The 100,189-nt window shown below is 70.7% G+C and carries 88 protein-coding genes, 3 tRNA genes and 8 pseudogenes; 44 read left to right on the top strand and 55 right to left on the bottom strand.

Annotated features, from left to right (window positions below; translation table 11 throughout):
• The 11 genes and pseudogenes from AB0M62_RS26175 to AB0M62_RS26125 all read left to right on the top strand — a co-directional run.
• Window positions 1-325 (top strand): annotated as a pseudogene (locus AB0M62_RS26175) (ATP-dependent helicase); the annotation flags it as partial.
• A gap of 147 nt (window positions 326-472) precedes the next feature.
• Window positions 473-781, top strand: a complete 309-nt coding sequence (locus AB0M62_RS26170; protein ID WP_366076737.1) for an SCO5918 family protein — start codon at window positions 473-475, stop codon at window positions 779-781.
• A gap of 225 nt (window positions 782-1,006) precedes the next feature.
• Window positions 1,007-1,381: a hypothetical protein gene (locus AB0M62_RS26165; RefSeq protein WP_366076735.1), complete on the top strand. Its 375-nt coding sequence runs from the start codon at window positions 1,007-1,009 to the stop codon at window positions 1,379-1,381.
• A gap of 165 nt (window positions 1,382-1,546) precedes the next feature.
• Window positions 1,547-2,146, top strand: a complete 600-nt coding sequence (locus AB0M62_RS26160; RefSeq protein ID WP_366076734.1) for a DUF5994 family protein — start codon at window positions 1,547-1,549, stop codon at window positions 2,144-2,146.
• A 5-nt stretch (window positions 2,147-2,151) separates the two neighbouring features.
• A complete protein-coding gene (locus tag AB0M62_RS26155; RefSeq protein WP_366076733.1) occupies window positions 2,152-2,292 on the top strand; it encodes a hypothetical protein in 141 nt (46 codons plus the stop codon).
• A gap of 53 nt (window positions 2,293-2,345) precedes the next feature.
• A complete protein-coding gene (locus AB0M62_RS26150; RefSeq protein WP_366076732.1) occupies window positions 2,346-2,822 on the top strand; it encodes a DUF5994 family protein in 477 nt (158 codons plus the stop codon).
• A 142-nt stretch (window positions 2,823-2,964) separates the two neighbouring features.
• Window positions 2,965-3,924 carry an SPFH domain-containing protein gene (locus AB0M62_RS26145; RefSeq protein WP_366076731.1) on the top strand — a complete coding sequence of 320 codons (960 nt, stop codon included), beginning with the start codon at window positions 2,965-2,967 and terminating at the stop codon, window positions 3,922-3,924.
• A gap of 332 nt (window positions 3,925-4,256) precedes the next feature.
• A complete protein-coding gene (locus AB0M62_RS26140) occupies window positions 4,257-4,706 on the top strand; it encodes an STAS domain-containing protein (protein ID WP_366076730.1) in 450 nt (149 codons plus the stop codon).
• 65 nt (window positions 4,707-4,771) lie between these two features.
• Window positions 4,772-5,374 (top strand): hypothetical protein, encoded by a 603-nt coding sequence (locus AB0M62_RS26135; protein ID WP_366076729.1) that lies wholly within the window; start codon window positions 4,772-4,774, stop codon window positions 5,372-5,374.
• A gap of 177 nt (window positions 5,375-5,551) precedes the next feature.
• Window positions 5,552-6,148 carry an ANTAR domain-containing protein gene (locus tag AB0M62_RS26130; protein ID WP_366076728.1) on the top strand — a complete coding sequence of 199 codons (597 nt, stop codon included), beginning with the start codon at window positions 5,552-5,554 and terminating at the stop codon, window positions 6,146-6,148.
• A gap of 90 nt (window positions 6,149-6,238) precedes the next feature.
• Window positions 6,239-6,955, top strand: a complete 717-nt coding sequence (locus AB0M62_RS26125; RefSeq protein WP_366076727.1) for a GAF and ANTAR domain-containing protein — start codon at window positions 6,239-6,241, stop codon at window positions 6,953-6,955.
• On the opposite strand, the gene AB0M62_RS26120 is transcribed toward AB0M62_RS26125, so the two are convergent.
• The 4 genes from AB0M62_RS26120 to AB0M62_RS26105 all read right to left on the bottom strand — a co-directional run bounded on the left by AB0M62_RS26120 (window position 6,868) and on the right by AB0M62_RS26105 (window position 8,592).
• Window positions 6,868-7,923, bottom strand: a complete 1,056-nt coding sequence (locus AB0M62_RS26120; RefSeq protein ID WP_366076726.1) for a histidine kinase dimerization/phosphoacceptor domain-containing protein — start codon at window positions 7,921-7,923, stop codon at window positions 6,868-6,870. The two genes, AB0M62_RS26125 and AB0M62_RS26120, sit on opposite strands and share 88 nt — an antisense overlap.
• 234 nt (window positions 7,924-8,157) lie before the next feature.
• A tRNA-Ile gene (locus AB0M62_RS26115) sits at window positions 8,158-8,231 on the bottom strand.
• A gap of 210 nt (window positions 8,232-8,441) precedes the next feature.
• Window positions 8,442-8,514: transfer RNA gene (locus AB0M62_RS26110), tRNA-Asn, on the bottom strand.
• A 5-nt stretch (window positions 8,515-8,519) separates the two neighbouring features.
• A tRNA-Asn gene (locus AB0M62_RS26105) sits at window positions 8,520-8,592 on the bottom strand.
• 172 nt (window positions 8,593-8,764) lie between these two features.
• On the opposite strand from AB0M62_RS26105, the gene AB0M62_RS26100 reads away from it, so the two are divergent.
• The 4 genes from AB0M62_RS26100 to AB0M62_RS26085 all read left to right on the top strand — a co-directional run bounded on the left by AB0M62_RS26100 (window position 8,765) and on the right by AB0M62_RS26085 (window position 14,344).
• A complete protein-coding gene (locus AB0M62_RS26100; RefSeq protein ID WP_366076725.1) occupies window positions 8,765-9,064 on the top strand; it encodes a YtxH domain-containing protein in 300 nt (99 codons plus the stop codon).
• Between the two features lie 46 nt (window positions 9,065-9,110).
• Window positions 9,111-10,565 (top strand): FGGY family carbohydrate kinase, encoded by a 1,455-nt coding sequence (locus tag AB0M62_RS26095; protein WP_366076724.1) that lies wholly within the window; start codon window positions 9,111-9,113, stop codon window positions 10,563-10,565.
• Between the two features lie 90 nt (window positions 10,566-10,655).
• Window positions 10,656-12,389, top strand: coding sequence for an ABC transporter ATP-binding protein (locus AB0M62_RS26090; protein WP_366076723.1), 1,734 nt, complete (start codon window positions 10,656-10,658; stop codon window positions 12,387-12,389).
• Entirely contained in the window at window positions 12,386-14,344 is a 1,959-nt protein-coding gene (locus tag AB0M62_RS26085; protein WP_366076722.1) for an ABC transporter ATP-binding protein, read from the top strand. Before AB0M62_RS26090 ends, AB0M62_RS26085 begins: the two co-directional genes overlap by 4 nt.
• Before the next feature lie 94 nt (window positions 14,345-14,438).
• On the opposite strand, the gene AB0M62_RS26080 is transcribed toward AB0M62_RS26085, so the two are convergent.
• Window positions 14,439-15,677: an RNA polymerase sigma factor gene (locus tag AB0M62_RS26080; RefSeq protein ID WP_366076721.1), complete on the bottom strand. Its 1,239-nt coding sequence runs from the start codon at window positions 15,675-15,677 to the stop codon at window positions 14,439-14,441.
• Window positions 15,678-15,829: 152 nt separating this feature from the next.
• Here AB0M62_RS26080 and AB0M62_RS26075 point away from each other — a divergent pair, with 152 nt between their 5' ends.
• The gene (locus AB0M62_RS26075) at window positions 15,830-16,486 is read left to right on the top strand and encodes a hypothetical protein (protein ID WP_366076720.1); all 657 of its coding nucleotides are present in this window, start codon (window positions 15,830-15,832) and stop codon (window positions 16,484-16,486) included.
• Window positions 16,483-17,463: a nucleotidyl transferase AbiEii/AbiGii toxin family protein gene (locus AB0M62_RS26070; protein ID WP_366076719.1), complete on the top strand. Its 981-nt coding sequence runs from the start codon at window positions 16,483-16,485 to the stop codon at window positions 17,461-17,463. Before AB0M62_RS26075 ends, AB0M62_RS26070 begins: the two co-directional genes overlap by 4 nt.
• Window positions 17,464-17,530: 67 nt before the next feature.
• On the opposite strand, the gene dnaG is transcribed toward AB0M62_RS26070, so the two are convergent.
• Together dnaG and AB0M62_RS26060 are read right to left on the bottom strand one after the other, a co-directional pair.
• Window positions 17,531-19,432, bottom strand: a complete 1,902-nt coding sequence (gene dnaG, locus AB0M62_RS26065; protein ID WP_366076718.1) for a DNA primase — start codon at window positions 19,430-19,432, stop codon at window positions 17,531-17,533.
• A 75-nt stretch (window positions 19,433-19,507) separates the two neighbouring features.
• The gene (locus tag AB0M62_RS26060; protein WP_366076717.1) at window positions 19,508-20,770 is read right to left on the bottom strand and encodes an FAD-dependent oxidoreductase; all 1,263 of its coding nucleotides are present in this window, start codon (window positions 20,768-20,770) and stop codon (window positions 19,508-19,510) included.
• A gap of 657 nt (window positions 20,771-21,427) precedes the next feature.
• Between AB0M62_RS26060 and AB0M62_RS26055 the strand changes: the two are divergent.
• Window positions 21,428-21,619: pseudogene (locus tag AB0M62_RS26055) on the top strand (helix-turn-helix domain-containing protein); the annotation flags it as partial.
• Here the strand turns inward: AB0M62_RS26055 and AB0M62_RS26050 are convergent.
• Both AB0M62_RS26050 and AB0M62_RS26045 read right to left on the bottom strand, forming a co-directional pair.
• A complete protein-coding gene (locus AB0M62_RS26050) occupies window positions 21,576-22,883 on the bottom strand; it encodes a deoxyguanosinetriphosphate triphosphohydrolase (protein ID WP_366076716.1) in 1,308 nt (435 codons plus the stop codon). The pseudogene AB0M62_RS26055 and the gene AB0M62_RS26050 overlap by 44 nt on opposite strands.
• A gap of 37 nt (window positions 22,884-22,920) precedes the next feature.
• On the bottom strand, window positions 22,921-23,829 hold the full coding sequence (locus AB0M62_RS26045; RefSeq protein ID WP_366076715.1) for a sirohydrochlorin chelatase: 909 nt from the start codon (window positions 23,827-23,829) through the stop codon (window positions 22,921-22,923).
• 228 nt (window positions 23,830-24,057) lie between these two features.
• Between AB0M62_RS26045 and AB0M62_RS26040 the strand changes: the two genes are divergently transcribed.
• Window positions 24,058-24,756, top strand: coding sequence for an ElyC/SanA/YdcF family protein (locus tag AB0M62_RS26040; RefSeq protein ID WP_366076714.1), 699 nt, complete (start codon window positions 24,058-24,060; stop codon window positions 24,754-24,756).
• 125 nt (window positions 24,757-24,881) lie between these two features.
• Window positions 24,882-27,146 carry a molybdopterin oxidoreductase family protein gene (locus AB0M62_RS26035; RefSeq protein ID WP_366076713.1) on the top strand — a complete coding sequence of 755 codons (2,265 nt, stop codon included), beginning with the start codon at window positions 24,882-24,884 and terminating at the stop codon, window positions 27,144-27,146.
• Here AB0M62_RS26035 and AB0M62_RS26030 read toward each other — a convergent pair.
• The 3 genes and pseudogenes from AB0M62_RS26030 to AB0M62_RS26020 all read right to left on the bottom strand — a co-directional run.
• Entirely contained in the window at window positions 27,052-27,573 is a 522-nt protein-coding gene (locus AB0M62_RS26030) for a gamma-glutamylcyclotransferase family protein (RefSeq protein ID WP_366076712.1), read from the bottom strand. The two genes, AB0M62_RS26035 and AB0M62_RS26030, sit on opposite strands and share 95 nt — an antisense overlap.
• A complete protein-coding gene (cutA, locus tag AB0M62_RS26025) occupies window positions 27,570-27,929 on the bottom strand; it encodes a divalent-cation tolerance protein CutA (RefSeq protein ID WP_366076711.1) in 360 nt (119 codons plus the stop codon). Before cutA ends, AB0M62_RS26030 begins: the two co-directional genes overlap by 4 nt.
• A gap of 134 nt (window positions 27,930-28,063) precedes the next feature.
• Window positions 28,064-28,342: pseudogene (locus AB0M62_RS26020) on the bottom strand (NAD(P)H-dependent oxidoreductase); the annotation flags it as partial.
• Window positions 28,343-28,786: 444 nt separating this feature from the next.
• On the opposite strand from AB0M62_RS26020, the gene AB0M62_RS26015 reads away from it, so the two are divergent.
• Complete coding sequence (locus tag AB0M62_RS26015) at window positions 28,787-28,924, top strand: hypothetical protein (RefSeq protein WP_366076710.1); 138 nt, start codon at window positions 28,787-28,789, stop codon at window positions 28,922-28,924.
• 114 nt (window positions 28,925-29,038) lie between these two features.
• Here the strand turns inward: AB0M62_RS26015 and AB0M62_RS26010 are convergent, their stop codons facing one another.
• Window positions 29,039-29,818, bottom strand: a complete 780-nt coding sequence (locus AB0M62_RS26010) for a TSUP family transporter (protein ID WP_366076709.1) — start codon at window positions 29,816-29,818, stop codon at window positions 29,039-29,041.
• 180 nt (window positions 29,819-29,998) lie between these two features.
• Here AB0M62_RS26010 and AB0M62_RS26005 point away from each other — a divergent pair, with 180 nt between their 5' ends.
• From AB0M62_RS26005 to nirD, 3 genes are read left to right on the top strand one after another with little or no spacing between them, the layout of a single operon-like run.
• A complete protein-coding gene (locus tag AB0M62_RS26005) occupies window positions 29,999-31,318 on the top strand; it encodes an FAD-dependent oxidoreductase (RefSeq protein WP_366076708.1) in 1,320 nt (439 codons plus the stop codon).
• Window positions 31,318-33,924: a nitrite reductase large subunit NirB gene (nirB, locus tag AB0M62_RS26000; protein ID WP_366076707.1), complete on the top strand. Its 2,607-nt coding sequence runs from the start codon at window positions 31,318-31,320 to the stop codon at window positions 33,922-33,924. The genes AB0M62_RS26005 and nirB overlap by 1 nt, the downstream gene beginning before the upstream one ends.
• Window positions 33,921-34,253, top strand: coding sequence for a nitrite reductase small subunit NirD (gene nirD / locus AB0M62_RS25995; RefSeq protein WP_366076706.1), 333 nt, complete (start codon window positions 33,921-33,923; stop codon window positions 34,251-34,253). The genes nirB and nirD overlap by 4 nt, the downstream gene beginning before the upstream one ends.
• An 86-nt stretch (window positions 34,254-34,339) precedes the next feature.
• On the opposite strand, the gene AB0M62_RS25990 is transcribed toward nirD, so the two are convergent.
• Window positions 34,340-34,750: a VOC family protein gene (locus AB0M62_RS25990; RefSeq protein WP_366076705.1), complete on the bottom strand. Its 411-nt coding sequence runs from the start codon at window positions 34,748-34,750 to the stop codon at window positions 34,340-34,342.
• A 600-nt stretch (window positions 34,751-35,350) separates the two neighbouring features.
• Here AB0M62_RS25990 and AB0M62_RS25985 point away from each other — a divergent pair.
• The gene (locus AB0M62_RS25985) at window positions 35,351-36,508 is read left to right on the top strand and encodes an alkaline phosphatase PhoX (protein ID WP_366076704.1); all 1,158 of its coding nucleotides are present in this window, start codon (window positions 35,351-35,353) and stop codon (window positions 36,506-36,508) included.
• Window positions 36,509-36,596: 88 nt separating this feature from the next.
• On the opposite strand, the gene AB0M62_RS25980 is transcribed toward AB0M62_RS25985, so the two are convergent.
• From AB0M62_RS25980 to dusB, 3 genes are all read right to left on the bottom strand, one after another.
• Entirely contained in the window at window positions 36,597-37,577 is a 981-nt protein-coding gene (locus AB0M62_RS25980; RefSeq protein WP_366076703.1) for a helix-turn-helix domain-containing protein, read from the bottom strand.
• A 516-nt stretch (window positions 37,578-38,093) separates the two neighbouring features.
• On the bottom strand, window positions 38,094-40,829 hold the full coding sequence (gene ppdK / locus AB0M62_RS25975) for a pyruvate, phosphate dikinase (protein ID WP_366076702.1): 2,736 nt from the start codon (window positions 40,827-40,829) through the stop codon (window positions 38,094-38,096).
• 399 nt (window positions 40,830-41,228) lie between these two features.
• Window positions 41,229-42,380 (bottom strand): tRNA dihydrouridine synthase DusB, encoded by a 1,152-nt coding sequence (gene dusB, locus AB0M62_RS25970; protein ID WP_366076701.1) that lies wholly within the window; start codon window positions 42,378-42,380, stop codon window positions 41,229-41,231.
• 52 nt (window positions 42,381-42,432) lie between these two features.
• On the opposite strand from dusB, the gene AB0M62_RS25965 reads away from it, so the two are divergent.
• Window positions 42,433-43,893: an MFS transporter gene (locus AB0M62_RS25965; protein WP_366076700.1), complete on the top strand. Its 1,461-nt coding sequence runs from the start codon at window positions 42,433-42,435 to the stop codon at window positions 43,891-43,893.
• Between the two features lie 63 nt (window positions 43,894-43,956).
• On the opposite strand, the gene AB0M62_RS25960 is transcribed toward AB0M62_RS25965, so the two are convergent.
• From AB0M62_RS25960 to AB0M62_RS25950, 3 genes are all read right to left on the bottom strand, one after another.
• Entirely contained in the window at window positions 43,957-44,175 is a 219-nt protein-coding gene (locus AB0M62_RS25960) for a DUF6243 family protein (protein WP_366076699.1), read from the bottom strand.
• A gap of 233 nt (window positions 44,176-44,408) precedes the next feature.
• Window positions 44,409-44,615 (bottom strand): hypothetical protein, encoded by a 207-nt coding sequence (locus AB0M62_RS25955; RefSeq protein ID WP_366076698.1) that lies wholly within the window; start codon window positions 44,613-44,615, stop codon window positions 44,409-44,411.
• Window positions 44,616-44,746: 131 nt separating this feature from the next.
• Entirely contained in the window at window positions 44,747-46,129 is a 1,383-nt protein-coding gene (locus tag AB0M62_RS25950) for a glycine--tRNA ligase (RefSeq protein ID WP_366076697.1), read from the bottom strand.
• A 153-nt stretch (window positions 46,130-46,282) separates the two neighbouring features.
• Here AB0M62_RS25950 and AB0M62_RS25945 point away from each other — a divergent pair, with 153 nt between their 5' ends.
• The 4 genes from AB0M62_RS25945 (at window position 46,283) to AB0M62_RS25930 (ending at window position 49,462) form a co-directional block, all read left to right on the top strand.
• Window positions 46,283-47,251: a metal ABC transporter substrate-binding protein gene (locus tag AB0M62_RS25945; protein ID WP_366076696.1), complete on the top strand. Its 969-nt coding sequence runs from the start codon at window positions 46,283-46,285 to the stop codon at window positions 47,249-47,251.
• Between the two features lie 32 nt (window positions 47,252-47,283).
• Window positions 47,284-48,069: a metal ABC transporter ATP-binding protein gene (locus AB0M62_RS25940; protein ID WP_366076695.1), complete on the top strand. Its 786-nt coding sequence runs from the start codon at window positions 47,284-47,286 to the stop codon at window positions 48,067-48,069.
• On the top strand, window positions 48,069-48,962 hold the full coding sequence (locus tag AB0M62_RS25935; RefSeq protein WP_366076694.1) for a metal ABC transporter permease: 894 nt from the start codon (window positions 48,069-48,071) through the stop codon (window positions 48,960-48,962). The genes AB0M62_RS25940 and AB0M62_RS25935 overlap by 1 nt, the downstream gene beginning before the upstream one ends.
• A gap of 62 nt (window positions 48,963-49,024) precedes the next feature.
• Window positions 49,025-49,462, top strand: coding sequence for a transcriptional repressor (locus AB0M62_RS25930; protein ID WP_366076693.1), 438 nt, complete (start codon window positions 49,025-49,027; stop codon window positions 49,460-49,462).
• A gap of 134 nt (window positions 49,463-49,596) precedes the next feature.
• Here the strand turns inward: AB0M62_RS25930 and AB0M62_RS25925 are convergent, their stop codons facing one another.
• The 6 genes and pseudogenes from AB0M62_RS25925 to AB0M62_RS25900 all read right to left on the bottom strand — a co-directional run bounded on the left by AB0M62_RS25925 (window position 49,597) and on the right by AB0M62_RS25900 (window position 53,655).
• Window positions 49,597-50,424 (bottom strand): isoprenyl transferase, encoded by an 828-nt coding sequence (locus AB0M62_RS25925; protein ID WP_366076692.1) that lies wholly within the window; start codon window positions 50,422-50,424, stop codon window positions 49,597-49,599.
• Window positions 50,425-50,474: 50 nt separating this feature from the next.
• On the bottom strand, window positions 50,475-51,221 hold the full coding sequence (recO, locus tag AB0M62_RS25920; RefSeq protein ID WP_366076691.1) for a DNA repair protein RecO: 747 nt from the start codon (window positions 51,219-51,221) through the stop codon (window positions 50,475-50,477).
• Between the two features lie 433 nt (window positions 51,222-51,654).
• Complete coding sequence (locus AB0M62_RS25915; protein WP_366076690.1) at window positions 51,655-52,272, bottom strand: NAD(P)H-dependent oxidoreductase; 618 nt, start codon at window positions 52,270-52,272, stop codon at window positions 51,655-51,657.
• An 88-nt stretch (window positions 52,273-52,360) separates the two neighbouring features.
• Window positions 52,361-53,009 (bottom strand): annotated as a pseudogene (locus AB0M62_RS25910) (aldo/keto reductase).
• A 218-nt stretch (window positions 53,010-53,227) separates the two neighbouring features.
• Window positions 53,228-53,443, bottom strand: a complete 216-nt coding sequence (locus AB0M62_RS25905) for a hypothetical protein (RefSeq protein ID WP_366076740.1) — start codon at window positions 53,441-53,443, stop codon at window positions 53,228-53,230.
• The gene (locus AB0M62_RS25900; protein ID WP_366076689.1) at window positions 53,440-53,655 is read right to left on the bottom strand and encodes a hypothetical protein; all 216 of its coding nucleotides are present in this window, start codon (window positions 53,653-53,655) and stop codon (window positions 53,440-53,442) included. Before AB0M62_RS25900 ends, AB0M62_RS25905 begins: the two co-directional genes overlap by 4 nt.
• 81 nt (window positions 53,656-53,736) lie before the next feature.
• Between AB0M62_RS25900 and AB0M62_RS25895 the strand changes: the two genes are divergently transcribed.
• Both AB0M62_RS25895 and AB0M62_RS25890 read left to right on the top strand, forming a co-directional pair.
• Window positions 53,737-54,570: a helix-turn-helix transcriptional regulator gene (locus tag AB0M62_RS25895; RefSeq protein ID WP_366076687.1), complete on the top strand. Its 834-nt coding sequence runs from the start codon at window positions 53,737-53,739 to the stop codon at window positions 54,568-54,570.
• Window positions 54,552-54,746, top strand: coding sequence for a DUF397 domain-containing protein (locus AB0M62_RS25890; RefSeq protein ID WP_366076686.1), 195 nt, complete (start codon window positions 54,552-54,554; stop codon window positions 54,744-54,746). The genes AB0M62_RS25895 and AB0M62_RS25890 overlap by 19 nt, the downstream gene beginning before the upstream one ends.
• Here the strand turns inward: AB0M62_RS25890 and AB0M62_RS25885 are convergent.
• From AB0M62_RS25885 to leuA, 4 genes and pseudogenes are all read right to left on the bottom strand, one after another.
• Window positions 54,736-55,401, bottom strand: coding sequence for a response regulator transcription factor (locus tag AB0M62_RS25885; RefSeq protein ID WP_366076685.1), 666 nt, complete (start codon window positions 55,399-55,401; stop codon window positions 54,736-54,738). The genes AB0M62_RS25890 and AB0M62_RS25885 overlap by 11 nt on opposite strands.
• Window positions 55,398-55,991, bottom strand: a pseudogene (locus AB0M62_RS25880) (ATP-binding protein); the annotation flags it as partial. The gene AB0M62_RS25885 and the pseudogene AB0M62_RS25880, both read right to left, overlap by 4 nt.
• Before the next feature lie 293 nt (window positions 55,992-56,284).
• Window positions 56,285-57,001 carry a TerB family tellurite resistance protein gene (locus tag AB0M62_RS25875; RefSeq protein WP_366076684.1) on the bottom strand — a complete coding sequence of 239 codons (717 nt, stop codon included), beginning with the start codon at window positions 56,999-57,001 and terminating at the stop codon, window positions 56,285-56,287.
• Between the two features lie 227 nt (window positions 57,002-57,228).
• Window positions 57,229-58,989 carry a 2-isopropylmalate synthase gene (leuA, locus tag AB0M62_RS25870; protein WP_366076683.1) on the bottom strand — a complete coding sequence of 587 codons (1,761 nt, stop codon included), beginning with the start codon at window positions 58,987-58,989 and terminating at the stop codon, window positions 57,229-57,231.
• Window positions 58,990-59,285: 296 nt separating this feature from the next.
• Here leuA and AB0M62_RS25865 point away from each other — a divergent pair, with 296 nt between their 5' ends.
• From AB0M62_RS25865 to AB0M62_RS25845, 5 genes and pseudogenes are all read left to right on the top strand, one after another.
• Entirely contained in the window at window positions 59,286-60,365 is a 1,080-nt protein-coding gene (locus AB0M62_RS25865; protein WP_366076682.1) for a M4 family metallopeptidase, read from the top strand.
• 10 nt (window positions 60,366-60,375) lie between these two features.
• Window positions 60,376-60,642, top strand: coding sequence for a protealysin inhibitor emfourin (locus AB0M62_RS25860; RefSeq protein ID WP_366076681.1), 267 nt, complete (start codon window positions 60,376-60,378; stop codon window positions 60,640-60,642).
• 29 nt (window positions 60,643-60,671) lie between these two features.
• A complete protein-coding gene (locus tag AB0M62_RS25855) occupies window positions 60,672-61,487 on the top strand; it encodes a GNAT family N-acetyltransferase (RefSeq protein ID WP_366076680.1) in 816 nt (271 codons plus the stop codon).
• Between the two features lie 240 nt (window positions 61,488-61,727).
• On the top strand, window positions 61,728-63,095 hold the full coding sequence (locus AB0M62_RS25850; RefSeq protein ID WP_366076679.1) for a GH1 family beta-glucosidase: 1,368 nt from the start codon (window positions 61,728-61,730) through the stop codon (window positions 63,093-63,095).
• Window positions 63,096-63,152: 57 nt separating this feature from the next.
• Window positions 63,153-63,344, top strand: a pseudogene (locus AB0M62_RS25845) (MFS transporter); the annotation flags it as partial.
• Window positions 63,345-63,417: 73 nt separating this feature from the next.
• On the opposite strand, the gene era reads toward AB0M62_RS25845, so the two are convergent.
• The 8 genes and pseudogenes from era to AB0M62_RS25805 all read right to left on the bottom strand — a co-directional run bounded on the left by era (window position 63,418) and on the right by AB0M62_RS25805 (window position 69,632).
• Complete coding sequence (era, locus tag AB0M62_RS25840; protein WP_366076678.1) at window positions 63,418-64,371, bottom strand: GTPase Era; 954 nt, start codon at window positions 64,369-64,371, stop codon at window positions 63,418-63,420.
• Window positions 64,372-64,543: 172 nt separating this feature from the next.
• A complete protein-coding gene (locus tag AB0M62_RS25835; protein ID WP_366076677.1) occupies window positions 64,544-64,897 on the bottom strand; it encodes a cytidine deaminase in 354 nt (117 codons plus the stop codon).
• A 51-nt stretch (window positions 64,898-64,948) separates the two neighbouring features.
• Window positions 64,949-65,056, bottom strand: a pseudogene (locus tag AB0M62_RS25830) (XRE family transcriptional regulator); the annotation flags it as partial.
• A gap of 159 nt (window positions 65,057-65,215) precedes the next feature.
• A complete protein-coding gene (locus AB0M62_RS25825) occupies window positions 65,216-65,572 on the bottom strand; it encodes an MmcQ/YjbR family DNA-binding protein (protein ID WP_366076676.1) in 357 nt (118 codons plus the stop codon).
• A complete protein-coding gene (locus tag AB0M62_RS25820) occupies window positions 65,569-66,840 on the bottom strand; it encodes a hemolysin family protein (protein WP_366076675.1) in 1,272 nt (423 codons plus the stop codon). Before AB0M62_RS25820 ends, AB0M62_RS25825 begins: the two co-directional genes overlap by 4 nt.
• Window positions 66,837-67,334 carry an rRNA maturation RNase YbeY gene (ybeY, locus tag AB0M62_RS25815; protein WP_366076674.1) on the bottom strand — a complete coding sequence of 166 codons (498 nt, stop codon included), beginning with the start codon at window positions 67,332-67,334 and terminating at the stop codon, window positions 66,837-66,839. The genes AB0M62_RS25820 and ybeY overlap by 4 nt, the downstream gene beginning before the upstream one ends.
• A gap of 29 nt (window positions 67,335-67,363) precedes the next feature.
• Complete coding sequence (locus AB0M62_RS25810) at window positions 67,364-68,383, bottom strand: PhoH family protein (RefSeq protein ID WP_366076673.1); 1,020 nt, start codon at window positions 68,381-68,383, stop codon at window positions 67,364-67,366.
• A gap of 133 nt (window positions 68,384-68,516) precedes the next feature.
• On the bottom strand, window positions 68,517-69,632 hold the full coding sequence (locus AB0M62_RS25805; RefSeq protein ID WP_366076672.1) for a PfkB family carbohydrate kinase: 1,116 nt from the start codon (window positions 69,630-69,632) through the stop codon (window positions 68,517-68,519).
• Between the two features lie 209 nt (window positions 69,633-69,841).
• Between AB0M62_RS25805 and AB0M62_RS25800 the strand changes: the two genes are divergently transcribed.
• A complete protein-coding gene (locus tag AB0M62_RS25800) occupies window positions 69,842-71,275 on the top strand; it encodes an MFS transporter (protein WP_366076671.1) in 1,434 nt (477 codons plus the stop codon).
• Here the strand turns inward: AB0M62_RS25800 and AB0M62_RS25795 are convergent.
• From AB0M62_RS25795 to hrcA, 7 genes are all read right to left on the bottom strand, one after another.
• Window positions 71,239-72,231, bottom strand: a complete 993-nt coding sequence (locus tag AB0M62_RS25795) for an adenosine deaminase (protein ID WP_366076739.1) — start codon at window positions 72,229-72,231, stop codon at window positions 71,239-71,241. The genes AB0M62_RS25800 and AB0M62_RS25795 overlap by 37 nt on opposite strands.
• Window positions 72,232-72,250: 19 nt before the next feature.
• Window positions 72,251-73,159 (bottom strand): ribonuclease Z, encoded by a 909-nt coding sequence (locus tag AB0M62_RS25790; protein WP_366076670.1) that lies wholly within the window; start codon window positions 73,157-73,159, stop codon window positions 72,251-72,253.
• A 5-nt stretch (window positions 73,160-73,164) separates the two neighbouring features.
• A complete protein-coding gene (locus tag AB0M62_RS25785; protein WP_366076669.1) occupies window positions 73,165-73,524 on the bottom strand; it encodes a histidine triad nucleotide-binding protein in 360 nt (119 codons plus the stop codon).
• A gap of 241 nt (window positions 73,525-73,765) precedes the next feature.
• On the bottom strand, window positions 73,766-74,503 hold the full coding sequence (locus AB0M62_RS25780) for a 16S rRNA (uracil(1498)-N(3))-methyltransferase (RefSeq protein ID WP_366076668.1): 738 nt from the start codon (window positions 74,501-74,503) through the stop codon (window positions 73,766-73,768).
• Complete coding sequence (locus tag AB0M62_RS25775; RefSeq protein ID WP_366076667.1) at window positions 74,500-75,579, bottom strand: nitronate monooxygenase; 1,080 nt, start codon at window positions 75,577-75,579, stop codon at window positions 74,500-74,502. The genes AB0M62_RS25780 and AB0M62_RS25775 overlap by 4 nt, the downstream gene beginning before the upstream one ends.
• Window positions 75,580-75,667: 88 nt before the next feature.
• Window positions 75,668-76,804 carry a molecular chaperone DnaJ gene (gene dnaJ / locus AB0M62_RS25770; RefSeq protein ID WP_366076665.1) on the bottom strand — a complete coding sequence of 379 codons (1,137 nt, stop codon included), beginning with the start codon at window positions 76,802-76,804 and terminating at the stop codon, window positions 75,668-75,670.
• Window positions 76,805-77,821, bottom strand: coding sequence for a heat-inducible transcriptional repressor HrcA (gene hrcA, locus AB0M62_RS25765; protein WP_366076663.1), 1,017 nt, complete (start codon window positions 77,819-77,821; stop codon window positions 76,805-76,807).
• A 184-nt stretch (window positions 77,822-78,005) separates the two neighbouring features.
• Here hrcA and AB0M62_RS25760 point away from each other — a divergent pair, with 184 nt between their 5' ends.
• Together AB0M62_RS25760 and AB0M62_RS25755 are read left to right on the top strand one after the other, a co-directional pair.
• The gene (locus AB0M62_RS25760) at window positions 78,006-78,740 is read left to right on the top strand and encodes an MBL fold metallo-hydrolase (protein ID WP_366076662.1); all 735 of its coding nucleotides are present in this window, start codon (window positions 78,006-78,008) and stop codon (window positions 78,738-78,740) included.
• Between the two features lie 27 nt (window positions 78,741-78,767).
• Window positions 78,768-79,601 carry a DUF3097 domain-containing protein gene (locus AB0M62_RS25755; RefSeq protein ID WP_366076661.1) on the top strand — a complete coding sequence of 278 codons (834 nt, stop codon included), beginning with the start codon at window positions 78,768-78,770 and terminating at the stop codon, window positions 79,599-79,601.
• Window positions 79,602-79,657: 56 nt separating this feature from the next.
• Here AB0M62_RS25755 and hemW read toward each other — a convergent pair whose 3' ends face one another.
• The 3 genes from hemW to lepA form a co-directional block, all read right to left on the bottom strand.
• Window positions 79,658-80,890 (bottom strand): radical SAM family heme chaperone HemW, encoded by a 1,233-nt coding sequence (gene hemW / locus AB0M62_RS25750; RefSeq protein WP_366076660.1) that lies wholly within the window; start codon window positions 80,888-80,890, stop codon window positions 79,658-79,660.
• 91 nt (window positions 80,891-80,981) lie between these two features.
• Complete coding sequence (locus AB0M62_RS25745; RefSeq protein WP_366076659.1) at window positions 80,982-82,871, bottom strand: AMP-binding protein; 1,890 nt, start codon at window positions 82,869-82,871, stop codon at window positions 80,982-80,984.
• A gap of 206 nt (window positions 82,872-83,077) precedes the next feature.
• Entirely contained in the window at window positions 83,078-84,949 is a 1,872-nt protein-coding gene (lepA, locus tag AB0M62_RS25740) for a translation elongation factor 4 (protein WP_366076658.1), read from the bottom strand.
• 201 nt (window positions 84,950-85,150) lie between these two features.
• Between lepA and rpsT the strand changes: the two genes are divergently transcribed.
• Window positions 85,151-85,417, top strand: a complete 267-nt coding sequence (gene rpsT / locus AB0M62_RS25735) for a 30S ribosomal protein S20 (protein WP_366076657.1) — start codon at window positions 85,151-85,153, stop codon at window positions 85,415-85,417.
• Window positions 85,418-85,863: 446 nt separating this feature from the next.
• Here the strand turns inward: rpsT and holA are convergent, their stop codons facing one another.
• A complete protein-coding gene (gene holA, locus AB0M62_RS25730; protein ID WP_366076656.1) occupies window positions 85,864-86,853 on the bottom strand; it encodes a DNA polymerase III subunit delta in 990 nt (329 codons plus the stop codon).
• A 97-nt stretch (window positions 86,854-86,950) separates the two neighbouring features.
• Here holA and AB0M62_RS25725 point away from each other — a divergent pair, with 97 nt between their 5' ends.
• Complete coding sequence (locus tag AB0M62_RS25725; RefSeq protein ID WP_366076738.1) at window positions 86,951-87,193, top strand: hypothetical protein; 243 nt, start codon at window positions 86,951-86,953, stop codon at window positions 87,191-87,193.
• A gap of 11 nt (window positions 87,194-87,204) precedes the next feature.
• Here the strand turns inward: AB0M62_RS25725 and AB0M62_RS25720 are convergent.
• The 6 genes and pseudogenes from AB0M62_RS25720 to leuS form a co-directional block, all read right to left on the bottom strand.
• Window positions 87,205-87,975: pseudogene (locus AB0M62_RS25720) on the bottom strand (arylamine N-acetyltransferase); the annotation flags it as partial.
• Window positions 87,976-88,162: 187 nt separating this feature from the next.
• Entirely contained in the window at window positions 88,163-90,901 is a 2,739-nt protein-coding gene (locus AB0M62_RS25715; protein ID WP_366076655.1) for a ComEC/Rec2 family competence protein, read from the bottom strand.
• A gap of 113 nt (window positions 90,902-91,014) precedes the next feature.
• A complete protein-coding gene (locus AB0M62_RS25710) occupies window positions 91,015-92,001 on the bottom strand; it encodes a ComEA family DNA-binding protein (protein WP_366076654.1) in 987 nt (328 codons plus the stop codon).
• Between the two features lie 125 nt (window positions 92,002-92,126).
• Entirely contained in the window at window positions 92,127-92,966 is an 840-nt protein-coding gene (locus AB0M62_RS25705; protein ID WP_366076653.1) for a DegV family protein, read from the bottom strand.
• A gap of 108 nt (window positions 92,967-93,074) precedes the next feature.
• A complete protein-coding gene (locus AB0M62_RS25700) occupies window positions 93,075-93,839 on the bottom strand; it encodes a hypothetical protein (protein ID WP_366076652.1) in 765 nt (254 codons plus the stop codon).
• A 247-nt stretch (window positions 93,840-94,086) separates the two neighbouring features.
• Window positions 94,087-96,948, bottom strand: coding sequence for a leucine--tRNA ligase (gene leuS, locus AB0M62_RS25695; RefSeq protein WP_366076651.1), 2,862 nt, complete (start codon window positions 96,946-96,948; stop codon window positions 94,087-94,089).
• A gap of 438 nt (window positions 96,949-97,386) precedes the next feature.
• Here leuS and AB0M62_RS25690 point away from each other — a divergent pair, with 438 nt between their 5' ends.
• Window positions 97,387-98,526, top strand: coding sequence for a hypothetical protein (locus AB0M62_RS25690; protein WP_366076650.1), 1,140 nt, complete (start codon window positions 97,387-97,389; stop codon window positions 98,524-98,526).
• A complete protein-coding gene (locus AB0M62_RS25685) occupies window positions 98,523-100,109 on the top strand; it encodes an NADH-ubiquinone oxidoreductase-F iron-sulfur binding region domain-containing protein (RefSeq protein ID WP_366076649.1) in 1,587 nt (528 codons plus the stop codon). Before AB0M62_RS25690 ends, AB0M62_RS25685 begins: the two co-directional genes overlap by 4 nt.
• Window positions 100,110-100,189: the final 80 nt, after the last annotated feature.

The raw sequence follows: 100,189 nt of genomic DNA, 5'->3' as shown, positions 1-100,189 counted from the left end.
GGCCGGCGAGTCCGGCAGCGTCGTCACCCTGGTCCTGCCCAACCAGCGCCGTGACATGGCCCGCCTCATGGCCGACGCCGGCATCACCCCCCAGACCAGCCAGGTCCGCTCCGGCGAGGCCGAACTCAGCCGCATCACCGGAGCCCAAACCCCCTCCGGCGTACCCGTGACCATCACCGCGCCGGTCACGGAGCGTCCCAAGCGCAGCGCATCCTCCTCTCGCGGGCGGCGCAGCCGCCCGGCTCAGGCCCGCCGCTCCACCACCTCGTCCGAAGCACGGACCAGCACCGCGAAGCGGCAGGCCGTTCTCGGCGCGGCCGCGTAGATTCACTGTCAGGACACTCGTTCCGGCTCGTTGGACCACTCAAGCCGGACGCTTCGCTTGACGCTGGTTCAGACGGACTCCTCCCCCTGATCTTCCGCGCCGGTCAGCACCCCCTTCCGGCCTTCTCTTCGACCCTGTTGAGGCACTATGCGCTGCGTCATCGCCCGCTTTCCCTTCGACCTCGTCAAAAGCGAAGTCCAGCAATCGATGAAGGGCATCAAGCCCGAGCCCGTCACGGGCGAGTCCGTGATCATCGGCCGTCGCACCTACCCCGTCAAGCAGGTCGGCGAAATCATCACCCGGCAGGACCGCCGTGACTTCACCGCCGACGAAGTGACCAGGGCGCTGACCCGCCTCGGCTTCACGTGCCGCTCCGTCTCCGAGGTCGCGAGCACAGCCGACCTCACGCCGCTCCAGGCCGCATCGGAACTGCTGGGAGCCCCGGCACACGCGTGAACCTGGACCGATGAGGCTGAGGCCGGACAACGGTGAACGACGAGGGCCCCGACCGCTTGCCGGTCGGGGCCCTCGTCTGCCCGACTGCGGCCGCCCGGGCTCCATCGGTCGAGCGAACGAACGCCGCACCGAACCCGGTGCGGGAGGAACTGCCGCGTGCCGCCTGCGATGTGCCCCCGGAGGGTGCGCTCACGCGCAGCACGCCTGCGTAGTAAATTTGCGCCCATGTCGAAGCCTGATGAGCTGCTCGTCGAAGTCGCCGCCATGGTGGAGTCGGAGCAAACCAATCAGATGTCCCTCACCGTGGTGGTCCACGGAGCCGTCATCACCGGACGACTGGCTCCCGAAGCCGTGTGGAGGCAGCGCGTGGCCGAGGTCCTCAAGGACTCGGACCGCCTGGGACCGTTCTCCACCGTCTTCATGGCCACCGGGGCCGTGCCCCGCATCGAGCAGGGCGAACCGCCCACCCACCTGCACTTCCACGTGGCGCGGATCCTCCAGGGCACTCTCGGGATTCCCGAGACCGGTGGGATGTACCGCATCGCCATCAAGGACGTGAGCGCTTGGACGGTAGGGGACTTCAGCTACTCCGACCGCTGAGTCAACCCCGTCCGGCTCGGAGCGCAGCGGACCCCCGCCTGGCCCTCCCCAGGAGTACCCTGGAAATACCGAGGACATTCCGCACACCAGCTTCCACGCTGACGTCGTTTTCGGCGATTCAAGACACCGGGCCGGTGCAAACCGGCCCGGAGCAGGGTCCGCGTCATGACCGCGACCACTTTCCACATGCCAGCGGTCGAAGACCGGGCCATTTCTTCGTTGCCGCCCCGACTCATGCTGGCGCCTGCCGGCACCGCTCCAGCTCTCGTCGACGGTGCCTGGTGGCCCCGCTGCCGCGACCTGACGGCGGAACTTCCAGCGCTGACAGCCGTACTGGACCCGCTGTGGGGGCGGATCACCCGTGTCACCCTGAACCCCACCTTCTGGCCGGTCATCCCACGTAAAGTGCCCGTCGATGGGCACGTCGTCCATGTGGGCTGGTTCAAGGCCGAACAGGACCCCCACAAACTGCTGCTGCTCTCCTACGCCAGCGGCCGGTGGGACCTCTTGGTGATCCCACCGGAGACAAGCCCGACGACAGCCGCCCGGCTGATGACCGCAGCCACTGATCCTTCGCGCAGTCTTACCGCGAGCGGTCTGATGCGGGAGGCGGAATTCTTCCGGATCGCTGCCGAGGCCGACTGGGACTCGGCCCGGGAGGGGGTCTGGGACTCCGAGGGTGGCCATGGAGCTCGCCGTCGGATCGCACGTTCACCTGTCCAAGCCGTGATCGCACAGGCACCGGATCCCACGGAAGGGATGTGACGATCATGGACACCTTCGTCACCGTGCTCGTGATCATGGCGATGATCGCTCTGGGCGCCCTCGCGATCCACATGGTCGACGCCTATCACGACGAACGCGTCGGAGGCTTCAGGTGGCTCCGGCCTCGCCGTCACGTCCGGAAGTGAGTCGCCATGCGCAGCCGGCTCTCGCACGAGAGTCCTCGGAGGGGCGGGAACCCATGACTGCCGACTCCGGCACCCCTACTCCCCTCCTGCTCCTCGCGGACACCATCGATCAGCCGGTAGTTCCCGGCACCGCTGTCCTGCGGATGGAGACGACCTCCAGTCGTGTGGGGTTGTTCGACGGCGCGTGGTGGCCGCGCTCCCGTGACATCGAAGCCCAGCTGCCGGGCCTGATCAAGGCCCTGACCGACCGACTGGGCCCCATCGCACGCGTCGGCCTGGACGCGAGCGCCTGGGACGAGGCTCCGGCTCACCTGGTTGTCGACGACCGCACGGTCCGCATCGACTGGTCCGCCGTCGACGACAGCACAATGATCATCACTCGCGGCCCTCAGGACCACTTCTCCTTCCTGGTGGTCCCGCCACAGGCCGACGCCACCGCCGCGCACACCGCGATGACCATGGCCGTACAGGACGGCAACTGCACATCGGCGGAACAGATCCTCACCGACACCGGCATCACCTCCGCCTAGCGGATATTCCGCCGCATGCATCGCACACCGGACATCCTTGGCCGGTCCCCGGCCGCATTGACGACCGCCGCATGTGAATCGGCGGCTCCGCTCGCTCCAGACAAGCTCCAAGTCAAGTTCCAAGACAAGGATGTGGGAACCCATGGGTGCTCTGACCACCCTGCTGATCGTGTTCGCCGGGACCGGGCTGGTCCTTCTCGCTATGAGCCTGCGCAATGTCCAGCAGTACGAGAAAGGCGTGGTGTTCCGCTTCGGGCGGCTGCTTCCGGACATCCGCGGCCCGGGCCTGCGCATGATCCGGCCGATCGGTGACCGGATGCGGAAGGTGTCCGTACAGACCGAAGTACTCGGCATCCCGCCGCAGGGGGCCATCACCGCCGACAATGTGACGCTCACTGTCGACGCCGTCGTGTACTTCCGGGTCATCGACCCGGTCAAAGCACTGGTGAACGTGCGCAACTACCCTCGTGCGGTCTCCCAGACAGCCCAGACCTCGCTTCGCTCGGTCATCGGCCGAGCACATCTCGACACCCTCCTCTCGGACCGCGACCACATCAACGCCGAACTCAAGAAAGTCATGGACGCCCCCACGGAGGAACCTTGGGGACTGCGCATCGAACGCGTGGAGATCAAGGACATCGCCCTGCCGGAGTCGATGATGCGCTCCATGTCCAAACAGGCCGAGGCCGAACGGGAACGCCGCGCCCGCGTCATCGCCGCAGAAGGCGAATTCCAGGCCTCCCAGCGGCTGTCCGACGCAGCCGCCACCATGGCCGACACCCCCGGGGCACTCCAACTACGGCTGCTGCAGACCGTGGTGGACGTCTCCGCGGAGAAGAACAGCACGCTGGTCATGCCCTTCCCCGTCGAAATGCTGCGCTTCTTCGAAAACCAGAGCCGGGACTCGGCCGACGAACCCGCCCGCAGGAAAACCGTAAGTCCCGCGGTCCGTCGGACCAGGACACCGGCCGGACTAGCCACCACCACTTACTCCGTCTCCCTCGGCGGGAAGCGCGTCGCCACCCGCGCCGAGACCGCGCGGGAGCGGCGGGAGAACTGGCCTGCACCGACAGGTCCCGTCGACTCACTCGCCCGCAACTGAACCCGCCGCCGGCCGGCAACCGGCCACGAAAGGCCGGCATCCGACCGTCCGTCGGCCCTCACCGCGGACTATGCTGCGGTGAGGACGTCGACGTTCCAGACCCCGACGACGCGTTACTGCTTGGCACGGATGCGTGCGTCGCGGAACGGATCCTCCGTCCGGCCGCCCGGCGCATCCCCGAGGGGAACCGGCTCGTCCCCCCGTCCTGGAACACAGGCTGCAGGACCGGCCGTTTGCCCGCTGCACGAGTACGCCCGTACCGGAAGCGCCAGGAGGAGCCGGGGAGTCCGGCACCGAACGGCGCTGCCCGGCCGGTCCTGAACCGAGGCGCCATGCCCATTCCACATCTGACCATCTACCGGCACGACAGAAAAACCCGGGCCCTGATCACCCTCGCTGGTGAGATCGACCTGCACACGGGGCCCCTGGTGCGTGAGTCGCTGGCGTGCTATCTGCGCGACTGCATCCGCACCATCGACGTCGACCTGACCCCCGTCACCTTCTGCGATGTGAGCGGTCTCAATGTCTTTCTCGCTGCGTGGCACCACATGGCTGCAGCCGGAGGGTCCTTGCAGCTGCACCACCCGCCTCCAGTGCTGGCTCGGATCGTCGATCTCACCGGTTCCCGCTTCCTGCTCCGCGGCCTACCGGCTCCTCAAGAATTACCGCCTCCCCGGGAGGGCACCATCGCAACCACTCCGGCCTTGCGGCCTGCTCCTCGCTATGAGGCGCTGCATCGGCTTGCCCCTGTCATCCCTGCCGCCGTGGGCGGTGTGCTGTGACGGCCCGGTCGCCGCGGGACCCCCCGCGGGAGAGCAAGCGTCACGCGCCGTCCACCCTGGACGCCATGGCCGCGGTTCGCCTGCGGCGGCTGAACCGCTGGCAGGCCGAGGGCCTCAAGGAGGACCTGGCGGACCTGTACGTGGAGTCCTCCGACACGGCAGTCGGTGAGGAGTACCGCAACCGGGAAGCCTTCCTGCGCCGCCTCACGGACGAGGTCCGGCGGCCGGGATTCGCCATGCTGATCGCGGAGACGACCTCCTTGGCCGGGTGTGCCTTCGGCTATCCGGTACGGCGTGACGGATCGTGGTGGCGGGGGTTCGAGGGGACACTCCCGCACAGCATCGAGCAACTCACCGCCTCCGGACATGTCTTCGCCATCACCGAGGTCGTGGTCCACCCGCACGAGCAGGACCATGACCTGGCCCGCCGGCTGCAGGAGCGATTGCTCGCCGAGCACCATGCGTCGCTCGGCGCCACCTTGGTTCACCAGGAGGACCTTGCGGCCCATGCCGCATTCCGGTCCTGGGGATGGCAGGAGGTTGGAGAGATTCACCGGCCGCCCGGCACGGCGGTCTTACGCGCACTGGTCCTGCCCCTCGGTGAGCGGACCGCGGCCCGCCCGGACGGCCTCGCGCACAATGCCCGGACTCAGCGGCCGGAGCGATGACCGGGAGCCGCTCTGCACGGGTCCGAGTGCTGGTGGCCGAGCAGGCGGCCATGCGCGGCGCCCGGGTCGGTGTGGTGGATGTGTGCACCGCGGCGGTGGCTGCGCTGCCGGTCGGCGGAGCCGGAGTGTCGGCCATGTCCCGGACCGCAGCAAGTCATCCACTGCAGCACCGACCGCGTGAGTGAGCACCTGGAGGAACTGCAGCTCACACTGGGCGAAGGCCCCTGCGTGGATGCCTTCGGCCTCGGATCGGCCGTACTGGCGCCCGATCTGCAGGCCCGTGAGTCGCAAGACCGTTGGCCCGTGTTCGCCCCTGAGGCCACCGCCGCCGGCGCCGGCGCGGTCTTCGCGTTCCCTCTGCAGGTCGGTGCGATCAGTCCCGGAGTCCTCGACCTGTACGCCGGTACAGCGGTCGAGCTGGACTCGGAGGAACTGGCCGATGCGATGGTCTTCGCCGACACCGCCACACTTGTCCTGCTCGACACCCGGATCGACGAGACATGGGCGCGGCCGGACAGAAGGCCGCCGGACGAACATGTTCCGGACGAAGGCTTTGAGGACCTCGGCGGCCACCGGGCCGAGATCGACCAGGCCACCGGAATGATCACCGTACAGCTCTGCGTAGGCATCGAGGAGGCGTTCATCCGGCTGCGCGCCTACGCCTACACCTACGGGCGCCGGCTGTCCGTGGTGGCCGCCGACGTGGTGGCCCATCGGCTCCGGTTCGCACCGGACATGGACGCCGATCCGGGCAGGGCGGACGATGATGCCTGATGCCCCGGTGCAGGCCGATACGCGCGCTGCACTACCCGCCGTCGGCCGCCCCTCCCCCGACAGGACCAGTCACGACAGAGGGTGTGCACGATGAATGAGCAACTCCTCGCCAAGACATTCGTCGAACTGGCGGACAACCTGGTAGCCGACTTCGACCTGATCGACTTCCTGCGGCTGCTCACCGACCGCTGCGTGGGGATGCTCGGCGCGAGCGCGGCCGGTGTACTGCTCGCCGACCGGGACGGCGAGCTCCGCGTGATGGCCGCCTCCAACGAACAAGTACGCCTGCTGGAGCTCTTTCAGCTCCAGAATGACGAAGGTCCCTGCCTGGAGTGCTTCCGCACCGGCGCACCCGTCACTGTTCCCGATCTACGAACGGAGGCCGACCACTGGCCGCGATTCGTCGCGCAAGCCCAGCTGACCGGGTTCGCGGCGGTCCAGGCCTTGCCGATGCGGTTGCGGGACGAGGTGGTCGGCGCCCTGAACCTCTTCCACGCCGCCGCCGGCCCCTTCGACCCGGTCGGCACACCGATCGCACAGGCCCTGGCCGACGTCGCCACCATCAGCCTGCTGCAGCAGCGCTCCACCCACCGGAGCAATGTCCTCAACGAGCAGCTGCAGACCGCGTTGAACAGCCGTGTACTGATCGAGCAGGCCAAGGGGAAACTCGCAGAACGCCAGGGCATCGACATGGAGCAGGCCTTCACCGCACTGCGCGGCTACGCCCGTTCGCACAACCGTCGCCTGTCCGACCTCGCCCGCGCCTTCATCGACGACTCCGAATCCCTCACCGGCCTGGGAACCTGACCACGGTCGCGGCGGCGCCAGGCCAGGTCAGAGGTGGTGAGCACCACCACCTTCGGGGAGTCGGGCAGCTTGGTGATCTCCGCGATGGCGGCCAGTCCGTCCATGACCCGGCATTCGGATGTCCATAAGGACGAGTCGGGCCGGTGTGCGCGGGTCGGATGCGCGGCCTCCGCGCCGTTGCCCGCCTCGGCCACCACGCTGATGGCCGGATCGGCCTGCTCAGGCGGACCGGACCCGACCAGGTCCTCGTCGCCGGCCAGCAGGACGCGAATGCTCATCGGGCCACCTCCTTCATGGGTATCACTCCCGGGACCCGGAATCCGCCGTCGGGCCGTGGTCGGGCCGCGAACGCGCCTCCCATGACGGTGACGCGTCCGCGGAGACCGACCAGGCCGTTGCAGCCACTGGGCAGACGCGCGGTCGGGGCGCGGTGGGCATCTCATTGTCCACGGCGAGGTGGAGCGCGTCGGGCCTGCATCGCAGATCCACGCGGGTCGTGGCGTTTCCCGCATGTTTGTTGTCAGCTCGATCCGCATGCCGGTGGCGCGCGACTGCTCGACGAGCGCAGACACATCGTCCACGGTGGGCTGCGGCGCTCGCGGCGCGGCCTCCTCGCCGTCGTCGAGCCGCAGCACGCCGAGCACCTGTCGCAACTCGTCCAGAGCCTGTCCGCCGATGTCACCGATGAGCCGGCCGGTCTCGGCCGCCTGATCCATGCCTCCCGCGCCGACTTCCACGGCGCCGGAGTGGATGACCGTCAGGCCGACCCGGTGGGCGACCACGTCGTGCATCTCCCGTGCGATCCGGCTCCGCTCCTCCATCCGGGCCTGCCGGCGGACGAGATGCTGCTCGCGCTCCAGTCGCTCGGCCCTCTCGCCGGCGCCTGCTCGGTAGACCCAGGAGCCGTACGGATCCCACTGCGTCCAGCACCTCTTGGCCCGCACCGCGGTTCGCCAAGTACACGTCATGGTCCAGGGTTTGCCGACCAGCTGGTGGCCACTACCGGACCCGCCGGGCGCAGCCGCGTCGCTGCTTCCCCCTCGATTGGCTCACCGACTGCACCACGCGGTCCACCGACTCCCGCGGCCTCGGCAACGTCGCGGGCCAGCAAAATGCCCCCGGCGCGTCGCCCACGATGTGCGGCATACCGGGGGCATCCTGGTTTCCGCGGTACGAAACGTTCCTGCGGAAACCGTCCTGAGTGGGGCGGGTGGGACTCGAACCCACGGCCGACGGATTATGAGTCCGCTGCTCTAACCGGCTGAGCTACCGCCCCTAACGGCGCGTCGCGCACATTTGTGCGCGCCGTCTGCCGCAGCATAGCCGCTCATACGATCTCCTGCCTCGGATGGTCGGCAACGCATGACCATGAGGACCGCGCTCCGGCCTGCCCGGTTCCGGGAGAAGCGGAAAAGGCACGAAAGAGGCAGGCGGGAGCCAGGAAGAAGACACGAAAAAGGACCCCTAGGGGTCCTTTTTCGTTCTGCTCCCCCGGCTGGACTCGAACCAGCAACCCTCCGGTTAACAGCCGAATGCTCTGCCAATTGAGCTACAGGGGATCGCGCTCCCCCGACTGGACTCGAACCAGTAACCTGCCGGTTAACAGCCGGCTGCTCTGCCAATTGAGCTACAGGGGATTGCTGCGTTGCCTCGAACGTACCCCCTCCGGCTCTGCCGGGCGGCGCGTGCTCGCTGCGACACATACATTAGCGCAAGCAGGGGGGTGCTCCGCCAATCGGTTCCCTCCTGGGTGATCACAGGCCCCGACGGGTAGGCGGCCAGCACCGACGTAAGGGAAGGGTGGCAGCCATGCGGTACAGGCTCACGTTCGTCGCCGGACTGGCCCTGGGGTACGTGCTCGGCACGCGGGCAGGGCGCGAGCGCTACGAACAGCTGAAGAAGTCCGCCCGGCAGATCTCTCAGAACCCTGCCGTGCGCAATGCCGCCGAGGCGGCCGCGCAGAGCAGCCGCGAGGTGGCCGGGAAGGCGTTCGCGACCGTCAGTGACAAGGTCGGCGACAGGATGCCCGAGTCGGTCGCGCAGCGGGTGCGGTCGCTCCGCGAACGCGGCTCGAACGCCGAGGACGAGTGGGGAACGACGAATACGTAGTCGTCGTGGCGCTGCCCGGTCCGGCGGTGCGGCAGAATCTTGCGCCATGGGGATAGTCGCCGGGCTGGACAGCTCTTCCGCCTTCACACGCATCGTCGTCTGCGACACGGACACGGGTGCCGTGCTGCGGCAGGGGTATGCGCCCCACCCCCAGGCCGGACCTGAGGGCAAGCCGACCGAGGTGGATCCCCAGGCCTGGCTGCTGTCCCTGGGTGAGGCCGCCACGGGCGGGCTTCTCGAAGGCGTGCAGGCCATCGGCGTATCCGCACAGCAGCACGGTCTGCTGCCCCTGGACGCCCAGGGCGCGCTGGTACGTCCGGCCCTCCTCGGCAATGACAAGCGGGCACAGGTTGCCGCCGCCGATCTGATCGATGCGCTCGGCGGGCGGCAGGCCTGGGCCGAGGCCGTCGGCTGCGTACCGCAGTCCGCGCAGCCGGTGGCCAAGCTGCGCTGGCTGGCGAGGAACGAGCCCGAGGCGGCCCAGCGCACGGCAGTGATCATGCAGCCGCACGACTGGCTGGTGTGGCAGCTGCTGGGGCGGCCCGCGCGAAGGACCACGGACCGGGGGGCCGCGTCGGGCACCGGCTACTGGTCGGCGGCGACCGAGTCCTACCGTCCGGACCTCGTCGAACTGGCACTCGGGCACCAAGCGCTGCTGCCCGAGGTGCTCGGCCCCGCCGAGGCCGCCGGCACCACTCCCGAGGGGCTGCTGATCTCCGCCGGAACGGGCGAGACGATGGCCGCGGCGCTCGGGCTCGGGCTCGGGCCGGGTGACGCGGTGGTCTCGCTGGGCGCTTCCGGTTCGGTGATGGCCGTGCACCACGAGGCGCTGGCCGACCCCCAGGGACTGATCACGTCCTTCGCCGACGCGACCGGGATGCACCTGCCGGTGGTGCACACGCTCAACGCCGTGCGGGCGCTGCGCGGGACCGCTGAGCTGCTGGGCGTGGACCTGGAGGGGCTGTCGGCCCTCGCCCTGAAGTCGTCCCCCGGTGCGTACGGGCTCGTACTGCTGCCCTATCTGGAGGGCGAGCGGACCCCGCAACTGCCGCACACCGCAGGGTCCCTGAGTGGTCTGCGGCGCGAGTCCATGAAGCCGGAGCACCTGGCGCGGGCGGCCTTCGAGGGCATGCTGTGCTCGCTCGCGGACGCGATGGACGTACTGCGGGGGCGTGGGGTGGACGTACGCCGGGTGTTCCTCCTGGGGCAGTCGGCCGAGCTGCCGGCGGTGCAGGCCGCGGCGCCGATGCTGTTCGGCACACAGGTCGTGGTGCCGCAGCCCGCCGACTACGCGGCACTGGGCGCGGCCCGGCAGGCGGCCTGGGCGCTGGGCGTCGCGCAGGGGACGCTCGCTCCGCACACGCCGCCGGCCTGGCAGGGCGCCGCGGCTCAGGTCTTCGAGCCGGGCGAGGAGCTGGCGGTGGGTCAGGCGGTACGGCAGCAGTACGTCGCGACGCGCGAGCAGTTGCACCCGGGCGCGTTCGGGACCGCCGTTTCTTGACACGCCCTTGGCTTAATCGCTTGAGGTCCAAGGGGGCTCAGGGCTGAAGATGGGGCGACCGCCCGATCTTGCCGACCGGAGAGCCTGCGCGTGCTCATACGACTCCTGCGGACCTACCTCCGTCCGTACAAGAAGCCCATAGGCCTGCTGGTGCTGCTTCAGCTGTTCCAGACCAGTGCCACGCTCTATCTTCCGAACCTCAACGCCGACATCATCGACAACGGTGTCGTGAAGGGGGAGGCGGGGTACATCCTCGCCTTCGGCGGCCTGATGATCGGCGTCAGCCTGATCCAGGTGGTGTGCAACCTCGGCGCCGTCTACTTCGGCGCGCGGACCGCGGCAGCGCTCGGGCGGGACGTCCGGGCAGCCGTCTTCGACCGGGTGCAGAGCTTCTCGGCCCGTGAGCTGGGACAGTTCGGGGCGCCGACGCTGATCACCCGGACCACGAACGACGTCCAGCAGGTCCAGATGCTGGTGCTGATGGCGTTCACCCTGATGGTCTCCGCGCCGATCATGTGCGTCGGCGGCATCGTGATGGCCCTCGGTCTGGATGTGAAGCTTTCCGGTGTACTGCTGGCGGTGGTACCGGTGCTGGGCATCGCCGTCTCGCTGATCGTGATGAAGACACGGCCGCTGTTCCGCCTGATGCAGGACCGCCTCGACACCGTGAACCGGGTACTGCGCGAGCAGATAACCGGCAACCGGGTGATCCGCGCTTTCGTACGGGACGAGTACGAGAAGGAGCGGTTCAAGGCCGCCAACACCGAACTGACCGATGTCTCGCTGTCGACGGGACGGCTGCTGGCACTCATGTTCCCGACGGTGATGACCGTCGTGAACGTCTCCAGCATCGCGGTGGTCTGGTTCGGCGCGCAGCGGATCGACAGCGGGGCGATGGAGATCGGCGCGCTGACCGCGTTCCTCGCCTATCTGATGCAGATCGTGATGGCTGTGATGATGGCCACCTTCATGTTCATGATGGTTCCGCGCGCTGAGGTCTGCGCCGAGCGCATCGAGGAGGTGCTGGACACCGAGTCCAGTGTCGTACCGCCGGCCGAGCCGGTGCGGGAGCTGCGCGGGCACGGTCATCTGGAGCTGCGCGGGGCGGACTTCTGTTATCCGGGCGCCGAGGCGGCCGTACTGCGCGGGGTCGACCTGACCGCGCGGCCGGGCGAGACGACGGCCGTCATCGGATCGACGGGCAGCGGGAAGTCGACGCTGCTGGGGCTGGTGCCGCGGCTCTTCGACGCGACGGGCGGCGAGGTGCTGGTGAACGGCGAGGACGTACGCCGTATCGATCCCGCGCTGCTGGCCAGGACGGTGGGGATGGTGCCGCAGAAGCCGTACCTCTTCTCGGGGACGGTGGCCGGCAATCTGCGGTACGGACGGCCCGACGCGAGCGACGCCGAGCTGTGGCAGGCGCTGGAGGTCGCGCAGGCGAGGGAGTTCGTGGAACTGCTGGGCGGCGGGCTGGACGCACCGATCGCGCAGGGCGGCACGAATGTCTCGGGCGGCCAGCGGCAGCGGCTCGCGATCGCGCGGACGCTGGTGCAGCGGCCGGAGATCTACCTCTTCGACGACTCCTTCTCCGCACTGGACTACGCGACGGACGCCGCGCTGCGGGCCGCGCTCGCGCGCGAGACGGCGGACGCGACCGTCGTGATCGTCGCCCAGCGGGTGGCGACCATCCGTGACGCGGACCGGATCGTGGTCCTGGACGAGGGGCGGGTCGTGGGCGTGGGACGGCATCACGAGCTGATGGAGGACAACGAGACCTACCGGGAGATCGTGCTCTCCCAGCTGACGGAGGCGGAAGCCGCATGAGCGGGCCCGGTGGACGCATGATGACGGGGCCGGTGCAGCGGTCCATGGACTTCAAGGGCTCGGGCAAACGGCTGCTGCGGCAGCTCGCGGCCGAACGGGCCACGCTCTGGGGGATGCTCCTCGCCGTCGTCGGCGGCGTCGCGCTCTCGGTGACCGGGCCCAAGATCCTCGGGCAGGCCACCGACCTGGTCTTCGCCGGGATCGTCGGCCGGCAGATGCCCGCGGGCGTGACCAGGGACCAGGCGCTGCAGGGCCTGCGCGACCGGGGCGACGGCGGGATGGCGGACATGCTGTCCGGGACGGCGTTCACGCCGGGCCGGGGCATCGATTTCGACGAGGTCGGTACGGTCCTGCTGATGGCACTCGTCGCCTTCACGGCGGCGGGGCTGCTGATGCTGGTCGCGACCCGGCTCTCCAACCGCGCCATCAACGGCACCATGTTCCGGATGCGCGAGGAGCTCCAGGCGAAACTGTCGCGGCTGCCGCTGTCCTACTTCGACCGGGCGAAGCGCGGCGAGGTGCTGAGCCGGGCCACGAACGACATCGACAACATCGCGCAGACGCTGCAGCAGACGATGGGCCAGCTCATCAACTCACTGCTGACCATCATCGGCGTGCTGGTGATGATGTTCTGGATATCCCCGCTGCTGGCGCTGGTCGCTCTGATCACGGTGCCGCTCTCGGTGATGGTGGCGACGCGGGTGGGCAGGCGGTCGCAGCCGCAGTTCGTGGAGCAGTGGAAGTCGACCGGCAAGCTGAACGCGCACGTCGAGGAGATGTACTCCGGGCACGCGCTGGTGAAGGTGTTCGGGCGGCAGGCGGAGTCGGCGGAGGCCTTCCGGGAGCAGAACGAGGCGCTCTACCGGGCGAGCTTCAAGGCGCAGTTCGTCAGCGGGACGATGCAGCCGCTGATGTTCTTCATCTCCAACCTGAACTACGTGCTGGTGGCGGTCGTCGGGGGTCTGCGGGTCGCGTCGGGCTCGCTGTCGATCGGTGACGTGCAGGCCTTCATCCAGTACTCGCGGCAGTTCTCGATGCCGCTCACGCAGGTCGCTTCGATGGCGAACCTGGTGCAGTCGGGCGTCGCGTCCGCCGAGCGGATCTTCGAGCTGCTGGACGCGGAGGAGCAGGAGCCGGACTCCGCGGCGGCGTCGCGGCGGCCGGACGGTCCGGGCGGTCCGGGCGGGCGGGTGACGCTGGAGAAGGTGTCCTTCCGCTACGAGCCGGAGAGGCCGCTCATCGAGAACCTGTGCCTGGACGTGGAACCGGGCCACACGGTCGCGATCGTCGGTCCGACGGGCGCGGGCAAGACGACGCTGGTCAATCTGCTGATGCGGTTCTACGAGGTGACGGGCGGCCGTATCGCCCTCGACGGGGTGGACATCGCGCGGATGCCACGCGAGGAACTGCGGTCCGGGATCGGCATGGTGCTCCAGGACACGTGGCTGTTCGGTGGCACGATCGCCGAGAACATCGCCTACGGCTACCGCGGCCGGTCCGCGGACGGGGCGGCACGGGAGGTCACCCGGGCCGAGATCGAGGAGGCCGCCCGGGCCGCACACGCCGACCGCTTCATCCGTACCCTGCCGGACGGTTACGACACGGTGATCGACGACGAGGGCACGGGCGTGAGTGCCGGCGAAAAGCAGTTGATCACCATTGCGCGGGCGTTCTTGTCCGACCCGGTGATCCTGGTCCTCGACGAGGCGACGAGTTCCGTCGACACCCGGACCGAGGTGCTGATCCAGAAGGCGATGGCGCGACTGGCCCACGGCCGTACGAGCTTCGTGATCGCGCATCGGCTGTCCACCATCCGCGACGCGGACGTGATCCTGGTGATGGAGAACGGCTCGATCGTCGAACAGGGCACGCATGAGGAGCTGCTGGCGGCGGAGGGCGCGTACGCCCGGCTGTACGCGGCCCAGTTCGCGCAGGCGGTCGCCGAGGTGGACTGACGGCCCGGACGGACCGTCGGCCGGGGCCCGTCGGCGCGCGTGCGCGCCTACCGGCGGGCCCTCCGCCGTCCGCCCCGGCGCAGATGACCGCGGATCAGTCCAGATAGCCGCGGAGCTGGTCCGCGAACGCGTGGTCACGCAGCTTGTTGAGGGTCTTGGACTCGATCTGCCGGATGCGTTCCCGGGTCACGCCGAAGATCCGGCCGATCTCCTCCAGCGTGCGGGGCCGGCCGTCCGCCAGGCCGTAGCGCAGCTGCACCACCTTGCGTTCACGCTCGCCGAGCGTGGAGAGCACGGCCTCCAGGTGCTCGCGCAGCAGCAGGAACGCGGCGGACTCGACAGGCGACGCGGCGTCGCCGTCCTCGATCAGGTCGCCGAGCGCGACATCGTCCTCCTCGCCCACCGGGGCGTGCAGGGACACCGGTTCCTGGGCGAGGCGCAGGACTTCGCTGACCCGCTCGCCGGAGAGGTCGAGCTGACCGGCGACCTCCTCGGGCGTGGGCTCGTACCCGCGCTCCTGGAGCATCCGGCGCTGGACCCGGATGACCCGGTTGATCAGCTCGACCACATGGACCGGGACGCGGATCGTGCGGGCCTGGTCGGCCAGGGCGCGGGACATGGCCTGGCGGATCCACCAGGTCGCGTACGTCGAGAACTTGTAGCCGCGGGCGTAGTCGAACTTCTCCACCGCCCTGATCAGGCCCAGGTTTCCCTCCTGGACGAGGTCGAGCATGGTCAGGCCTCGGCCGACGTACCGCTTGGCGACGGAGACGACGAGCCGGAGGTTCGCCTCGATCAGCCGTCGCTTGGCCATCCTGCCCATGACGACCAGGCGGTCGAGGTCGTGGGCGAGCTGGGAGTCGAGGTCGGGCGTGCTGCTCAGCTTCTCCTCGGCGAAGAGTCCGGCCTCGACCCTGCGGGCGAGGTCCACCTCCTCGGCCGCGGTGAGCAGCGGGATGCGGCCGATTTCACGCAGGTACTGTCGGAACAGGTCGGAGGAGGGCCCTCCGGTGTCCACGCGGCCACGCGGCTCGGACCGCTCCGCCCGCTCCTCCACCGGTTCCTCCACGACGGCCTCGGCCGCGGCCGGTTCAGCCGCCGTGGCGTCGGGCTGGTGGACGGCCCGGTTCTGCGGTGGGACCGGGGTGGCGATGTCGCTCAGGGTCTGGGTCTGCACGGGGGCGACCTCCAGGGTGATCGCTGCCGGTTCGGGGGCGTGCGGCAGCGGGACGGTTGCGGCCGAACCGCCATCCGTCCCGTACAAGTTGAGCGGATCCGCGGAATGATCCGGTCCCTGCTCCAGCGACCGGCCGCGCTCCGAGGACTCAGGCACCGGACCCCAGTGTGGGGTACGACACATCGCCGCCACGAGGGGCGTGCGGTGACTTTTTGAAGCCGGTCCGTGACCGGGCGGATACGTGGCGGCCGGATACTCGGATGCCCAGTCGTACAGGTGTCTGGAACGATCGGCTCGTGCCAGTACGTATGACGTGTACCCCGCCCGGCGAGTACGAGACCCATGTGACCGTCCGCTGCGACACGGACCGGACCGTGGAGCGGCTGCGCGCGTGGGCCGGCGCGGCCGGGCTGAAGGTGACGCACATCGTGCTCGCGCGAGGCCGCATGGTGTCGCAGCCGATGCTGACGCTGACGGGCACGGACGGACCGGCGGGCCAACGAACGGCGGCAGACGCCCTGGTGGCGCGGCTCGCGGCGGCCGGATTCGAGCCGGTACGGGTGAAGATCGAGGCGGCGCCGTGGTCGCCCGAGGCGCCGCGGAGCGACGCGGCGGCGGAAGGCCTGGGCCGGGACCGCTACTTCGAGCACCATCTGAAGCTGCGGCTGGCGGCGGACTTCGACCGGGCCGCGCTGACCGTGTTGGCAGCAGTACATGGCGCCCATCTGTCGTGGAACGCCCGGCGAGCCTCCGAAGGCGGGCGGCATGAGCGGTTCGTGACGCAGCGCTGCCACGGCGTAGGGGCGGACCGCGCGGGGCGGGCACTGGAGGCGCTGCTCGCGGACGTCCGGGCCGGCGGATACGAAATCGACTCGGTGGAGAGGGAGTTCGTCCTGTACGACAGTGATCTGTCCGTCGACGACGGTTGGATCGAGGAGCGGGAAGAGGCGGGGGCGGGGACATGAGTGGCGCGTGGGAGCGATTCGGGTGGGCCGGCACCGAGGTGCCGAGCGCCCCGCTGGACGACCAGGAGCGCAGGAGGCTGGATCTGCCGAGGACTCTGCGGCCGGTGGCCGGGGACGGTGTGACGCAACGTCCGGTCTTCGACCCGGCGTTGAAGCACTTCAGCAATGCCTACCGAGCGGCCGATCCGGGTTTCGGGGACCCGGTGAGGGACGCCGCGTGGCGAGTGGCCCGGCGCGAGGCGCTGCACGTGGTGCTCGCCGCGATCGCCGACTCGCAGTGGGTGGACTCGCTGGTGCTGCGCGGCAGTGTGCTGCTCGCGGACTGGTTCGGCGAGGCAGCGCGGGAGCCGGGTGACCTGGACTTCGTGGTGACGCCCGCCGACTGGCACATCGGCCAGGGGCGTACGGAGCGGATGCTCGACGGGATCGCGACGGCGGCGCAGCGGACGGCCGAGCGGCTCGGCACCGGGCTCTCCGTATCGGCGAGCGGGGCGGTGTCGGAGGACATCTGGGCCTACGACCGGGTGCCGGGCCGCCGGATGGTGCTTCCGTGGTCCGCACCGGGGCTTCCGGCCGGGCAGGTGCAGCTCGACTTCGTCTTCAACGAGCGGCTGCCCTTGGATCCCGGGCCGACGGAGGTCGCGGGGGCTGTGCTGCTGGCCGCCACCCCGGAGCTCTCGCTCGCCTGGAAGGTGATGTGGCTGGTCAGCGACATGCATCCGCAGGGCAAGGACCTCTACGACGCGGTGCTGCTCGCCGAGCGGTATCCACTGCGGTACCAGCTGCTCGACGAGGTGTTCCGGCTGGTCGAGGCCGATCCGTACCCCGGGCGCCCGGTCGAGGCGGGCGATGTCGAGGAGATCGGCCGGTACGTCGAGTGGGAGCACTTCCGCACCGAGTACCCGCACGTCCCCGGAGACGGGCAGGACTACGCGGCCCGGCTGGTCGCCGCGCTCGCTTCGACCTTCGCGAGCTGACCGGGCACCTCCGCGGCTGGAAGCGGAACGCCGGGCGTTTTCGGAGCGGTCGGAGCGGTCGAAGCGCTCAGAGCGCGTCGGCGCCCCGGTTTCGGAGGGACTGGCCGTACTGCTGGAGCACCCACAGCTCGTTCTGCACGGCCGTCAGCTGCTCGGGGTCGCCGTGTCCGCTGAGACGCGCCAGATTTCCCTGGACGTCTCGGATCCGGCGGTCCACCGCGCGGAGCCGGACCTGGACGAGCTGGACACCCGCGTACGCCTCGTCCACGTGCTTGGAATGGATCGCCTCGACCGCGAGCTCGGTGACGAGGGCGCGCACGGTGTCGTTCGGCGCTGCCTGCCTGACCCGGGCCAGGTAGTCCTCGGTGCCCTGGGCGGCGCCGCCGGCCTCCTCGATGCACTGGCGGACGGCGGCGTACGGCGGGGCGGTGAACTCGTCCATGCCGTACGCGTCGAAGGCCGGGGCGACCAGCTCGGGGCGCTGCAGGGCGAGCTTGAGCAGCTCGCGCTCGGTGCGGTGGGCGGGGCTGCGCAGGTTCAGCGCGGGGCCGGACCGGCCGGCGGGCTGCGGTTGCTGCCCGTACGACTGGGGTGCGCGCTGTGGTGCGGGGGCGGCCGGCCCGCGGCCGCCGCGGTCGCGGGCCCAACGGGCCAGCTGGGCCACCCGCTTGACGACGAACTGGGTGTCGAGGATGCCGAGCATGCCGGCGAGCTGTACGGCGGACTCGTGCTGGATGGCGACGTTCTTGATGTGGGCGACGATCGGCGCGGCCTCGTCGAGCGCGGCGGCGCGCCCCGCCGGCGTCTCCAGGTTGTGCCGGTCCACGACATGCCGGATGGCGAACTCGAAGAGCGGGGTACGGGACTCCACCAGCTTCGCGACCGCCGGGTCGCCCTCCGCGAGCCGCAGCTCGCAGGGGTCCATGCCGTCGGGCGTGATGGCGATGGAGGTCTCGGCGGCGAACTTCTGGTCGTCCTCGAAGGCGCGCAGGGCGGCCTTCTGGCCGGCCGCGTCGCCGTCGAAGGTGAAGACGACCTCGGCGCCGGAGTTGTCCATCAGGAGCCGGCGGAGGATTTTGATGTGGTCGCCGCCGAAGGACGTACCGCATGTCGCGATGGCGGTGGTCACACCGGCCAGGTGGCAGGCCATGACGTCGGTGTAGCCCTCGACGACGACGGCCCGGCTGGTTCTGGCGATCTCCTTCTTGGCCAGGTCGATGCCGTACAGGACCTGGGACTTCTTGTAGATCGCCGTCTCGGGCGTGTTGAGGTACTTCGGACCGTTGTCGTCGTCACGGAGCTTGCGCGCGCCGAAGCCGACGACCTCGCCGGTGATGTCGCGGATCGGCCACATCAGCCGGCCGCGGAAGCGGTCGATGGGCTTTCCGCTGCGGCTGTCCTGGGCGAGACCGGACAGGATCAGCTCTTTGTCGCTGAAGCCCTTGCCCCGCAGGAAGCGGGTGAGGTGGTCCCAGCCGGCCGGGCTGTAGCCCACCCCGAAGTGCGTGGCCGCGGCCTGGTCGAAGCCGCGTCCGGCCAGGAACTTCCGGCCGATCTCCGCCTCGGCGCTGTCGAGCTGCTCGATGTAGAACTGCGCGGCGGCCCGGTGCGCCTCGACCAGCCGGATGCGCTCGCCGCGCTGGCTGCCGGGGTTGTAGCCGCCCTCTTCGTAGCGGAGGGTGATGCCGGCCGTGCCCGCCAGCCGCTCGACCGCCTCGGAGAAGGAGAGGTGGTCGATCTTCATGATGAAGTCGAGGGTGTCGCCGCCCGCCTGGCAGCCGAAGCAGTGGTAGAGACCCTTGCTGGGACTGACCTGGAAGGACGGCGACTTCTCGTCGTGGAACGGGCACAGGCCCTTGAGGTTGCCGCCGCCCGCGTTGCGCAGCTGGAGGTACTCGGACACGACGGCGTCGATCGGGACCGCGTCCCGTACCGCCTTCACGTCGTCGTCGTTGATCCTGCCTGCCACGCCAGAAGTGTACGGGCGTCCGCCGACACGTCCGTCGCCTCGCCTCAGGGTGGGCTCAGGGGCACCTAGGCCTCGTCAGCCCCCGAGGGAGGAGAGCGGGATCCCCGGATCGGCGAGCGCGTCGGGATCGACCTGCCCCCCGGAGCGGATCAGCCGCTGGATGGATTCGGTGACGTCCCAGACGTTGACGTTGAGGCCTGCGAGCACCTTGCGGTCCTTCAGCCAGAAGGCGATGAACTGTCGCTTTCCGACGTCTCCGCGCAGCAGGACCTGGTCGTACGTGCCGGGAGGCGCATAGCCGGAGTACTCGAGCCCCACGTCGTACTGGTCCGAGAAGAAGTACGGGATCCGGTCGTAGGAGACCTCCTGGCCCAGCATGGCGCGGGCCGCCGCGGGTCCGCCGTTCAGGGCGTTGGCCCAGTGTTCGACGCGCAGCCGCACGTCGAGCAGCGGATGGTGGGCCGCGGCGACGTCGCCGGCCGCGTAGATGTCGGGGTCGGAGGTCCGCAGGCCGGCGTCCACGGCGATTCCGCCGCCGTGCGCCCGGTCGACCAGGGCGAGGCCGGCGGCTTCGGCGAGCGCCGTCCGGGGCGCGGCACCGATGGCTGCGAGGACGTGGTGCGCGGGGTGCTCCTCGCCGTCGTCGGTGCGGACCGCGAGGACCATGCCGTCCTGGCCGATGATCTCGGTGAGCCGGGCGCCGAAGTGGAAGCGGACTCCGTGCTCACGGTGCAGATCGGTGAAGAGCTGGCCCAGCTCGGGCCCGAGAACGCCGTGCAGGGGCGTGGGCTCCGGCTCCACGACGGTGACCTCGGCCCCGTACCCGCGTGCGGTGGCCGCCACCTCCAGACCGATCCAGCCCGCTCCCGCGATGACGAGATGCCCGTTCTCGCGGCCCAGGGCAGCCAGCACCCCGCGCAGCCGTTCGGCGTGCGCGAGCCTGCGCAGATGGTGGACCCCGGCGAGACCGGTGCCCGGGATGTCCAGTCGGCGCGGTTCCGCTCCGGTGGCCAGCAGCAGCCGGTCGTACTGGATGGAGGTGCCGTCGCCGAGACGGACGGATTTGGCCGCGCGGTCGAGGCGGACGGCCGGCAGGCCGAGGTGCAGCTCGACCTCGGAGCGCGCGTACCAGGAGGGCTCGTGGACGAAGACGCTGTCGCGCTCTTCCTTGCCCGCCAAGTAGCCCTTGGACAGCGGTGGGCGTTCGTACGGGTGGTCGCGCTCGTCACCGATGAGGATCACCCGGCCGGTGAATCCCTCGGCCCGGAGGGTTTCGGCGGCCTTGGCCCCCGCAAGCCCCCCGCCGACGATGACGAACGTCCGATGTGCGTCGACCACTTGGTGCCTCCTCGCCGGGGTTCCGGGTGTATCCCGGATTAACACAGCCTTGCCGCCACATGCGAGCGTCCCGCACGGAGCGTGATGCGGGAAGGGGGAGTGGACCGATCAGGTCACACGCGGTGGAGGCGGCCGGCTTTCGGGCGGCGGGCATGACGATGCCCTGCGAGCACCCTCCCCCGTGGAGCGCTCGCAGGCCACCGGAGGACAAGGGTTCCCGGAATATGGACTGTTGCGGGGGATTTCGTGCACAACGCAAGGGGAAGCCTTGCCTCGTGGATGGCCGATTACGGTGGCATCGGGGAAGGACGGGCCCGGCACGGCCGGACACTCCCGAGGAGGCAGCCCGGGGGGCGTACGGGCGGCGCTCGCCGCCGAGCCGTACCTACCCGCGATCCGCGCGGCCATGGCCGCCGACCGGCCGGTGCGGGCGGAGTCCGTGCTGGAGGCGGGGCCGGACGGCTGCTGGAGAGCTACCAGCCGCAGCTATGCTGCCGTCCTTCTTCTGTGTCCGGCGTCCGGTGGCGCTCGCCGAATAGGAGCTCCCGCCCGTGCTGGTCCACCCCCTCGCGCCGGAGCCCGGCTGGCTGGCCCGGTCCGCCGCGGCCCCGGCCGAGCTGCCGGTCGGACAGCTGATCCGGGGCGACCCGGGCGTACCTACTCGAGGCGCTGGACCGGCCACGGACCACCGGCCGGCTGGCGGCGGCCCTGCGGCTCACGCTGTCGACCGCGAGCCGGCACGCGACCGTGCTGCGGGACGCCGGCCTCGTCGTGTCCGCGCGCCGCGGTAATTCCGTGGTGCACATCAGGACGAAGCTGGATGACGCCCTGATGAACGGCGTGCTGTGAGCCTTGCGTGCAGGGACCGGGCCGAGGCGTCCGTCAGTACGGAGATCTGGTCGACGACCACGCGCTTGCGGGCCCGGTCGTCGGGTGCCTCGTCGAACAGCGCGCGGAACTGCGGGTCCAGGCCCTCGGGGGCGCAGGCGGTCAGCGCCTCGGCCAGTTCGGCGAGGACGATCCGCTGGTCGGCGCGCAGCCGCTCCTGCTCGTCGCGCTGCATGACGTACCGGTCGGCGACGGCCTTGAGGACCGCGCATTCGTTACGGGCCGCGCGCGGGACGACGAGTTCGGCGGCATAACGGGTGAGCCTGCCGGAGCCGTACGCCTCGCGGGTGGCCCCCTCCGCCGCCAGGCAGAACCGGCCGATGAGCTGGCTGGCCGCGTCCTTCAGCCGGGCCTGGGCGACGGCCGAGCCGTCGTACCCGTGCGGCCACCACTCCTGCTCCATGAGCCGGTCGAGTGCCTCCCGGAGCTCTTCCGGATCCGTGTCCTGAGGTACGTACCGGCCGATCGCGACGCTGTAGATCTCCTGGCGCTCGGGCTCGGCGAAGAGGAGGTTGGGGTCGAGGTGGCCGGCGTGCAGGCCGTCCTCGAAGTCGTGCACGGAGTACGCGACATCGTCCGACCAGTCCATGACCTGGGCCTCGAAGCACTTGCGGTGCTCGGGGGTGCCCTGCCGGAACCACTCGAAGACCGGCAGGTCATCCTCGTAGACCCCGAACTTCACGGAGAACGGCTCGGTGGGGTGTCCACCACGCGGCCACGGGTACTTGGTGGCGGCGTCGAGGGCGGCGCGGGTGAGATTGAGTCCGACGCTGACCATCTCGCCGGACTGCTCGGAGCGCACGAACCGCTTGGGCTCGATACGGGTCAGCAGGCGCAGCGACTGTGCGTTGCCCTCGAATCCGCCGCAGTCCTTGGCGAAGTCGTTGAGCGCCTGTTCGCCGTTGTGCCCGAAGGGCGGGTGGCCCATGTCGTGCGAGAGGCAGGCCGTCTCGACGAGATCGGGGTCGCAGCCGAGGGCCGCGCCTAGCTCCCGGCCCACCTGGGCGCACTCCAGCGAGTGGGTCAGCCGGGTGCGGGGGCTGGCGTCCCAGTCCTGGTGACTGACTCCGGGCGTGACCACCTGGGTCTTGCCGGCCAGGCGGCGCAGCGCGGCGGAGTGCAGCACGCGCGCGCGGTCGCGTTGGAAGGCGGTACGGCCGGGGCGTTTGTCGGGCTCGGCGGCCCAGCGTTCGGTGGCGGTCGAGTCGTAAGCGGTGCCTTCCATGCCCCGACGTTAACCGGAGCCGATGACGATTGGACGGTCAGGCCGTCGCCAGTTCCCGCCGCGTCTCCGGCGCGGCTCCGGTCTGTACCCGGCCGGACAGCGCCTGGTCGTAACGGTGCAGGAGCAGCCGGGCCAGCGCGGGGTGCGCCCCGAGCGGGGCGGAGGCGATCCAGGGTGCGCGCTCGGCGCACTGGGTGGCGAACCGTCCCGGTGCGGTGAAGTACGACGCCACTGCCACCCGGTTGTGGCCACGGGCGGTGAGCGCGCGCAGTGCCTCGGGGACGGTGGGCGAGGCGGCGGAGGCGTAGGCCGGCAGCACCGGGACTCCGCCGAGGCGTTCGCTGAGCATCTCGGCCGTACGCCGGGTGTCGGCGGCGGACTCCGGGTCGCGCGATCCTGCGGCGGCCAGCACGACGCCGGACCCGCGCCGTGTCCGCTGTCCCTCCGGCCAGCCGGCCTCGACGAGCCGGGCGTACAGCGCCTCGACGAGCAGCGGATGCGGGCCGAGCGGCGCGGCGATACGGCTGTCCAGGCGCGGGGCGGTGCCCGCGGCCTGGGGAAGGTCCTGCTTGACGTGGTAGCCGCGGCCGAGGAGCAGGGGTACGAGGACGGCCCGGCCCGTGCCGAGTGCGGCGAGGGTGTCGGGCAGCAGGGGCTCGTTCAGCTCGATGTGCCCCAGGCGTACGGACAGCTGCGGCCTCAGCTCGCGAACCCGCTCGAGGAGCGCGGTGACCGTGCGGAGCGCCTGCGGATCGCGGCTGCCGTGCGCGACGGCGACGAGGGTGGGCGAGGGCATGGGCCTACGGGTTCCGTTCAGGTGGACGTTGCTGAGCTGGCTGCCGAGCTGGGAGGTGATCCGGCTGAGCAGTTGCGCCGTGCTGTCGAGGGGGCCGCTGAGTGGATTGTCGGGGGGCAGGGACTCGCGAAGGTGTGCCGACTCCGTCATGAACCGATCCTGACGGCCGGAGGTTGCCGGGTCGTTGCGCGAGGGTGACGTGTGTTTTCCAGCGCCTCACCGGCAGGGGGGCCGACGTGTCAGGGGGACGGCCACCCGGGGCGGGCGCAGGCTCGACCGCGATTCGGCATCACCGAACCTTTTCGGGCTTGTTCGCGTCTGATCATTTCGAGGGTTGAGCGTTCGAGGGCTGCTGCCCGGATCACCAGGGAGACTTCTATGCGCAAGCCGCGGCTGCCGCGCGTCAGGCGGCTCTGTCTGCCGCAGACCACCCGCGGGCGACGACGCGTCGTGCGGGCCGTGATGCTGGGGTGCGTGCTCGCGCTGCTGCCGTCCACCTGGACCCATGTCATGGCGGCCGACCGCATGCGCAGCACCGTCACCGCACCGGCGACCGACGTCGCCGTGGTCTTCGGGGCCGGACTGTGGAAAGGGAGACCGACGCCGTACCTCGCGCACCGGCTCGACGCCGCCGCCGGCCTCTACCGGGCGGGCAAGGTCAGGGTCGTACTCGTGACCGGGGACAACGGACGGGTGGAGTACGACGAGCCGGACGCCATGCGCGCCTACCTCACCGAGCGCGGGGTGCCGGACGGGCGGATAGTCAGCGACTACGCCGGGTTCGACACCTGGGACTCCTGCGTCCGGGCCAAGAAGATCTTCGGGGTGGACCGGGCCGTGCTCATCAGTCAGGGCTTCCACATCCGGCGGGCCATCGCGCTCTGCCGGGCCGCCGGCGTCGAGTCGTACGGGATAGGAGTCGCGGCCGTGCACGACGCGACGTGGTACTACGGCGGCGCCCGGGAGGTCTTCGCGACCGGCAAAGCGGCACTCGATGCGGTGTTCAAGCCCGATCCGCGCTTCCTCGGCCCCGAGGAGACGGGAGTGACCGAGGCGTTGACCGTGCGGGAGCACTGACCCCGGGGGCGCGGGGCTGGGGCGGGGCGGCCTCACCGGACCGGTACGTGCCGCAGGAGCGCCGCGTACCGGGGGCGTAACGCGTTACGCCCGTCGCCGTAACACGGCCGTCGCACGCTGGCACCATGCCCGCACCGAACGCCGCCGCCCCGATCCAGACCCACTGTCCGTACTGCGCCCTGCAGTGCGGCATGGGACTGCGTCCACAACCGGGCTCCGTGGTCGAGGTGGTGGAGCGGCCGGACTTCCCGGTCAACCGTGGCGCCCTGTGCGGCAAGGGGCGCACGGCACCCGCGGTGCTCTCCTCCCAGGTTCGGCTGACCGGGCCCCTGGTCCGCACCCACGCCACAGGCAGGCTCGAACCGGCCACCTGGGAGGAGGCTCTCGCGCGCATCGCCGAAGGTCTGGCGGGGACGAGGCACACGTACGGGCCGGACGCCGTCGGCGTCTTCGGCGGCGGCGGGCTGACGAACGAGAAGGCGTACACGCTCGGGAAGTTCGCCCGGCTGGTGCTCGGCACCTCCCAGATCGACTACAACGGACGCTTCTGCATGTCCTCGGCCGCGGCAGCTCACAACAAGGCCTTCGGGCTGGACCGCGGACTGCCGTTCCCGCTCGAGGACATCCCGCGCACCGGGTGTGTGGTCCTCGTCGGATCCAACCTGGCCGAGACGATGCCGCCCGCGCTGCGCTATCTGACCGAGCTGAAGGAGAACGGCGGCACGCTGATCGTCATCGATCCGCGCCGCACCAGAACCGCCGAGCAGGCGGATCTGCACCTTGCCCCGCGACCCGGCACCGATCTCGCGCTCGCGCTCGGGATGCTGCATCTGGTGATCGCCGAGGGGCGTACGGACGAGGAGTTCATCCGGGAGCGTACGAGCGGCTGGGACGAGGCCAGGGCGACCGCGATGGCTCACTGGCCGGAGCACGTCGAGCGGATCACGGGCGTGCCCCTCCCACAGCTCAGGGAAGCCGTCCGGATGTTCTGCGCGCCCGAAGCCGCGATGGTGCTCACCGCACGCGGTCCGGAACAGCAGTCGAAGGGCACGGACACGGTCGGCGCCTGGATCAATCTCTGCCTGGCGACGGGCCGGGCGGGCCGGCCGCTGTCCGGTTACGGCTGTCTGACCGGCCAGGGCAACGGCCAGGGCGGCCGCGAGCACGGCCAGAAGGCCGACCAGCTGCCCGGCTACCGCAAGCTCACCGACCCGGCGGCGCGTGCGCACGTCGCCGAGGTGTGGGGCGTGGAGCCGGACACGCTGCCCGGCCCCGGACGCAGCGCGTACGAACTCCTCGACGCGCTCGGCAGCGAGGTGAAGGCGCTCCTCCTCATGGGGTCGAATCCGGTGGTGTCGGCGCCGCGCGCCGCGCACATCGAGGAGCGGCTGCGCTCCCTTGACTTCCTGGCGGTCGCGGATGTGGTCCTCTCGGAGACGGCGGCGCTCGCCGATGTCGTGCTCCCGGTGACGCAGTGGGCCGAGGAGACCGGCACGACGACCAGTCTGGAGGGGCGGGTTCTGCTCCGCAGGCAGGCGGTCTCCCCGCCCCCCGGTGTGCGCACCGATCTGGAGGTGCTGCATGCGCTGGCCGGCCGGCTGGGCTGGGAGAAGGGCTTCCCGACGGACCCGGAGGAAGTCTTCGAGGAGCTGCGCCGGGCGTCGGCCGGCGGGCCCGCGGACTACTCGGGCATCACCTACCGCCGGATCGTGGAGGAGAACGGCGTGTTCTGGCCGTGCCCGGAGAGGCCGCCGCACCCCGCGGACGGCGGAGCCGAAGTCTGCGAGGACGCGTCGCTCGACGTGCCGGAGGACGACCCGTCGGGTGATGTGCATGCGGGGGCCGGCCTGGTTTCCCAGGCGACCGGACCGCACCCCGGTACGCCCCGGCTCTTCCTGGACCGGTTCGCCACCGACGACGGTCGGGCCCGGTTCACGGCCGTCGGACACCGGCCCGCCGCGGAGGAGACCGACGCCGAGTACCCGGTACTGCTGACGACAGGGCGGGTCGTCGCCCAGTACCAGTCCGGTGCGCAGACCCGCCGGGTGGCCGAGCTGAACGCGGCCGCGCCCGGGCCGTTCGTGGAGCTGCATCCACGGCTCGCGGACCGGATGGGGGTGGCCGAGGGGGACCCGGTCGCGGTGGTGTCCCGTCGCGGCCGCGCGGTCGCCCCGGCGCGGATCACCGGGACGATCAGGCCGGACACCGTGTTCATGCCGTTCCACTGGCCGGGCGAGGGCCGGGCGAACACGCTTACGAACCCGGCGCTGGACCCGACGTCGCGCATGCCGGAGTTCAAGGTGTGCGCGGTCCGCGTCGAGCCGGCGAAGGCCCCTGACCAGGACGGGGATCCGGACCGGGACCAGTCCCGGAACCGGAACCGCGGTTGAGCCAGTCGCCACCCGGGATGACGTCACCACTGCGGCGCAGTTCCCGCTCCAGCCGTGGTGCCGCGACGTAGACCCAGGCGCGCACCGCGGTACCGTCCGGCCGTACGGCGTCCCGCGCCACCCGGTCGTACACATTGAGCGGATGACCCGGGCCGTAGAACTCCTCCAGCGTGTCCAGTACGGACAGCAGCTCGCCGTACTCGCCGGGCGCGGCGGTGACGAGGTCGCCCGCCACCGCCCCCGCTCCTGCTGCCCCGTCGGCCCGCTCCTCGATCGCGTACGGGTAGCCGGGCCCGTCGTAGAGCAGTGCGCCCGCCAGCGTCGCGGGCTCCGCCGCCGCCGTACGGCCGCGCAGGAACAGGTCGTGGTTGTACTGGCCGGGGCGCAGGGTCCCGTAGACGAAGAAGGGAAGTGGGGCGGACGTCAATGCGTCTCCCCCGACACCCAGGTCAAGTACTCCTCACTGCCCCGCACGACGGGTGTCGCGATGATCTCGGGGGTGTCGTAGTCGTGGGCGGCCTTGAGGTGCGCCTCCAGGACGCCGTACCGCGCGGCGGTCGTTTTGAACAGGACCTGCCACTCCGGAGCGGTCTCGAGGACCCCCTCCCAGCGGTAGACGGACATGACCGGGCCGACGATCTGCGCACAGGCGGCGAGCCGCGCCTCCACCGCGCCGCGCGCTAGGGCCGCCGCCTTGTCGGCGCTGTCGGTCGTGGTCAGCACCGTCAGCGCGGTGGGTGCGATCGGGTCGGACTGTGGCGTCAGCCCTTCGGCCGGTGTCACTGGTTGTCTCCCTCGGGCGGTAGGGCGGTCGGCTTGCGGTCGGGCGGTCCACTGCTGTGCGCGTGGAACCGTACGCAAGGCAGTTGTACCGCCCGGACGCCTCAACCGCTGCGGTGCCTCGACCGCGCAAGGCCTCAGCTGCCGTAGGGGCGGACCGACTTGGCGTCCCGCAGGGCGATCGCCCACCACGCCAGCTGATCGAGCACGGTCTTCGCGGCCGCTGTGCAGGCCGCTGGATCCCGGTGCTGTCCGTCCTGGTCGAAGTGGGCACGCGCGTTGTGGAAGCTGACCGTGTCACGGACCGTCACGGCATGCATCTCGGCGAACACCTGACGCAGTTGCTCGACGGCGCGGAGGCCGCCCGAGATCCCGCCGTAGGAGACGAAGCCGACCGGCTTGGCCTCGGAGCCATGGGGTGAGCTTCATACCTGAAGCGTGATTGAGGCAAGTGACGCCGGCCCGCGCCACCCATGTCACCCGTTCGGCAAAGTGGGCCCGGTCGGCCTGTCGGCCGCCCGTCACCGCGCTGACCTGCCGGAACGCGGCTCAGGGGGGGCTGCACGAGGGCCCTGGCCGCAAAATCTGACGAAGCATCAGCATGCGCACTCGGCGTGCCGCCCGTTTCCTCGTACAAGGAGCACGGACCGGTCCGGTTCCGCCTGTGCCACTCGGAATCGCCTGTGCACTCGGAGGAGCACCCACGATGGGACGTAAGCGACACGGCGCACCTCTGGTCGCCGGCCGGCTCACCGTGGCGCACAGCATCCGGCCGGGCACCTCCGGCACAGGGGCCGCCTGCCGCAAAGGCAGGTTCCCCACCGGCGATCCGATCGTCGCTGCCACCGGACCGGAGAGTCATGAAGACCGGCGTCGGCGGCGGTACGACGAAGGTCACCGACACCACCCAGGTCGCGGCGGGAGTGGCCGTTCTGGCCGCAGCCGCCGTCGGCGGTACCTGGCTCCTGCGTTGCCGGGCGAGCGGCACGCAGAGCTGACCGGACGCCCTCCGCTGTCCACCGGTACCGCCCCGTCCCTGCCTCTGGAAGCTTCTCGCTTCCGGAGGCAGGTCGACGCGGCATCCGCACCGGCGCCGGCCGGCCGATCCGGGGTCAGCCGGTCCACTGGTCGAACGCCAGCTTCGCGATCAACGAGAAGACGACCACCAGCAGCACCCCACGGACGAACCCGCTGCCCTTCTTCAGCGCCATGCGCGCGCCGACCGTGCCGCCGACCAGGTTGAAGAGCGCCATCAGGGCGGCAAGCTTCCACAGCACCGTGCCCTGGTAGGCGAACATCGCCAGCGCGCCGCCGTTGGTGCAGACGTTTACGATCTTCGCGGTCGCCGAGGCCGTCACGAGGTCCATGTGCAGGATCGCGGTCAGCGCCAGGACCAGGAAGGTGCCGGTGCCGGGCCCGAACAGTCCGTCGTAGAAGCCGATGCCGACGCCCGCCAGCAGGATCGCGGCGGCGACCCGCTGCCGGGTGGCGGGCCCCGTGGCCGGGGCTGAACCGAAGGCGGGCTTCAGCATCACGAAGGCCGCGACACCGAGCAGCACGACCATGATGACGGGCCGCAGCACTTCGCTGCTGATCCCGGCGGCGAAGAACGCGCCGGTCATCGAACCGGCAAGGGCGGCGAGCCCGATCCGTACCGCGATCTTGACGTCGACGGGCGCTTTGCGTACGTACGTGACCGCCGCTCCCGACGTCCCGACGATCGCCACCGCCTTGTTCGTGCCGAGTATGTGGGCGGCGGGGACGTTCGGCAGCCCGAGCAGCAGTGCCGGGAGGAGCAGCAGCCCGCCTCCGCCCACCACTGCGTCGATCCAGCCCGCCACGGCCGCGGCGAGGCAGAGGACGACGATCATGGTCAGCGATATGTCAGGCACGATCGCGACCCTATGGACCAGTTACGTGTGCCGTCCATCGATCCCGGGAGAGTTGAGCCACATCTGAGGTTGGGCGGCGAACCGCCCTCACATGCCGGGACGCCCCGCGCTGAGGGCAGCGTTCCCCGCGGGAAACAGTGGGGATGCGGGCGGGAAACAGCCGCGCCGCAGGCTGCTGGCATGACCTCGGAAACACGTGTAGTGGTGATCGGCGGCGGGATGGCGGGCGCCCGGCTCGCCCAGCAGCTCGCGCCGTCTCCCGGCACGGCGGTAACCGTACTCGGCGAGGAGTCGCACGCGCCGTACAACCGGGTGCTGCTCGCCGAGGTCCTCGCGGGCCGGTACGGGCCCGACGTCATCGCCCTGCCCTCCCCCGGCCCGGCGCTCCGGGCCGGGGTGCGGGCGGTCCGGGTCGACCGCGCCGACAAGGTGGTGCAGTGTGACGACGGCAGCGTCGTCGGATACGACACGCTCGTCCTGGCCACCGGGTCGAACCCGGTCCTGCCGCCATTGCGCGGTCTCGGCCGCGATCTGCCGTCCGGCGTCCACCCGTTCCGCACGATGGACGACTGCGTGGCCCTCTCCGCCGCCGCGAGTCCCGGTACCCGCGCCGTCGTCATCGGCGGCGGGCTGCTCGGGGTGTCGGCGGCCCGGGCGCTGGCGGAACGCGGCGCGCAGGTGGTGCTCGCCCAGCAGGGTGAGCACCTCATGGAACGGCAGCTGGACCGCGCCGCCTCGGCGCTCCTGCGCACCCACCTGGAAGGGCTGGGCGTAGAGGTCCACACGGAATGCCGGGTCCGCGGCCTGCGCTGCGAGCCCGCGGGGGCCGGGACGGGCACGCGCCCGAGCGGCGCGGGGCCCGGGGCCGGGGTCGTCTCGGCCGTCGAGCTTGCCGACGGGTACGCGCTCGACGCCGATCTCGTCGTCCTCGCCTGCGGAGTCCGGCCGAGGACCGGCCTCGCGCTGGCCGCGGGGCTCGACGTACGACGCGGCATCGTCGTCGACGACGAGCTGCGTACGTCCGACCCCCACATCCGCGCCATCGGCGACTGCGCCGAACACGCCGGCACGCTGTACGGCCTGGCCGGCCCGGCGCTGGAGCAGGCCGACGTCCTGGCCCGGCTGCTGACCTCCGCACCCGCGGCCACCGCGCCGCGCTACTCCGGCACCCGCGCGCTGACCAGGCTCACCCTCGCGCACGCCGATCCGGGCGGCCCGGACACGGACCCCGGCCGTAATCCGCACCCGCGGCCGCTCGACCTCGCCGCCTTCGGCGAGACGACCCCGCTGCCCGGGGACGACGTCCTGCACCTGGCCGACGCCACCCGCAGCACATACCGCAAGGTCGTCGTCCGCGGCGACCGCCTGGTCGGCGGCGTGCTGCTCGGCGATCTCGGCACCGTCGGCGCCCTCGCCCGTACCTGGGAGGGCGACGAGCCGCTCCTGGATTCCCCGGCGAATCCGCTGCTCCACCTGCTCACCAACGATGGAGGCTCCTGATGTCCGCCCAGTCCAGCCAGTCCGCTCCGACGATCGTCCTGGTCGGCCACGGAATGGTCGGCCAGCGCTTCCTGGAGGCGCTCGCCGACCGGGGGGTGACCGAGCGGGCCCGCGTCGTGGTGCTCTGCGAGGAGCCCCGGCCCGCCTACGACCGGGTCCAGCTGACCTCCTACTTCGCCGGCCGCACCCCCGACGACCTGTCCCTCGTCGAGGCCGGCTTCATGGAGCGGCACGGCATCGAACTGCATCTGGGCGACCCCGCGCAGACCATCGACCGCACGGCCCGCACCGTCACCTCGCGCGCCGGGCAGGTGTTCGCGTACGACACCCTGGTCCTGGCCACCGGCTCGTACCCGTTCGTACCGCCCGTCCCCGGCAAGGACGCGACGGGCTGTTTCGTCTACCGGACCATCGAGGACCTGCTCGCGATCGAGGAGTACGCCAAGGACAGCGCCACCGGCGCCGTCGTGGGCGGTGGCCTCCTCGGCCTGGAGGCGGCCGGGGCGCTGAAGGGGCTCGGCCTGGCCACGCACATCGTGGAGTTCGCACCCCGGCTGATGCCGGTCCAGGTCGACGAGGGCGGCGGCGCGGCGCTGCTGCGCACGATCGAGTCGATGGGGCTCTCCGTCCACACGGGCGTGGGCACCCAGGAGGTGCTTGCCAACCCGGAGACGGGCACAGTGACCGGGATGCGGCTGTCGGACGGTTCGACGGTCGCCACGGACCTCGTCGTCTTCTCGGCCGGTGTGCGCCCGCGCGACCAGCTGGCCCGGGACTGCGGCCTGGCGGTCGGCGAGCGTGGCGGAATCACCGTCGACGAGCAGTGCCGGACCTCCGACCCTGATGTGTACGCGATCGGGGAGTGCGCCCTCGCCGCCGACGGCCGGGTGTACGGCCTGGTCGCGCCCGGCTACGAGATGGCGGAGACGGTCGCGGGCGCCCTCGACGGGTCGGCCGGATCCTTCACCGGGGCGGACCTGTCGACCAAGCTCAAGCTGCTCGGCGTGGACGTCGCATCCTTCGGTGACGCGCACGGGGCCGGGGACGGCTGCCTGGACGTGGTCTACTCCGACTCCCGCTCGGGCGTGTACAAGAAGCTCGTGGTGGGCCAGGACGGGACGCTGCTGGGCGGGGTGCTGGTCGGTGACGCCGATGCGTACGGCATGCTGCGCCCGCTCACGGGCTCCGTCCCGCCGGTGTCACCGGAGCAACTGGTGCTCCCCGCGGGGATCGGCGCCCCGGCCGCGCTCGGCCCGGCCGCGCTGCCGGACGAGGCGGTCATCTGCTCCTGCCACAACGTCACCAAGGGCGCGATCCGCGGAGCGGTCACCGAGCACGCGTGCACCACCGTGCCGGAGGTGAAGAAGTGCACCAAGGCCGGTACCGGCTGCGGCAGTTGCGTCAAGGTCCTCACCACCCTCGTCAACGACGAGCTGGAGACCCAGGGCGTGAGCGTCGACAAGGGGCTGTGCGGCTGCTTCGCCTACACCCGGGCCGAGCTGTACGAGATCGTCCGCACGCTGCGCCTCACCTCGTTCGCCGAGCTGCTGGACGGCCACGGGCGCGAGGGGGCCCGTGGCGGCGAGGGGTGCGAGGTCTGCAAGCCGACCGTCGGGTCCGTCATCGCCTCACTCGCGCCGACGATCGGCGCCGACGGCTATGTGCTGGCCGGCGAACAGGCCGCGCTGCAGGACACCAACGACCACTTCCTGGCGAACATGCAGCGCAACGGCTCCTACTCGGTCGTGCCGCGCATCCCCGGCGGTGAGATCACTCCGGACAAGCTGATCGTGATCGGCGAGGTGGCCCGCGACTTCGGGCTCTACACGAAGATCACCGGCGGCCAGCGGATCGACCTGTTCGGCGCCCGCGTCGAACAGCTCCCCCTGATCTGGACCCGGCTGGTGGACGCGGGGTTCGAGTCGGGGCACGCGTACGGCAAGGCGCTGCGCACCGTGAAGTCCTGCGTGGGGCAGACCTGGTGCCGCTACGGCGTCCAGGACTCCGTACGCATGGCGATCGATCTCGAGCTGCGCTACCGGGGACTGCGGGCGCCGCACAAGCTGAAGTCCGCGGTCTCGGGCTGCGCCCGCGAATGCGCGGAGGCGCAGAGCAAGGACTTCGGCGTGATCGCGACGGCGAGCGGCTGGAACCTCTACGTCGGCGGCAACGGCGGCGCCACTCCGCGCCACGCGGACCTGATCGCCCAGGACCTGTCGGACGCCGAGCTGGTCCGGCTCATCGACCGGTTCCTGATGTTCTACATCCGTACCGCGGACCGGCTGGAGCGCACCGCGACGTGGCTGGAGCGCCTGGAGGGCGGCCTCGACCACCTCAGGGACGTCATCGTGCACGACTCGCTCGGGCTGTGCGCCGAGCTCGAGGCGCAGATGGCCGACCATGTGGCCCACTACCGCGACGAATGGGCCGAGACGATCAACGACCCGGACCGGCTGCGCCGATTCGTCTCCTTCGTCAACGCGCCCGACGCACCCGACCCGTCGGTGCGGTTCGTACCGGAGCGCGACCAGGTCAAGCCGGACCTGACGGTGCTGTCCGGCCCGGTGATACCCGTCCGCACGCTCGAAGGGACCACGGCACGATGACTCTCCAACTCATGCTGCAGGACGACTGGTTCACGGTCTGCGAACTGTCCGCGCTCACTCCGGGCCGGGGCGTGGCGGCGCTGCTCCCGGACGGCAGCCAGGCGGCGGTCTTCCTGGACCGGTCGGGGCGGGCTCACGCGATCGCCAACCGCGACCCGTTCACCGGGGCGCAGGTTCTCTCGCGCGGGTTGCTGGGCTCCCGGGACGGCCGCCCGTTCGTCGCCTCGCCGCTGCTCAAGCAGCGCTTCGACCTGGAGTCCGGGCGCTGCCTGGACGACGAGTCACTGTCCGTCCAGGTCTTCACATGCCGCCGGGCGGCAGCAGCCTGACGGCCGAATGGGCGGCGGGCGTGGCCTACGAGGGGCTCGGGGTGTGAGCCCCCCGTAGTGGCGGGTGCGGTGGACCCTGCCGCCCGTCAGCCCTGCGGCTCCACGGCGGACGGGTCCATCCACATGACCTCCCAGATGTGGCCGTCCGGGTCCTGGAAGGAACGGCCGTACATGAACCCGTGGTCCTGGGGCTCGCTCGCCTCGGAGCCGCCGGCCCCGAGTGCGCCGTCGGCCAGCTCGTCGACCTTGGCCCGGCTCTCGGCGCTCAGGCAGAGGAGGACCTCGGTGGTCTTCGAGGAGTCCGCGATCTCCTTCTTCGTGAAGTCCTTGAAGCGCGGCTCGGTGAGAAGCATGGCGTAGATCGTGTCGCTGATGACCAGACAGGCACAGTTCTCGTCGCTGAACTGTGCGTTGAAGGAGTAGCCGACCTTGCTCCAGAACGCCTTGGTGGTCTCGAGGTCCTTGACCGGGAGGTTGACGAAGATCATCGTGGGCATGAGCCGTCTCTCTTCTCTCGTTCGCCTGCCGGGTGGCGGCGCTTTCGATAGGTAGACCCTGGCGCCCTGCGGAACTCATCGCTCGTCGGAAAATAGTTTCCGGCGGCTTCCGGCCGTCTCCGGCAGCCGCGGTCTCACCGCCCCGGTCTCACCGCCCCGGTCTCACGGTGTGCGGCCGGGGCGGTGAGGTTCTGGGGCGGGCTGCGGGCGCAGCGGGTGCTCAGGCGTAGAACGGGCCCGGCGTGGTCCAAGTGGTGTTGCCGAAGACGTTCAAGTCCTCAATGGTGATCTTCGGTGGTCGCGTGCGCAGCTGTGAAGCCGGAGAGGACAAGAGTCAGGCCGGCCAGTGACGCGACGAGCAGTCGCATCAGGTGTTTTGTCATGCTCGGGAAGCCAGTGTCACGCTGTCGGTCCCACTGCCGATCGCCCCGATCCTCACAAGCGGATGGCGGCCATGTGCTGGAACCGCACCCCACCCGGACGGACTTCTCCGCTTCACCGGTTGTTGCTGCCCCGTCTATTCGCGACTTCTAGGTTCCCGTAGCGCGCGACCCCGTAGCTGTCCGGCACGCGGGGCCACCTCCATCCTCTGGAGTGACCATGGAACGTCGCAGCCTCCTGCGCGCAGCAGTGATCGGTACCTCGGCTGCCGTCTTCGGCGGCACGCTCTCCCACGGCGCGGCCTACGCGGCGCCCGCCCAGCCCGGCCCCAGCCCGTACGGCCCGCTCGGCGCGGCCGACGCCAACGGCATCATGCTGCCCAGCGGGTTCACCAGCAGGGTGATCGCCCGTTCCGGACAGACGGTGTCCGGCACCTCGTACACCTGGCACAACGCCCCTGACGGCGGCGCCTGCTTCGCGGACGGCAGCGGCTGGATCTACGTTTCCAACTCGGAGATCAACCCCGGCGGCGGCGCCAGTGCGGTGAAGTTCAACTCCTCCGGCACCGTCACCGGCGCCTACCGGATCCTCTCCAACACCCGCCAGAACTGCGCCGGCGGCGCGACCCCGTGGAACACCTGGCTGTCCTGCGAGGAGGTGTCGCTCGGCTACGTCTACGAGACCAACCCGTGGGGCGGCACCAGTACCCGCCGTGACGCCATGGGCCGGTTCAAGCACGAGGCCGCGGCCGCCGACCCGGTCCGCCAGGTCATCTACATGACGGAGGACGAGACCAGCGGCTGCTTCTACCGGTTCATCCCGACCACGTGGGGCAACCTCTCCTCCGGCACTCTCCAGGTCCTCAAGGCCGGCACCGCCACGTCCGGCTCGTTCACCTGGGCGACGGTGCCCGACCCCGACGGCTCTCCGACCGTCACGCGCAGCCAGGTCTCCGGTTCGAAGAAGTTCAACGGCGGCGAAGGCTGTCACTACGCCGACAACACGGTCTGGTTCACGACCAAGGGTGACAACCGCGTCTGGCAGCTCAACCTGCAGAACAGCACCTACGAACTCGCCTATGACGACTCCCTGGTCCCCGGCGGCGCTGCCCCGCTGACCGGCGTGGACAACATCACCGGCTCCTCCTCCGGCGACCTGTTCGTGGCCGAGGACGGCGGCAACATGGAGATCTGCATCATCACGCCGAACGACGTCGTCGCGCCGTTCCTGCGGATCTCCGGACAGTCCGGCTCGGAGATCACCGGACCGGCCTTCTCCCCCAACGGCTCGCGGCTCTACTTCTCCAGCCAGCGTGGTGCGAGCGGTAGTTCGTCGGGTGGCATCACCTACGAGGTGACGGGGCCCTTCCGCGCCTAGCCCGGGAAGAGTCTCCGGCCGCTCCTCGGGCGGGGAGCCCGCAGGGTCGGCCAGGCCGCAGCAAGTGGCAGGCACAGCCCGCCGGCCCCTAACCGGTGGAGACCCCCATCGTGGCGCCGCCCCTCAGCAGGGCGGCGCCCAACGGCGTCACCGTGTGCAGGACGGAGTTGCCGTGCCGCAGGGTGGCGACCAGCCCGGCCTCGCGCAGTACGCACGCGTGCTGGCTCGCCGAGGCCAGGGACACCTCGGCCCGGCGGGCGAGTTCGCTGGTGGTGGCGCCGTTGCCGACGGCCCGCAGGACGGCCGAGCGGGTGTGGCCGACGAGCTTGCCGAGGGACTGGCCGGGGTCGGCCCGGTCGGGCGCCGTAAAGTGCTGCGCCGGATAGACGAGGACCGGCGGCAGCGCCGGGTCGTGCAGGGTCACCGCGGTCCGGCGGCAGAAGAACGACGGCTGCAGCAACAGCCCCCGCCCGTCCAGCCGCAGATCCCGGTCCACCGGGTAGTCCACCTCCAGTACCGGCGCCCGCCAGCGCAGCATGGGCGGCAGCGACGCCAGTAGTTCGTCCGCGCCGCCGTCCAGGAGCGCCCGGCCGCGCACGGCACGCTCCGACTCCACCTGGGTCTGGATGTGCGTCCAGTACGGCTCGATGGCCGCCCGGTGGTAGTTGCGCAGGGCACCGAGGAGCCGGCCGAGCGGCTGTACGCCGCCCTCGGACAGGGCTCGCAGCCAGCCGGGCAGATGGCGGCCCGCGGCAAGCAGGGAAAGCTCGGACCGCAGCCGCTCCCGCGGGGTCCCGCGCAGCGCGTCCAGAGCCGTGTCCATGCCTTGCAGGCCCTCGCTCGGCGTCAGAAAGTCCGGGAAATAGCCGCGGGCCGGTATCAGTGCAGCGAGCAGCCGCGTTTCACCATTCAACCGCGCCCGGGTTTCCCTTCGCCATTCACCGAAGACCACGGCGCCGCGCCGGTCTCTTATTCGGTGAAAGCTGAGAATGGTTTCCCACAAAGCGTCTGGTCTGGCGGCCATCCGCACCCCTGCCAGGTCCACTCCAGTGAAATGGATGCGCAGCACCGAACCCCCACCTGTTGCAACCGCAATCGTCCCGCCAACGAGTATGCACATCATCACAGGACGTCACCACGCCCTTTCGGCCACAGTTGAAACGCCTCGCGGCGTCCCCCGCCCGAACGAAATGCTGTACCCCGCCGGGCACACTCCAGAGCGTTCGGAAACGCACCGCGAAGGCCGTGGGGGGCTTTGCGGAGCATGGCGGCGGACGCTTTGGAAGCGCTTGACGTGTCCGGCAGCGTGACAGGAGGCGGCGGGTGGGTGGGGATCCGCACGCCGCCTCCTGCAGAATTCCTGCAGAATTCAACATTCGTTCTGCACCGTGAAAGGGCTTTCCGGGAGATGGCAGAAAAAATCCGACTCCCCGGCATGCCGAAGGGGCGGCACCCCGCACAAGGTGCCGCCCCTTCTCTCTGTGCGCCGGAACCGCCGTCGGGTCGGTGAGGGCCGGGTGCCGGGCCGGTGGGAGCAAGCCCCCACCGGCCCCCGACGTCAGCTCCGGGGTTCAGCGGGTCCGGTTCAGCGGCTGTCGCTGCCCTTCGACTCCGCGGCCGCACGCCCCGCTTCCAGTCGGGCCACCGGGATGCGGAACGGCGAGCAGGAGACGTAGTCCAGGCCCACCTCGTGGAAGAAGTGCACCGACTCCGGGTCGCCGCCGTGCTCACCGCAGACGCCGAGCTTGAGGTCGGGGCGGGTCGCCCGGCCGGCCTGGACCGCGCTGCGTACGAGTGAGCCGACGCCGTCCTTGTCGATGGTCTCGAACGGGGAGACTCCGAAGATCCCCTTCTCCAGGTATGCGGTGAAGAAGCTCGCCTCGACGTCGTCGCGGGAGAAGCCCCACACGGTCTGGGTGAGGTCATTCGTACCGAACGAGAAGAACTCCGCAGCCTCGGCGATCTGACCGGCGGTCAGCGCGGCGCGCGGCAGCTCGATCATCGTGCCGATGGTCAGCCTGAGTTCGGTGCCGGTGGCGGCCTCGACCTCGGCGATGACCTGGTCGGCCTCTTCGCGGACGATCTCCAGCTCCTGGACCGTGCCCACCAGCGGAATCATGATCTCCGCACGCGGGTCGCCCTTGGCGTTCTTGCGCTCGGCCGCGGCCTCGGCGATCGCCCGTACCTGCATGGCGAACAGGCCGGGGATGACCAGGCCGAGGCGTACACCGCGCAGGCCCAGCATCGGGTTCTGCTCGTGCAGCTTGTGTACGGCCTGGAGCAGCCGCAGGTCGTTCTCGTTCGCGTCCTTGCGGGACTCGGCGAGGGCGACCCGGACCGACAGCTCGGTGATGTCGGGCAGGAACTCGTGCAGCGGCGGGTCGAGCAGCCGGACGGTGACGGGCAGCCCGTCCATTGCCTCGAACAGCTCGATGAAGTCCTTCTTCTGCAGCGGAAGCAGGGCGCCGAGGGCCTGGTCGCGCTCGTCCTCCGTGTCGGCCAGGATGAGCCGCTCGACCATCTCACGGCGTTCACCGAGGAACATGTGCTCGGTGCGGCACAGGCCGATGCCCTGGGCGCCGAATCGGCGAGCGCGCAGGGCGTCCTCGGCGTTGTCGGCGTTGGCGCGTACGCGCAGTCGGCGCACCCGGTCGGCGTACGCCATGATCCGGTGCACGGCGGCGACCAGCTCGTCCGCGTCGTCGGCACCCGCGTGCATCCGGCCCTCGAAGTACTCGACGACCGGGGACGGCACGACCGGGACCTCACCGACGTACACCTTGCCGGTGGAGCCGTCGATGGAGACGACGTCGCCCTCTTCGATCACGATGCCGCCCGGCGCGGTCATCCGGCGCCGCTTGGTGTCGACCTCGAGCTCCTCGGCGCCGCAGACACAGGTCTTGCCCATGCCGCGCGCGACGACGGCGGCGTGCGAGGTCTTGCCGCCCCGGGAGGTCAGGATGCCCTCGGCGGCGATCATGCCGTTGAGGTCGTCGGGGTTGGTCTCACGGCGGATGAGGATGACCTTTTCGCCGGAACGGGACCACTTGACCGCGGTGTACGAGTCGAAGACGGCCTTGCCGACCGCGGCGCCCGGTGAGGCGGCGATACCGCGGCCGATCTTCTCGGCCTTGGCCGACTCGTCGAAGCGCGGGAACATAAGCTGCGCGAGCTGAGCGCCGTTGACGCGCTGCAGCGCCTCGGCCTCGTCGATGAGGCCCTGGTCGACGAGCTGCGTGGCGATCCGGAAGGCGGCACCGGCGGTGCGCTTGCCGACACGGGTCTGGAGCATCCACAGCTGGCCGCGTTCGATGGTGAACTCGATGTCGCACAGGTCCTTGTAGTGCGTCTCGAGCGTTTCCATGATCTGCATCAGCTGGTCGTACGACGCCTTGTCGATGCTCTCGAGCTCGGCGAGCGGGACCGTGTTGCGGATACCGGCGACGACGTCCTCGCCCTGCGCGTTCTGCAGGTAGTCGCCGTACACGCCCTGGTGACCGCTGGCGGGGTCGCGGGTGAAGGCGACGCCCGTCCCGGAGTCGGGACCGAGGTTGCCGAAGACCATGGAGCAGATGTTGACCGCGGTGCCGAGGTCGCCGGGGATGCGCTCCTGACGGCGGTAGAGCTTGGCGCGGTCGGTGTTCCACGAGTCGAAGACCGCGCGGACGGCGAGGTCCATCTGCTCACGCGGGTCCTGCGGGAACTCGCGGCCGGCCTCGCGGGAGACGGTCTTCTTGAAGTTCTTGACGAGCTTCTTGAGGTCGGCGGCCTCGAGGTCGACGTCGCTGATGACGCCCTTGGCCTGCTTGGCCTCCTCGAGCGCGTCCTCGAAGAGCTCGCCGTCGACGCCGAGCACGGTCTTGCCGAACATCTGGATGAGGCGCCGGTAGGAGTCCCAAGCGAACCGCTCGTCGCCGGCCTGGTTGGCGAGACCCGCCACGGACTCGTCGGAGAGCCCGATGTTGAGAACGGTGTCCATCATGCCGGGCATCGAGAACTTGGCGCCGGAGCGGACGGAGACGAGCAGCGGGTCGTCGGCCTGGCCGAGGTTCTTGCCCATCTTCTGCTCCAGCGCGGCGAGGTGCGCACTCACCTCGTCGCGCAGCGCGGCCGGCTCCTCACCGCTGTCGAGGTAGACCTTGCACGCCTCGGTGGTGATGGTGAAGCCGGGGGGAACCGGCAGACCGAGGTTGGTCATCTCGGCGAGGTTCGCGCCCTTCCCGCCGAGGAGGTCCTTGAGGTCCCTGTTGCCCTCAGTGAAGTCGTACACGAACTTCTGGGGCTCGGGCTGGGATACGTGGGGATCTTTGTTTTCCGACACGGGATCTCGACTCCTCGAGCGACGGCTGCCCTGACGGCGAGGAACATACCCAGATCGAAGGCGCCTGGGTACGTCCACTTGGCCGTCATACGGCTGTAACCACTCGTCCGCCACCAGATCGAAAGTGACTGACGCGTAGCGGATCTCCGCCACTCCCGTATAACTCCTGAACGCAATATGACACAACGCAACACCAGGGCCGTTGACGACCACACAGAGCGACTGTTCAGGTGATCTGTTGAACGCGCAAAGGGTGGCACTGAGTGCCACCCTTTGAGAGGTGCAGCCGGACTCAAGTTGCTCATCTGAGCGCCACCCCTATCAAGGGTGGCGAGAATCACGCCGCTCGGCGGGCCCGAATTCCAGGATCCGGACCCCCTGACCATGCCCTTGGCGCCCCTAACCGCCCGAGGTGTCCAGTTCCGCATCCGCACTCACACCCGCACAGTCGTAGGGGTCCTTGAGCCAACCGTCCGGGAGGACGACCCGGTTGTTGCCCGACGTACGGCCACGCGGGCCTTCCGCTCCCAGCGGCCAGGACTGATCCAGATCGAGCTCGCTCAGATGAGCGTCCATCTCGGCGAGCGAGGAGGTGATCGCAAGCTTCTTGCGCATCTCCGAACCGACCGAGAAGCCCTTGAGGTACCAGGCCACGTGCTTGCGGAAGTCGATCACTCCGCGAGCCTCGTCGCCGATCCACTCTCCCAGCAGCTCCGCGTGCCGCCGCATGACGACCGCGACCTCCTTCAGGGTGGGGGTGGCGTAGGTACCCGTGCCCTCGAAGGCGGCCACCAGATCACCGAAGAGCCAGGGCCGGCCCAGGCAGCCGCGTCCCACGACCACTCCGTCACAACCCGTCTCACGCATCATCCGCAGCGCGTCGTCCGCCGACCAGATGTCTCCGTTGCCGAGCACCGGAATCTCAGGGACGTGCTCCTTGAGCCGCGCGATGGCGTCCCAGTCCGCCGTACCGCCGTAGTGCTGGGCCGCCGTCCGGCCGTGCAGCGCGATCGCCGTGACGCCCTCCTCGACCGCGATCCGGCCGGCGTCGAGGTAGGTGATGTGGTCGTCGTCGATGCCCTTGCGCATCTTCATCGTCACCGGCAGGTCACCGGCGCCCGCGACCGCCTCCCGCAGGATCGAGCGCAGCAGGTTCCGCTTGTAGGGAAGGGCCGAGCCACCGCCCTTGCGGGTGACCTTGGGCACGGGACAGCCGAAGTTCAGGTCGATGTGGTCGGCCAGGTCCTCGTCCACGATCATGCGCGCGGCCTTGCCGACGGTGGCGGGGTCGACTCCGTACAGCTGAATCGAGCGCGGCTTCTCGCTCTTGTCGAAGTGGATCAGCTGCATGGTCTTCTCGTTGCGCTCGACCAGCGCCCTCGTCGTGATCATCTCGCTCACGAACAGGCCCTTACCGCCGGAGAACTCGCGGCAGAGGGTACGAAATGGCGCATTGGTGATGCCGGCCATGGGAGCAAGCACGACGGGCGGCTGCACGGGGTGGGGGCCGATCGAGAGCATCGTGGACGGGATCGTGGACGGGGTGGTCATTGACCCATTGTCGCGCACGGCGGCGGTGGCGAGTTGAACGTACGATGCGTGCATGCCCGAGACAGGCCCTCGCAGGCGGCTGCTCGTGCTGGCGATCTGCTGTATGAGCCTGCTGATCGTCAGCCTCGACAACACGGTTCTCAATGTTGCCCTCCCGTCCATGCGGAACGAGCTGGGCGCGAGCGTCGCGGGCATGCAGTGGACCCTCGACGCGTACACCCTGGTCCTGGCCTCGCTGCTGATGCTGGCCGGCTCGACCGCCGACCGGATCGGCCGCCGCAGGGTCTTCAAAGCGGGTCTCGTCCTCTTCACGCTCGGCTCGCTGCTCTGCTCACTCGCGCCCACCCTCGAATCGCTCGTCGTCTTCCGCATGGTGCAGGCGGTCGGCGGTGCGATGCTCAACCCCGTGGCGATGTCGATCATCACGAACACGTTCACGGAGCCGCGCGAGCGCGCCCGCGCCATCGGCGTATGGGGCGGGGTCGTCGGCATCTCCATGGCCGCCGGCCCGGTGATCGGCGGGCTCCTGGTGGACAGTGTCGGCTGGCGCTCCATCTTCTGGATCAACCTGCCGGTGGGGCTGGCCGCGCTGCTGCTCACCATCCGGTACGTGCCGGAGTCGCGCGCCCCGAAGCCGCGCCGCGCCGACCCGGTCGGGCAGCTGCTGGTCATCGCCCTGCTCGGCTCACTCACCTACGCGATCATCGAGGTACCCTCGGCCGGCTGGACCTCGCCGCTGATCCTCGGTTGCGCAGGGACGGCTGTGCTCGCCCTGGCCGGCCTGCTCCTGTACGAGCCGAGGCGCGCCGAACCGCTGATCGATCTGCGTTTCTTCCACAGCGCACCGTTCAGTGGCGCGACGGTCCTCGCGGTGTGCGCTTTCGCCGCGCTGAGCGGCTTCCTCTTCCTGAACACCCTCTACCTGCAGGACGTCCGCGGACTCTCGGCGCTGCGCGCCGGACTGTTCATGCTCCCGATGGCGGCCATGACGTTCGTCTGCGCGCCGCTGTCGGGCCGCCTGGTCGGCAGCCGGGGGCCGCGGCTCTCCCTGCTGGTGGCCGGGGTGACGATGGCAGGAAGCGGGCTGCTCTTCGCCGCGTTCGAGGCGGAGTCCTCCGACACCCTGATGTTCACCGGGTACGTACTGTTCGGCCTCGGATTCGGCATGGTGAACGCGCCGATCACCAACACCGCCGTCTCCGGGATGCCGCGCGCACAGGCCGGGGTAGCCGCAGCCGTCGCCTCCACCAGCAGGCAGATCGGCGGCACGCTGGGCGTGGCCGTGATCGGCGCGGTGCTTGCGGCGGGAGTGCAGAGCGCACCGTCGTACACGGCGGGGTTCGTCGAGGCGAGCCGGCCCGCCTGGTGGATCATCACGGGCTGCGGTCTGGCCGTACTCGTGGCAGGGGCGCTGACCAGCGGGCCCTGGGCGCAGGAGACCGCGCGACGCACGGCGGCCCGCCTGGCGGAGGTACCGGCCGACGACAGGGCACCGTCCTCCAGCCACGCATGAGGCCCGGGACCACAAGAACGGGAGTTCAGGTGGTCCGGGCCTTTGCGTGTGTGCCGGGGACGGTCAGTCCTGAGCGGCGGTCTCGCCGTCGGTGGCGTCGTCGGTGGCGCCGTTCTGGTTGGCCTCCGCCCGCTCGCGCATCTTGCGCAGCAGCTCCTGCTTCTGGTCGGCGGCCGTCTTGCGGTCCGCGTTACGCGCGGGACCGTTGCCCAGCTGGTCGGCGCGGGACACCTTCTTGCGCTGTCCGCCGACGCCGAGAAGGTTGTTGCGGCTTTTTGCCACGGGGTTCTCCCGAAGTGATGAGAAGTGATCTGCGGAATCGTCTGGTGAGGGGCGGGCCGTGACCGCCACGCCCTCTCACTCGTAGATCTGGAAGAACATGCCCGTGACGCTACCACCGGCGGGCCTTCGCGGTTCACGCATTTCGACTGGGGTGCGGCAGGCCGCCACGCCGGCCTCTCCGACTGGGCCGGAGCTCATCCGCCGGGCCGGCCTCCGGGGACCGCGGGCCCCGCCTAGGACTGCTGGGGATCCACCGTCGCCTGGTGTGCCTCGGCGAGGTGCTCCTCGGCCTTCAGCCAGGGCAGGAACTGCGCGCTCTTGCGCCAGCCGCAGGTGTCGCAGGTCAGCGACTTCTGGATGCCCGCCTTCTGCACCCGCACGACATGCTCGCGGCCATGCTGGTCCCATCTGCTGACTCTGCTGGTGGTCATGGACGGCATCTGTGCCTCCTGGAGACGATGGGCCACAGTCTGCTGCACAGCCCGACCGCCCCTCAGCCGATTCCCGGAAGGCGAAAGCCCCCGGGTCCGCCCAGCGGCTCCGGGGGCTTTCGCCCTGACGTCTACGGGTGTCAGCAGCCGAGGAGGCGGCCACCCAGGTAGGACTGGATCTGGTCCAGGGAGACGCGCTCCTGCTTCATGGTGTCGCGCTCACGCACGGTCACCGCGTCGTCGTCGAGGGTGTCGAAGTCGACGGTGACGCAGAACGGCGTACCGATCTCGTCCTGGCGGCGGTAGCGGCGGCCGATGGCACCGGCGTCGTCGAACTCGATGTTCCAGTTCTTGCGCAGGTCGGCCGCCAGGCCCTTGGCCTTCGGGGAGAGCTGCGGGTTGCGGGACAGCGGCAGGACCGCGACCTTGACCGGGGCCAGCCGCGGGTCGAGGCGCATCACGGTGCGCTTCTCCATGACGCCCTTGGCGTTCGGGGCCTCGTCCTCGATGTACGCGTCGAGCATGAAGGCCAGCATGGCGCGGTTGACGCCGGCCGCCGGCTCGATGACGTACGGAGTCCAGCGCTCGCCGGCCTCCTGGTCGAAGTAGGACAGGTCCTGGCCGGAGGCCGCGGAGTGCGCCTTGAGGTCGAAGTCGGTGCGGTTGGCCACACCCTCGAGCTCGGAGAACTCATTGCCGCCGAAGTTGAAGCGGTACTCGATGTCGGCGGTGCGCTTCGAGTAGTGGGAGAGCTTCTCCTTCGGGTGCTCGTACCAGCGGATGTTCTCCTCGCGGATGCCGAGGTCGCGGTACCAGTTCCAGCGCTGCTCCATCCAGTACTCGTGCCACTGCTCGTCCTCGCCGGGCTTGACGAAGAACTCCATCTCCATCTGCTCGAACTCGCGGGTACGGAAGATGAAGTTGCCGGGAGTGATCTCGTTGCGGAAGGACTTGCCCATCTGGGCGATACCGAAGGGCGGCTTCTTGCGCGACGTCTGCTGCACGGCGGCGAAGTTGGTGAAGATGCCCTGCGCGGTCTCGGGGCGCAGGTAGGCGCGCGAGCCGGTGTCCTGCGTCGGGCCGAGGTGCGTCTCGAGCATGCCGGAGAACTGCTTGGGCTCGGTGAAATGGCCCTTGGTGCCGCAGTGCGGGCAGTTGATGTCGGCGAGGCCGTTGGCCGGCTCCCTGCCGTGCTTGGCCTCGTACGCCTCGATCAGGTGGTCCGCGCGGTGCCGCTTGTGACACGCGGTGCACTCGGTCAGCGGGTCGGAGAAGGTCGCGACATGGCCGGAGGCCTCCCAGACCTCGGGAGCCAGGATCACCGACGAGTCAAGGCCGACCACGTCCTCGCGCGACGTGACCATGGCGCGCCACCACTGGCGCTTGATGTTCTCCTTGAGCTCCACACCCAGTGGTCCGTAGTCCCAGGCGGCACGCTGACCGCCGTAGATCTCGCTGCACGGGTAGACGAAGCCACGGCGCTTGCTCAGGCTGACGATGGTCTCGATCTTGTCGGCGGCCACGGTGCTCTCTTCATTACGACGGCGAACGGCGAATGCTTCAGATTACCGGCGCCCGCACCCCCCTTATCAAATCGGTCCGCGTTCGAGCGGGAGGCAGGTGCCGAGTTGGACGATTGTTGACAATCGTTTCCAGTTTTGTTGAAAATGAGTGTCATGAACGTACGACGCCTCATACCCGCTGCCGCCATCGCCGGATCCGTGACCCTCGGCATGGTGGCCCTGTCAGCCTGCTCCTCCTCCAGTGCGACAGGCAAGGACAGCGGGAAGCTCGACGTCGTGGCGTCGTTCTACCCGATGCAGTTCCTGGCCGAGGAGATCGGCGGTGACCACGTCGCCGTGAGCACCCTCACCAAGCCGGGCGTCGAGCCCCACGACCTCGAGATCACCCCGCAGCAGACCGCGGAGGTCGGCGAGGCCGACATGGTCCTCTACCTCAAGAGCCTCCAGCCCGCGGTCGACAAGACCGTCGAGCAGGCCGGCGTGAAGCACACCGTCGATGCCGCGACCCTCACCGAGCTCGAAGCGCACGGCGCCGGGGACGCGGAAGAGGAGCACGCCGGGGACGAACACGCCGGAGAGGAACACAGCCACGACGAGGCGGGTGCCGACCCGCACGTATGGCTGGACCCGGCGAAGTACGCCGAGGTCGCCGCCGGCGTCGGCAAGGCCATGGAGAAGGCCGACCCGGACCACGCCGCGGACTACAAGAAGAACACCGACGCGCTGGTCGGCAAGCTCACCGCCCTGGACACCGAGTTCAAGGACGGCCTGAAGAACACGACCAGGAAGACCTTCATCACCACCCACTCCGCCTTCGGCCACCTCGCCGAGCGCTACGGACTGGACCAGGAGGGCATCTCCGGTCTCGACCCCGAGTCCGAGCCCAGCCCGGCCCGGATGAAGGAGCTCCAGAAGGTCGCCGAGCAGGAGAAGGTCACCACCGTCTTCTTCGAAACGCTCGCCAGCGACAAGACCGCGAAGACGCTCGCCGCGGACACCGGGCTGAAGACGGACGTACTCGACCCGCTCGAGGGAATCACCGACAAGTCCCAGGGCGATGACTACTTCGGCGTCATGCGGGCCAACCTGGCGAACCTGCAGAAGGCGCTCGGCGCGAAGTGAGTTCAGCGACAGCAGCATCGGAGGCGCGAGCCATGACAGCGAAGAGCCTGCAGGACCAGCCCGTCATATCCCTGCGCGGAGGCACAGCCTCGCTCGGCTCGCGTCCCGTGCTGCGCGGGATCGACCTCACCGTGCACCACGGTGAGGTCGTCGCGCTGCTCGGCGCCAACGGCTCCGGCAAGTCCACCGCCGTACGCGCCGTAGTGGGACAGGTCCCGCTCTCCGGCGGTGAGCTGTCCCTCTTCGGTACCGACCACAGGCGCTTCCGGGACTGGTCGCGCATCGGCTATGTACCCCAGCGCACCACCGCCGCGAGCGGAGTGCCGGCCACCGTGCGCGAGGTCGTCTCCGCCGGGCGGCTGGCCCGGACGAAGCTCGGGCTGCTGCGGAAGGCCGACCGGGCCGCCGTCGACCGGGCGCTGGAGCTCGTCGGTATGCGGGACCGGGCCAAGGACTCCGTGAACGCGCTCTCCGGCGGCCAGCACCAGCGGGTACTGATAGCCCGGGCGCTCGCCGTCGAACCCGAACTCCTGATCATGGACGAGCCGATGGCAGGGGTCGACCTGGCCAGCCAGGAGGTCCTCGCGGGCACCCTGCGCGAGCAGGTCACGGCCGGTGTCACCGTGCTGCTCGTCCTGCACGAACTCGGCGCGCTCGAACCGCTCATCGACCGCGCCGTCGTGCTGCGCGACGGCTGCGTCGTGCACGACGGGCCGCCCCCGGAGGCGGTCGGCCAGCACGCGCTGCCCGGCCACGACCACGTACACCCGCACGAGGCGCAACACGCCGAGCCGATCCGGACGGGGCTGCTGACCTGATGGACATCCTGAACTACGACTTCATGCAGCGGGCGCTCCTCGCCGCACTGCTCGTCGGCCTCACCGCCCCCGCCATCGGCACGTATCTCGTCCAGCGCCGCCAGGCGGTCATGGGCGACGGTATCGGCCACGTCGCCATGACCGGCGTAGCCCTCGGCTTTCTGCTGAACACCAGCCCGGTGTGGATGGCCACGCTGATCGCCGTCCTCGGTGCCGTCGGCATGGAGATGATCCGCTCACGCGGGAAGACCAGCGGTGACATCGCGCTCGCCATGCTCTTCTACGGCGGCCTGGCCGGCGGCGTGATGATCATCAACCTGGCGCCGGGCGGTTCCACCGCGAACCTCACCAGTTACCTCTTCGGCTCGATCACCACCGTCTCGACCGAGGACGTCACGGCCGTGGTCCTCCTCGCCGCATTCGTGATCGCGGTCACGCTGGGGTTGCGCAAGCAGCTGTTCGCCGTCTGCCAGGACGAGGAGTTCGCCCGGGTGACCGGCCTCCCGGTCCGGCTGCTCAACTTGCTCGTCGCGGTCACCGCCGCGGTCACCGTCACGGTCGCCATGCGCATCGTCGGTCTGCTGCTGGTCAGCGCGATGATGGTGATACCGGTCGCGGCGGCCCAGCGTGTCACCCGTGGCTTCGCCGCGACGCTGGGCCTCGCCATGGGGATCGGCGTCGCGGTCGCCGTGAGCGGGACTGTCACGACGTTCTACGTGGACGCCCCGTCCGGAGCCGCCATCGTGCTGATGGCCATCGGTGTCTTCCTGGTTCTGTCCGTTGCCTCGACACCCCTGGCCAGGAAACGCGCCCGCGCCGCACAGGCAGCGGAGGCGGAATGCACCCTGGACATGCCCGGTTCACGTCGTCCTCACGACGATGTGAAGGTCTGACCACGGCATCGGGCACGTGCCGCCTGGCACAATGACCCGACAGCTGATGTGAGGAGGCACCTGTGGCGACTGCGCCTGGCGAAATGAACACAGCGCCAGTACGAGGACGATCCACCCGGCAGCGTGCCGCTGTGGCGGCGGCGCTCGACGAGGTGGACGAGTTCCGCAGTGCCCAGGAGCTGCACGACATGCTCAAGCACCGCGGCGACTCGGTGGGGCTGACCACCGTCTACCGGACGCTTCAGTCCCTCGCCGACGCGGGCGAGGTCGATGTACTGCGCACCAGTGAAGGCGAGGCCGTCTACCGGCGCTGTTCTTCCGGTGAGCACCATCATCACCTGGTGTGCCGGATGTGCGGCAAGGCGGTCGAGGTCGAGGGCCCGGCGGTGGAGAAGTGGGCCGAGGCGATCGCCGCGGACCACGGTTTCGTGAACGTCGCCCACACGGTGGAGGTCTTCGGCACCTGCGCGGAGTGTGCGGCGGGGGCCACGAAGAACTGACGTGCAGGGGGTCTCGTCCCCCGGCCGGCGCGCGAACAGCAATCGGCGGTGTCCCGCCCGCACCTGCGGGCGGGACACCGCCTCCGCGTTCAGGCCCGGCCGCAACTCCCCCTGCGGCTCGGTGGCCGGCCGGGTCAGACGGCCGAACCCCGGGCCTCCACCTCGTTCGGCAGCGCCCCGCCGAAGCGCCGGTCGCGCTGCGCGAACTCCAGGCAGGCCCGCCACAGGTCGCGGCGGTCGAAGTCCGGCCACAGCACGTCCTGGAAGACCATCTCCGCGTACGCGCTCTGCCAGATCAGGTAGTTGGACGTGCGCTGCTCACCGCTCGGGCGGACGAAGAGGTCCACGTCCGGCATGTCCGGGTAGTACAGGTACTTGGCGAAGGTCTTCTCGTTGACCTTGGCCGGGTCGAGCCTGCCCGCCGCGATGTCACGCCCTATCGCGGCCGCCGCGTCGGCGATCTCGGCGCGGCCGCCGTAGTTGACGCAGAAGTACAGCGTCATCGCGTCGTTGTCCTTCGTCTGCTCCTGGGCGACCTGGAGCTCCTGGACCACCGACTTCCACAGCTTGGGCATCCGGCCGGTCCACCGGATGCGGATGCCCAGTTCGTCCATCTGGTCGCGGCGGCGGCGGATCACGTCGCGGTTGAAGTTCATCAGGAACCGGACCTCGTCGGGCGAGCGCTTCCAGTTCTCGGTGGAGAACGCGTACAGCGAGAGGTTCTTGACGCCCATCTCCAGACAGCCGTTGAGCACGTCGAGCACGACGGACTCACCGACCTTGTGGCCCTCGGTGCGCGGCAGGCCGCGCTCCTTGGCCCACCGGCCGTTGCCGTCCATGACGACCGCGACATGCTTGGGCACCAGCTCGCCCGGGATCCTCGGCGGGCGCGCACCGGAGGGGTGCGGGTCGGGTGTCTTGTACTCGCGGCGAGGGCGCCCCAGAATCCCGCGTCGTGCCATGCGGTTCACATCTCCGATCTCGACTACTTCGCTTGCCGGCTTACCCGGTCCTACTTCTCGACGTACCTGAGCGAGCGCAGCCCGCGTTCCAAGTGCCAGTGGAGATAGGCGGACACCAGCCCACTGCCCTCCCGGACGTGCCGCGGCTCACACGCGTCCGCCGTCGCCCAGTCCCCCGTCAGCAGCGCGCTGAGCAGGCCGATTGCCTCCGCAGAGGGTACGACGCTTCCGGCCACCCGGCAGTCGGCACAGATGACACCCCCGGCCGCGACCGAGAAGAAACGGTTCGGCCCGTGCATGCCGCACCTGGCGCAGTCGTCGAAGCTGGGCGCGTAGCCGTTGACGGCGAGCGAGCGCAGCAGGAAGGCGTCCAGGATGAGGTTCGGCTCGTGCTCGGCGCGGGCGAGGGTGCGCAGCGCGCCGACGAGCAGTAGGTACTGCTGCACGGCGGGCTCGCCCTCGTGGTCGGTGAACCGCTCGGCGGTCTCCAGCATCGCGGTGCCGGCGGTGTAGCGGGCGTAGTCGGTGACGATTCCGCCACCGTACGGAGCGATGGTCTCACTCTGCGTGAACAGCGGCAGCCCGCGCCCGACGAGTTCGCTGCCGCGCGCGAAGAACTGCACGTCGACGTGCGAGAACGGCTCCAGCCGCGCGCCGAACTTCGACTTGGTCCGCCGCACCCCGCGCGCGACGGCCCGCACGCGTCCGTGGCCCCGCGTGAGGATCGTGATGATGCGGTCCGCTTCCCCCAGCTTCTGGGTACGCAGCACTATGCCGTCGTCGCGGAAGAGACTCATAGGGCCCATTGTCGCGTACGCGGACCGGGCCCCAGGCCCCGGAGGAGGGACCCTGACGCCCGCCGGCCTCTCGCCGCCGCGCCGGCACCGCTCGCTGCCGGGCACCCCGGTACGCCGCCTCCGAGCGGACGGATCGGCGGCCGTCCACGACTCTGGGGTTGAGCGCCCGCGGTACGCGCGCCACCGAACCGCGCCCCGGCGGACCCGCATCCGACAGGAAGTCGCGGGAGGACCCCACGACCGAACCGGCAACGTCACACGACGGACCCATAGATGTCGAAGGCCGGGCACATCGTGCTGCCGCTCCGGCATCCGCTGCACTCCGCGAAGGCGGCCGCCTCGCCCCGGCCGCTCCGCCGCGAGAGAGCAGGAGCCGCGCTCCGCAGTCCGGCCCGAGGTGTGACCCCTGTCGGACCGGCAGCGGCAGTGCCGGTCACGTTCCGCCCAGGACGCTGCCGTGGAGCCGTCCCTCCGCGTAGTCGCAGGTGCCCTGGGCCCGGAACTGCAGCGCCGCCCGCGTCACCTCCGCACCGAGCCCGTGCAGCTGTTCCGCGACCACCGGGTCGTTGAGGTTCCCTTCGGCGTCGAACACCTGCGTCGACCACGGGACGGCCAGGACGAGCGGAACGGACCAGCCGCGCAGCGCCCGGACGATAAACTCCATCGCGCTGATCGCCTGCAGGCCCTGCACCCCTCCGACGGTGCTCATCATCCCGACAGGCTTGTTGCTGAGGTAGGGCGGGTCGCGGTCGGCGAGGAGCGCCAGCCAGTCCACCGCGTTCTTGAACGCGCCGCTGACCGACCCGTGGTACGTCGGGCTGCTCCACAGCAGGGCGTCGGCCCCATGGATGGTCTCGGCGAGAAATCGGGCGGCGGGTGGCGCCCCGTGCTCGGCCGCGTAGAACGGCAGATCCAGCCGGCTGAGGGCGATCACCTCCGTGTCGGCGCCCGCGGCGGCCGCCCCCTCGATCGCCACTCGCAGCGCGGCGAGGCTCGTCGAGGGAGTCCGCAATGAGCCGCCCATGCCGACGACTAGTACCGGGTGAGCCATCGTGGTCCACCCCTTCCGGTGATGTCGGGTTGCTCGCCGTCCGGCTCCGCCGGCTGCCGGACCACGAGAGGGACGCGGGGTCTGAGGGTCACAGCACCTCCAGCGGTACGGGCCCGCTGGGCGGCGGAAACGCCTCGTCGAGGACAGCGAGCGGCTGGGGAGACAGCCGGAGGTCCGCCGCCTCACGGTTCTCCCGGACGTGATCGGGCCTTCCGGAGCGCGGGATCGCGGCCACGCCCTGTTCCAGCACCCACGCCAGTGCCACTTGGCTTGGAGTGGCCGCCAAGTGCTGGACCACGGCCTGCAGGGCCTCTGCACGCAGCAGCCGCCCCTGCTCGATGGGCGAGCACGCCATGACGGTCACGCCGTTCTCGCGGCACCAGGGCAGCAGGTCCCACTCGATGCCGCGCCGGGTGAGGCTGCAGAGCACCTGGTCGAGGGCCACCGCGTGGCCACCGGGCAGGGAGATCAGCTCGGCCATGCCGGCAACGTCCAGATTACTCACGCCTCACGGCGCCCGTCGATGGCTTCCCCGACGAGTTCCTCAGCGGCGCCGTCCCCGTACATCTCCGCCGTGTCGACGACGGCCATGCCAGCAGGTCGAGGCCCATCCGCAGGGCGGCGATCTCCTGGTCACGCCGGCCGGGGTCCTCGCCGAGATACCAGGTGCCCTGCCCGAGCGCCGGGATCTCCTCCCCCGGGGGCAGCGGGACTGTTCGTATCACTGACGTCGTCATGCCTGCCTCCCGGCAGCTGGGCCCGTCCGCCGCACGCCCGGGCCGAACCGCAGCGCGGGCTCCGGCGTCGGTCCCACCCGCCTCCTGCGTCCGGCGCGCTCTGCCCGTCGGGCGGCACGGGGACGGCGCACGGCTTCTTCAGGCCATCACCCCGGGCACAGGCGTGCAACTCCGCGTGTTTGATCTCCGCCGCAGCCCCCGGAACGGCGCCGCGTGTCTCACGGCATCTCGCCGCGGCTGCGGGCATTCACGTACGCCGTCACCGCGCGCAGCCGCTCGGCCGCCGTGGCCTCCCGGACCGCGTCCGGTACGCAGTCCCACTCCCGGCCCCCGCCGATCGGCCGGAGCTGTACGTACGGCCCCACGTGACCCATGACCGTGCCCAGCCTCCCCGTACGGGTGTCGACCGCGTACGACCCCACGGCGGCGTTCACGCCTCCCCCGGAAGCGCTGCGGCCAGCAGCAGCGCCGTTTCGGCGGTGCAGCGGCCCAGTTCGACAAGCGCGGGCCGGTCGGCCGCGTCGGCGTACGAGAGCGGGTCGACTCCGATGGAGGGAAGGACGACGCCCGCACGGGCGAGCGCGGCCCGCAATTCGGCGACGGCTGATTCGGCGGTCTCCAGCTTTCGCCCATTCCTGTTCTTCATGCCTCCAACGTCGGCATTTCTCCCTACCATCGACAGGGGTGCAGGCACTACAACTGCGCGGCAGCACGGAGGAGTTAACCCATGGGGAATGGTTCGCGGCAGGCCGCTTGGGAATTCTTCGGAGCCGAGCTGAAACAGAGGCGTGAGGCCGCCGGCTTCACGCAGGCCGAGCTGGGAGTCAGGGTCTTCGTATCGGGCGGCTACATCGGCCAGTTCGAGCAGGCGATCAGGAAGCCGCAGCTCGACGTGGCGGAACGGATCGACGAGGTCCTGCAAACCGACGGTATTTTCGAGCGGATGTGCCGGAAGCTCATCAACGACTCGCGATACGCGGAGTATTTTGCGGCCGTCGCCGAACTGGAGGCGCTCGCGCGGAAGATTTGCATGTTCGCGCCTACGGTGGTGCCGGGCCTGTTGCAAAGGGCTGAATACGCACGGGCGGTCACGGTCGCAGCCAACCCGTTCGTCGACGACGCGTACGTTGAGGAGAAGGTATCCGCCCGGCTGGAGCGTGCGCGCATCCTGGAAGGCCCTACAAGGCCGGAGTATTGGGCCATCCTTCATGAGAACGTGCTACGCGTCCCCGTGGGCAGTCCGGCCGGTATGGCCCGGCAACTGGCGCACATCGCCGCCCTCGGGCGCGAGCGAAGGGTACTGGTGACGGTGGTCCCTTGTGCAGCAGGCGCCCACGCCTCCATGGCCGGCATGCTGCAACTCATGGAGTTCGAGGACGCCCCGCCAACCGCCTATACGGAAACGTCATTTGCAGGGAATCTGGTCGACGATCCGGCAGTGGTGAAGCGTGCACAGCGCGCCTACGATCTGCTCAGGGTGGCCGCGTTGTCGCCGGAGGCTTCCCTGGCCCTGCTGGAATCGGCGGCTGAGGACTACAGACGATGTACGAGTACGACCTGAGAGCCGCCCACTGGCGCAAGAGCACCTACAGCAACGGCGAAGGCGGCGAATGCATCGAGGTCGCCTACGACTTCCCCGGCGTCGTCCCCGTCCGGGACAGCAAGAACCCCCACGGCCCCGCCCTGGTCGTCAGTGCCAAGGCCTGGGCTTCCTTCATCGCGGGCATCAAGGGCTGAGTTCGCCAGGGGTCACCAGCCCGGACTCGTACGCGATGATCACCAGCTGAGCACGGTCGCGCGCGCCGAGTTTGCCCATGATCCGGCTGACATGGGTCTTCGCGGTGAGCGGGCTCAGCCCCAGCGCCTCCGCGATCTCCGTGTTGTTGAGCCCGCGCGCGACGAGGCCCAGCACCTGGCGCTCGCGGTCCGAGAGCCCGTCCGGGCCTCCTGCCACCGGGACCTCCGGGCTGCGCAGTACGCGGGCGATCAGGCGGGCCGTCGGGCCCGGGGAGAGCAGGGACTCGCCCGCGGCCACCGTTCTGATGGCGCCCAGGAGTTCGGCGGGCTTCGTGTCCTTGACCAGGAAGCCCGACGCGCCCGCGCGCAGCGCCTCGACCACGTGCTCGTCGGTGTCGTAGGTGGTGAGGACCAGCACTTTCACCCCGGCCAGGTCCTCGTCCGCCGCGATCAGCCGCGTCGCCTCGATGCCGTCCAGTTCCGGCATGCGGATGTCCATGACGACGAGATCGGCCCGCTCGGAACGGGCCAGTTCGACCGCCTCGAGCCCGGTCCCCGCCTGCGCGACGACCTCCATGTCACGGGCCGACTCGACGAGCATGGCGAACGCGGCCCGTACAAGCGTCTGGTCGTCGGCAAGCAGTACGCGGATCATGGCGTGGCCTCCTGGTCGTGGAACGGCAACAGCGCCGAGACCTCGAAGCCACCGCCGGGGCGGGGCCCCGCGACCAGTGTGCCGCCGGCGCTGCGCGCGCGTTCACGCATGCCGATAATTCCGAAGCCGGGTCCCACGAGTTGGGGGCCCTGCCCGTCGTCGCTGACCATGACGTGCAGCGCGTTTCCGCGTGGTTCCACCGTCACCCGGACCGTGACCCCGGGGCCGCCGTGCCGGACCGCGTTGGTCAGGGACTCCTGCACGATCCGGTACGCGGCGGAGCCGGTCGCCGGGGCGAAGCGGTCCTCGGGCGTACGCACGGCCAGGTTCACCTTGGCCCCGGCCGCCTCGGCGGCGCGTACGAGGCCGGCCAGCGCGGCCAGATCCGGCAGCGGCCCGTCGGTGTCCTGGCCGTCGGCCCGGAGCACCTCCAGCGTCGTACGCAGATCGGCCCGGGCATCCCGGCAGGTGCCGGAGATGTCGTCGAGCGCCCTGGCGACCGCGTCCCGGTCGAGCCGGTCGGGGTCTGCGACCAGGACGTGGGCGGCGACGGAGGACTGGACGCCGATGAGGGTGATGGAGTGAGCGAGGGCGTGATCGCGTTGCACGCCGCCGAGTTCGCCCGCGAAGGGAAGGGCCACCGCGAGGGCGATCGCCCAGACCGCGACCACGAGCCAGGGCAGCGCCCGGCGGCGGCCGCGCGAGCGGGCGTGATCCGGTTCGCGCGTGCGGGCGTGATCCTGTTCCATTGCGGCCCTCATGGCGGGGGCCTCCCCTCCGGTGCGGGTGTCTGGTCCTGTCCAGACTCCCGTCCGAGGGGGGCCGGTTCGTCGCGCCCGCGGCGGACTTCACGGCTACTGCCACGGGCGGTGCGACTCCCCGGTTACTCCCCGGGGAGTACGGGCCGGGCGGCGGCCTGCAACAGCCGGGCCGTGTCGTCGGCGTCCAGTTGCAGCGCGGTCCCCACGGTGGCGAGCACCTCACGCTCGGCCGGGCTGTAGGGGCCGTCGGCGAGGGCGATCCGGGCGCCCTGCAACAGGATCGACTCGCGCCCGGCCGGAGCGAGGTGCGGGGCGAGCGGTTCGAGTGCCTCGTGGAGTTCGATGGCGAGGGCGGCCCCGCACGGCTCGGGTGACGCCTCGTACATCCCGGGCAGCCGTCCGGTGTCCGCGGCCAGTGCCTCGATCAGCATGGTGAGCTGGTCCTCGGTGCAGTCCTCGAACCCGGCGGAGCGCACGGTGAGGACGGCGGCCTCGCGGACCATACGGGAGGACGTGCCGCCCGCGGCGAGGACGGCGAGCGCGACGGTGTGCACGGCGTCGCGGAGCATCGCGGAGAAGCGGTTGGTGGTGGGGTGGTCCAGGGCGTCGGTGCCGAAGTGGGCGTGGCAGGCGGCGCACTCGACGACCGGTCCGGCGCAGCCGCGCGGCAGCAACGGGACGCCGAGGGCGGTCAGGCGCCTGCGTCCGGTACGACGCCTGTAGTTGCGGTCGCCTCCACAGTCGGGGCAGAAGAACTCGCCGTCACCAACGGTGGTCCAGGTGGTACGGATGCCCCAGATGCGCAGTTTTCGGCCGCTTGGGCCCCTGGCTGGCAGCACGTTCCACCTCCGTAACTCCCCCGTAGCCCTTCGGGCGCGGGGGGTGCCCTCACGGCAACGTTGCCGCGTTGACGTGATGTTAGCCACATCGATGATGTGGCGTCAGCACTGTGGCATCAGGTTCCTCCGTGGGGGCGCGGACATGGCCGAACCCCGCCCCCCGTGATCAGGGGTGCGGGGTCCTGGAGTTGGCCTCGGACGTGCGGGCCGGCGCGGCCGGAGAACCTCTAGCGGCCCGCGCGGTTGACCGCCGAGACGACCGCCTTCAGCGAGGCACGCGTGGTGTTGGCATCGATGCCGATGCCCCACAGGACGCGGCCGTCGATCGCGCACTCGATGTACGAGGCCGCCTGGGCGCTCGCGCCCTCGCTCATCGTGTGTTCGGTGTAGTCCAGCAGGCGGGCGTCCACACCGACCGCCGCCAGCGCGTCGAAGAAGGCCGAAATCGGACCGTTGCCGGTACCGGTCAGCACGGTCTCGGTGCCGTCCACGACCGCCTCGACGGTCAGCGTGTCGGTGCCGTCCTTGTCCGTGATGGTCTGGCCCGAGCGCAGCTGGATCCGGCCCCACGGGTTCTCGGGGTTGGGCAGGTACTCGTCCTGGAAGACGGACCAGATCTGCTTGGGCGTGACCTCGCCGCCCTCGGCGTCGGTCTTGGCCTGGATGATCTTCGAAAACTCGATCTGCATCCGCCGGGGCAGGTCCATCTTGTGGTCGTTCTTCAGGACGTATGCGATACCGCCCTTGCCGGACTGCGAGTTGACGCGGATGACCGCCTCGTAGGAGCGGCCGACGTCCTTGGGGTCGATGGGCAGATACGGAACGGCCCATTCGATGTCGTCGACGGTCCTGCCCCGGGCGGCCGCGTCGGCCTCCATGGCGTCGAAGCCCTTCTTGATGGCGTCCTGGTGGGAGCCGGAGAAGGCGGTGTAGACCAGGTCGCCCGCGTAGGGGTGGCGCGGGTGGACTTCCATCTGGTTGCAGTACTCGCTGGTCCGGCGGATCTCGTCGATCTGCGAGAAGTCGATCTGCGGGTCGACGCCCTGCGAGAACAGGTTCATCCCCAGCGTCACCAGATCGACGTTGCCGGTGCGCTCGCCCTGCCCGAACAGGCAGCCCTCGATACGGTCCGCGCCGGCCATGACCGCCAGCTCGGCGGCGGCGACTGCGGTGCCGCGGTCGTTGTGGGGGTGGACGGACAGGCACACGTACTCGCGGCGCGACAGGTTCCGCGACATCCACTCGAACCGGTCGGCGTGCGTGGACGGCGTCGAACGCTCCACGGTGGCCGGCAGGTTCAGGATGATCTCGCGGCCCTCCTCGGGCTGCCAGACGTCCATGACGGCCTCGCAGACCTCCAGCGCGAAGTCCAGCTCGGTGTCGGTGAAGATCTCCGGGCTGTACTGGTAGCCGAAGGTGGTCTCCGGGCCCAGGATCTTGTCCGCGTACTCCATCACCAGCCGGGTGCCGTCCACGGCGATCTGCTTGACCTGCTCCTTCGTGCCGCGGAAGACGACCCGGCGGAAGGTGGGGGCGGTGGCGTTGTACAGGTGCACGGTGGCGCGGTTGGCGCCGCGCAGCGACTCGACGGTGCGCTCGATCAGCTCTTCGCGGGCCTGGGTCAGGACGGAGATGGTCACGTCCTCGGGGATTGCACCCTCTTCGATGATGGAGCGTACGAAGTTGAAGTCGGTCTCGCCGGAGGACGGGAAGCCGACCTCGATCTCCTTGTAGCCCATGCGCACCAGCAGGTCGAACATCTCGCGCTTGCGGGCGGGCGACATGGGGTCGATCAGTGCCTGGTTGCCGTCGCGCAGGTCGGTGGAGAGCCAGCGGGGCGCCTTGGTAATGCGGTTGTCCGGCCAGGTGCGGTCGGGGATGTCCACGGCGTCGTACTTGCCGTACTTGTGGACCGGCATCCCGGAGGGCTTCTGGGTGTGGGTCGCGGTGGTGACGGGCGTGGGGCGACCGACAGAAATGTCAGACATTGCGTAGGGCTCCTCGTGTGTCCGCTGGGACGGCCGACGGGCGTGATCACCGCAACACCAGACTCCGCGGGGAGGGGGTCGGCCTACGACTACAGGCCCTCGCCGCGGCAGCTAAGGAGAAGCAGCCCGAAACGCATGATGTGCCGCAGCCTAGCCGAGCCGCGCTGTCGGCGCGGGGCCGTATCAGTATGCGGGATCACATGCAGGTAACGGCCAAAATGTGACCTACCACTCTATTTGACTAATCATGGTCGCATCCAGTGACAGAGACGTGACCCGGTGCCACATTGCGGGCCATGACCGATTCACGCTGCTTCCATCCCGTCTTCTGCACGATTGTGCCGCCCCACCTCCTCGACAAGCTGGCCCGGGCCGAAAATCCCGCAGTTGCAGGCCCGGCCCGGCGCACCCTGGTGGCGGACGCCGCCCAGCGCACGAGGCGCCGGCTGACCACCGTCGTGGGCGCCCCGGCGGCCGCCCTGCCTACCGAGGCCGCCGCCGGCCGGCCGCAGCGTTCGATCCACGACGCCGGGCACGGCCGTGACCTGCCCGGCCGCAAAGTGCGCGGGGAGGGGGATGCGCCCGGCCGGGACGCCACTGTCAACCGTGCGTACAACGGTCTCGGCGCGACCTTCGACCTCTTCCTCAAGGCGTACGCGCGCGACTCCATCGACGGCAACGGCCTGCCGCTCGTCGCGACCGTCCACTACGACGAGAACTACGGCAACGCGTTCTGGGACGGCGAGCAGATGGTCTTCGGCGACGGAGACGGCGAGATCTTTCTCGACTTCACCCTGCCCGTGGACGTCATCGGGCACGAGCTGGCCCACGGCGTCACCCAGTACACGGCGAACCTCACCTACTTCGGCCAGCCGGGCGCGCTCAACGAGTCGGTCTCCGATGTCTTCGGTTCGCTGATCAAGCAGTACACGCTGGACCAGACGGCCGCCGAGGCGGACTGGCTGATCGGCGCGGGCCTGCTCGCGGAGAGCGTGAGCGGGGTCGCGCTCCGCTCCATGAAGGCGCCCGGCACGGCGTACGACGACGACGTACTCGGCAAGGACCCGCAGCCCGCGACCATGGACGAGTACGTTCGCACCGGTCGCGACAACGGTGGTGTCCACATCAACTCGGGTATCCCGAACCACGCCTTCTACCTGCTCGCCACGGAGCTCGGCGGCCGGGCCTGGGAGCGGGCCGGGCAGATCTGGTACGACGTGCTGACCGGGGGCGAGCTCCCGGTGGACGCCACCTTCGCCGAGTTCGCCCGTCTCACGCTCGCCGCGGCGCACACCCGCTACGGCGAGGGTGCGGAGCAGGAGGCGCTGCGCAAGGCCTGGTCCCAGGTGGGTGTCCCCCTCGCCGTCGAGGGATAGAAATGGACCCATGCGTATCGAGGTAAGGCGCACCGGAGGTTTCGCCGGCATCGAGCGCCGCGCCGAGGTGGACACCTCGGCGCGGCCCGACGCCCATGAGTGGCATGTCCTGGCCGAGGAGGCGATGGCCGACTGCCGGGACACGCCGCCGGTCGGGGTGCCGGACGGGTTCTCGTACCAGCTCACGGTCGACGGCCGCACGGTGTACTGCGCGGACCCGCGCCTCACGGAGGCGCAGCGGAAGCTGATCACGCGGGTCCTCAAAGAAGGTGCGTGACGGGGGCGCGCGGTGTTTGTATGGCGGCCGTGAATCTTGATCAGCTGGATCAGCTCGAGCGGTTCTACGACGCCGTCCCGCGCGCCGACGCCCGCACCGAGGACTTCGGACCGCTGACCCTCTTCGTACGGGAGGGCCCGGGCTGGCCGTTCTACGCGCGGCCCACGCTCGGGCACCGCCGGGTGGCGAGCGCGGCGGACGTGGACCGCGTTCGCGCGCGGCAGCGGGAGCTGTCCATACCCGAGGCCTTCGAGTGGGTGCACGAGACGACTCCGGGACTGCGCGAGGCGGTCGAGGAGTCGGGACTGACCGTCTACTCGCACCCGCTGATGGTGCTCGCCGATGACGCCCCCGTCCCCGCCGCGGTGCCGTCCGCGTCCGTACGTGTCCTGGCCGCCGATGACCCGGTCCTGCAGGCCGCACTGGCCGTCCCGCACCTGGCCTTCGCCGCGCCGGGCACCGCTGTCGGCCTCGCGGGCCCGGCGGAGCTGGCCGCGGAGGCCCTGGCCCGCGCGGGGGACGGCTCGGTGGAGCAGCTCGCCGGGCGGATCAGGGCCGGACTGACGGTGATGGCCGCGGCGGTGGAGAACGGCGTGGTGCTCTGCTCGGGCCAGCACAACCCGGTCGGCGGCGTCACCGAGATCGTCGGCGTCGGCACCCTCCCCTCCGCCCGCCGCCGGGGCCTGGCACTCGCCGTGACCGCAGCCCTGGCGGCGGACGCGCGGGCGCGGGGCATCACCACGGTGTTCCTGTCGGCGGGCGACGAGGACGTGGCACGTATCTACGCCCGGCTCGGCTTCCGCCCGGTGGCGACGGCGCTGATCGCGGAGCCCGCGGCGGCGTAGGTTCCGTCCCGCGGATCATGAGACCGCCGTACGGGCGTGCCGTCCGGGCGGCACGCGGGAGCGGACGGCGGCGCGGACCTGCGGCCGGCCGGATCACGCGGCCGGCCGGACCTGCGAGAAATGGCAGACGGTGTGGTGCTGGGAATCGGCAGGCATGGCGAATGATCGTAGTCGGACGACCGAGTGCCCCGCCTCAGCAGCCCCTTGACACTGCGTCAGCTCCGTCGCGAGGATCCCGGGATGACCTCGTCCCCGCCGTCCGCCCGGCCGCCGCTGCCGCCCTTCCCCGAAGACTTCCTCTGGGGCGTGTCCACGTCCGCCCACCAGATCGAGGGCGCGGCCGACGAGGAAGGCCGGGCACCCTCGGTCTGGGACGCGTTCACCGCGGAGCCGGGCCGGGTCAAGGACGGCAGTACGGCCGCCGTCGCCACCGACCACTACCGCCGCTACCGCCAGGACGTCGCGCTCGTCGAAGACCTGGGCGTCGGCGCGTACCGCTTCTCGGTCTCCTGGTCCCGGGTGGTCCCGGCCGGCACCGGGCCCGTCAACCGGGCCGGGCTCGACTTCTACGACCGGCTGGTCGACGAGCTGTGCGCGCACGGCGTCCTGCCCGCGCCCACCCTCTTCCACTGGGACACCCCGCTCGCGCTGGAGGAGGGGGGCGGCTGGCTGGTCCGCGACACCGCGTACCGCTTCGCCGAGTACGCGGACGCGGTCGCCGCCCGGCTCGCCGACCGCGTAGGCCTGTGGCTCACCATCAACGAACCGGCCGAAGTGACCCTGCTGGGCTACGCGCTGGGCGAGCACGCCCCGGGCCGCCGACTGCTCTTCGACGCCCTGCCGGCCGCCCACCACCAGCTCCTCGGCCACGGCCTGGCCGTGCAGGCCCTGCGCGCCCGAGGCGCCACGCAGATCGGCATCGCGAACTCCCACAGCCCCGTCCGCGCCGTGTCCCCCGCAGCGGCGGACACGGCGGCCGCGGACTTCTACGACATGCTCACCAACCGGCTGTTCGCCGACCCGGTGCTCCTCGGCCGCTACCCCGACGAAAGCCTCGCGGCCCTGCTGCCTGGCCCTGTCGACGCCGACCTGAAGGTGATCTCCGAGCCGCTGGACCGGTACGGGGTCAACTACTACCAGCCGATGCTGATCGGCGCGCCCGGCACGGGCACCGGCGAGTTCGCAGGCATCGAACTGCCCGCCGAACTCCCCTTTTCGGTCAGGGAGATCGAGGGCAGGCCACGTACCGCCTTCGGCTGGCCGGTCGTCCCCGAGGGCCTGTCCGAGCAGCTCACCCTGCTCCGGCAGCGGTACGGCGACCGGCTGCCGCCCGTGGTCGTCACCGAGAACGGCTGCAGTTACGACGGCGTCGACGACCAGGAGCGGATCACCTACCTCGACGGCCACCTGCGTGCTCTGCACCGGGCGATGGCGGCGGGCGCCGACGTCCGCGGTTACTTCGTCTGGTCCCTGCTCGACAACTTCGAGTGGGCCGAGGGCTATGCACAGCGCTTCGGGCTGGTCCACGTCGACTACGACACGCTCGCTCGTACACCGAAGGCCTCGTACCACTGGCTGCGCGAGGCACTGCGTGGCCTCCGCGACTGAGGACGGTGCCGCCGCCGCCCTGGCGGAGCCCACCGAACGGGTCGGCCCGGGATGGCCGATCCAGATCCTCCCGGTGTGCTGATCCTGACCGCCGTCAACGCGGTGATGCTGCTGGCCACGGTCGTCGTGGCCGGGATCTGGTCGGACCGTACGGGCCGCCGCAAGCCGTTCGTGCTGTGGTCCGGCGTGCTGATCGCCGCCGCCACCGGCCTGCTGGCGTGCTGGCAGACGTGGGCGGGCGCGGTCCTGGTGCACCGCATCCGAGGCGTGGCTTAAGTGACACGCGCCATGGATCCCCTCCGGCAGGCGGTGGCCCGGCCGGTCAGAAGCCGAGCTTGCGCAGCTGCTTCGGGTCCCGCTGCCAGTCCTTGGCCACCTTGACGTGCAGGTCGAGGAAGACGGGGGTGCCGAGCAGGGCCTCGATGTGCTTGCGCGACTTCATCCCGACCTCCTTCAGCCGGGAGCCCTTCGGGCCGATGATGATGCCCTTCTGGCTGGGGCGCTCGATGTAGACGTTCGCGTGGATGTCCAGCAGCGGCTTGTCGGCCGGGCGGTTCTCGCGCGGGAGCATTTCCTCCACGACGACGGCGATGGAGTGCGGCAGCTCGTCCCGTACGCCTTCGAGAGCGGCCTCGCGGATCAGCTCGGCCACCATGACCATCTCGGGCTCGTCGGTGAGGTCACCCTCCGGGTAGAGCGGCGGGCTCTCCGGAAGCAGCGGGGCGATCAGGTCGGCCAGCAGGGAGACCTGCTTGTCGCCGACGGCCGAGACCGGGACGATCTCCGCCCACTCGAAGCCCAGCTCACCGGCGAGCCGGTCGACCGCGATGAGCTGCTCGGCGAGCTGCTTGGAGTCGACGAGGTCGGTCTTGGTGACGATCGCGATCTTGGGGGTCTTCTTGATCCCCGCGAGCTCCTTGGCGATGAACTTGTCACCCGGGCCGAGCTTCTGGTCGGCGGGCAGGCAGAAGCCGATGACGTCGACCTCGGCCCAGGTGGTCCGTACGACATCGTTGAGCCGCTCGCCCAGCAGCGTGCGCGGCTTGTGCAGACCGGGGGTGTCCACGAGCACGAGCTGCGCGTCGGGCCTGTGCACGATGCCGCGCACGGTGTGCCGGGTGGTCTGCGGCCGGTTGGAGGTGATCGCGACCTTCGTCCCCACCAGTGCGTTGGTCAGGGTCGACTTGCCCGCGTTGGGCCGGCCGACGAAGCACGCGAAGCCCGCGCGGTGCGTGGTCGCGTCGGGTCCGGGTGTGGACGAGGAAGGAGCGCTCATGCGCCCTATTCTCCCCGATCCCCGGACGGGCTCCGACCAGCGGCCCACCGGCGCTCCCGCTCGCCGGGCCGGCGCGGTCGCGACCGGGTCGGGGAGCCGTCGCCGGGCGGCGGGCACGGCCTGCCCCTCCGACTGCCGGGCTCCGACCGCGACACGCGCGCACAGCCGGCCGTCAGCCCGCGGTGACCGTCACCTTGAGCGTGCCGTCCGGACCGGCCAGCAGCACGGGGGTGTCGGGGCCGCCCAGGTCCCGGACCGCCGCGCGGTCGGCGTCCGAGGGCGTGGCGGCGTCGCTCACCACGGCCGCCGCCTCGAGCGACTTGGCGCCGCTCGCCACCGCCATGGCCACCGCCGTCTGCAGCGCGCTGAGCTTCAGCGAGTTCAGGCCGACGGTACCGGCGACGTAGGTACGGCCGGTCTCGTCGCGCACCGCCGCGCCTTCGGGCACTGCGTTGCGGGCGCGGGCGCTGCGTGCCAGCGTGATGATCTTGCGGTCCTCGGGGCCGATCTCGGTGCTCTGGGTCATGTGCCGAGCATAAGGAGCGGTCCGCCGCGGCCGTGACACCCCCTGGACGGATCAGCCCCCGACCGGGTACATCGCACCGCGCCGCCCCACCGGCGAGGCCAGCCGCTCCAGCTTCGCCGAGGTGTCCGCCTGGGGCAGCGGTGTGTGCAGCACGACCGAGTCGAGTATCTGCGGGGACACGGAGATGTCGGTATGTCCCTGCTGGCCGCCTTCGTGGCCGTCGAGTCCGCTCGCAAGCTCCGCTTGTCTCGCGGCGCTGGTGGCCGTGGGCCTTCGCACCCGCCGCGGGTGAGCGCGGGACACCGCCCGGACAGGGCCCTAGGGGCGGTCCAGGCGGAGCCGTTCCGCCTTCGGGAGGCCCGCCACCACCAGGTCGTAGGAGTCCTCGATCATCTCCCGGACCGTCCGGTCCGGGAGTGATCCGTCCAGTGTCACCGTGTTCCAGTGCCGCTTGTTCAGGTGCCATCCCGGCACGATCGCGGGGTGCTCCGCACGCAGCTGGACCGCGAGGTCCGGGTCGCACTTCAGGGAGACGGTCAGCGGCTCCTCCTCCAGCGCGCTGAGGGCGAACATCTTCCCGCACACCTTGAACACGGAGTGTTCCGGCGTGAACGGGAACTCCTCGGCCGTGCCGTTCAGACCGAGGCAGAACGTCCTCAGCGCCGCGGGGGTCATCCGGCCGGCTCCACCAGCACCGTGACGATCTTGTTGCGGCGGCCGGCCGGGGACTCCGCCGTCAGACGCAGGGAACGGCCGTCGGGGAGGTCGACCGCCGCCGAAGCGCCCGCGATCGGGACCTTGCCCAGCGCCTTCGCCAGCAGTCCGCCGACCGTCTCCACGTCCTCGTCGTCGAGCTCGTCCAGGCCGTACAGCTCGCCCAGGTCGCCGATGTCGAGGCGCGCGGTGACGCGGTAGCGCTCGTCGCCCAGCTCCTCCACCGGCGGGAGTTCACGGTCGTACTCGTCGGTGATCTCGCCGACGATCTCCTCGAGGATGTCCTCGATCGTGACGATGCCGGCGGTGCCGCCGTACTCGTCGATGACGACGGCGACGTGGTTGCGGTCCTGCTGCATCTCGCGCAGCAGGTCGCCCGCGTTCTTGGTGTCCGGGACGAACGCCGCGGGCCGCATCGCCGTGGAGACGGCCTCGGCCTCGGCGTCGCGGTTGATGTGCGTCCTGCGCACCAGGTCCTTGAGGTAAACGATGCCGACGACATCGTCCTCGTTCTCACCGGTGACGGGGATGCGGGAGAAACCCGACCGCAGCGCGAGCGTCAGCGCCTGCCGGATCGTCTTGTAGCGCTCGATGCAGACCAGGTCCGTCCTCGGCACCATGACCTCGCGGACCAGCGTGTCGCCCAGCTCGAAGACGGAGTGCACCATCCGGCGCTCGTCGTCCTCGATCAGCGATTCCTGCTCGGCGAGGTCCACCATCGCCCGGAGCTCGGCCTCGCTGGCGAACGGGCCCTTGCGGAAGCCCTTGCCGGGCGTCAGGGCGTTGCCCAGGAGGATCAGCAGCTGCGGGATCGGGCCCATGATCCTGGCGAGCGGAAGGAGTACGTGCGCGGCCGCCGTGGCGGTGTTCAGCGGGTGCTGGCGGCCGATCGTCCGCGGGGACACCCCCACTGCCACGTACGAGACGAGAACCATCACACCGATGGCGACGAGCAGCGCCGTCCAGGTCTCCTCGAACTCCTTGAGGCATACGTAGGTCACCAGTACGCCGGCCGCCATCTCGCTGGCGACCCGTACCAGCAGGGCCACGTTGAGGTAGCGGGTGGGATCGGCCGCGACCTGCGCGAGCTTCGCGGCGCCGCGTCGCCCGGCCCGTACCGCCTCCTCGGCCCGGAAGCTCGAGACGCGGGCGATGCCCGCCTCCGCGCACGCCGCGAGCCAGGCGACGACGACGAGGAGAACCGCACCAACGATCAGTTGCGGGCTCACGAGACGGTGGGCGCCGGGGAGGGCCCGGTCAGGCCGTGCTCGGCCCGCCAGCCGTCGACGATCGCCGCCTGCAGGCCGAACATCTCGGCCTTCTCGTCCGGCTCCTCGTGGTCGTAACCGAGAAGGTGCAGCACCCCGTGGACGGTCAGGAGCTGGAGCTCCTCGTCCATGGAGTGCTGGGTCTCCGCTTCCTCGCCCTGCTTCTTGGCGACCTCCGGGCAGAGCACGATGTCACCGAGGAGCCCCTGCGGGGGCTCCTCGTCGTCCTTGGCCGGCGGACGCAGCTCGTCCATCGGGAAGGACATGACATCCGTGGGGCCGGGCAGGTCCATCCACTGGATGTGCAGCTGCTCCATGGCGCCCTCGTCCACGACGATCACCGACAGCTCGGAGAGCGGGTGGATACGCATTCGAGTGAGCGCATAGCGCGCGATGTCGAGGATCGCCCGCTCGTCGACCTCGGTTCCGGACTCGTTGTTGACGTCGATCGACATGGTGCTGGCTTGTCTGCTCTCGTTGGATGTCACAGGCCGTTCAGGCTGTCGTACTGCTCGTACGCGTCGACGATACGGCCGACGAGCTTGTGCCGGACGACATCATGAGAGGTGAGCCGGGAGAAATGGACGTCCTCGACGCCTTCGAGGATTCCCTGGACCTGGCGCAGACCGCTCTTCGTACCGCCCGGCAGGTCGACCTGTGTGACGTCACCCGTGACGACGATCTTCGAATCGAAGCCGAGCCTGGTGAGGAACATCTTCATCTGCTCGGCACTCGTGTTCTGTGCTTCGTCGAGGATGATGAACGCGTCGTTGAGCGTCCGGCCTCGCATGTAGGCCAGCGGTGCGACCTCGATGGTGCCCGCCGCCATGAGCCGCGGGATCGAGTCGGGGTCGACCATGTCGTGCAGCGCGTCGTAGAGCGGCCGCAGGTACGGGTCGATCTTCTCGTAGAGCGTGCCGGGCAGGAAGCCGAGCCGCTCGCCCGCCTCGACGGCGGGCCTGGTCAGGATGATCCGGGTGACCTGCTTGGACTGCAGGGCCTGGACCGCCTTGGCCATGGCGAGATAGGTCTTTCCGGTGCCGGCGGGACCGATCCCGAAGACGATCGTGTGCTTGTCGATCGCGTCGACGTACCGCTTCTGGTTCAGGGTCTTGGGACGGATGGTGCGGCCGCGGCTGGAGAGGATGTTCTGTGTGAGCACCTCGGCAGGGGTCTCCTGCGCGGCCTCGCCATTGCCGTTCGCTGCCCGGAGCATGGCGATCGACCGTTCCACTGCGTCCTCCGTCATCGGCTGCCCGGTGCGGAGCACCAGCATCATCTCGTCGAACAGGCGCTGGATCAGGGCTACTTCGGCCGCTTCACCGGTCGCGCTGACCTGGTTTCCCCGGACGTGGATGTCGGTGGCCGGGAACGCCTTCTCGATCACGCGCAACAGGGCGTCACCCGAGCCGAGGACCGTCACCATCGGGTGCTTGGCGGGGACGGTGAAATGGGCTCGTGCCTGCCCCTGCGCGGGGCTGTGGTCTGTCGGTGTCTGAGTCATGGGCCGGCTCTGTGGCCTGCACATACCTCCCGTTGCAGGGTTCTCGCCGCTCGGGAACCTCTGGAGTACCAAGAATACGACGCGCCACGGACAACACCGAGGGGTTTTCACGCGGGGGACGCCGGTGGAACGGTTACACAGGGTGCCGGAATCCGATCGTCGGTACCGCCCTGCGCAGCGGCCACGGCCTGCCGTCGGCCGGCAGCAGGTCCTCCAGGAAGGCATAGCGCCGCAGGGCCTCCGGGTCCCTGCCGTGGACGGCTCGCGCCCGCTGCCACCAGGCGGCCACCTCGGCCCAGCCGGGCGCCGACAGCGAGCCGCCGAATTCCTGCACCGACAGGGCCGCGGTGAGCCCCGCGAAGGCCAGCCGATCGGCGAGCGGCCAGTCGGCCAGCGTCCCGGTCAGGAACCCCGCCACGAAGACGTCACCCGCGCCCGTGGGATCGAGGGCCTCCACGAGGATCGCGGGCACCTCGGCGATCTCCCCGGTCGCCCCGTCCACGGCGTACGCGCCCTCCGCACCCAGCGTGACCACGGCGAGCGGCACCCTGTCGGCCAGCGTCCGGGCGGCGGCGCGCGGGCAGTCGGTGCGGGTGTAGCGCATCGCCTCCTCCGCGTTGGGCAGGAATGCCTCGCAGTGCTCGAGGTCGGCCAGGCCCGCGAGGTCCCAGCGGCCGGTCTCGTCCCAGCCGACGTCGGCGAAGACCCGGGCGCCGCGGCGGGCGGCGGAGGCGACCCACTCCTCCGGGCGGCCGGGCGCGAGCGAGGCGACCGCGGCCCTCGCCCGGGGCGGGCAGTCCGGGAAGGGTCCGGAGCCGGGCGGCGGCGGGGCCTCGTGGCCGTGCGAGACCATGGTGCGCTCGCCCTCGTACGCCATGGAGACGGTGACCGGCGAGTGCCAGCCCGGGACGATGCGTGACCGGGCCAGGTCGATGCCCTCACCCTGCTCCAGGGCGTCCCAGCAGTACTCGCCGTAGTGGTCGTCGCCGAAGGCCGCGGCCAGCGAGGTGCGCAGCCCCAGCCGGGACAGGGCCGTGGCCATGTTGGCGACCCCGCCGGGACTCGATCCCATGCCGCGCGCCCAGGACTCGGTACCGCGGACCGGGGCGCTGTCGAGGCCGGTGAAGATGATGTCGAGGAAGACCGTGCCGGTCAGGAAGACGTCGCAGTCGGGATCCTCGGGGGCGCGCAGCCCGCCGAGGGGGTCCAGGGTGGTGCGGTCCGGCTCCTGTCCATCAAGAGTGATCACGGCGTGTCCCCGTTCCTGGTGACCAAAGTGGCCAGCCCTACCCTCGCGCAACCGACCCAAACAAATTGTGACTCATGTCACGGCCGACTCTCCCCTTTCCTCAACTCCGTGCGCTTGATAGAACTTGGGCCGCGTTCCTGTCATCGGCAGCCGCTTCTCCCCCTTTTCCGGGTTTCCCCTGTTCATCACGCATGCCCTCAGGAACGTCCGTGTTCTCACGCCCGCATTCGCGCCCCCTCCCGCGCCCCGACGCGGTCTGGCCGCTGGTAGCCGTCTTCACCGCCGGCTACCTCGCCGCCTACCTCCTGCCCACGGTCGTCGGCCGCCTCGACGACAGTCTCGGGCTCACCCCCTCCCAGGCCGGCCTCGTCGGCTCCACCCTGCTGCTCTGTTCGGCCACGGCGGGCTTCGCGCTCGCCTCGCGCGTGGAGCGGTACGGAGCCCTGCACCTGGCCCGCCTCGGCCTGCTGCTGGCGATGGCCGGGTACGGAAGCGCGGCGCTGACCTCATGGGTGCCGCTGGTGGTCGCGGGCGCGGCACTGGGCGGCTTCGGGTCGGGTACCGCGACTGCGGTCGCCGCCTCCGGCATCGCCGCACAGCGCGACCCCCACCGGGCTTCCGCGCTGGGGCTGCTGGCAGTGTCCGCGACCGCGGGAGCGCTCTACCTGACGATGCCTCGGCTCAGCTCCGGTCACGGGCTGCCGTTCGCCGCGATCGCGGTGGTCGCGGCCCTGGTGTGGCCGGCGGCCGGGCGGCTGCCCGGACCGTACCGGGGCGGTCCCGCCGCCACGGCCCGCGGCCGGCTGCCCTACCGCCGCTCCGGACTGGTCCTGGCCGGCGCGATGCTCTGCTGGTCGATGGCTCAGAACGCACTTTGGGGGGTGAGCGGGCGGATCGGGCTGCAGCAGGCCGGGCTGTCGGAGGTGGCCCTCGGCGCGGTCTTCGCGGTGGCGCTGGGCGCGGGCCTGGTGGGTGTCACGGGGGCCGGCGTCCTGGGCGCGCGGCTGGGCCGGGCGGTGCCCATCGGGGTGGGCACGGCGGTCATCGCCTGCTGTGTCGCGGTCAGTTCGTCGGCCGACGGGCTGGTGTCCTTCGCGGCGGGCGAGATCCTGTGGAACGCCTTCTACCCCGTGGTGCTCTCCTACCTCATCGGCCTGGCCGCTTCCCTGGACCCGCGCGGCCGGTGGGCGGTGCTGGTGGGATCGGCGTCCTCACTGGGCGTGGCCTGCGGCCCGGTGACCGGCAGTCTGCTCTCCGAACTGGCCGGCTTCCCGGTGATGGGGCTGGTGCTGGGTGCGGCCCTGCTCCTGGTGGCCGCCCCGATGACGGCGGTCGCACTGCACACGGCCGGCCGCCCGCTCGTCCCCGGCTCCGTCCGCCGCCGCGGCGGAGCGCCGGCCGCCGTGGTGGCCGCGGCGACGGGCGCCGCGTCCGGCGCGGTGCCCCGCGTCGGCGCCCCCGAACTGGAGGTCATGGAGATCGCGGTGGCACGCCGGCCGCTGCGGCTGGTGCTGTCCCGGCCCCTCGGCCGGCCGCCGGCCGGGCACCGCCCGGCCGCCCGGCCCTCCCGTCAGCCGGCGGGTCGGGCCACCCGTCGGTCCGCCGGTCAGCCGAAGTCGTACGCCTCGACCTCGGCGAGGTAGCGCGCCCGGCGTTCCTCGTCGTGGTCGAGGAACGCCGCCAGGAAGGAGTTGCGGGCCAGCGCGCGCAGTTCCTCGTTGCCGAGCCCGAGCGCCTCGTGGACGGCGTGGAAGGTCTCGCCGACGTAGCCGCCGAAGTAGGCGGGGTCGTCTGAGTTGACGGTGACCAGCAGGCCGGCCTCCATCATGGCCGGCAGCGGGTGCTCCTCCAGCGTGTCGATGGCGCGCAGCCGTACGTTCGACACCGGACACAGCGTGAGCGGCACCCGGTCCTCGACCAGCCGCTCCACCAGCTCCCGGTCCTCCATCGAACGCAGCCCGTGGTCGATCCGCTCCACACCGAGGACGTCCAGGGCCTGCCAGATGTAGTCGGGCGGCCCCTCCTCGCCCGCATGGGCCACCCGGCGCAGCCCCAGCGCCGCCGCCGCCTCGTACACCTCGTGGAACTTCGACGGCGGGTGGCCGGCCTCCGCCGAGTCCAGGCCGACGCCCGCGATCCGGTGGAGGTACGGCTTCGCGGCGTCCAGCGTGCTCATCGCGGACTCGGCGGACTGGTCCCGCAGGAAGCACATGATCAGCTGAGTGGAGACGCCATGCTTCTCCTCACTGCTCTCCAGCGCGCGGGCCAGGCCCTCGACCACCGTACCGATCGGAATGCCCCGTGCGGTGTGCGCCTGCGGGTCGAAGAAGATCTCGGCGTGCCGTACGCCCTGTTCGGCGGCGCGCGCGAGATACGCCTCGGCGAGTTCGGTGAAGTCGCGCTCTGTGCGCAGTACGGCCATCAGCCCGTAGTACAGGTCCAGAAAGGACTGCAGATCCTCGAAGAGATACGCCTTGCGCAGCTGTGTGCTGTCGGCGTACGGGAGCTCGACGCCGTTGCGCCGGGCCAGTGCGAAGGCCAGTTCGGGTTCGAGAGTGCCTTCGATGTGAAGGTGGAGTTCTGCCTTGGGGAGGGGCACGGGGGTCTCGCTCACTGGTTCACTGGTGACGTTTGGGGAGGGGTACACGCAGCAGGTCACGGGCGACGGTCAGTTCCCCCTCGAAGCCCGCGACGCGCGCCTGCCGCTCGAAGAGGTCGGGGTCGCTGTACCGCTGCGAGAAGTGTGTCAGGACGAGATGCCGTACGCCCGCGTCCCGGGCCGCCCGCGCGGCCTGCCCCACCGTGAGATGGCCGTGGTCGACCGCCAGTTGTCCGTCCTCGTCGAGGAACGTCGACTCGATCACCAGCATGTCGCAGCCCTCGGCGAGCGCGTGCACACCTTCGCACAGCCGCGTGTCCATGACGAAGGCGAATCGCTGCCCCGTCCGCACCTCGCTCACCTGCTCCAGGGTGACTCCGTCCAGGACGCCCTCCCGCTGGAGCCGCCCGACGTCCGGCCCCCTGACGCCGAGCGCGGCGAGCCGCTCGGGCAGCATACGGCGCCCGTCGGGCTCGGTCAGCCGGTACCCGAAGGACTCGACCGGGTGGGAGAGCCTGCGCGCTTCGAGGGTGTACGCGGGTGTGGCGGCCAGCACCCCGTCGGCCGCGACCGGCACCTCGTCCAGCAGCACGGTCTCGCGGTAGGCCGTCGCGTACCGCAGCCGCTCGAAGTAGTGCTGCCCGCTCGCCGGGTAGTGGGCGGCGACGGGATGCGGAACCCGGTCGAGGTTGATGCGCTGGATCACGCCGGCGAGACCCAGCGAGTGGTCGCCGTGGAAGTGCGTGACGCAGATCCGGTGGATGTCGTGCGCGGCCACCCCGGCGCGCAGCATCTGCCGTTGGGTGCCCTCTCCGGGGTCGAAGAGGATGCCCTCGCCGTCCCAGCGCAGCAGGTAGCCGTTGTGGTTGCGGTGCCGGGTCGGGACTTGGCTCGCGGTGCCGAGCACCACCAGTTCTCGTACGGACAAGGTGGTTATCCCGGAGGCCAGTTGAGGCCCCGGCCGCCGAGCACATGGGCATGCGCGTGGAAGACGGTCTGACCCGCGCCGGCGCCGGTGTTGAAGACGATACGGAACCCGGTGACGTCGACCTTCTCCTGCGCGGCGACCTCACCGGCGGCGACCATCAGGTCGGCGGCGATCTGCGGCTCGGCAGCGGCGAGCGAGGCGGCGTCCGGATAGTGCACCCGGGGAACGACCAGGACGTGCGTCGGCGCCTGCGGGTTGATGTCGCGGAAGGCGACGGTGGATTCGGTCTCCCGCACCACGGTCGCCGGGACCTCCCCCGTGACGACCTTGCAGAACAGGCAGTCCGCCTGCGGTTCACCCGCCATGCCCGGGCCTCCTCGGAGCGTCGATCGGACAGTGTCGATCATTGAAAGCCCATGCTATCCGGCCCGCTCGCCTCCGTGCCGCCGCCGTACGGTGGGGCCGTGCCCCCAGCGATCACGCCCGTACGGCGACCACTGCCGGGAATCGCTCTCGTGGTTCGGCGGATCGGTGGGCGACACTCAGGGCTGTGGCCCTCCAAGCCCTGGTGCTCTGTCCGGGCGATCCTTTCGGGCCGGCAGGTCCCTAGCTCCAGCGGCCCGTACGACCCAGCAGCAGCGCCGTCGCCGCCGTACCGGCCGTGGAGGTGCGCAGCACACTCCGGCCCAGGCGGTACGGCTTCGCGCCCGCCTCCGCGAAGGCCGCCAGCTCCTCCGGGGACACTCCGCCCTCGGGGCCCACAACGAGCACGATCGAACCCTGGCCGGGCAGGACGGCGGTCGCCAGCGGCTCGCTGCCCTCCTCGTGCAGGACCGCCGCGAAGTCCGCGGTCGCCAGGAGCGCCGCCACCTGCTTGGTCGTCATCGCATCCGAGACCTCGGGAAAACGCACCCGCCGCGACTGCTTGCCGGCCTCGCGGACCGTACTGCGCCACTTGGCGAGGGACTTGGCGCCCCGGTCGCCCTTCCACTGCGTGATGCAGCGCGAGGCCTGCCAGGGCACGATCGCGTCCACGCCGGTCTCCGTCATGGTCTCGACGGCCAGCTCTCCGCGGTCGCCCTTGGGCAGGGCCTGCACGACGGTGATGTGCGGCTCAGGGCCGGGCTCCTCGTTGATCGTGTGCAGGTCCGTCACGACGAGCCGGTCCTTGCCCTCCGCGGCCCGCACGATGCCTTCGGCCCAGAGGCCACGGCCGTCCGTCAGCACGACGTCCTCCCCGACGCGCAGCCGCTTGACCGAGACGGCGTGCCGTCCTTCGGGCCCGTCCAGCACGAACTCCGGACCGCCGGGGACCTGGTCGACCACGAACACCGGGGCGGTCATGACGCGCTCCGCAGCGTCAAGGCGGCCTGCGCCTCGCCCAGTTCCGCGGCAAGCACCTCCACCAGCTGTCCGGCGGGCAGCTCTCTGGCCATGCGGTGACCCTGCCCCGCCCACAGCGCCATGCCCTGCGCGTCGCCCGCCTTGGCGGCGGCCTTGCGCAGCCCGGTGGTGAGGTGGTGCACCTGGGGGTAGGCGGCCGGGGCGTACGGACCGTGCTCGCGCATGAACCGGTTCACCAGACCGCGGGCGGGCCTGCCGGAGAAGGCCCGGGTCAGTTCCGTCCGTACGAACAGCGGGTTGGTCAGGGCCTGTTTGTGCAGCACATTCGCTCCGGACTCGGGACAGACGAGAAACGCCGTGCCGAGCTGGGCGGCCTCCGCGCCCGCCGCCAGCACGGCCGCGATCTGCGAGCCGCGCATCAGCGCGCCCGCGGCGATGATCGGCAGCTGCACGCTCTCGCGCACCAGCGACACCAGTGACAGCAGTCCGAAGCCGGACCCGTCCGTCTGCGGGTCGTCCCGGTGCGTCGACTGATGGCCGCCGGCCTCGATGCCCTGTACGCACAGCGCCGCGGCGCCCTGCCACTGGGCGGTCTTCGCTTCTTCCGCCGAGGTCACCGTGACCACGGTGACGGTGCCGGCCGCGGCGAACGCGTCGAGCACCGCGCGGGCCGGGCATCCGAAGGTGAAGGAGACCACCGGTACGGGGTCCTCGAGGAGGGTGGCCAGCTTGGCGTCGTAGCCGTCCTCGCTGTCCCCGCACGAGTCGGTGTCACCGAGCGGGGTGTCGTACCAGGAGGCCTCGCCGGCCAGCTGGCTGCGGTAGACCTCGACGGCGGCGGGATCCGCGTAGTTCGGCTGCGGCATGAAGAGGTTGACCCCGTAGGGCTGGTTGGTGAGCCCCCGCAGCTGCTTGATCTCCTGGTACATGCCGTCCGCCGTCTTGTACCCGGCTGCCAGGAAACCGAGTCCGCCCGCCTCTGAAACGGCGGCCGCGAGCTGAGGACAGGAAGCACCGCCCGCCATGGGGGCCTGCACGATCGGATACCGGCAGAGATCGGTCAGTGCGGAGGACATGACCGCATGGTGCCACGTCCCCCGCACAGCTCCGAATCGAGCATTTCGCCTGGCATAGTCCAGTGCTCAGCGCGCGCCGGCCGCCTTGCTACCGCCCGTTGAACGCATCCTTCAGGCGCGAGAAAAGCCCCTGCTGCCCCGGCTGGAACTGACCCAGAGGCCGCTCCTCACCGCGCAGTACCGCCAGCTGCCGCAGCAGCTCCTCCTGCTGCGGGTCCAGCTTGCCGGGGGTGGTCACCTCGACGTGCACGATCAGATCGCCACGCCCGCCGCCGCGCAGATGCGTGACACCGCGCTGGTGCAGCGGAATCGACTGACCCGACTGCGTGCCCGGCCGGATGTCGATCTCCTCCATCCCGTCCAGCGTCTCGAGCGGGCACTTCGTGCCCAGCGCCGCCGCCGTCATCGGGATGGTCACCGTGCAGTGCAGGTCGTCGCCACGCCGCTGGAAGACCGAGTGCGGCAGCTCGTGGATCTCCACGTACAGGTCGCCGGCGGGCCCGCCGCCGGGGCCGACCTCGCCCTCACCCGCGAGCTGGATGCGCGTGCCGTTGTCGACGCCCGCCGGGATCTTGACGGTGAGCGTGCGGCGGGAGCGGACGCGCCCGTCGCCCGCGCACTCGGGGCACGGAGTCGGCACGACCGTTCCGAAGCCCTGGCACTGCGGGCACGGCCGCGAGGTCATGACCTGGCCCAGGAAGGACCGGGTGACCTGGGAGACCTCGCCGCGTCCACGGCACATGTCACAGGTCTGGGCGGAGGTGCCGGGGGCCGCGCCCTCACCCGAGCAGGTCGTACAGACGACCGCCGTGTCGACCTGGATGTCCTTGGTCGTACCGAAGGCCGCCTCGTCCAGCTCGACCTCGAGCCGGATCATCGCGTCCTGGCCGCGCCGGGTACGGGAGCGCGGGCCGCGCTGGGACGCCGTACCGAAGAAGGCGTCCATGATGTCGGAGAAGTTGCCGAAGCCGCCCGCTCCGAAGCCGCCCGCGCCACCGCCGCCGGAGGCGGACAGCGGGTCGCCGCCGAGGTCGTAGACCTGCTTCTTCTGCGGGTCCGACAGCACCTCGTATGCCGCGTTGATCTCCTTGAAACGCTCCTGCGTCTTGGGATCGGGGTTCACGTCCGGATGCAGCTCGCGCGCAAGCCGGCGGAACGCCTTCTTGATCTCGTCCTGCGAAGCGTCCCGGCGCACGCCGAGTACGGCGTAGTAGTCCGTGGCCACTTACGACTCCGCCAGGATCTGTCCGACGTAACGTGCCACTGCGCGTACCGCTCCCATCGTTCCGGGGTAGTCCATGCGGGTCGGTCCGACCACGCCGAGTTTGGCGACTGCCTCGTCGCCCGAACCGTAGCCGACGGCGACGACCGATGTGGACGTCAGCCCTTCGTGGGCATTCTCATGCCCGATACGTACGGTCATTCCCGAGTCCTTGGCCTCGCCGAGCAGCTTGAGGAGCACGACCTGCTCCTCGAGCGCCTCCAGCACCGGCCTGATCGTCAGGGGAAAATCGTGGCCGAAGCGGGTGAGATTGGCGGTGCCGCCGATCATCAGCCGCTCCTCCGTCTCCTCGACGAGTGTTTCGAGGAGCGTGGCAAGCACGGTCGAGACCGTGCCGCGGTCCTCCTGCTCGAAGGAGTCCGGCAGGTCCTGCACCAGCTGGGGCACGTCCGCGAAGCGGCGGCCGACGACCCGGCTGTTGAGCCGGGCCCGCAGGTCGGCCAGTGACGCTTCGCCGAACGGCGCCGGGCAGTCGACCATGCGCTGCTCGACCCGTCCCGTGTCGGTGATCAGCACCAGCATCAGCCGTGCCGGGGCCAGCGACAGCAGTTCGACGTGCCGCACCGTCGAGCGCGTCAGCGAGGGGTACTGGACAACGGCGACCTGCCGGGTCAGCTGGGCCAGCAGCCGCACGGTCCGGCCGACGACGTCGTCGAGGTCGACCGCCCCGTCAAGGAAGTTCTGGATGGCCCGCCGCTCCGGCGAGGACAACGGCTTGACCCCGGCCAGCTTGTCGACGAACAGCCGGTAGCCCTTGTCGGTCGGAATGCGACCGGCACTGGTGTGCGGCTGGGCGATGTAGCCCTCGTCCTCCAGGGCCGCCATGTCGTTGCGCACGGTGGCCGGTGACACGCCGAGGGCGTGCCGCTCGGTGAGCGCCTTGGAGCCGACGGGCTCCTCGGTGCCGACATAGTCCTGGACGATGGCGCGCAGCACCTCGAGTCTGCGTTCGCTGAGCATCGCGCACACCTCCAGCTTGTTTCCTCGGTATCCGGGCTTGGCACTCGCTGCGTTCGAGTGCCAGCAGTCCCCCGGTCAGTGTACGGCGGGGAGGTGCGCCCCTAGCAAGGGCGGCCCGTCACGCTACCGTGCGACCGCCCAGCTCAGCAGGCGCGGCCCCCGGCCGTTGGACTAGCGTCGCGGTATGGACGTCGGTTGGGAAGAGCTGGGCTGGGAGCGGCTTGCGGCGGGGGTCGGACGGCGCCGTTTGCCCGTCTGGGACTGCACCGCCGGCCTGGTGGCGGGGGACGACTCGGTCCTCATGGTGGACGCGGGTTCGTCCCTCCGGGAGGGGGCCGAACTGCGGACCCAGGCGCAGCGAATACTGGGGCGCAGAGTGACGCACCTCGCACTCACCCACCCCCATTTCGACCACGTCCTGGGGGCGGCCGCGTTCTCCGGGGTGGAGGTCTACGGCGCGGTCGGTCTGGACGCCGTGCTCGCCGCGGAGCGCGACGAGATCTGCGAGACGGCGGTACGCGAGGGACTGCCGCGGGACGACGCCGTGGAAGCGACCGATGTGCTGGTCCGGCCGCAGCATTCGGTGTGCGGCGAGTGGACGCTGTCACTGGGCGGTCTGCAGGTCCTGCTCGCCAATGTCGGCCCCGGTCACAGCCACCATGATCTGGTGGTGCTGGTGCCGGGCACTCCCGGCTCACCGGAGATCGTGTTCTGCGGCGATCTGGTGGAGGAATCGGGTGAGCCCCAGGCCGGTCCGGACGCGGTGCCGTCCCGCTGGCCGGCCGCGCTGGACCGGCTGCTGGACCTGGGCGGCGAGGACGCGCTCTACGTACCGGGGCACGGTTCCGTGGTGGATGCCCGTTTCGTTCGCCGTCAGCGTGAGGCTCTGGCCACGCGTTTCGGCGTGTCGCCGCGCTGACCGTCCTCTTCTTTTACTGTCGGTCGAATGCGCAGCCGACAGTACGGGCCGGACCTGACCCCGCCCTGGAAGAAGACCGCCCCCGCTCCCGAGGTACCCGCCGAACCGGGTCTCGTCGTCGAGGAGATCACCACCGGCTACTGCGGTGCGGTGATCCGGTGCGAGAAGACCGCCCAGGGAGTGACGGTCACCCTGGAGGACCGCTTCGGGAAGCACCGGGTCTTCCCGATGGAACCGCGCGGCTTCCTGCTGGAGGGCCGGACCGTCACGCTCGTACGACCCGTGGGCGCGGCCCCGGCCCCACGCACACCGGCCCGGACCGCTTCCGGCTCGATCGCGGTCCCGGGGGCACGTGCGCGGGTGGCGCGGGCGGGCCGCATCTACGTCGAAGGCCGTCACGACGCCGAACTCGTGGAGCGGGTCTGGGGCGACGACCTGCGTATCGAGGGCGTGGTGGTCGAGTACCTGGAGGGCATCGACGATCTCCCCGCGATCGTCGCCGAGTTCGGCCCGGCCCCGGACGCGCGGCTGGGCGTGCTGGTGGACCACCTCGTGCCGGGCTCGAAGGAGTCGCGTATCGCGGCACGGGTCACAGGCGCGGACGTGCTGGTGGTCGGGCACCCGTACATCGACGTGTGGGAGGCAGTGAAGCCGTCCTCGGTGGGCATCGCCGGCTGGCCGACGGTCCCGCGCGGCGAGGACTGGAAGACGGGCATCTGCCGCGCGCTTGGCTGGCCGCCGAACACGGGGGCGGCGTGGCAGCGCATCCTGTCGTCGGTGAACAGCTACCGGGACGTGGAGCCGGCGCTGCTGGGCCGGGTCGAAGAGCTGATCGACTTCGTCACCGCACCGGCCGTGTAGCGCGGCACCGGGCGGAGCCGCGGGCACGTCAGCACGGCAGGCGCGGCGCCGAGACGTCAGTCCACCAGGTCGCGGACCACTCCGTCGGCCAGCAGCCGTCCCCGGAGGGTGAGGACCGCGCGGCCCTCTTCGTACGGGCCCGGTTCCAGCAGCCCGTCCGCGAGAGCGCGTTCCGCCGCGACCGCACCCGCCGGAGCCAGCAGCGACAACGGGCAGCCTTCGCGGAGCCGCAGTTCCAGCAGGATCCGTTCCACGCGGCGGTCCTCCGCGGGCAGCACCTCACGGCCCGCGCCCGGTGACCGGCCCTCCGCCAGCGCCTGCGCGTACGCGCCGGGGTGCTTGACGTTCCACCACCGCACGCCGCCCACGTGGCTGTGCGCGCCCGGCCCCGCGCCCCACCAGTCCGCCCCGCGCCAGTACAGCTCGTTGTGCAGGCACCGCCCGGCGGAGGACGTCGCCCAGTTCGAGACCTCGTACCAGTGGAAACCCGCGCCGGACAGCGCCTCCTCGGCGATCAGGTAGCGGTCGGCGTGCACGTCGTCGTCGGTCATGGGCACCTCGCCGCGGCGGATCCGGCGCGCGAGCTGCGTCCCCTCCTCCACGATCAGCGCGTACGCGCTGACATGGTCGGGGCCCGCCCCGATCGCCGCCTCCAGGGACGCCCGCCAGTCGTCGTCGCTCTCGCCGGGCGTGCCGTAGATCAGATCGAGGTTCACATGCTCGAAGCCCGCTGCCCGGGCCTCGGTGACGCACGCCTCCGGCCGCCCGGGCGTGTGCGTACGGTCCAGGATCTTCAGCACGTGCTGCTTCGCGCTCTGCATGCCGAAGGAGACGCGGTTGAAGCCGCCGGCCCGCAAGGCCTCCAGGTAGGCGGGGCCGACCGACTCCGGGTTCGCCTCGGTCGTGATCTCCGCATCGTCCGCGAGTCCGAACTCGTCGCGGATCGCCGCCAGCATCCGGACGAGATCGTCCGCGGCCAGCAGGGTCGGGGTGCCGCCCCCGACAAAGACCGTCCGTACTTGCCGCGGGTCGTCGCCGAGCACCTTCCGGGCGAGGCGGACCTCGTCGACGAGGGTGTCGGCGTAGTTGTCACGGGAGGCCAGAACACCGCCCGAGCCGCGCAGCTCGGTGGCGGTGTACGTGTTGAAGTCGCAGTAGCCGCAGCGCGTGGCGCAGTACGGCACATGCAGGTAGAAGCCGAGTGGCCGGTCGTGCGCACCCTGCAGGGCATGCCGCGGCAGCGCCCCGTCGTGGGGCATGGGCTCACCGTCAGGCAGGGCAGAAGGCATGCCCCTATTGTCCAGCACGCGGGGAAACCCCCCTACCGTGCCGGACGTGACGCGGGCGGGACCGGTGGCCCCGCCCGCGTCAGGGTGCGCATTACGCCTCGCGCGTACCCGCGTACATCTCGTCGATGAGGTGCTTGTACTCACGCTCGACGACCGGACGCTTCAGCTTCAGGCTCGGCGTCAGCTCGCCGTGCTCGATGTCCAGGTCGCGCGGCAGCAGCTTGAACTTCTTGATCGTCTGCCAGCGCTGCAGGCCCTCGTTGAGCCGCTGCACATAGCCCTCGATCAGCTCCTCGGCCTCCTTGGTGGCCACCACGTCGGCATACGGCTTGCCGTCGAGGCCGTGGTCCGTGGCCCAGCCCAGGATGGCCGCCTCGTCGAGTGCGATCAGCGCGGTGCAGAAGTTCCGGTCCGCGCCGTGCACCAGGATATTGGAGACGAACGGGCACACCGCCTTGAACTGACCCTCGACCTCGGCCGGCGAGATGTACTTGCCGCCCGACGTCTTGATCAGGTCCTTCTTGCGGTCGGTGATCCGCAGATAGCCGTCCGCCGACAGCTCCCCGATGTCGCCGGTGTGGAACCAGCCGTCGGACTCCAGGACCTCGGCGGTCGTCTCGGGCAGCCCGTGGTAGCCGTCCATGATGCCGGGACCGCGCAGCAGGATCTCGCCGTCGTCCGCGATCCGCACCTCGGTGCCGGGGAGCGGCTTGCCGACCGTGCCGGTGCGGTACGCCTCGCCCGGGTTGATGAACGACGCGGCGCTCGACTCCGTCAGACCGTAGCCCTCCAGGATGTGGATTCCGGCACCGGAGAAGAAGTAGCCGATGTCGGGCGCGAGCGCGGCGGAACCGGAGACGGCGGCGCGCAGCCGGCCGCCGAAGGCGTCCCGCAGCTTGGAGTAGACGAGGGCGTCGGCGACCTTGTGCTTGGTGCTGAGCCCGAAGGAGGCGGAGGCCGTTCCGGTGCGGCGGAAGTTGTCCTGGGAGACCTTCGCGTAGTCGCGGGCGACCTCGGCGGCCCACAGGAAGATCTTGTACTTGGCGCCTCCGGCGGCGCGCGCCTTGGCCGCGACCCCGTTGTAGACCTTTTCGAAGATGCGCGGCACGGCCGCCATGTACGTCGGCTGGACCACCGGCAGGTTCTCGATGATCTTGTCGACCCGGCCGTCGACGGCGGTGACGTGGCCGACCTCGATCTGCCCGGAGGTCAGCACCTTGCCGAAGACGTGCGCGAGCGGCAGCCAGAGGTACTGGACGTCGTCCTTGGTGATCAGGCCGGTCGCCACGGTGGCCTTCGCCATGTAGGACCAGTTGTCGTGCGGCAGCCGCACGCCCTTGGGACGGCCGGTGGTGCCCGAGGTGTAGATCAGGGTGGCGAGCTGGTCGGCGGTGATGGCCTTGACCCGGTCCCGGACGGCTTCCGGGTGCTTGGCCAGGTACTCGTTGCCTCGTGCCTCCAGATCGGCGAGCGAGAGCACCCACCCGTCCGGCTCCCCCTCCACCGGCTCCACGCCGGCCGGGTCGATCACGACGACGTGGGCGAGTTTCGGCAGGTCGGCTCGCTTCTCACGGGCCTTGGCGAGCTGGCCGGCGTCCTCGGCGACAAGTACCCGGCTGTCGGAGTCCGCGAGGATGTACGCGCACTCCTCGGCGTTGGTGCTGGGGTAGACCGTGGTGGTCGCGGCGCCCGCGCACATCACGCCCAGGTCGGCGAGGATCCATTCGACCCGGGTGTTGGAGGCGAGCGCGATGCGCTCCTCCGGCTGGACTCCCAGGTCGACCAGGCCGGCGGCGATGGCGAACACGCGCTCGGCGGTCCGCCCCCAGCTCAGCGACTTCCAGTCGTCGGGCCCCTGCCCGGAGGCGGCCGGCACCGGATAGCGGTAGGCCTCGGCGTCGGGCGTCGCCGCCACGCGCTCGAGGAAGAGGGTCGCCACAGAGGGCGGCCGGTTCTCGATCAAGGTCTGTGTGTCGCTCACGAAATCCTCCGGGCCCGCGACAGTGCATACGACTGGCTGGTGCAGGTTGTTTAACTGGCGAGTAACCTTCGAGCGTGATCAGAGTAGAGCGCACATGGCCGTCGCGTAAGAGCCTGCGGGACGCCGCTTGATAACGAACGGGCCCCTGCGCACCGGCGCAGGGACCCATTCGCTATAACAGCCAGGTACCACCCCGGCCACTCCTGTTACTTCTTGCCCTTCGCCCCACCGGAATCGTCGCTGGAGAGCACCGCGATGAAGGCCTCCTGCGGCACTTCGACGGAGCCGACCATCTTCATCCGCTTCTTGCCTTCCTTCTGCTTCTCCAGCAGCTTCCGCTTCCGGGAGATGTCACCGCCGTAGCACTTGGCGAGGACGTCCTTGCGGATGGCGCGAATCGTCTCGCGGGCGATGACCCGCGAGCCGATGGCGGCCTGGATGGGCACCTCGAAGGCCTGGCGGGGGATGAGCTCCCTGAGCTTGGCGACGAGCCGCACGCCGTACGCGTATGCCGCGTCCTTGTGCGTGATGGCGGAGAAGGCGTCGACCTTGTCGCCGTGCAGCAGAATGTCGACCTTGACGAGCTGGGCGGTCTGCTCGCCGGTGGGCTCGTAGTCGAGGGAGGCGTAACCACGCGTCTTGGACTTCAGCTGGTCGAAGAAGTCGAAGACGATCTCCGCCAGGGGCAGCGTGTAGCGGATCTCGACGCGGTCCTCGGAGAGGTAGTCCATGCCCAGCAGCACACCGCGACGGGTCTGGCACAGCTCCATGATCGAGCCGATGAACTCGCTCGGCGCGAGGATCGTGGCGCGCACGACCGGCTCGTACACCTCGGAGATCTTGCCCTCGGGGAACTCGCTCGGGTTGGTGACGATGTGCTCGCTCTTGTCCTCCATGGTCACGCGATAGACCACGTTGGGGGCGGTGGCGATGAGGTCGAGCCCGAACTCGCGCTCCAGGCGCTCGCGGATCACGTCCAGGTGGAGCAGGCCGAGGAAGCCGACGCGGAAGCCGAAGCCGAGGGCGGCGGAGGTCTCCGGCTCGTAGACGAGGGCGGCGTCGTTGAGCTGCAGCTTGTCCAGGGCCTCCCGCAGGTCCGGGTAGTCCGAACCGTCCAGCGGATAAAGGCCGGAGAACACCATCGGCTTGGGGTCCTTGTAACCGCCGAGTGCCTCGGTGGCGCCCTTGTTCAGGGTGGTGATGGTGTCGCCGACCTTGGACTGACGTACGTCCTTCACACCCGTGATGATGTAGCCGACCTCACCCACACCGACGCCGTCGGACGGCGTCATCTCCGGGGAGGAGACGCCGATCTCCAGCAGTTCGTGCGTGGCGCCGGTGGACATCATGCGGATGCGCTCGCGCTTGTTGAGCTGGCCGTCGACGACTCGTACGTACGTCACGACACCGCGGTAGGAGTCGTACACCGAGTCGAAGATCATCGCGCGGGCGGGGGCTTCCTTGACACCGACCGGGGCCGGCACGTCGCGGACCACGCGGTCCAACAAGGCTTCCACGCCGAGACCGGTCTTGGCGGAGACCTTCAGCACGTCGGAGGGGTCGCAGCCGATGAGGTTCGCCAGCTCCTCGGAGAACTTCTCGGGCTGCGCGGCCGGCAGGTCGATCTTGTTCAGCACCGGGACGATGGCGAGGTCGTTCTCCATGGCCAGGTAGAGGTTGGCGAGGGTCTGCGCCTCGATGCCCTGGGCGGCGTCGACCAGCAGGATCGTGCCCTCGCAGGCCGCGAGCGAGCGGGACACCTCGTACGTGAAGTCCACGTGGCCAGGGGTGTCGATCATGTTGAGGATGTGGGTCTTGCCCTCGCCCTCGCCCGTGGTGGGCGCCCAGGGCAGACGCACCGCCTGGGACTTGATCGTGATGCCGCGCTCGCGCTCGATGTCCATACGGTCGAGGTACTGAGCACGCATCTGCCGCTGGTCGACCACACCGGTCAGCTGAAGCATCCGGTCGGCAAGCGTGGACTTGCCGTGGTCGATGTGCGCGATGATGCAGAAGTTGCGGATCAGCGCCGGGTCGGTACGGCTCGGCTCGGGCACGTGGGTAGGAGTCGCGGGCACGCAGGGTCCTGATTCTTGAGACGCCGGGCGTCTCGTCTCGGGCGATGTCGGATCGATACGTAGGCTCCATGGTCCCACGGCCGCGGCCCTGAGCCCGGTTTGGGCCGGTCGCGAGGCTACTGATACCGTGGGCAGCTGTGCCTCGTGCCCTCTCAGTACGAGGTACTCATAGAAATCCAACGAACCTGAGAAGGCTCTTTCGTGGCGAACATCAAGTCCCAGATCAAGCGGAACAAGACGAACGAGAAGGCGCGCCTGCGCAACAAGGCCGTCAAGTCGTCGCTCAAGACCGCGATCCGCAAGGCCCGTGAGGCCGCTGCCGCCGGCGACGTCGAGAAGGCCACAGTGGCCGCTCGCGCAGCCTCGCAGAAGCTCGACAAGGCTGTCAGCAAGGGCGTCATCCACAAGAACGCCGCTGCCAACAAGAAGTCGGCCCTCGCCAAGCGCGTCGCCGGCCTCGCTGCCTGAACGACTGTGATCCACGGGGCTCCCTGAGCCCCACCGTCCGCCCGGACCCAGCGGCCCCTCTACCGCTCCGGAACGACGACCCGTGCCGCACACGGCCTGCGTTCGCCACGCGGGTGCGGCACACCAAGCGCAAAGCCGAAGGCCCCGGCTCCCGTCCTTCCCCAGGACGGGAGCCGGGGCCTTCGGCGTGCGTAGGTGCTCAGCCCGGCCGGGGCGGGTGGTGCTCCCCGCGGGGGCGGGTGGGAGCTCTCCGCCGGGGCGGGGCTCGGGGGCGCCCCGCTCCGGGTCGCGGCGACGGACGGGTGCACGGCAGGGGGACTCGGCGTCGGCGCTGGGTGGGGTGCGGCCGGTGCGGGCGGGTGCACTGCCGGGCGGGCCGCGCCGTCGGGAAGTGGCGGGGCACCGTCGGGGTTGCGGCGCGGCCGCAATCTGGCCGGGGGCCGGTCTCAGCGGCCGGCTCGGGCTGCCCTCGCTACTGCGACCACGGCTTTCTCCAGGGCGTACTCCGGGTCGTCTCCGCCACCCTTCACGCCGGCGTCCGCCTCGGCCACCGCCGTGAGCGCCGCCGCCACCGCGTCCGCCGACCAGCCGCGCATCTGCTGCCGGACCCGGTCGATCTTCCACGGCGGCATGCCCAGATCCCGGGCCAGGTCACCGGGCCGGGCACCCCGGGGGGCGGACGCGAGCTTGCCGATGGCCCGCACGCCCTGCGCCAGCGCGCTGGTGATCAGAACCGGCGGCACCCCGGTGGCCAGCGACCAGCGCAGCGCCTCCAGGGCCTCAGCCGCCCGGCCCTCGACCGCGCGGTCGGCCACGGTGAAGCTGGAGGCCTCGGCGCGGCCGGTGTAGTAGCGGCCCACGACGGCTTCGTCGATCGTGCCCTCGACGTCCGCCACCAGCTGGGTGACCGCACTCGCCAACTCCCGCAGATCGCTGCCGATCGCATCGACCAGGGCCTGGGTCGCCTCGGGCGTCGCGGACCTTCCGAGCGCACGGAACTCCGACCGCACGAACGCCAGCCGGTCCGCCGGCTTGGTCATCTTGGGGCAGGCGACCTCGCGCGCCCCCGCCTTGCGTGCCGCGTCCAGCAGCCCCTTCCCCTTGGCGCCACCGGCGTGCAGCAGGACGAGTGTGATCTCCTCGGCGGGCGCGTCGAGGTAGGACTTCACGTCCTTGATCGTGTCGGCAGAGAGGTCCTGCGCGTTCCGCACGACCACAACCTTGCGCTCCGCGAAGAGCGACGGGCTGGTCAGCTCTGCCAGCGAGCCGGGCTGCAGCTGGTCGGGGGCGAGGTCGCGCACGTCGGTGTCCGCGTCCACCGCACGGGCGGCCGCCACCACCTGCTGAACGGCGCGGTCCAGCAGCAGGTCCTCCTGCCCTACGGCGAGCGTGAGGGGAGCGAGCGGATCGTCGGTCGAATTCTTCCTGGTGGCCATCGCGGTCCAGCATCCCACGTCGCGCCGACAGTCCCGGGGCCGTCCCCTGGGCCGTCCCCTGGGCGGGGCGCTACTTGTCGTACCGGAGAATGGTCCGGTGAACGCGAGACATGTACTGGTACTGCCCGACCGCGACGCCGCGGAGGAGGTCGCCGAGGAGCTGGCCGGCCGCTTTGGGGTGGCCGAACAGCCTCAGCTCGTACGGGACGCACTGGCCGGTGAGGACGACGCCGAGGCCGCACAGTGGCTGGTCGTGGTCGAGGACCCGGCCGGCCGGCTCGACTCCGCGACGCTGGATGCCTTTGCCGCCGAGTTCGAGGGGTGGCTGGAAGCCCCCTGACCTGCCGCCGGCTCCGGCACCCGCTCGAGCACCACGCCGAAGTGGTCCCGGTACGCCGCCAGTACGCCGGCATCGCCCTCCACCGCCGCCTCGGTCCGCTCGCCGGCGACCGTCGTCACCAACGTGCGGCCGCTGAGCGTGATCCGGCCTTCGGCGGTGAGCCGGGAGCAGACGAGGGACTGCGTGAAGTGGGAGGCGGGCGAGGTGCGGTGGTACCACGCGCCCGCCTCGAAGTCCTCGATCACCCGGGGCCGTTGGTCGAGACGGTACTGCGGCTTTCCGTCGCGCAGCACGTCGAGATCCCCCTCGGGCGCCTCGACGATGCGGAACGTGCCTCCGGGATCGTCCTGGTCGCCACGTTCCCCGAAGGCGATCGGATAGTGGCTGTGGTCGCCGAACCTCACATCGACCAGCCAGGCGCCGTCGTCCGGGTCCGGCGCGTCGACCTTCAGCGCGAGGTGGTCGTACGGGATGCCCAGCCCGCCCTCCGGAGTGTGGACGCGGGCCTGGAGCAGGGTGACGCGATATCCGAGCGCCTCCAGCAACGCCCCGAAGGCACTGTTGAGTTCGTAACAGAAGCCGCCCCGACGACCGTCCACGATCTTGTCGAGGACCGGCTTCTGGTCCAGAGCGATGTCCTCCCCGAGGTGGATCGAGAGATTCTCGAAGGGCACGGTCCGCAGGTGGCGCAGGTGAAGGTCGCGCAGTGCGGCGGCGTTGGCGCGCGCCGGGCGCTCGGCGCCGATCCGTCGGAGGTAGGCCTCGGTCCGTGTGGTGTCCATGCCTCAGTTTCACCCGCTCCTCCTCTGTCCACCATGAACCTTCAGTCCTAGGACCAGCTGCCGAGGCGAGGCGCACCCGCAATGGACAGCGTGCCGGGCATGACCACTCAAGCGCCGGCACGCAGCCGGCCGCTGGGAGCCGCGCGACCGGGCACCCTGGTGTACCTGCGTGTCAAGCCGCACTCGGTCAAGGCCTGGCGGGAGGAGAACGAGCTGCCCGGGAGGGAGTTGATGCGCGACGGTGTGTGGCTCGACTGATCCGACGGCCCGAGGTCAGCGCCCGCAGACCCGGCCCCTCCCCCGTCACCGCGATCGCCCCGTCGGTGTCCGTGCGCAGTACCGCAGCTCCCTGGACGCGCAGTGCGGCGACCGTACGGGGTGAGGGGTGGCCGTACGTGTTGTCCTCGCCCACCGGGATCAGCGCCAGCCGTGGCCGGGCCCGCCGCAGCAACCCGGGGTCCTGATGGGCCGAGCCGTGATGGGCGACCTTGAGGACGTCCACGGCCGGAATCGCCTGGTTTGCCCGTAACAGGGCCTGCTGAGCGGGAGGTTCGAGATCGCCCAGGAGCAACAGGGTGAGCCCCGCCACGCGGACGAGCAACGTGACGCTGGTGTCGTTCGGCCCCTCCGGCACCGGCTCGGGAGCGGCCGGCGGCCACAGCACCTGCCAGTCGAGTGGGCCGGCCCGACGGCGTTCCCCCGGTACCGCGCGGGTGACGGGTACCCGGGCTGCCGCCGCGGTCCTGCGTACGAACGCGGCCTGATCAGGTGGGTCGTCCCGCACCGTTGTCTGGATCTCGCCGACGCTCCGCCCGCGCAGCACTCCGGGAAGGCCCGTCACATGGTCGGCATGGAAGTGCGTCAGCAGCAGCAGCGGGATGCGGGTGACGCCCAGAGCCCGCAGGCAGCGGTCGACAGAGACCGGGTCCGGCCCCACGTCGACCACGACGCCGGTCCCGTCCCCCGCCGCGAGCACCGAGGCGTCTCCCTGCCCGACATCGCACATCGCGAACCGCCAGCCCGGCGGTGGCCAGCCGGTGATCACTCCGGTGAGCGGCGCGGGCCGTAGCACCGAGACGACGAGCAGCAGCGCGGCCGCTCCACAGATCCAGGGGCTGCGCGGCAGCCGCCGGGCCACCAAGACCCCGACCGCGGTCACCGCGGCCAGGAGCATCCCGCCCCGCCAGCCGCCCGGCCACGCGACCTCGGCGCCGGGCAGCGCCGCCCCTGTACGGGCCACCTGCGCGATCCATCCGGCCGGCCAGCCGGCACACCAGGCCAGGAATCCGGCGACGGGCATCGCCACCGGAGCGGCCGCCAGCGCGGCGAACCCGAGCACCGTCGCCGGCCCGGCAGCCAGTTCGGCGAGCAGATTGCAGGGGATGGCGACCAGACTCACCCGGGCGGCCAGCACGACGACCACGGGTGCGCACACCGCCTGAGCGGCGGCCGCCGCGGCCACTGCCTCGGCCGCCCTCGGCGGCATCCCGCGCCGCTGAAGGGCGGTGCTCCACCGGGGAGCGAAGGTGAGCAGCGCGCCGGTGGCCAGTACGGAGAGCAGAAAGCCGTAACTGCGCGCCAGCCAGGGGTCGTACAGGACCAGCACCAGTACGGCACCGGCCAGGGCCGGAACCAGCGATCTGCGGCGGCCGGTGCCGATGGCGAGAAGAGTGATCGCCCCGCACGCAGCAGCACGCACCACGCTCGGCTCGGGCCGGCACACCACGACGAACGCCAGGGTCAGCGCGCCGCCACAGAGTGCGGTGGTGCGAAGCGATATGCCCAGGCGCGGTGCGAGCCCCCGCCGCTCGGCCCGCAGAGCGGTACTGGGCGGTCCGATGAGCAGGACGAGCACGATGGTCAGGTTGGACCCGGACACGGCGAGCAGGTGCACCAGATCGGTGGCCTCGAAGGCTTCCTGGAGGTCGGGCGGGACCCGTGACGTGTCACCGACGACGAGCCCTGGCAGCAGCGCACGTGCGTCGGGTGCGAGTCCGTCGGTGGCCTTCCGCAGCCCAGCCCGCAGCCCGCCGGCCGTGCGCTGCAGCAGGGTGGGCGGTGCGAGGACGTCGGGCGGCACGCCCGCCGGTGCCCGCAGCACGGCCGCGATCCGGTCGCTGCCAGGGAGGGGAGGCACGAGCCGGCCGGCCACCCGCAGCCCGGTGGACGGCAGCAGCCGCCGCCAATACGGCCCGTCCGCGAGCACGAGGACCGGCGTTCGGGTGATGGTGGCGGTGCCGTCCGGCGCTGTGATGCGGGTGACTACGGCATCGAGCACGACAGCCGGCCGACCCGCCCCGCCTCCCGGCGCGTGCGGCCGGACGGGGCGTGGATCGGAGGTGACCGTCAGCTCGGCGACCACATGCACACGCTCCTCCGCGAGGCCGGGCACCGGCCCTCGGCGCAGGTCCGCGGTCTGCAGCGCCGCGGCCGTGGCGGCCGCTGCGGCACAGATCAGAGCGGCGGCAGCCGCCGTGGTGTTCAGCCTCCACCCGGTCCCGCATGCGACGCCTGCTCCCTGGGCCCGGACGCCCCGAGCGCCGACGACACGGCTCGGTGACCGCCGGGACCCGACCCCCCTCACCCGTGGCGGTCGGCTGCCTGTCCACCTGGCGCCGCCGTCGCCCGTCCGGAAGGCACCAGCGGGCGCACGGCCGGGATCCCCGGCCCAGGACGACCCCCCGGCGGTCATGGCCGCAATGCCGCTCCAGCGGCGCGCAACCCGCCCAAGGCCAAGCGCCGGTACGGCCAGCAGCGCGCCTGCCGCCGCGAGGCAGACGACCACCGCCGACGTAGTCCAGCGCGCGGAGGCGCCCACGGCCAGTGCCGCCGCGGCCCAGGCGGCCAGCGCGGGCGGTACCAGGCGCAGATCGGCAGGGCCGTCCTGGCGCGGATCGGAGGCGCCCAGCCGGTGCGCGGAGGACATATGCACGACCGGACGAGACCTGACGCGCCTCCGGACCCGGCCCCCGGCTGGGCTCACAACGCGGCCTGGAGCCCGGCTCGTAACGCGGCCCGGGGCTCCGCTCGGGTGGCTGCTCATGGCTGGACGAGCTTGTGAAGATCCGCGAACCGGCCGTCGCCGATCCCGTCCACCTGCCGGAGTTCGTCGACAGAGCGGAAGCCCCCGTGCTCGGTGCGGTAGTCGATGATGTGCTGTGCCAGCACCGGACCGACCCCCGGCAGCGTGTCGAGCTGCTCCACCGAAGCCGAGTTGAGGCTGACCGGACCGGCGGCCGGCACACCGCCTCCCTGTGCCACGGCCGATGGCGGCTGCGGTCCCCCCACCACGACCTGCTCGCCGTCGTTGAGCACCCGTGCCCGGTTGAGCCCCGTGGTGTCCGTATCGGGCCGGACGCCCCCGGCGGCCCGTAGAGCGTCGGCGACACGGGAGCCGGCCGGCAGCCGCTGGATACCCGGCGCGCGGACCTTGCCGCTCACGTCGACGACGACGAGCCCGGCCGGCGGGCCGGGCGCGGCCCCTGGTGACGGCGATGGCCGTGGGAGCACCGCGGATCCTGCCGTCACGCGCTCGGGAGCACGCACCGGCTCGGGCCGCCCCACCCAGAAGTGCTGGGCGGCAAAGACCGCGGCCGCCACGAGGACGACGGCCAGAGCGGCGAGGCTTTTCGGTTCGAGGCCGCACCGCACCTGCATCCACAGCGGAAGCCGCTCCCGCACGGCCAGCCGCGCCCGATCCCGCCGCCCCGCATCCCCCGGCCGGACCACGGGACTCGGCGAAGCCGCACCGCCGGACGAAGCCCCACCACCGGACGAAGCCCCCAGCACCCCCGCGCCACACGCAACCACCGGTAAGCGGCCGCTCGGCCCGGCCCCACTCGGCGGCCGGGCCCACGCCGGCGACGCTCGCGGTGCGCCGTCCAGCAGGGCTTCCGCGCGACGGCGTGCGGCCGCCGCGGCCTGGGTGGTGTGCCGGCGCCGCATACTGCGGCGGTGGCGGGCCCGGCCGTCCGAGGCGGGGGCGCGGCCCGGGCCACTGGTTACGGTGTGTGATCGGAGAGCCATGCCACGAGACAGTAGGCCTCTCCGCCGGATCCTGCCGAGCAGACCCAGTTTCAGTGGAAAACGCTGCAGTTGTGGATAACTGAGCCACCCTCACAAGTGACCGGGCAAGGGGGACGGCATTCCCGTCAGCGCGGCGAGATCACCGCTCCCAGCAGCCCCGGCCCCGTGTGTGCCCCGATCACCGCACCCACCTCGCTCACATGCAGATCGGCCAGCCCCGGCACCCGGTCTCCCAGCCGTGCCGCGAGCCGCTGCGCGCGCTCCGGGGCCGCCAGGTGATGGACGGCGATGTCCACGCTGCTCGCCCCCGCCCGCTCGACCGCGAGCTCCTCCAGCCGGGCGATCGCCTTCGACGCGGTGCGCACCTTCTCCAGCATCTCGATCCGGCCGCCGTCCAGCTGGAGCAGCGGCTTGACCGCCAGCGCGGAACCCAGCAGCGCCTGCGCGGCGCCGATCCTGCCGCCGCGCCGCAGGTAGTCCAGGGTGTCCACGTAGAAGTACGCGGACGTACCCGCGGCGCGCTTCTCCGCGGCGGCCACCGCCTCGTCGACCGTGCCACCGGCCTCCGCCGTCTCCGCCGCCGCGAGCGCGCAGAAACCCAGCGCCATCGCGACCATGCCGGTGTCCACCACCCGCACCGGCACCGGAGCGGTCCGCGACGCGAGCACCGCGGCGTCGTACGTCCCGGAGAACTCGGCCGACAGATGCAGTGAGACGATGCCCGTCGCACCGGCCTCCGCCGCGGCCCGGTAGGCCTGAGCAAAGACTTCGGGGCTCGGCCGCGACGTGGTGACGGACCGGCGCTTCTGCAGGGCCAGGGAGCGGGCCGAGATCTCGGTGCCCTCTTCGAGGGCCTCACCACCGAGGACAACGGTCAGCGGCACGGAGGTGATGCCGTGCCGCTCCATCGTCTGCGGCGGCAGGTAGGCCGTGGAATCGGTGACGATCGCGACATGGCGGGACATGACCGGGAGGTTACCCGCCACGAGGGCCGGACGGCAGTGCGGCCCCGACCCAACTGATCAGTAACGCTCCAGAAGGGTCAGGCGGGTCCGGGAGGCCGCGAGTGCCGGTCAAGTCGTGCTCTCCGGGCGGGCCGTCTTCTGCCACGGGTACTCGGCCTGCCGCAGGGGCTCCGCCCCCGTGAGCGCCTGCGGGTCGGCCAGGGTCGGCGTAACGGGTGCCGGTGCGGGCCCCGTTGCGGGTCCGGACCCGGACCCCGACCCGGACCCGGCGCGCGACCCCGCCCCCGCGGCCGGCGATTCGTCCGCCGGTGCCGGCTCTGGCCAGGAGCTCTTCGACCAGTCCCGCAGCGCCCCCGACTCCACCTCGATCTGCGCGCTGAGTGCCGTCAGGTCGTCGTCGGCGAACTGCCGCGCCCGGTCCCGCGCCGCCCACCGCAGCGAGTCCGCGGCATGCGTGATCCGCTCCGTGCGCTCGCGCAGATCGGGCATCCGCTCGGCGACCCGTGCCCGGTCCGGATCCCGCTCCAGGTGCTTGAGTTCGTCGTCCAGTTCGTGCCCATGTGCGCTGAGCCGCTGGAACAGGCCGATCGACTCCGAAAGCGAGGCGTCCTGCCGCACACCCTCGTTCAGGGCGCTCTGAGTGGACCTCATCGACGTACGCAGTGAGAGCCGCAGCTGGGCGAGCTCTCCCGCCAGACCACCCTGCCCATAGCTCTTGGCCCGCAGTGTCGTCTCCTCGACCGTGCGGCGCGCCTGGCTGATCGTCCGGTCCACACCGCGCTTGGCGGCTGCGACCGCCTTGACACTCACGTACACCCCCAGGCCGACGAAGGCTACGAAGAGCAGCGTCAGGATGAGGATCGCGGCTTCCATGAGCGCCCCTTCGATGTCGGTTCTCGTCCCCTCCACCGTAAACGGAACGGGCAGGCCGGGGGTTCCATCAGAACCCCCAACCTGCCCGTAGGGGAAAGCACCCATGCGCGGCGACCACGTACCCGCGGGGTCGCGCGGGCACAGGAGACCGACGCCGGCGGTCATGGAGACCGTCGTCACGCGGTTACGGAAACCATGCCGCGCGATTGCGCATGCCGCGCGATTGCGACAGACCGATGCCGCGTGGTTACGCGGGAACGATGTTGACCAGCTTCGGCGCCCGCACGATCACCTTGCGGATCCCCGCGCCGCCCAGCGCGGCGACGACGGCCTCGTCGGCCACCGCCAGCCGCTCCAGCTCGTCTTCGCCGATGGTCGGGGACACCTCCAGCCGCGCCTTGACCTTGCCCTTGACCTGTACGACACAGGTCACGGTCTCGTCCACGACGTATGCCGGGTCGGCCACCGGGAAGTCCTGGTGGACCACCGAGTCGGTGTGGCCCAGCTTGTGCCACAGCTCCTCGGCGATGTGCGGGGCCAGCGGCGTGATCAGCAGGACCAGCTGCTCCGCGACGCTCCGGGAGACCGGGCCGCCCGTCTTGGTCAGGAAGTTGTTCAGCTCGGTGATCTTGGCGATGGCGGTGTTGAAGCGCAGCCCCGCCAGGTCCTGTCCGGCGCCGTCGATGGCCTTGTGCAGGGCACGCAGGGTGGCCTCGTCGGGCTCGGTGTCCACGACACCGACCTCACCCGTCGCCTCGTCGACGACGTTGCGCCACAGCCGCTGCAGCAGCCGGTACTGCCCGACGACCGCGCGGGTGTCCCACGGACGGGAGACGTCCAGCGGGCCCATCGCCATCTCGTACAGCCGCAGCGTGTCCGCGCCGTACTCGGTGCAGATCTCGTCCGGAGTGACAGCGTTCTTCAGGGACTTGCCCATCTTGCCCAGCTCGCGCTTGACCGGCTCACCCTCGAAGAAGAACTTTCCGTCGCGCTCCTCGACCTCGGTGGCCGTCACCGGGAAGCCCCGGCTGTCCCGGTAGACGTACGCCTGGATCATGCCCTGGTTGTACAGCTTGTGGAACGGCTCGGCCGAGGAGACGTGCCCCAGGTCGTACAGCACCTTGGACCAGAACCGCGCGTACAGCAGGTGCAGTACGGCGTGCTCGGCACCGCCGACGTACAGGTCGACGCCGCCGTGCGGCTGTCCCTCGCGGGGTCCCATCCAGTACCGCTCGACCTCGGGGTCGACCAGCTTCTCGCTGTTGTGCGGGTCCAGATAGCGCAGCTCGTACCAGCACGAACCGGCCCAGTTCGGCATGGTGTTGGTCTCGCGGCGGTAGCGTCGCACACCCCTGCCGTCGCCCAGGTCCAGTTCGACCTCGACCCAGTCCTCGTTGCGGGACAGCGGGGTCTCCGGAGAGGTGTCGGCGTCGTTCGGGTCGAAGGTGCGCGGCGAGTAGTCCTCGATCTCCGGCAGCTCCAGCGGCAGCATCGACTCGGGCAGGGCGTGCGCGACGCCGTCGTCGTCGTACACGATCGGGAAGGGCTCGCCCCAGTAGCGCTGGCGGCTGAACAGCCAGTCACGCAGCCGGAAGTTGACCGTGCCTTCGCCGATGCCGCGGGCGGAGAGCCACTCGGTGATCTTCGCCTTGGCCTCGGCGACCCCCAGGCCGTCCAGCGAGATCTCGTCGTTGGAGGAGTTGATCGCCGGGCCCTGCCCGGTGAAGGCCTCGCCGTCCCAGCCCTCCGGGGGCTGGACGGTACGGATGATGGGCAGTTCGAAGGCCTCCGCGAACTCCCAGTCACGCTCGTCCTGGCCAGGGACGGCCATGATGGCGCCGGTGCCGTAGCCCATCAGGACGTAGTCGGCGACGAAGACCGGGACCCGGCCGCCGGTGACCGGGTTCCGGGCGTAGGCGCCGGTGAAGACACCGGTCTTGTCCTTGTGCTCGGTCTGCCGCTCCACATCACTCTTCGTCTGGGCCTGCTTGCGGTACGCGGCGACGGCGTCGGCCGGGGTGGCGGCACCGCCGGTCCAGGCGTCCTTGGTGTCCGCCGGCCACTCGGCCGGCAGGATCGAGTCGATCAGACCGTTCTCGGGTGCCAGCACCATGTAGGTGGCGCCGAACAGGGTGTCCGGGCGGGTGGTGAACACCGTGATCCGCGCGCCGTCGTGGCCCTCGACCGGGAAGTGGACACGCGCGCCCTCGCTCCGCCCGATCCAGTTGCGCTGCTGCAGCTTGATGGCCTCGGGCCAGTCCAGCGCCTCCAGGTCCTCCAGCAGCCGGTCCGCGTAGGCGGTGATGCGCATGTTCCACTGGCGCAGCTTGGCCTTGAAGACGGGGAAGTTGCCGCGCTCGGAGCGGCCGTCCGCGGTGACCTCCTCGTTGGCCAGTACGGTGCCCAGGCCCGGGCACCAGTTGACCGGCGCGTCGGAGGCGTACGCCAGGCGGTACTCGCCCAGGACCTCGGCACGCTCGACCGCGCTCAGCCCGCTCCACGCGCGCCCGCCGGGAACAGCGCGCTCGCCGCTCTGGAACTGCGCCACCAGTTCGTCGATCGGCCGCGCGCGCCTCGCCTCCTCGTCGTACCAGGAGTTGAAGATCTGCACGAAGATCCACTGGGTCCACTTGTAGTAGTCCGGGTCGATCGTGGCGAAGGACCGGCGCTTGTCGTGGCCCAGGCCCAGCCGGCGCAGCTGGGCCTTCATGTTGCTCATGGCCGCCTCGGTGGTGACCCGCGGGTGCTCGCCGGTCTGGACCGCGTGCTGCTCGGCCGGCAGGCCGAAGGCGTCGAAGCCCAGCGTGTGCAGGACGTTGTGGCCGGTCATCCGCTGGTGGCGGGCGAAGACGTCGGTGGCGATGTAGCCCAGCGGGTGGCCGACGTGCAGTCCCGAGCCCGAGGGGTACGGGAACATGTCCATGACGAACTTCTTGGGCCGGGCGTCGGCCTCGGGATCCCCCGCGAGGTCGCCGGTGGGGTTGGGCGCCTCGTACGTGCCCGCGGCGTCCCAGAAGTCCTGCCAGCGTGCCTCGATGTCGGCGGCCATGGCTGCCGTGTAGCGGTGCGCTGCGGCCACCTCTGTAGCAGCGGAATTCGTCTCGCTCATGATCCTTAAAGCTCCATCGATCGTCTCTGCCGGCGGGTTGTGACCCCAACCAAGACCACAACCAAATGAAAAATCCCCTCGCACAGGAGGGGACGCCGCGCCGATTCCGACCAGGTGATCACCGGTCAGGACTGATCAGCGCGGCTCGCTAAGCAGAAGGCGTACGGCACGCATGGCGCCAGGGTACCGCAGCGCCCGGAGCGGCTGCACGGAGTAGTCGCGCAGTGGAATGTCGGCCCTGGTTACCCCGCGTATCGGACTCTATCGGGGCAACCCCCGAGCACATGTGTCCCTTGACTCCTCTGCAAAAGCTCAAACCTCGTACTGCTTGGTATGGCTCGACCTAGCATGCCGATTCGGGACCGCTTTCCCGGAGCATTCGGAGTCGCACCCATGAACCCTCGTCGCAAGCCCCGCTCAACACCCGCACTACCCGCAGTGAGCTTCACTCCCCGCGTCGCGATATCGGTCGCGGTGCCGTTGCTCATACCCTTGATCGCCGTCGTCGGGAGCGACGATTTCCGCGCCGCGCTGGACTTCACCACCGGCGTGCTCTCCCTGGTGTCACTCACCGCCTCGGTCGCGTGGGGACTGCTCGCCACCGACCGGCTGCTGCTTTCCCCCCGCCACCGGCTGGTGGCCCAGGGCATCCACCGGACGACCGCGATCGCCTCGCTCGGCTTCATGCTGCTGCACGCTTCGGTCAAGGTGTCTCTCGGACACGTGGCGCTGCTCGGTGCCCTGATCCCGTTCGGACTGGGAGTCACCAGCACTGCCGGACTGATCGGTCTCGGCTCGCTGGCCGGCTACCTGATGGTCGTAGCCGCCACCACCGGCGCACTGCGCCGCGCCTTCGCCGCCCCTGGCCGGGTAGCAGGCCGCTGGCGCGCCTTCCACATGGCCGCCTACCCCGCGTGGTGCGCCGCACTGATGCACGGTCTGTACGCGGGCCGCCCCGCCGCGACCTGGGTGATGGTCATGTACTCCCTCTGCCTGGTGGGAGTCGGCGCCGTGGTCGCCGTACGCATGCTGCCGGCGTCGGTGCAGCGGGGCCTGGCGGAGCGCGTGACCGCCCTGTTCAAGCCCGACGACGTAGCGGAGGAGGCGCCCCTGTGGCCGATTTCCCCGCAGCCCGCCGCGCCGCGCGCGGAACGCGCCGCGATGCCGCCGCTGGAGCGCATGCCGACGCCGATGCCACCGCTGTACGAGGCCCCGCCGCGTCCCCCGGCCGGGCTCGCCGCGGGCGTCGACACCGGGATCTCGGCGGCCTACCGCGCCGTCTCCGCGGCGGCGAGCACGGGGCAGATCCCGCGGGTGGACAGCACCGGGCAGATCCCGCGGGTGGACAGCACCGGGCAGATACCGCTGGCCGAGCGCATTCCGATGACCGAGGAGCTGCCCGTCGTACCCTCCGCACCCGACTACACCCCACGGCCCCAGGGCGGGCGCTGGCCCGCACCGTCTCCTCCCCCGCCCGCACCCGTCCGCGCTCCGGACGACACAGAACCTCTGTCAGGCCCCTTCCAGCCGCCCACGGCCGGTGAACCCTGGCACGCACCCGCAGGAGAACGACCTTGAACGCCCCCCTTCCCGATGTGCCCGAAGTCCGCGTCGTCGGCCTCCCCCAGCTGACGACCGGCTTCGACCTCGTCGAGCGGCTCGATCTCTCGATGCATCTCAAGGTGCACGGCCCGCTCGAGCCTGTGACCGGGGAGCGCCTGGCCCAGCTCGCCGAGGCGATATCCCTGCGCGGCCGCGGCGGCGCAGGCTTCCCGTTCGGCCAGAAGCTTCGCGCCGTGGCCAAGGCCGCGATCCGCCGTGGAGTCCGTCCGGTCGTGGTGGTCAACGGCAGCGAAGGGGAGCCGCCGTGCCGCAAGGACACCGTGATGCTCAACCGGGCCCCGCACCTGATCCTGGACGGAGCCCTGCTCGCCGCCGAGGCACTCGGCGCCCGGACGCTGATCGTCGGCGTCACCCGTAACTCCACCGAGGCCTCCATTCGCGCCGCCCTGGCCGAGCGCGGTCTCTCCGACCGCCCGACCCGGCGCGGGAACCAGCTGCGCGCCCGGGTGGTGCGCACCCCAGAGCGGATGGTGTCGGGCGAGGCCTCGTCGCTGATCCGCGCCGTGAACGGCGGCCCCGCGCTGCCTCCCGGCCGCCGCGAGCGCGCCTCCGAGGCCGGCGTGGGCGGCCTGCCGACACTGCTGTCCAACGCCGAGACGTTCGCGCAGCTGGCCGTCGCCGCCCGGATCGGCACCGAGCGCTACGGCAACACCGGCCTGCCGGGCGAGCCCGGCACCGTTCTGCTCACCATCTCCGGCGCGGTCGCCCGCCCGATGGTCGTCGAGGTGCCCACCGGCGTCCCGCTGCGTTATGTGCTCCAGCTGGCCGGCGCGCCGCCGCTGCCGCAGGGCGTGCTGACCGGTGGCTACCACGGCAACTGGATCGACGCGGTCTCCGCGCACGGCGCGGTCATCTCCCGCGAGTCCTTCTCCTCCGTCGGGGGCGCGCTGGGTGCGGGCGCGATCCTGCCGATCGGCCCGGAGACCTGCCCGCTCGGCGAGGCGCAGCGCGTCGCGAACTGGCTGGCGGCCGAGACAGCGGGTCAGTGCGGCCCCTGCCGCCTCGGCCTGCCGGCCGCCGCCGGGGGTCTGTCGGACGTACTGAACGGTGGCGGCCAGGCCGCGCTGGAGGCCCTGCGCGAGGTCATGCAGGCGGTCCGCGGCCGCGGCGCGTGCAAGCACCCCGACGGCTCCGTGCGCTTCTTCATGTCGACCCTCTCCGCCTTCACCGACGACCTGGCCGCGCATGTGCTGGCAGGCGGCTGCGGTCGCGAGACGACGGGCGTACTGCCCCTGCCCGCCCCGGGTTACGAGGAGGAGGGCATCCCCACCGGCGAGAAGATCGCCGTGGACTGGACACTGTGCAAGGGCCACGGGCTGTGCGCGGACATCGTCCCGGAGCTGATCCGGCTCGGTCCCGACGGCTACCCGGCGCTCGCGGACGCGGCGGTGCCGATGCATCTCCAGGGACGCGCGCAGCGGGCCGTGAGCCGGTGCCCCGCGCTGGCTCTGCGCATCGAAGCCGCCCCGCCCGAGCGCCCCGCGCGCCCGGCGCTCCCTCGCAGCGACCGCAAGGCCCTTGGCAGCGGCCAGGGCTGACGGTCGGTCGACGGCCGGTTGACGGCCGGTTGACGGACATGACGAGAAGCGGGGGCCCCCCGGCCGGGGGGGCGCGGGTG

The sequence above is a fragment of the Streptomyces sp. NPDC051219 genome (genome assembly GCF_040682335.1).
Lineage (GTDB): Bacteria > Actinomycetota > Actinomycetes > Streptomycetales > Streptomycetaceae > Streptomyces.
The sequence above is the reverse complement of the archived record's forward strand: the minus strand, read 5'-3'. Positions and strand labels throughout refer to the sequence as shown.

Coding starts and splice junctions, on each gene's coding strand:
- AB0M62_RS26165 (WP_366076735.1), top strand. CDS start 1,007: ATGTCGAAGCCTGATGAGCTGCTCGTCGAAGTCGCCGCCATGGTGGAG.
- AB0M62_RS26005 (WP_366076708.1), top strand. CDS start 29,999: ATGACCTCGGAAACACGTGTAGTGGTGATCGGCGGCGGGATGGCGGGC.
- AB0M62_RS25850 (WP_366076679.1), top strand. CDS start 61,728: ATGACCTCGTCCCCGCCGTCCGCCCGGCCGCCGCTGCCGCCCTTCCCC.
- AB0M62_RS26100 (WP_366076725.1), top strand. CDS start 8,765: ATGCGGTACAGGCTCACGTTCGTCGCCGGACTGGCCCTGGGGTACGTG.
- AB0M62_RS25955 (WP_366076698.1), bottom strand. CDS start 44,615: ATGCCGTCCATGACCACCAGCAGAGTCAGCAGATGGGACCAGCATGGC.
- nirD (WP_366076706.1), top strand. CDS start 33,921: ATGACTCTCCAACTCATGCTGCAGGACGACTGGTTCACGGTCTGCGAA.
- AB0M62_RS25705 (WP_366076653.1), bottom strand. CDS start 92,966: ATGTCCCGCCATGTCGCGATCGTCACCGATTCCACGGCCTACCTGCCG.
- AB0M62_RS25885 (WP_366076685.1), bottom strand. CDS start 55,401: ATGATCCGCGTACTGCTTGCCGACGACCAGACGCTTGTACGGGCCGCG.
- AB0M62_RS25925 (WP_366076692.1), bottom strand. CDS start 50,424: ATGGCACGACGCGGGATTCTGGGGCGCCCTCGCCGCGAGTACAAGACA.
- AB0M62_RS26155 (WP_366076733.1), top strand. CDS start 2,152: ATGGACACCTTCGTCACCGTGCTCGTGATCATGGCGATGATCGCTCTG.
- AB0M62_RS26140 (WP_366076730.1), top strand. CDS start 4,257: ATGCCCATTCCACATCTGACCATCTACCGGCACGACAGAAAAACCCGG.
- AB0M62_RS26120 (WP_366076726.1), bottom strand. CDS start 7,923: ATGACGTGTACTTGGCGAACCGCGGTGCGGGCCAAGAGGTGCTGGACG.
- AB0M62_RS26095 (WP_366076724.1), top strand. CDS start 9,111: ATGGGGATAGTCGCCGGGCTGGACAGCTCTTCCGCCTTCACACGCATC.
- AB0M62_RS26075 (WP_366076720.1), top strand. CDS start 15,830: ATGACGTGTACCCCGCCCGGCGAGTACGAGACCCATGTGACCGTCCGC.
- AB0M62_RS26150 (WP_366076732.1), top strand. CDS start 2,346: ATGACTGCCGACTCCGGCACCCCTACTCCCCTCCTGCTCCTCGCGGAC.
- hrcA (WP_366076663.1), bottom strand. CDS start 77,821: ATGCTCAGCGAACGCAGACTCGAGGTGCTGCGCGCCATCGTCCAGGAC.
- AB0M62_RS26040 (WP_366076714.1), top strand. CDS start 24,058: ATGCGCAAGCCGCGGCTGCCGCGCGTCAGGCGGCTCTGTCTGCCGCAG.
- AB0M62_RS25760 (WP_366076662.1), top strand. CDS start 78,006: ATGGACGTCGGTTGGGAAGAGCTGGGCTGGGAGCGGCTTGCGGCGGGG.
- AB0M62_RS25890 (WP_366076686.1), top strand. CDS start 54,552: ATGTACGAGTACGACCTGAGAGCCGCCCACTGGCGCAAGAGCACCTAC.
- AB0M62_RS25900 (WP_366076689.1), bottom strand. CDS start 53,655: ATGAAGAACAGGAATGGGCGAAAGCTGGAGACCGCCGAATCAGCCGTC.
- AB0M62_RS25835 (WP_366076677.1), bottom strand. CDS start 64,897: ATGACCCAGAGCACCGAGATCGGCCCCGAGGACCGCAAGATCATCACG.
- AB0M62_RS26015 (WP_366076710.1), top strand. CDS start 28,787: ATGAAGACCGGCGTCGGCGGCGGTACGACGAAGGTCACCGACACCACC.
- AB0M62_RS25865 (WP_366076682.1), top strand. CDS start 59,286: ATGACCGATTCACGCTGCTTCCATCCCGTCTTCTGCACGATTGTGCCG.
- leuA (WP_366076683.1), bottom strand. CDS start 58,989: ATGTCTGACATTTCTGTCGGTCGCCCCACGCCCGTCACCACCGCGACC.
- AB0M62_RS25715 (WP_366076655.1), bottom strand. CDS start 90,901: ATGTCCTCCGCGCACCGGCTGGGCGCCTCCGATCCGCGCCAGGACGGC.
- AB0M62_RS26135 (WP_366076729.1), top strand. CDS start 4,772: ATGGCCGCGGTTCGCCTGCGGCGGCTGAACCGCTGGCAGGCCGAGGGC.
- AB0M62_RS25780 (WP_366076668.1), bottom strand. CDS start 74,503: ATGACCGCCCCGGTGTTCGTGGTCGACCAGGTCCCCGGCGGTCCGGAG.
- ybeY (WP_366076674.1), bottom strand. CDS start 67,334: ATGTCGATCGACGTCAACAACGAGTCCGGAACCGAGGTCGACGAGCGG.
- AB0M62_RS25825 (WP_366076676.1), bottom strand. CDS start 65,572: ATGACCCCCGCGGCGCTGAGGACGTTCTGCCTCGGTCTGAACGGCACG.
- AB0M62_RS26045 (WP_366076715.1), bottom strand. CDS start 23,829: ATGACGGAGTCGGCACACCTTCGCGAGTCCCTGCCCCCCGACAATCCA.
- hemW (WP_366076660.1), bottom strand. CDS start 80,890: ATGCCTTCTGCCCTGCCTGACGGTGAGCCCATGCCCCACGACGGGGCG.
- AB0M62_RS25990 (WP_366076705.1), bottom strand. CDS start 34,750: ATGCCCACGATGATCTTCGTCAACCTCCCGGTCAAGGACCTCGAGACC.
- AB0M62_RS25775 (WP_366076667.1), bottom strand. CDS start 75,579: ATGTCCTCCGCACTGACCGATCTCTGCCGGTATCCGATCGTGCAGGCC.
- holA (WP_366076656.1), bottom strand. CDS start 86,853: ATGGCCACCAGGAAGAATTCGACCGACGATCCGCTCGCTCCCCTCACG.
- AB0M62_RS25935 (WP_366076694.1), top strand. CDS start 48,069: ATGGACATCCTGAACTACGACTTCATGCAGCGGGCGCTCCTCGCCGCA.
- recO (WP_366076691.1), bottom strand. CDS start 51,221: ATGAGTCTCTTCCGCGACGACGGCATAGTGCTGCGTACCCAGAAGCTG.
- AB0M62_RS25810 (WP_366076673.1), bottom strand. CDS start 68,383: ATGACTCAGACACCGACAGACCACAGCCCCGCGCAGGGGCAGGCACGA.
- AB0M62_RS26145 (WP_366076731.1), top strand. CDS start 2,965: ATGGGTGCTCTGACCACCCTGCTGATCGTGTTCGCCGGGACCGGGCTG.
- AB0M62_RS26085 (WP_366076722.1), top strand. CDS start 12,386: ATGAGCGGGCCCGGTGGACGCATGATGACGGGGCCGGTGCAGCGGTCC.
- AB0M62_RS25785 (WP_366076669.1), bottom strand. CDS start 73,524: ATGGCGGGTGAACCGCAGGCGGACTGCCTGTTCTGCAAGGTCGTCACG.
- AB0M62_RS25700 (WP_366076652.1), bottom strand. CDS start 93,839: ATGGAAGCCGCGATCCTCATCCTGACGCTGCTCTTCGTAGCCTTCGTC.
- AB0M62_RS26170 (WP_366076737.1), top strand. CDS start 473: ATGCGCTGCGTCATCGCCCGCTTTCCCTTCGACCTCGTCAAAAGCGAA.
- dusB (WP_366076701.1), bottom strand. CDS start 42,380: ATGACCACCCCGTCCACGATCCCGTCCACGATGCTCTCGATCGGCCCC.
- AB0M62_RS25940 (WP_366076695.1), top strand. CDS start 47,284: ATGACAGCGAAGAGCCTGCAGGACCAGCCCGTCATATCCCTGCGCGGA.
- AB0M62_RS25860 (WP_366076681.1), top strand. CDS start 60,376: ATGCGTATCGAGGTAAGGCGCACCGGAGGTTTCGCCGGCATCGAGCGC.
- AB0M62_RS26070 (WP_366076719.1), top strand. CDS start 16,483: ATGAGTGGCGCGTGGGAGCGATTCGGGTGGGCCGGCACCGAGGTGCCG.
- AB0M62_RS25945 (WP_366076696.1), top strand. CDS start 46,283: ATGAACGTACGACGCCTCATACCCGCTGCCGCCATCGCCGGATCCGTG.
- AB0M62_RS25710 (WP_366076654.1), bottom strand. CDS start 92,001: ATGGCTCTCCGATCACACACCGTAACCAGTGGCCCGGGCCGCGCCCCC.
- AB0M62_RS26035 (WP_366076713.1), top strand. CDS start 24,882: ATGCCCGCACCGAACGCCGCCGCCCCGATCCAGACCCACTGTCCGTAC.
- AB0M62_RS26160 (WP_366076734.1), top strand. CDS start 1,547: ATGACCGCGACCACTTTCCACATGCCAGCGGTCGAAGACCGGGCCATT.
- AB0M62_RS25985 (WP_366076704.1), top strand. CDS start 35,351: ATGGAACGTCGCAGCCTCCTGCGCGCAGCAGTGATCGGTACCTCGGCT.
- AB0M62_RS26050 (WP_366076716.1), bottom strand. CDS start 22,883: ATGGAAGGCACCGCTTACGACTCGACCGCCACCGAACGCTGGGCCGCC.
- AB0M62_RS25755 (WP_366076661.1), top strand. CDS start 78,768: ATGCGCAGCCGACAGTACGGGCCGGACCTGACCCCGCCCTGGAAGAAG.
- AB0M62_RS25915 (WP_366076690.1), bottom strand. CDS start 52,272: ATGGCTCACCCGGTACTAGTCGTCGGCATGGGCGGCTCATTGCGGACT.
- AB0M62_RS25895 (WP_366076687.1), top strand. CDS start 53,737: ATGGGGAATGGTTCGCGGCAGGCCGCTTGGGAATTCTTCGGAGCCGAG.
- AB0M62_RS26125 (WP_366076727.1), top strand. CDS start 6,239: ATGAATGAGCAACTCCTCGCCAAGACATTCGTCGAACTGGCGGACAAC.
- era (WP_366076678.1), bottom strand. CDS start 64,371: ATGAGCGCTCCTTCCTCGTCCACACCCGGACCCGACGCGACCACGCAC.
- nirB (WP_366076707.1), top strand. CDS start 31,318: ATGTCCGCCCAGTCCAGCCAGTCCGCTCCGACGATCGTCCTGGTCGGC.
- leuS (WP_366076651.1), bottom strand. CDS start 96,948: ATGAGCGAGACGAATTCCGCTGCTACAGAGGTGGCCGCAGCGCACCGC.
- AB0M62_RS25965 (WP_366076700.1), top strand. CDS start 42,433: ATGCCCGAGACAGGCCCTCGCAGGCGGCTGCTCGTGCTGGCGATCTGC.